Annotated in this window: 117 protein-coding genes (1 of these 117 only partly in view); 47 read left to right on the top strand and 70 right to left on the bottom strand. The window is 48.9% G+C overall.

What is annotated here, in order from left to right:
• The 3 genes from A8707_RS05480 to A8707_RS05470 all read right to left on the bottom strand — a co-directional run.
• A protein-coding gene (locus A8707_RS05480) for a class I SAM-dependent methyltransferase (protein WP_068815787.1) crosses the window boundary here: on the bottom strand, positions 1-474 show its 5' portion. Its footprint begins 327 nt before the window's first position; only the first 474 of its 801 coding nucleotides appear in the window; it begins with the start codon at positions 472-474; the stop codon falls past the left edge of the window.
• Positions 475-545: 71 nt separating this feature from the next.
• Positions 546-2156: a 2-isopropylmalate synthase gene (locus A8707_RS05475; RefSeq protein WP_068815786.1), complete on the bottom strand. Its 1611-nt coding sequence runs from the start codon at positions 2154-2156 to the stop codon at positions 546-548.
• A 202-nt stretch (positions 2157-2358) separates the two neighbouring features.
• Positions 2359-2865, bottom strand: coding sequence for a LabA-like NYN domain-containing protein (locus A8707_RS05470; protein WP_231947949.1), 507 nt, complete (start codon positions 2863-2865; stop codon positions 2359-2361).
• Between the two features lie 618 nt (positions 2866-3483).
• On the opposite strand from A8707_RS05470, the gene A8707_RS05465 reads away from it, so the two are divergent.
• On the top strand, positions 3484-5814 hold the full coding sequence (locus A8707_RS05465) for a serine/threonine-protein kinase (protein WP_068815784.1): 2331 nt from the start codon (positions 3484-3486) through the stop codon (positions 5812-5814).
• Between the two features lie 75 nt (positions 5815-5889).
• Here the strand turns inward: A8707_RS05465 and A8707_RS05460 are convergent, their stop codons facing one another.
• The 5 genes from A8707_RS05460 to A8707_RS05440 form a co-directional block, all read right to left on the bottom strand.
• Entirely contained in the window at positions 5890-6477 is a 588-nt protein-coding gene (locus A8707_RS05460) for a Uma2 family endonuclease (protein WP_068815783.1), read from the bottom strand.
• Positions 6478-6560: 83 nt separating this feature from the next.
• Positions 6561-7940 carry a tRNA uridine-5-carboxymethylaminomethyl(34) synthesis GTPase MnmE gene (mnmE, locus tag A8707_RS05455; protein ID WP_068815782.1) on the bottom strand — a complete coding sequence of 460 codons (1380 nt, stop codon included), beginning with the start codon at positions 7938-7940 and terminating at the stop codon, positions 6561-6563.
• A 4-nt stretch (positions 7941-7944) separates the two neighbouring features.
• Positions 7945-8511: a GNAT family N-acetyltransferase gene (locus A8707_RS05450; RefSeq protein ID WP_068815781.1), complete on the bottom strand. Its 567-nt coding sequence runs from the start codon at positions 8509-8511 to the stop codon at positions 7945-7947.
• 14 nt (positions 8512-8525) lie between these two features.
• Positions 8526-9980, bottom strand: coding sequence for a protein adenylyltransferase SelO (locus A8707_RS05445; RefSeq protein WP_068815780.1), 1455 nt, complete (start codon positions 9978-9980; stop codon positions 8526-8528).
• A 95-nt stretch (positions 9981-10075) separates the two neighbouring features.
• Positions 10076-10690, bottom strand: a complete 615-nt coding sequence (locus tag A8707_RS05440; RefSeq protein WP_068815779.1) for an SH3 domain-containing protein — start codon at positions 10688-10690, stop codon at positions 10076-10078.
• A gap of 164 nt (positions 10691-10854) precedes the next feature.
• On the opposite strand from A8707_RS05440, the gene A8707_RS05435 reads away from it, so the two are divergent.
• Positions 10855-11598 (top strand): phosphoadenylyl-sulfate reductase, encoded by a 744-nt coding sequence (locus tag A8707_RS05435; RefSeq protein ID WP_068815778.1) that lies wholly within the window; start codon positions 10855-10857, stop codon positions 11596-11598.
• Positions 11599-11766: 168 nt separating this feature from the next.
• Here the strand turns inward: A8707_RS05435 and acs are convergent, their stop codons facing one another.
• The gene (gene acs, locus A8707_RS05430; RefSeq protein WP_068815777.1) at positions 11767-13734 is read right to left on the bottom strand and encodes an acetate--CoA ligase; all 1968 of its coding nucleotides are present in this window, start codon (positions 13732-13734) and stop codon (positions 11767-11769) included.
• A gap of 127 nt (positions 13735-13861) precedes the next feature.
• Between acs and A8707_RS05425 the strand changes: the two genes are divergently transcribed.
• Together A8707_RS05425 and A8707_RS29515 are read left to right on the top strand one after the other, a co-directional pair.
• A complete protein-coding gene (locus tag A8707_RS05425) occupies positions 13862-14278 on the top strand; it encodes a Uma2 family endonuclease (RefSeq protein WP_231947948.1) in 417 nt (138 codons plus the stop codon).
• A complete protein-coding gene (locus tag A8707_RS29515) occupies positions 14271-14417 on the top strand; it encodes a hypothetical protein (protein ID WP_231947947.1) in 147 nt (48 codons plus the stop codon). The genes A8707_RS05425 and A8707_RS29515 overlap by 8 nt, the downstream gene beginning before the upstream one ends.
• Positions 14418-14929: 512 nt before the next feature.
• Here the strand turns inward: A8707_RS29515 and A8707_RS05420 are convergent.
• The gene (locus tag A8707_RS05420; RefSeq protein WP_068815776.1) at positions 14930-15430 is read right to left on the bottom strand and encodes an orange carotenoid protein N-terminal domain-containing protein; all 501 of its coding nucleotides are present in this window, start codon (positions 15428-15430) and stop codon (positions 14930-14932) included.
• 193 nt (positions 15431-15623) lie between these two features.
• On the opposite strand from A8707_RS05420, the gene A8707_RS05415 reads away from it, so the two are divergent.
• Together A8707_RS05415 and A8707_RS05410 are read left to right on the top strand one after the other, a co-directional pair.
• Positions 15624-16406, top strand: coding sequence for an SDR family oxidoreductase (locus A8707_RS05415; protein WP_068815775.1), 783 nt, complete (start codon positions 15624-15626; stop codon positions 16404-16406).
• 82 nt (positions 16407-16488) lie between these two features.
• Positions 16489-18843, top strand: a complete 2355-nt coding sequence (locus A8707_RS05410; protein ID WP_068815774.1) for a glycoside hydrolase family 31 protein — start codon at positions 16489-16491, stop codon at positions 18841-18843.
• Between the two features lie 8 nt (positions 18844-18851).
• Here the strand turns inward: A8707_RS05410 and A8707_RS26700 are convergent, their stop codons facing one another.
• From A8707_RS26700 to A8707_RS28915, 5 genes are all read right to left on the bottom strand, one after another.
• A complete protein-coding gene (locus A8707_RS26700; protein WP_197484629.1) occupies positions 18852-19064 on the bottom strand; it encodes a hypothetical protein in 213 nt (70 codons plus the stop codon).
• 609 nt (positions 19065-19673) lie between these two features.
• The gene (locus A8707_RS05400; protein ID WP_068815772.1) at positions 19674-20738 is read right to left on the bottom strand and encodes a S1 family peptidase; all 1065 of its coding nucleotides are present in this window, start codon (positions 20736-20738) and stop codon (positions 19674-19676) included.
• A 5-nt stretch (positions 20739-20743) separates the two neighbouring features.
• Positions 20744-21091, bottom strand: a complete 348-nt coding sequence (locus A8707_RS05395) for a CU044_2847 family protein (RefSeq protein ID WP_068815771.1) — start codon at positions 21089-21091, stop codon at positions 20744-20746.
• A 354-nt stretch (positions 21092-21445) separates the two neighbouring features.
• The gene (locus tag A8707_RS05390) at positions 21446-21670 is read right to left on the bottom strand and encodes a hypothetical protein (RefSeq protein ID WP_068815770.1); all 225 of its coding nucleotides are present in this window, start codon (positions 21668-21670) and stop codon (positions 21446-21448) included.
• A gap of 789 nt (positions 21671-22459) precedes the next feature.
• Entirely contained in the window at positions 22460-22600 is a 141-nt protein-coding gene (locus tag A8707_RS28915) for a hypothetical protein (protein ID WP_197484627.1), read from the bottom strand.
• A 210-nt stretch (positions 22601-22810) separates the two neighbouring features.
• Between A8707_RS28915 and A8707_RS05385 the strand changes: the two genes are divergently transcribed.
• Complete coding sequence (locus A8707_RS05385) at positions 22811-23740, top strand: SGNH/GDSL hydrolase family protein (RefSeq protein ID WP_068815769.1); 930 nt, start codon at positions 22811-22813, stop codon at positions 23738-23740.
• A gap of 48 nt (positions 23741-23788) precedes the next feature.
• Positions 23789-24805 (top strand): GH25 family lysozyme, encoded by a 1017-nt coding sequence (locus tag A8707_RS05380; RefSeq protein ID WP_068815768.1) that lies wholly within the window; start codon positions 23789-23791, stop codon positions 24803-24805.
• Between the two features lie 72 nt (positions 24806-24877).
• On the opposite strand, the gene A8707_RS05375 is transcribed toward A8707_RS05380, so the two are convergent.
• Together A8707_RS05375 and dxr are read right to left on the bottom strand one after the other, a co-directional pair.
• On the bottom strand, positions 24878-25090 hold the full coding sequence (locus tag A8707_RS05375) for a hypothetical protein (protein ID WP_068815767.1): 213 nt from the start codon (positions 25088-25090) through the stop codon (positions 24878-24880).
• Positions 25091-25367: 277 nt separating this feature from the next.
• A complete protein-coding gene (gene dxr / locus A8707_RS05370; RefSeq protein ID WP_068815766.1) occupies positions 25368-26558 on the bottom strand; it encodes a 1-deoxy-D-xylulose-5-phosphate reductoisomerase in 1191 nt (396 codons plus the stop codon).
• Positions 26559-26641: 83 nt separating this feature from the next.
• Between dxr and A8707_RS05365 the strand changes: the two genes are divergently transcribed.
• Positions 26642-26836: a hypothetical protein gene (locus tag A8707_RS05365; RefSeq protein WP_068815765.1), complete on the top strand. Its 195-nt coding sequence runs from the start codon at positions 26642-26644 to the stop codon at positions 26834-26836.
• Here A8707_RS05365 and A8707_RS05360 read toward each other — a convergent pair.
• The 3 genes from A8707_RS05360 to A8707_RS05350 form a co-directional block, all read right to left on the bottom strand.
• Entirely contained in the window at positions 26821-27858 is a 1038-nt protein-coding gene (locus A8707_RS05360; protein WP_068815764.1) for a glycerate kinase, read from the bottom strand. The two genes, A8707_RS05365 and A8707_RS05360, sit on opposite strands and share 16 nt — an antisense overlap.
• 150 nt (positions 27859-28008) lie before the next feature.
• Entirely contained in the window at positions 28009-29049 is a 1041-nt protein-coding gene (locus A8707_RS05355; RefSeq protein ID WP_068815820.1) for a hemerythrin domain-containing protein, read from the bottom strand.
• A gap of 184 nt (positions 29050-29233) precedes the next feature.
• Positions 29234-30088, bottom strand: coding sequence for a response regulator (locus A8707_RS05350; protein WP_068815763.1), 855 nt, complete (start codon positions 30086-30088; stop codon positions 29234-29236).
• Positions 30089-30247: 159 nt separating this feature from the next.
• Between A8707_RS05350 and A8707_RS05345 the strand changes: the two genes are divergently transcribed.
• Together A8707_RS05345 and A8707_RS05340 are read left to right on the top strand one after the other, a co-directional pair.
• Positions 30248-31033 carry a YdcF family protein gene (locus tag A8707_RS05345; RefSeq protein WP_068815762.1) on the top strand — a complete coding sequence of 262 codons (786 nt, stop codon included), beginning with the start codon at positions 30248-30250 and terminating at the stop codon, positions 31031-31033.
• 95 nt (positions 31034-31128) lie between these two features.
• Positions 31129-31692, top strand: coding sequence for a Uma2 family endonuclease (locus tag A8707_RS05340; protein ID WP_068815761.1), 564 nt, complete (start codon positions 31129-31131; stop codon positions 31690-31692).
• Positions 31693-31705: 13 nt separating this feature from the next.
• Here A8707_RS05340 and A8707_RS05335 read toward each other — a convergent pair whose 3' ends face one another.
• Together A8707_RS05335 and btpA are read right to left on the bottom strand one after the other, a co-directional pair.
• The gene (locus A8707_RS05335; protein WP_068815760.1) at positions 31706-32308 is read right to left on the bottom strand and encodes a Uma2 family endonuclease; all 603 of its coding nucleotides are present in this window, start codon (positions 32306-32308) and stop codon (positions 31706-31708) included.
• A gap of 16 nt (positions 32309-32324) precedes the next feature.
• The gene (gene btpA, locus A8707_RS05330; RefSeq protein ID WP_331711679.1) at positions 32325-33197 is read right to left on the bottom strand and encodes a photosystem I biogenesis protein BtpA; all 873 of its coding nucleotides are present in this window, start codon (positions 33195-33197) and stop codon (positions 32325-32327) included.
• Positions 33198-33288: 91 nt separating this feature from the next.
• Here btpA and A8707_RS05325 point away from each other — a divergent pair, with 91 nt between their 5' ends.
• From A8707_RS05325 to ftsE, 3 genes are all read left to right on the top strand, one after another.
• Positions 33289-34035, top strand: a complete 747-nt coding sequence (locus A8707_RS05325; protein WP_068815758.1) for a creatininase family protein — start codon at positions 33289-33291, stop codon at positions 34033-34035.
• A 71-nt stretch (positions 34036-34106) separates the two neighbouring features.
• The gene (locus A8707_RS05320; protein ID WP_331711678.1) at positions 34107-34958 is read left to right on the top strand and encodes a WecB/TagA/CpsF family glycosyltransferase; all 852 of its coding nucleotides are present in this window, start codon (positions 34107-34109) and stop codon (positions 34956-34958) included.
• Positions 34959-35180: 222 nt separating this feature from the next.
• Complete coding sequence (ftsE, locus tag A8707_RS05310; RefSeq protein WP_068815756.1) at positions 35181-35918, top strand: cell division ATP-binding protein FtsE; 738 nt, start codon at positions 35181-35183, stop codon at positions 35916-35918.
• Here the strand turns inward: ftsE and A8707_RS05305 are convergent.
• Positions 35908-36102: a DUF2949 domain-containing protein gene (locus tag A8707_RS05305; RefSeq protein WP_068815755.1), complete on the bottom strand. Its 195-nt coding sequence runs from the start codon at positions 36100-36102 to the stop codon at positions 35908-35910. The two genes, ftsE and A8707_RS05305, sit on opposite strands and share 11 nt — an antisense overlap.
• A gap of 235 nt (positions 36103-36337) precedes the next feature.
• Here A8707_RS05305 and A8707_RS27895 point away from each other — a divergent pair, with 235 nt between their 5' ends.
• Complete coding sequence (locus A8707_RS27895; RefSeq protein ID WP_197484626.1) at positions 36338-37234, top strand: glycoside hydrolase family 19 protein; 897 nt, start codon at positions 36338-36340, stop codon at positions 37232-37234.
• Here the strand turns inward: A8707_RS27895 and A8707_RS05295 are convergent.
• Positions 37231-37596: a VOC family protein gene (locus tag A8707_RS05295; protein WP_068815754.1), complete on the bottom strand. Its 366-nt coding sequence runs from the start codon at positions 37594-37596 to the stop codon at positions 37231-37233. The genes A8707_RS27895 and A8707_RS05295 overlap by 4 nt on opposite strands.
• Positions 37597-37693: 97 nt before the next feature.
• On the opposite strand from A8707_RS05295, the gene A8707_RS05290 reads away from it, so the two are divergent.
• From A8707_RS05290 to A8707_RS05270, 5 genes are all read left to right on the top strand, one after another.
• Entirely contained in the window at positions 37694-38776 is a 1083-nt protein-coding gene (locus A8707_RS05290) for a class I fructose-bisphosphate aldolase (protein ID WP_068815817.1), read from the top strand.
• Between the two features lie 145 nt (positions 38777-38921).
• Positions 38922-40088 (top strand): pyridoxal phosphate-dependent aminotransferase, encoded by a 1167-nt coding sequence (locus A8707_RS05285; RefSeq protein ID WP_068815753.1) that lies wholly within the window; start codon positions 38922-38924, stop codon positions 40086-40088.
• A gap of 151 nt (positions 40089-40239) precedes the next feature.
• A complete protein-coding gene (locus A8707_RS05280) occupies positions 40240-40506 on the top strand; it encodes a BrnT family toxin (RefSeq protein WP_068815816.1) in 267 nt (88 codons plus the stop codon).
• 3 nt (positions 40507-40509) lie between these two features.
• On the top strand, positions 40510-40767 hold the full coding sequence (locus A8707_RS05275) for a BrnA antitoxin family protein (RefSeq protein WP_068815752.1): 258 nt from the start codon (positions 40510-40512) through the stop codon (positions 40765-40767).
• A gap of 398 nt (positions 40768-41165) precedes the next feature.
• Positions 41166-42926 (top strand): hypothetical protein, encoded by a 1761-nt coding sequence (locus A8707_RS05270; RefSeq protein WP_068815751.1) that lies wholly within the window; start codon positions 41166-41168, stop codon positions 42924-42926.
• Between the two features lie 186 nt (positions 42927-43112).
• Here the strand turns inward: A8707_RS05270 and A8707_RS05265 are convergent, their stop codons facing one another.
• The 4 genes from A8707_RS05265 to A8707_RS05250 all read right to left on the bottom strand — a co-directional run bounded on the left by A8707_RS05265 (position 43113) and on the right by A8707_RS05250 (position 45605).
• On the bottom strand, positions 43113-43349 hold the full coding sequence (locus tag A8707_RS05265; protein WP_231947946.1) for a hypothetical protein: 237 nt from the start codon (positions 43347-43349) through the stop codon (positions 43113-43115).
• Positions 43350-43358: 9 nt separating this feature from the next.
• Positions 43359-44684 carry a YcjF family protein gene (locus A8707_RS05260; RefSeq protein ID WP_068815750.1) on the bottom strand — a complete coding sequence of 442 codons (1326 nt, stop codon included), beginning with the start codon at positions 44682-44684 and terminating at the stop codon, positions 43359-43361.
• A gap of 117 nt (positions 44685-44801) precedes the next feature.
• Complete coding sequence (locus A8707_RS05255) at positions 44802-45113, bottom strand: DUF2973 domain-containing protein (protein WP_068815749.1); 312 nt, start codon at positions 45111-45113, stop codon at positions 44802-44804.
• A 174-nt stretch (positions 45114-45287) separates the two neighbouring features.
• The gene (locus A8707_RS05250) at positions 45288-45605 is read right to left on the bottom strand and encodes a DUF2605 domain-containing protein (RefSeq protein WP_068815748.1); all 318 of its coding nucleotides are present in this window, start codon (positions 45603-45605) and stop codon (positions 45288-45290) included.
• A gap of 147 nt (positions 45606-45752) precedes the next feature.
• Here A8707_RS05250 and thrS point away from each other — a divergent pair, with 147 nt between their 5' ends.
• The 3 genes from thrS to A8707_RS05235 all read left to right on the top strand — a co-directional run bounded on the left by thrS (position 45753) and on the right by A8707_RS05235 (position 49645).
• Entirely contained in the window at positions 45753-47570 is a 1818-nt protein-coding gene (gene thrS / locus A8707_RS05245) for a threonine--tRNA ligase (RefSeq protein WP_068815747.1), read from the top strand.
• A 30-nt stretch (positions 47571-47600) separates the two neighbouring features.
• Positions 47601-48386, top strand: a complete 786-nt coding sequence (gene menH / locus A8707_RS05240; protein ID WP_068815746.1) for a 2-succinyl-6-hydroxy-2,4-cyclohexadiene-1-carboxylate synthase — start codon at positions 47601-47603, stop codon at positions 48384-48386.
• A 224-nt stretch (positions 48387-48610) separates the two neighbouring features.
• Positions 48611-49645, top strand: coding sequence for a DUF2927 domain-containing protein (locus A8707_RS05235; RefSeq protein ID WP_068815745.1), 1035 nt, complete (start codon positions 48611-48613; stop codon positions 49643-49645).
• Positions 49646-49707: 62 nt separating this feature from the next.
• Here the strand turns inward: A8707_RS05235 and pdhA are convergent, their stop codons facing one another.
• A complete protein-coding gene (gene pdhA, locus A8707_RS05230; RefSeq protein ID WP_068815744.1) occupies positions 49708-50739 on the bottom strand; it encodes a pyruvate dehydrogenase (acetyl-transferring) E1 component subunit alpha in 1032 nt (343 codons plus the stop codon).
• Positions 50740-51123: 384 nt separating this feature from the next.
• Here pdhA and A8707_RS05225 point away from each other — a divergent pair, with 384 nt between their 5' ends.
• Positions 51124-53349: an IMS domain-containing protein gene (locus tag A8707_RS05225; protein WP_231947945.1), complete on the top strand. Its 2226-nt coding sequence runs from the start codon at positions 51124-51126 to the stop codon at positions 53347-53349.
• Positions 53350-53468: 119 nt separating this feature from the next.
• Here the strand turns inward: A8707_RS05225 and A8707_RS27890 are convergent, their stop codons facing one another.
• Positions 53469-53627 (bottom strand): hypothetical protein, encoded by a 159-nt coding sequence (locus tag A8707_RS27890; protein WP_156518369.1) that lies wholly within the window; start codon positions 53625-53627, stop codon positions 53469-53471.
• A gap of 124 nt (positions 53628-53751) precedes the next feature.
• On the opposite strand from A8707_RS27890, the gene A8707_RS05220 reads away from it, so the two are divergent.
• The 4 genes from A8707_RS05220 to A8707_RS05205 all read left to right on the top strand — a co-directional run bounded on the left by A8707_RS05220 (position 53752) and on the right by A8707_RS05205 (position 57744).
• Positions 53752-54540 (top strand): response regulator transcription factor, encoded by a 789-nt coding sequence (locus A8707_RS05220; RefSeq protein ID WP_068815815.1) that lies wholly within the window; start codon positions 53752-53754, stop codon positions 54538-54540.
• Positions 54541-54631: 91 nt separating this feature from the next.
• Positions 54632-55972: a PAS domain-containing sensor histidine kinase gene (locus tag A8707_RS05215; RefSeq protein WP_068815742.1), complete on the top strand. Its 1341-nt coding sequence runs from the start codon at positions 54632-54634 to the stop codon at positions 55970-55972.
• Positions 55973-56098: 126 nt separating this feature from the next.
• Positions 56099-56890 (top strand): pseudouridine synthase, encoded by a 792-nt coding sequence (locus tag A8707_RS05210; protein WP_068815741.1) that lies wholly within the window; start codon positions 56099-56101, stop codon positions 56888-56890.
• Positions 56887-57744 (top strand): helix-turn-helix domain-containing protein, encoded by an 858-nt coding sequence (locus A8707_RS05205; RefSeq protein WP_068815740.1) that lies wholly within the window; start codon positions 56887-56889, stop codon positions 57742-57744. The genes A8707_RS05210 and A8707_RS05205 overlap by 4 nt, the downstream gene beginning before the upstream one ends.
• A gap of 10 nt (positions 57745-57754) precedes the next feature.
• Here the strand turns inward: A8707_RS05205 and A8707_RS05200 are convergent, their stop codons facing one another.
• The 4 genes from A8707_RS05200 to A8707_RS05185 form a co-directional block, all read right to left on the bottom strand.
• Positions 57755-58420: an SOS response-associated peptidase gene (locus A8707_RS05200; protein ID WP_068815739.1), complete on the bottom strand. Its 666-nt coding sequence runs from the start codon at positions 58418-58420 to the stop codon at positions 57755-57757.
• 78 nt (positions 58421-58498) lie between these two features.
• A complete protein-coding gene (locus tag A8707_RS05195) occupies positions 58499-58981 on the bottom strand; it encodes a rhodanese-like domain-containing protein (RefSeq protein WP_068815738.1) in 483 nt (160 codons plus the stop codon).
• 401 nt (positions 58982-59382) lie between these two features.
• On the bottom strand, positions 59383-60312 hold the full coding sequence (locus A8707_RS05190; RefSeq protein WP_082906236.1) for a M23 family metallopeptidase: 930 nt from the start codon (positions 60310-60312) through the stop codon (positions 59383-59385).
• A gap of 144 nt (positions 60313-60456) precedes the next feature.
• Positions 60457-61656, bottom strand: coding sequence for a BMP family ABC transporter substrate-binding protein (locus A8707_RS05185; RefSeq protein ID WP_068815737.1), 1200 nt, complete (start codon positions 61654-61656; stop codon positions 60457-60459).
• Between the two features lie 230 nt (positions 61657-61886).
• Between A8707_RS05185 and A8707_RS05180 the strand changes: the two genes are divergently transcribed.
• Entirely contained in the window at positions 61887-63062 is a 1176-nt protein-coding gene (locus tag A8707_RS05180; RefSeq protein ID WP_068815736.1) for an NAD(P)/FAD-dependent oxidoreductase, read from the top strand.
• Here A8707_RS05180 and A8707_RS05175 read toward each other — a convergent pair.
• From A8707_RS05175 to A8707_RS05160, 4 genes are all read right to left on the bottom strand, one after another.
• Positions 63059-65056: an iron uptake porin gene (locus A8707_RS05175; protein ID WP_231947943.1), complete on the bottom strand. Its 1998-nt coding sequence runs from the start codon at positions 65054-65056 to the stop codon at positions 63059-63061. The genes A8707_RS05180 and A8707_RS05175 overlap by 4 nt on opposite strands.
• A 103-nt stretch (positions 65057-65159) precedes the next feature.
• The gene (locus A8707_RS05170) at positions 65160-67727 is read right to left on the bottom strand and encodes a M1 family metallopeptidase (RefSeq protein ID WP_068815735.1); all 2568 of its coding nucleotides are present in this window, start codon (positions 67725-67727) and stop codon (positions 65160-65162) included.
• 136 nt (positions 67728-67863) lie between these two features.
• Positions 67864-68799: an ornithine carbamoyltransferase gene (gene argF, locus A8707_RS05165; protein WP_068815734.1), complete on the bottom strand. Its 936-nt coding sequence runs from the start codon at positions 68797-68799 to the stop codon at positions 67864-67866.
• Between the two features lie 303 nt (positions 68800-69102).
• Positions 69103-70302 carry an HhoA/HhoB/HtrA family serine endopeptidase gene (locus A8707_RS05160; RefSeq protein ID WP_068815733.1) on the bottom strand — a complete coding sequence of 400 codons (1200 nt, stop codon included), beginning with the start codon at positions 70300-70302 and terminating at the stop codon, positions 69103-69105.
• 196 nt (positions 70303-70498) lie between these two features.
• Between A8707_RS05160 and A8707_RS05155 the strand changes: the two genes are divergently transcribed.
• Entirely contained in the window at positions 70499-70861 is a 363-nt protein-coding gene (locus tag A8707_RS05155) for a metal-sensing transcriptional repressor (protein ID WP_068815732.1), read from the top strand.
• Positions 70862-70892: 31 nt separating this feature from the next.
• On the opposite strand, the gene A8707_RS05150 is transcribed toward A8707_RS05155, so the two are convergent.
• Complete coding sequence (locus A8707_RS05150; RefSeq protein WP_068815731.1) at positions 70893-71552, bottom strand: NAD(P)H-binding protein; 660 nt, start codon at positions 71550-71552, stop codon at positions 70893-70895.
• A 428-nt stretch (positions 71553-71980) separates the two neighbouring features.
• On the opposite strand from A8707_RS05150, the gene A8707_RS05145 reads away from it, so the two are divergent.
• Positions 71981-72667 carry a DUF1997 domain-containing protein gene (locus tag A8707_RS05145; RefSeq protein WP_068815730.1) on the top strand — a complete coding sequence of 229 codons (687 nt, stop codon included), beginning with the start codon at positions 71981-71983 and terminating at the stop codon, positions 72665-72667.
• 82 nt (positions 72668-72749) lie between these two features.
• Here A8707_RS05145 and A8707_RS05140 read toward each other — a convergent pair whose 3' ends face one another.
• Genes A8707_RS05140 through A8707_RS05130 form a run of 3 tightly spaced genes read right to left on the bottom strand, consistent with a single transcriptional unit; the run spans position 72750 to position 75849 of the window.
• Complete coding sequence (locus A8707_RS05140; protein ID WP_068815729.1) at positions 72750-73442, bottom strand: DevA family ABC transporter ATP-binding protein; 693 nt, start codon at positions 73440-73442, stop codon at positions 72750-72752.
• Between the two features lie 11 nt (positions 73443-73453).
• The gene (gene devC, locus A8707_RS05135) at positions 73454-74692 is read right to left on the bottom strand and encodes an ABC transporter permease DevC (RefSeq protein ID WP_068815728.1); all 1239 of its coding nucleotides are present in this window, start codon (positions 74690-74692) and stop codon (positions 73454-73456) included.
• Positions 74692-75849: an ABC exporter membrane fusion protein gene (locus tag A8707_RS05130; RefSeq protein WP_231947942.1), complete on the bottom strand. Its 1158-nt coding sequence runs from the start codon at positions 75847-75849 to the stop codon at positions 74692-74694. The genes devC and A8707_RS05130 overlap by 1 nt, the downstream gene beginning before the upstream one ends.
• 480 nt (positions 75850-76329) lie before the next feature.
• On the opposite strand from A8707_RS05130, the gene A8707_RS05125 reads away from it, so the two are divergent.
• Complete coding sequence (locus A8707_RS05125; protein WP_156518367.1) at positions 76330-76569, top strand: hypothetical protein; 240 nt, start codon at positions 76330-76332, stop codon at positions 76567-76569.
• A gap of 107 nt (positions 76570-76676) precedes the next feature.
• On the opposite strand, the gene A8707_RS05120 is transcribed toward A8707_RS05125, so the two are convergent.
• The 6 genes from A8707_RS05120 to A8707_RS28910 form a co-directional block, all read right to left on the bottom strand.
• A complete protein-coding gene (locus A8707_RS05120; protein ID WP_068815725.1) occupies positions 76677-77612 on the bottom strand; it encodes an NF038130 family PEP-CTERM protein in 936 nt (311 codons plus the stop codon).
• 211 nt (positions 77613-77823) lie between these two features.
• Positions 77824-78987: an LL-diaminopimelate aminotransferase gene (locus tag A8707_RS05115; RefSeq protein WP_068815724.1), complete on the bottom strand. Its 1164-nt coding sequence runs from the start codon at positions 78985-78987 to the stop codon at positions 77824-77826.
• Positions 78988-79065: 78 nt separating this feature from the next.
• Positions 79066-79395 carry a thioredoxin family protein gene (locus A8707_RS05110; protein WP_068815723.1) on the bottom strand — a complete coding sequence of 110 codons (330 nt, stop codon included), beginning with the start codon at positions 79393-79395 and terminating at the stop codon, positions 79066-79068.
• A 138-nt stretch (positions 79396-79533) separates the two neighbouring features.
• Complete coding sequence (locus tag A8707_RS05105) at positions 79534-80334, bottom strand: PspA/IM30 family protein (RefSeq protein WP_068815722.1); 801 nt, start codon at positions 80332-80334, stop codon at positions 79534-79536.
• A gap of 252 nt (positions 80335-80586) precedes the next feature.
• Positions 80587-81804, bottom strand: a complete 1218-nt coding sequence (locus A8707_RS05100) for an NAD(P)/FAD-dependent oxidoreductase (RefSeq protein ID WP_068815721.1) — start codon at positions 81802-81804, stop codon at positions 80587-80589.
• 174 nt (positions 81805-81978) lie between these two features.
• Positions 81979-82155 (bottom strand): hypothetical protein, encoded by a 177-nt coding sequence (locus A8707_RS28910; RefSeq protein ID WP_197484625.1) that lies wholly within the window; start codon positions 82153-82155, stop codon positions 81979-81981.
• 410 nt (positions 82156-82565) lie between these two features.
• Between A8707_RS28910 and A8707_RS05095 the strand changes: the two genes are divergently transcribed.
• Positions 82566-83042: an MgtC/SapB family protein gene (locus tag A8707_RS05095; protein ID WP_068815720.1), complete on the top strand. Its 477-nt coding sequence runs from the start codon at positions 82566-82568 to the stop codon at positions 83040-83042.
• A gap of 149 nt (positions 83043-83191) precedes the next feature.
• On the top strand, positions 83192-84886 hold the full coding sequence (locus tag A8707_RS05090) for an ArnT family glycosyltransferase (RefSeq protein WP_082906234.1): 1695 nt from the start codon (positions 83192-83194) through the stop codon (positions 84884-84886).
• On the opposite strand, the gene lspA is transcribed toward A8707_RS05090, so the two are convergent.
• Positions 84872-85351, bottom strand: a complete 480-nt coding sequence (lspA, locus tag A8707_RS05085) for a signal peptidase II (protein ID WP_068815719.1) — start codon at positions 85349-85351, stop codon at positions 84872-84874. The two genes, A8707_RS05090 and lspA, sit on opposite strands and share 15 nt — an antisense overlap.
• Positions 85352-85370: 19 nt before the next feature.
• Positions 85371-85994, bottom strand: coding sequence for a biotin transporter BioY (locus A8707_RS05080; protein WP_068815718.1), 624 nt, complete (start codon positions 85992-85994; stop codon positions 85371-85373).
• 115 nt (positions 85995-86109) lie between these two features.
• Between A8707_RS05080 and bioB the strand changes: the two genes are divergently transcribed.
• The 3 genes from bioB (at position 86110) to A8707_RS05065 (ending at position 88661) form a co-directional block, all read left to right on the top strand.
• Positions 86110-87051 (top strand): biotin synthase BioB, encoded by a 942-nt coding sequence (gene bioB / locus A8707_RS05075; protein ID WP_068815717.1) that lies wholly within the window; start codon positions 86110-86112, stop codon positions 87049-87051.
• 50 nt (positions 87052-87101) lie between these two features.
• Positions 87102-87320, top strand: a complete 219-nt coding sequence (locus A8707_RS05070; RefSeq protein WP_068815716.1) for a hypothetical protein — start codon at positions 87102-87104, stop codon at positions 87318-87320.
• A gap of 99 nt (positions 87321-87419) precedes the next feature.
• A complete protein-coding gene (locus A8707_RS05065; RefSeq protein WP_068815715.1) occupies positions 87420-88661 on the top strand; it encodes a BaiN/RdsA family NAD(P)/FAD-dependent oxidoreductase in 1242 nt (413 codons plus the stop codon).
• Positions 88662-89115: 454 nt separating this feature from the next.
• Here the strand turns inward: A8707_RS05065 and A8707_RS05060 are convergent, their stop codons facing one another.
• The 5 genes from A8707_RS05060 to A8707_RS05040 form a co-directional block, all read right to left on the bottom strand.
• Positions 89116-89472 (bottom strand): HepT-like ribonuclease domain-containing protein, encoded by a 357-nt coding sequence (locus A8707_RS05060; RefSeq protein ID WP_068815714.1) that lies wholly within the window; start codon positions 89470-89472, stop codon positions 89116-89118.
• Entirely contained in the window at positions 89469-89762 is a 294-nt protein-coding gene (locus A8707_RS05055) for a nucleotidyltransferase family protein (RefSeq protein WP_068815713.1), read from the bottom strand. The genes A8707_RS05060 and A8707_RS05055 overlap by 4 nt, the downstream gene beginning before the upstream one ends.
• Before the next feature lie 399 nt (positions 89763-90161).
• On the bottom strand, positions 90162-90908 hold the full coding sequence (locus A8707_RS05050) for a hypothetical protein (RefSeq protein WP_068815712.1): 747 nt from the start codon (positions 90906-90908) through the stop codon (positions 90162-90164).
• 341 nt (positions 90909-91249) lie between these two features.
• On the bottom strand, positions 91250-92590 hold the full coding sequence (locus A8707_RS05045) for a TldD/PmbA family protein (protein ID WP_068815711.1): 1341 nt from the start codon (positions 92588-92590) through the stop codon (positions 91250-91252).
• 96 nt (positions 92591-92686) lie between these two features.
• Positions 92687-94159 (bottom strand): TldD/PmbA family protein, encoded by a 1473-nt coding sequence (locus A8707_RS05040; protein WP_068815710.1) that lies wholly within the window; start codon positions 94157-94159, stop codon positions 92687-92689.
• Between the two features lie 205 nt (positions 94160-94364).
• Between A8707_RS05040 and A8707_RS05035 the strand changes: the two genes are divergently transcribed.
• Genes A8707_RS05035 through A8707_RS27880 form a run of 3 tightly spaced genes read left to right on the top strand, consistent with a single transcriptional unit; the run spans position 94365 to position 95048 of the window.
• On the top strand, positions 94365-94550 hold the full coding sequence (locus A8707_RS05035; protein WP_068815709.1) for a hypothetical protein: 186 nt from the start codon (positions 94365-94367) through the stop codon (positions 94548-94550).
• Positions 94537-94857 (top strand): hypothetical protein, encoded by a 321-nt coding sequence (locus A8707_RS05030; protein WP_068815708.1) that lies wholly within the window; start codon positions 94537-94539, stop codon positions 94855-94857. Before A8707_RS05035 ends, A8707_RS05030 begins: the two co-directional genes overlap by 14 nt.
• Positions 94854-95048, top strand: coding sequence for a hypothetical protein (locus tag A8707_RS27880; RefSeq protein ID WP_197484623.1), 195 nt, complete (start codon positions 94854-94856; stop codon positions 95046-95048). The genes A8707_RS05030 and A8707_RS27880 overlap by 4 nt, the downstream gene beginning before the upstream one ends.
• A 161-nt stretch (positions 95049-95209) precedes the next feature.
• Here the strand turns inward: A8707_RS27880 and A8707_RS05025 are convergent, their stop codons facing one another.
• The 4 genes from A8707_RS05025 to rpe form a co-directional block, all read right to left on the bottom strand.
• Positions 95210-95614 carry a pepsin/retropepsin-like aspartic protease family protein gene (locus tag A8707_RS05025; protein ID WP_068815707.1) on the bottom strand — a complete coding sequence of 135 codons (405 nt, stop codon included), beginning with the start codon at positions 95612-95614 and terminating at the stop codon, positions 95210-95212.
• Between the two features lie 6 nt (positions 95615-95620).
• Positions 95621-95836 (bottom strand): hypothetical protein, encoded by a 216-nt coding sequence (locus A8707_RS05020; RefSeq protein ID WP_068815706.1) that lies wholly within the window; start codon positions 95834-95836, stop codon positions 95621-95623.
• Positions 95837-95889: 53 nt separating this feature from the next.
• Positions 95890-96333 (bottom strand): DUF7674 family protein, encoded by a 444-nt coding sequence (locus tag A8707_RS05015; RefSeq protein ID WP_197484622.1) that lies wholly within the window; start codon positions 96331-96333, stop codon positions 95890-95892.
• Between the two features lie 80 nt (positions 96334-96413).
• Complete coding sequence (gene rpe, locus A8707_RS05010) at positions 96414-97118, bottom strand: ribulose-phosphate 3-epimerase (RefSeq protein WP_068815705.1); 705 nt, start codon at positions 97116-97118, stop codon at positions 96414-96416.
• Between the two features lie 160 nt (positions 97119-97278).
• Between rpe and A8707_RS05005 the strand changes: the two genes are divergently transcribed.
• A complete protein-coding gene (locus A8707_RS05005) occupies positions 97279-98907 on the top strand; it encodes a S8 family serine peptidase (protein ID WP_231947941.1) in 1629 nt (542 codons plus the stop codon).
• 293 nt (positions 98908-99200) lie between these two features.
• Here the strand turns inward: A8707_RS05005 and A8707_RS05000 are convergent, their stop codons facing one another.
• Complete coding sequence (locus tag A8707_RS05000; RefSeq protein ID WP_082906233.1) at positions 99201-99641, bottom strand: PstS family phosphate ABC transporter substrate-binding protein; 441 nt, start codon at positions 99639-99641, stop codon at positions 99201-99203.
• 341 nt (positions 99642-99982) lie between these two features.
• The gene (locus A8707_RS04995) at positions 99983-100516 is read right to left on the bottom strand and encodes a hypothetical protein (protein WP_068815702.1); all 534 of its coding nucleotides are present in this window, start codon (positions 100514-100516) and stop codon (positions 99983-99985) included.
• Positions 100517-100839: 323 nt separating this feature from the next.
• Between A8707_RS04995 and A8707_RS29510 the strand changes: the two genes are divergently transcribed.
• Entirely contained in the window at positions 100840-101187 is a 348-nt protein-coding gene (locus A8707_RS29510) for a hypothetical protein (protein WP_231947940.1), read from the top strand.
• A gap of 86 nt (positions 101188-101273) precedes the next feature.
• Here A8707_RS29510 and A8707_RS29505 read toward each other — a convergent pair whose 3' ends face one another.
• The 8 genes from A8707_RS29505 to cruF all read right to left on the bottom strand — a co-directional run bounded on the left by A8707_RS29505 (position 101274) and on the right by cruF (position 107775).
• Positions 101274-101582: a hypothetical protein gene (locus tag A8707_RS29505; RefSeq protein ID WP_231947939.1), complete on the bottom strand. Its 309-nt coding sequence runs from the start codon at positions 101580-101582 to the stop codon at positions 101274-101276.
• A 32-nt stretch (positions 101583-101614) separates the two neighbouring features.
• Positions 101615-102040, bottom strand: a complete 426-nt coding sequence (locus A8707_RS29500) for a hypothetical protein (RefSeq protein WP_231947938.1) — start codon at positions 102038-102040, stop codon at positions 101615-101617.
• Positions 102041-102618: 578 nt separating this feature from the next.
• Positions 102619-103848: an alanine racemase gene (alr, locus tag A8707_RS04985; RefSeq protein ID WP_068815701.1), complete on the bottom strand. Its 1230-nt coding sequence runs from the start codon at positions 103846-103848 to the stop codon at positions 102619-102621.
• Positions 103849-103931: 83 nt separating this feature from the next.
• On the bottom strand, positions 103932-104162 hold the full coding sequence (locus A8707_RS04980) for a hypothetical protein (protein ID WP_068815700.1): 231 nt from the start codon (positions 104160-104162) through the stop codon (positions 103932-103934).
• Complete coding sequence (locus A8707_RS04975) at positions 104162-104992, bottom strand: DNA-formamidopyrimidine glycosylase (protein ID WP_068815699.1); 831 nt, start codon at positions 104990-104992, stop codon at positions 104162-104164. Before A8707_RS04975 ends, A8707_RS04980 begins: the two co-directional genes overlap by 1 nt.
• Positions 104993-105089: 97 nt before the next feature.
• Entirely contained in the window at positions 105090-105449 is a 360-nt protein-coding gene (locus A8707_RS30455) for a photosystem I reaction center subunit IV (protein WP_068815698.1), read from the bottom strand.
• Positions 105450-105578: 129 nt separating this feature from the next.
• Positions 105579-106802, bottom strand: a complete 1224-nt coding sequence (cruG, locus tag A8707_RS04965) for a 2'-O-glycosyltransferase CruG (RefSeq protein ID WP_331711677.1) — start codon at positions 106800-106802, stop codon at positions 105579-105581.
• Between the two features lie 40 nt (positions 106803-106842).
• Entirely contained in the window at positions 106843-107775 is a 933-nt protein-coding gene (gene cruF / locus A8707_RS04960) for a gamma-carotene 1'-hydroxylase CruF (protein ID WP_068815696.1), read from the bottom strand.
• Positions 107776-108244: 469 nt separating this feature from the next.
• On the opposite strand from cruF, the gene A8707_RS04955 reads away from it, so the two are divergent.
• From A8707_RS04955 to wecB, 4 genes are all read left to right on the top strand, one after another.
• Positions 108245-109249 (top strand): permease, encoded by a 1005-nt coding sequence (locus A8707_RS04955; protein ID WP_068815695.1) that lies wholly within the window; start codon positions 108245-108247, stop codon positions 109247-109249.
• A 6-nt stretch (positions 109250-109255) separates the two neighbouring features.
• Positions 109256-110017, top strand: coding sequence for a TIGR03943 family putative permease subunit (locus A8707_RS04950; RefSeq protein WP_068815694.1), 762 nt, complete (start codon positions 109256-109258; stop codon positions 110015-110017).
• A gap of 585 nt (positions 110018-110602) precedes the next feature.
• Positions 110603-110977, top strand: a complete 375-nt coding sequence (locus A8707_RS04945) for a hypothetical protein (RefSeq protein ID WP_068815693.1) — start codon at positions 110603-110605, stop codon at positions 110975-110977.
• 334 nt (positions 110978-111311) lie between these two features.
• Positions 111312-112424, top strand: a complete 1113-nt coding sequence (wecB, locus tag A8707_RS04940; RefSeq protein WP_068815692.1) for a non-hydrolyzing UDP-N-acetylglucosamine 2-epimerase — start codon at positions 111312-111314, stop codon at positions 112422-112424.
• Between the two features lie 2 nt (positions 112425-112426).
• On the opposite strand, the gene A8707_RS04935 is transcribed toward wecB, so the two are convergent.
• Positions 112427-112699 carry a DUF7219 family protein gene (locus A8707_RS04935; protein WP_068815691.1) on the bottom strand — a complete coding sequence of 91 codons (273 nt, stop codon included), beginning with the start codon at positions 112697-112699 and terminating at the stop codon, positions 112427-112429.
• Between the two features lie 157 nt (positions 112700-112856).
• Here A8707_RS04935 and A8707_RS04930 point away from each other — a divergent pair, with 157 nt between their 5' ends.
• Positions 112857-113840 (top strand): glycosyltransferase family 2 protein, encoded by a 984-nt coding sequence (locus tag A8707_RS04930; protein WP_231947936.1) that lies wholly within the window; start codon positions 112857-112859, stop codon positions 113838-113840.
• The last annotated feature ends 436 nt before the right edge of the window (positions 113841-114276 follow it).

The raw sequence follows: 114276 nt of genomic DNA, 5'->3' as shown, positions 1-114276 counted from the left end.
CGGATTGTGCTTAAGCGGGTCCCAGAAACAAGCTTTTCCTCCCGGCTTCAGCACTCGATGCATTTCTTTGAGCGTTATTTCGGGATAAGGAATGTGATGCAGCAAGTTGGAGGCATAGACAATATCAAACGTGTTATCAGGGAAGCCAATATCCATTGCGTTGACCGTTCGCCCTTCAATCTGCACGCCATTTATTTCGGCTAATTTTAGTGCGACCTCAACCATTCCCGGCGAATAATCTGTTGCCACACATCGCGCCCCCAATAGGGCAAAATAAACGCTGTTTTCTCCGGCACCACAGCCGAGATCGAGCAAATATTTATCCTTTACGTCGCCCAACTGTCGGAGAATAAAGCGATTTTCGGGCGCAGTGCAGGCTTCAAAATAGTCGGCAACTCGAATGCCATCTACGTCGATCGTGCTTGCCCAGCGATCGTGAAAGTCTTGTTCTTTCCGTAAAATGTCTTCTTGCATAGCGCCTCAAAAATCAGGGGTGGACAAGATGCCACCCCACAAAGTAGCACTAATTTTGACGAGATGCGGTTTTACCGAGTTTCAACCACTGCTTCTGCTTGCTCACTCGGAGTCGATTGCAGCGCGACATAGAGGCGATTCAGCGCATTCACGTAAGCCTGAGCCGATGCCACAATAATATCGGTGTTGCCCGCGTGACCTGAAAAAATTCGACTGCCATACTTCAATCGAATCGTCACTTCTCCGATCGCATCAATTCCCGCTGTCACGGATTGGACTGAGAATTCGATCAGTTGGTTTGGCACATTCACAACGCGGTTAATCGCTTTATAAACGGCATCTACTGGACCTGTCCCCGTCGCAGCGTCGGTGAGGTCTTCGCCCTGCGGATTTCGCAATCTCACGGTGGCAGTTGGATACGCTCGATCGCCACATGACACCTGCACCATTTCTAACCGGAACAGTTCGGGAACTTGCTGCACTTCATCATTGGCGATCGACTCTAGATCCCAATCGGTGACTTCTTTTTTCTTGTCGGCTAAATCTTTGAAGCGAACAAATGCCTTGTTTAGCTCGTTGTCGCCCAGGTCAAAGCCCAACTCTTTCAGACGAGTGCGAAACGCATTGCGCCCTGAGTGCTTGCCCAAAATAATCTGGTTGCTCGTCAGCCCGATCGACTGAGCATCCATAATCTCGTAGGTTTGCTTGTTTTTGAGCATTCCGTCTTGGTGAATGCCCGACTCGTGAGCAAAAGCGTTTGCCCCGACGATCGCTTTGTTAGGCTGCACCAACATTCCCGTCAAGTTGGACACTAAGCGAGAGGTTTTATAAATCTCTTGAGTGTTGATTTGCGTGAGCGGCGTTTCTGACTCAGCAGGGCGACCCAAAAATGGATTGAAATATTGCCGTCTGACGTGCAGCGCCATCACCAACTCTTCGAGAGCAGCATTTCCGGCACGTTCGCCGATGCCGTTGATCGTGCATTCTAGCTGTCGTGCGCCATTCTTCACCGCTTCAAGAAAACAGGCAACCGCTAACCCCAAATCGTTGTGACCGTGAACCGAAATAATCGCCCGATCGACATTCGGCACGTTTTCTCGAATGCCGCGAATCATGTCACCAAACTCGCTCGGTGTCAGATAGCCCACCGTATCGGGAATGTTAATCGTCGTTGCGCCAGCGACGATCGCCCGTTCTAACACTTGATATAGAAATTTTGGGTCAGACCGCGCCGCATCCATCGGCGAGAACTCAACATCGGTGACAAACGACTTTGCGTAGGCGACCATTTCCTCCGCGATCGCTAACACCTCCGATCGAGTCTTCTTCAACTGATATTCAAGGTGAATGTCCGAGGTCGAGATAAAGGTATGAATTCTGGCATGGGCAGCAGGTTTGAGAGCATCAGCCGCCGCTTTGATGTCAGCCGGAATCGCCCGCGCCAAACTGCAAATGATCGGACCGTCTTCGGTGCCGACAGTTTTGGCAATGCGCTTAACTGCCTCAAAATCTCCAGGGCTGGCATAGGCAAAACCCGCCTCAATCACATCTACGCCAAGTCGCGCCAGTTGCCGAGCGATCGCCAGCTTTTCATCGACATTGAGAGTGGCTCCGGGACACTGCTCCCCGTCACGCAAAGTCGTATCGAAAATGATGATCCGGTCTGGTGATGGAACGTTCATGGCTCAATAGGGTTGAGTAGTGGGGAATAGATAGAGACCCTATATTTATTTGAGGTAGGCGGTTTGCCCGCTCACGTCAGAGAACGGACAAAATGTCTCCCTCACGAAATACTCGATATTCAGGTCACGATCTTAAGGTTTATTCTAGTATGCAAATCTACTTTGAGACAGTAGACGGATGGCGAATCGGGGAAGGTTGCTTTCAGTAATCGGCTTTTTCAATATGAGGACGAATGTCATTAAGATCGATGTAGCGATCGGTAACATTTCGCAATTCTCTCGCGATCATGCCTTCGGTGGAGACTACTGTGATGTGCGTACTTTTTGAACGCAGCAGCTCGATCGCCCGTTCAAAATCGCCATCGCCGCTGAAGAGAATCACTCGATCGTATTGATCGACGGTGTTAAACATATCGACCACAATCTCTATGTCGAGATTTGCTTTTTGCGAATAGCGACCCGATGTATCGTCATAATATTCTTTAAGAATTTTCGTTCTGACGGTGTAACCCAGGCTGATCAGCGCATCTCGAAAGCCTCTTTGATCTTGAGGATCTTTCAACCCCGTATACCAAAAAGCGTTGACTAACTCAATGTCTCGTTCACTAACAAAATACTCCAACACTCGTTTAGGATCGAAGAACCATCCATTTTTCTGCTGGGCATAGAACATATTGTTTCCGTCTACAAAGATAGAGAGACGGTTCATGGCGTAATGCATAAAAATTTGAGACCTATAATTTGTAGAATCAAAAATGCGATAATTAATTCTAGCAACGCAAAATTCAGTTGATTCCTGAGAATAGCGCTTCAAGTATTAACCCTCTGGACAATTTGAGTGGCTCTGTAGTTAAACGTTGACCTAAAGTTTCCTCTATCAAGACCTGATCCCCTCCTTAGTAGGAGTTGAGTCTAGAACTGTCTAAAGGTAGACGTTTTTAGAGATGAAAAGTTCTAGCTCTGCGTAGTAAGTGACTAAATTTACCTGTTTGTTTAAGCCTCTCTCCTATTACCTAAAGCCATCGTTCATAGCATCTCTTAGTGTTGATCTCTATAAAGTGAACTCTGAGCTATAAATGAGATTCCTCACCTATAAGACAGATTTCGAGTTCATTCAATTATCACAAATATTTTAAAAAGGGTGAAAGGTTTGGGAAAGTTCTGATTTTTAAGGCGTGCCAAGTTGAGAAAGAAGCACGATCGAGCACAGTCGCTTTTTGAAGTAAGTGAGACTATCGTATGAACGGGAGGGTAGTCAACTGAAGAGATCCTCCGCAACAGGTGCAGATGAGACCCGCGATGAGTAGCCCCTATTGCCAGACAGGATATGCCCGAAAAGCCGTCAGCCCCTCTCACAGAACCCCTACCCCAGGGTCAACTCACGCCCGCTAACGACACCACCCGACCCGAACGATCGAGTCATCGATTTAGGTTCGATCGCTTGGGGCACGTTTTGATGGTGATGTGGGCGATCGGGGCAGCCGTGCTGACTGCCTCAAATCCGCCATCGGTGCAGGTAGCAGAGCGACAGGCTCAGAGTTTGCTGTTTAAAGTCAGAGGCACCGTTCCGCCGCCTAGCGAGATTGTGGTTTTGGCGATCGACGAAGACTCGATCGCGCAGCTTTCTAGTCTGCCGCTGCGACGAGCCGTGTATGCAGACGCGATCGACAAACTGATGCGGGCGGGGGCAAAGGCAGTCGTCGCGGATATCTTGTGGGATTTGCCTAGCAGCTATGGCTACAGTGATCCTGGGGCAGGAATCGTATCAGACGACGATCAGCAGCTACAAGCCGTGCTTCAACGCTATGAGGGAAAAGTGGCTCTGGCGGCAAATTTTGTGCGGGGTGATAACCGCCAGGGAGAGCAGTCTAATCTCAGCTTGCCTTATGCGCCCTTTCAGAGTGAGCGCACTCCGATCGGATTCATTAACTTCTTGTTAGAACCTAACGCTCGCATCCATCTTTTGGGCAGTCGGTTTTTAGAAAAGCTGTCTCTGCAAGAAGCAGATCTCATTAAATCTGCAAAGGTGCCCTCGTTGGCTGAAGCTGCCCTGCGAGCGACGAAAACTAGATATCCACAGCCTCAAGGAGACAACATTTTCTTTTATGGAGGGGCTGGCACCTTTAAGCCCGTCCCCTTTTGGAACGTTATCTCTCCTCAAAACTGGAACAGCGAGTATCTCCAAAAAGGCAAGTATTTCAAAGATAAAATTGTTTTGATTGGGGTGATCACTCGATCGAGTCCAGATTTTCATCCGACTCCAGTCGGCGAAATGTCGGGGGTCGAAATCCACGCCAATGCGATCGCGACTCTGCTACAAGACCGATCTATTCGCGAAGCGTTTGCCGACCCTGCAATGGCGGGTGGACTGGTGCTGCTGGTGATCTTCACAGCAGGGTTATTGCAAAGCCGAGCGAGACGACCTCTATTTCGGTTGTTTTGGGCAGTCGTGATTGGGCTAGCGTGGGGCAGCAGTTGCTATGTCGCCTTTGGCAGCGGATTGGTGATTTTGCCGATGGCAGTGCCGATCGGGGCGATCGGGCTAGTTGGCATCTCTTATTGGCTCACAGGCTCCGCCGCCGGACATTTGATTAACCAGCGCAACAAGCGCATCAGCCAAGAAGTTAAGCGCTCTTCTAGAACGATCGAGATGGTGAGTCAGCGCAGCGATCGAGAAGATCTGCTGCGAGAACGAGAACTCGAACTCGCGAACAAAACCCTGGGGGGTCGCTATAAAATCACCCAAATTTTGGGTCACGGCGGCTTTGGCGAAACCTATATCGCGCAAGACATCAAGCGTCCTCAAAGTCCGCAGTGTGTGGTCAAACAACTCAGCCCTGCTACCAATAACCCCAGTCATTTGAGACTGGCGCGCCGACTGTTCGATCGAGAAGCCGAAACCTTGGAGCGGTTGGGCAAACACGAACAAATTCCTCGCCTGCTGGCTTATTTTGAGGAGGATGGAGAGTTTTATTTGGTGCAGGAATATATCCCTGGACACTCGTTGAGCCAAGAGCTTTCGTTAGGCAGACAGTTGCCTGAAGCCAGAGTGATCGATATCTTGCAAGAACTGCTTCAGATTCTCAGCTTTGTTCACAGTGAGAAGGTGATTCATCGAGATATTAAGCCCAGCAATATTATTCGTCGTCAGACCGATCGCCAATTAGTCCTGATCGATTTTGGAGCCGTCAAAGATCAATACAGCAAGCTCGCTGCCGAGGAAACCAGCAATAATCTGACGATCGGCATTGGCACCCAGGGCTATATGGCTCCTGAGCAAGCGGCAGGCAAACCTCAGCACAACAGCGATATCTATGCGGTGGGCATGATCGGCATTCAGGCGTTGACGGGCTTGCCTCCTAGCCAGCTAAAACCCGATTCTCAAACAGGAGAGATTCGGTGGCAAGAAAAAGCCGTAGTCAGCAGCGGACTCGCAGCCGTGTTGTCTAAAATGGTTTGCTACGACTCTATAAAGCGATATCAATCGACGATCGCGACCCTGCAAGCGTTGAAAAGGCTGTCTAACTTCACGATGTTGCAGTTAGACCAGGAGTTCATAACTCCTTCGGCGGAGGAAGAGACGGCGGCTGAAACCCGAATTTGGGCTGAAGGCTTTGGTGCTGAAGAACTGCCGCCTACTGAGCCTCCGCCCTTCTAATAGCGAATGATTGAGAGCAGGGGGGCATTGTTGAAGAGAAATGAGCGAGACGCTTATGTCCTGGCTTTCGCCAAATTAGAGTTTTCCGGCTGATACTTGGATGGCGGTTAGCTTTAGAGTCGGAAAAATAGCGGAGACGATCGCCATCTCTCCCGTAAACACCGCATCATCATAGCGTCCTTCATTGAGTTGGCAGATCGTCACGGTTGCCGTTAATGGATCGACGATCCAATATTCCAAGATGTCTAAAACTGAGTATTCAGTGTGCTTTGCTCGATAGTCGGTAGAGGCAGTAGACTCGCTCACCACTTCTACAACGAGGATGGGCGGCGGAGTGTTGAGTTCGATGACGGCTTCTCGCTCTTGCATTGCCTCCCATTGAGCGATCGAGAGAACTGTCACATCAGGAATTCGCGCAGTGTCCCAGCGTCCACCGCGAGGAGAACGGACGGCGATCTTTGTATCTTTAGAAGTCCAGGGTTGGTTTTCGCTTTTGGCTGCGTCTTTAAACTGCTCGTTGAGGAACTCAATAATGGCTCCATGTTTTCCGGTTCCGACTGCCATTGGGACGAGTTCTCCATTCACTAATTCATAACGGGTTCCTGTCCCATCGTCGTAGGTGAGATATTCTTCAAAGGTGAGTTTGCGAGTTGCGACGGTCATAGCGGATCGCCTCCTAACGGCTCGATCGAGGACTAAAAAGGGGTGTGCCTATAGCGTACACTCCATACCTGACAACAAATCTCTTACTTGCCAATACAAAAGCGACTGAAGATGCGATCGAGCACTGATTCCGTCACGTCTTCACCGAGAATTTCGCCGAGAGCTTGAATGGCGCTGCGAAGATCGATCGTCCAAAAGTCAAGCGGGAGTTGATGGGCGATCGTCTCCTGCACTTGTTGAAGCGAGGCTTTTGCACGGGTTAAAGCAGCGGCTTGGCGTTGGTTGATGGCGAGATCCAAATTTGCGGCTTGCAGTTCCCCGGCGTGGGCGGCTTCAAGAATGGCGTGTTCTAAATCTTCAATGCCTTGGCTGAGAGGGGCGGCAGTTTTGACGATGCGAGTGATTTCTGACGGACAGTTTAGCGGGGCGATCGGTGTCCTCACTAAATCGATCTTGTTCGCCAGCAAAATGATCGGACGATGCTGCACCTGCTGATAAATTTCTTGGTCGGCATCTGTCCAACCGACTTGGGCATCGATCGCCAATAGAATTAAATCTGCCGATCGAGCCGCAGATCGTGATCGCTCTACGCCAATTTTTTCCACCCGATCGTCGGTTTCTCGAATTCCTGCCGTGTCAAGCACCTGCACTGGAATGCCACCCACGACGAGTTGAGATTCCACCACATCGCGAGTCGTGCCCGGAAGATCGGTCACAATCGCCCGATCGCTGCGACTCCAGGCGTTGAGAAGACTCGATTTGCCGACATTGGGACGACCGACGATCGCGACTTTTAAGCCCGATCGCAGCAGTTCTCCACGATCGGCAGTGGCTAAAATTTGCGTCGCTTCTGCCAGCAGGTTCTCTAGTTGGGCTTGAATCTCTGTCTCGTTGAGCGGCGGCAAATCTTCTTCAAAGTCAATCCGGGCTTCGACTTCTGCCAAGAGGTCTAGACAGGTGATCCGCAGTTGTCGAATCGGCTGGGCGAGTTTGCCCTGCAAGCCAGCAAGCGCCGTTTGAGCCGCTTGGGGCGACTGTGCCCCCACCAAGTCAGCGATGCTTTCGGCTTGAGTTAAATCCAATCGTCCGTTGAGAAACGCCCTCAGCGTAAACTCTCCGGGCTGTGCGAGTCGTGCGCCTTGCTCTAGACAAAGCTGCAACACTTGCTGAACCGCCATAATGCCCCCGTGACAGTGAAACTCGACCACATCTTCGCGAGTGTAGGAGCGAGGAGCCAACATCACTAACAGCAAGGCTTCGTCAATAACTTGCCGAGACTGCGGGACACGCACATACCCATAGAGAATCCGATGGCTTTCCCAGGTTTGATTGCCGGGGGCACGAAAGAGTGCGTGAGCGATCGTCACCGCATTTTCGCCCGATAGCCGAACAATGCCAACGCTGCCCTGTTTAGGAATAATGGCAGTCGCGATCGCGGCAATAGTTTCTCCAATTCCAGCCATTTTTTTACCGCTCTACCCAATTGGGATTCGTTAAACTGGTGAGAATGTGATCTTCCCACTTGCCGTTAATTAAGATGTAGTCTCCTGCGTAGCCTTCAATCACAAATCCGAGCCGTTTTAAGACACTGGCGCTGCGGCGATTGTGAGGCATATAGTTAGCACAAATTCGGTGCATATTTAGGTCATCAAACACATATTGAATCGACGCTTGAACGGCTTCTGTCATATAGCCATGTCCCTGTTCAGATTCAGCGAGACTATAGCCGAGACAGCAAGAATGGGACACGCCTTGAATCATTTGAGTGAAATTAGTGCCACCAATGATTTTATCAGGCTGATCCTTTCGGAAAATGAATAGACGTAGAGACCGATCGTAGCTAAACTCAATCAAACTTTTGTCAATTTGATGAGACCAAAATTCTCTGTTGTAGAAGTTTTTTGGCTTAACTGGCTCAAACGGTTCTAAGAACGATTTATTCTCTTTGTAGTAGTGAATGACCGCAGGAATATCGCGTTGTGACAAGAGCCGCACAATCAGCCTTGATGTAACAAATACAGGCGCTTCGATCATGACTGAATCGATGATTAAATAGATGTTTTAAGAAGGGGTCGAGCTTGGATCTGATTGAGCAAATTCTCAAAAGGAAGCCAGTCATCGTCTTGAGTGATGGGTTGCCAAACTGCTTCGATCGCAGGTCTAATCAGATTCACACTGGGATTGTGCTGATAGAGCCGATTCGCAACGTCTAGCATCTCATTCTCTGGCAGTTGGTTTAAAGCTTGATGATAGGCTGTTTGCCAAGCTTTAAGGTAGTGTTGAAGCGATTGATCAGGAATGTCTAACTCGCTAAAAATGTGATTTTCTGACTCTCGCCACATTTTAGAAAACTGCGTGGTCAACTCCCAAAAGAAACTTTGATATCCGACTTGTGACTTCTTTAAGAACTCGATAGTCCGCTCAACTAGCTCTTTTGAAAGGGATGGTTCTAGCTGATTAAAACCGAGTCGATCGAGCATTCTCTGCTGATAAGCTTTCTGATAATAAGTCTCAAATTTTGACAGACTAGCCTCCATGTCTGCGAGATCAATCACTCGCTTGAGAGGAGCTTGCAGCATCTCTAAATTCAACCGACAAATCGAAGGCTGATTGCCGTAACAATAGCGCCCAGAATAATCAAAATAAGCCGCCGTAAACTGAGGATTATACGTCTCGATAAAGGCAAACGGACCGTAATCAAAACTCTCACCCGTAATCGACATATTGTCGGTGTTGAGAACTGCGTGACAAAAGCCCGATGACATCCATTGCGCGACTAACTCTGCGACTCGCTGCACCAATTCCGCATAAAACAGAGCGTAACGATCGCGCTCTCCAGCCAAGTGAGGATAGTAAACCTCAATCACATGATCCAACAAAATGGCGATCAGGTCTTTGCGATCGAGCGTTCCCAATCGTTCAAACGTGCCAAACCGAATATGCGATCGACTAAAGCGAATCATCACCGACGATCGAGTCGGCGACGGCTCGTCACCTCGCCAGAGCGGTTCTCCCGTCTCAATCAAACTCAAACATCGAGAAGTCCTAACGCCCAGACGGTGCAGCATCTCAGATGCCAACACTTCTCGCACACCGCCTTTGAGCGTCAGCCGCCCGTCACCACCTCTCGAATAGGGCGTTGTCCCCGATCCTTTAGTGCCAAAGTCATAGAGTTCGCCATCTATGCCTCTGACTTGCCCATAGAGAAAGCCCCTGCCGTCTCCCAAAGCGGAGTTATATTCTCCAAACTGGTAGCCGTGATATCGTAGTGCCAGAAACGGCTGCCGTCCTTGAAACGTGCCAAACGCCTCAATAAAATCGGCATCCATTACCGATTTGGGAGTCAGCCCCAGTTGAGCCAACACCTCATCGTTGCGAAACCGCAAAATCTGTTGAGGAAACTCAGCCGCCGCGACGACATCAAAAAAATCATCCCCCAACACTTCTAGCGCCGATTCGTAGTTGAGATTAAGCAAAGGATTCACAGATTCGGTAGGAGGCATCAAACATCAGATCACGACTTCTCTCTAATCCTACCGACTCATGCAAGATGCAGAGATGAGGTTTGAGCAAACTATTCAACGATCGAGACCCTGCTTTACTGATACTCGGTTCCCCAAGCTTTGAAGCCAGACTCGATCGGTTCAACATCGAGACCAGTGCTGCTATTGGTGATTTTGAGTTGCGTGGTACCCCGCTGAATCATTGAGGCTTGATAAGCTCGTCCATCTTTGGTGGACAGATAATTCTCCCATCCTCTCGAATCTCCACCCGACAATTTAGTCGCAAAGACGTGATTTAGCTCAGTGGATGCCGTCTTTTTGTTGTAGATATTCATGAAAACGCTGACTCCCTCTTCAAACACTCTGACCTGTCGAGTGTCGGTTTCAAAAAACAGGCGCGTGTGGGCATCAATCGGATTTGGAGTTGGGGATGGAGTTGGAGTCGGGGTCGGTGATGGAGACGGAGTTGGGTTTGTAGAGACATCAATCACATCATCTCTGACCCAGCCATCTTCTGTGCCGTCAAAGGTGACTCGATACCAATAAAAGCCAGCCGGATCTGCCCCTAGCGTTTGATCCGTCACCATGACACGAGTGCCGACAGGTTTTGAGACAAAATCAGAGGTCAAATCTGGACTGGTGCGAATTCTCACTGTGTCTACATCGGGGGCGTTGCTTTTGAGTTGACCGACTTTCGCAGGATTGAACATTGCTGTTAGTTCATGCTTAGGAAGAAGACAAGATTAGTATACCGAACTATTTTTTTTGAAAAGCAAAGTATGAAGGGTTTGACACGTTTTCCAAAAACACAGGGGTGCTGACAAGCCGATAGAATAGAGAATGGAATTCAGACGGATCAGCGGAGAACACTATCATGGCGCAGTTGACCGCGCAGCCCAGTCAAAACCTAGATATTTCTAGCCTCGATGCCAACCTTTCGAGCCAAAGCCCACAAAAGATTCTTGCAACTGCCCTTAGTCAGTTTGACAACATTGCGATCTCTTTTAGCGGTGCTGAAGATGTCGTGTTGATCGACATGGCGCACAAAATCAACCAAGACATCAAAGTTTTCAGCCTTGATACGGGTCGGCTTCATGCCGAAACCTATCAGTTTATTGAGCGAGTCAGAAAGCATTATGGGATCACGATCGACGTAATGTATCCCGATGCGACTCAACTCGAAAATCTAGTCTCCGCCAAAGGACTGTTCAGCTTCTACGAAGATGGACACCAAGAATGCTGCGGTATTCGCAAAGTTGCGCCTCTGCGCCGCAAGCTGTCTACCTTAGATGCCTGGATCACAGGTCAGCGTAAGGATCAAAGTCCGACTCGTGCCAACGTGCCTGTGGTTCAAATCGACAAGGCGTTCTCAAATGACGATCGGACTTTAATCAAGTTCAACCCACTTGCAAACTGGACATCCGCCGACGTTTGGATGTATATCCGATCGTATGAAGTGCCCTACAATCCGCTTCATGAGCGCGGCTTTATTAGCATTGGCTGTGAACCGTGTACGCGCCCGACGCTGCCTCAACAACACGAGCGAGAAGGGCGCTGGTGGTGGGAAGATGCGACGAAGAAAGAGTGTGGACTGCACGCACCGACTCAGGATGATTAATAGCCGATTCAATTTTTGAATGTGACAGATCGGTTGGTCATGGCGCGATCGACTGGGAGACGTTCCACCGGAACGTCTCTACGGTGGCGTTCATCGATTGGTTTGGTGTGAGATATTGGTTGAAAAATGGACGATCGGAGGGAATTGCACGATCGTCCGTTGGCTCGCTTAACCTTCGCGAAGTTTGTCTAACACGCTGCGATCTTCTAGCGTCGAGGTGTCGCCCGAAATGGCGGTGCCACTGGCAAGATCGCGCAAAAGGCGACGCATAATTTTGCCCGATCGAGTCTTGGGCAACGCATCGGCAAATCGGATTTCACCCGGACGCGCGATCGCGCCAATTTCCTGAACGACGTGTTTCTTCAGTTCTTTTGCCAGATCGTCACTGGGCTGATGGGTGCCTTCAAGCGTGACAAATGCCACAATTTCTTCACCCTTAATTTCGTCAGGTTTGCCGACCACTGCCGCTTCTGCAACGGCGGGATGAGACACCAACGCTGATTCGATTTCCATCGTGCCTAAACGGTGTCCGGCAACGCTAATCACGTCATCAACGCGACCCATCACCCAAAAATATCCGTCTTCGTCGCGGCGTGCGCCATCCCCTGCAAAGTAAGTGTAGTGACCGTCTTTAACCGGGATGTGCTCCCAATAAGTGCGACGGAAGCGATCGGGGTCGCCAAACACCGTCCGCATCATACCGGGCCACGGGTGGCGAATGGCTAAATAGCCGCCTTCATTCACTCCGATCGAGTTACCGTTTAAGTCCACCACGTCTGCCAAAATGCCAGGGAAGGGCAGCGTCGCAGAACCCGGCTTAGTCGGAATTGCCCCTGGAAGCGCAGTGATCATAATGCCTCCGGTCTCGGTTTGCCACCAGGTATCAACGATCGGGCATTTTTCGCCCCCAATCACGGTGTGATACCACATCCAGGCTTCAGGATTGATCGGTTCGCCAACGGTGCCCAACAATCGTAGGGACGACAAATCGCGGGAGTTGGGATGCTCATCGCCCATCTTGATAAAGGCGCGAATCGCGGTCGGTGCCGTGTAGAAGACGGTGACTTTGTGCTTTTCAATCACATCCCAAAAGCAGCCGGGATTGGAAGCGCGAGGGGCACCTTCATACATGACGCTGGTTGCGCCGTTTGATAAAGGTCCATACACGACGTAGCTGTGTCCGGTAATCCAGCCCACGTCGGCGGTGCACCAAAACACATCGGTTTCTTGCAGGTCAAAAATCCATTTGGTCGTCATGTGGGCATAGAGGTTATAGCCGCCCGTCGTATGCACTACGCCCTTCGGTTTGCCCGTGCTGCCAGAGGTGTAGAGAATGAACAGCATATCTTCGCTGTCCATCGGTTCGGCAGGGCAGTCGGCGGAGACGGTTTCTTTTAAGTCGTGCCACCAAAAATCTCGATCGCTCTTCATCACAATTTCCTGCCCGGTGCGTTTGGCGACCAGCACTTTCTCAACAGGCACTTTAGGATCGGCTAAGGCTTTATCGACCTGATCTTTAAGTGGCACTATCGCGTCTTTGCGCCAGCCTCCATCGGCAGTAACGACGACTTTAACCTGACAATCAATCAAGCGATCGCGCAGTGCCTCGGCGCTAAAGCCCCCAAAAATCACGGTATGAGCGGCACCGATTCGAGCGCACGCCAGCATCGCGATCGCCGCTTCAGGAATCATCGGCATATACAGCGCCACCCGATCGCCTTTCTGCACGCCCAGTTGCTTTAGAACGTTGGCAAACTTGCAGACTTCGGCGTGGAGTTGAACGTAGGTGAGGGTGATTGAATCTCCGGGTTCGCCTTCCCAGACGATCGCGGGTTTGTCGCGGCGATCGGTGTTTAAATGGCGATCGAGACAGTTATAAGAAAGATTCGTTTTGCCGTTGACAAACCACTTGGCAAACGGAGGATTGCTCCAGTCCAACACGGCATCCCATTTTTGGAACCAGTGCATCTCCTGTTCTGCGAGGTCAGCCCAAAATTTTTGTGGGTCAGCTTGGGCACGATCGTAAAGTGCCTGATAGTCTTCTAAGCTTTTGATCTGCGCCTTTTGAGAAAATTCTGCACTGGGCGGAAAGAGGCGCGTTTCTTGCAAAATAGATTCAATGCTCGATTCAGACATCGGGTTTCGTGGGGTATCGGAGTCAGGGTTTGGTCTTAAAAAAACGATACTGGTTTCTGGGTGACGATCGCCAAAAGGGAATCTTGAGTTTGATTACAATGTGCGTAGATCGATTTGTAATGTTGCTATGAACGCACCTACTCTTGAATCAAGATTAACCCTTGCAGCGTTTCTAGAACAGCCAGAAACGAAACCTGCTTCTGAATTCATCAGTGAAGAAATCATTCAGAAACCCACGCCCCAAGGAGAACACAGCTTAATCCAAATCGAGCTTTGCAAAGCCATTGATCAAGTTGTGCAGCCTCAGAAGATTGCGAAGGCGTTTCCAGAGTTGCGCTGTACATTTGGTGGAGTCTCGATCGTGCCTGATATTTCCGTCTTTCGCTGGGGGAAAATCCCAACACAGCCGTCTGGACGGATTGCGAATCGCTTTAGTATTCATCCCGACTGGGCGATCGAGATTCTGTCTCCTGATCAAAGCCTGACGAAAGTGTTGAGAAGCTTGCTGCATTGTTCACAGCACGGCACTGAGTGGGTTGGCTGATTGCGCCAGACGATCGGTATTTGCAGTGTCTCCGGGGCAGCGAGTGGAGGTGTTTGAAAGCGCAACTCAGTTGCCTGTGCTGGAAGGACTTACGTTGACTCTAACGACAGAACAGATTTTGAGTTGGCTGGTGTTGTAGAAGCGATCGTGGGTTGATAAACAATTCACTGCTCTGTTCGGCTGGTGAGTTGCTGTCATAATCACGCTTCTATTTGCCGGAATGTAGGCGTTGACTTCGATACATCAAGCCTGCTCATTCTCAACCCAGACAATAGACCTCTTGCAAAAGTTTCTGCCCTTACCCTAAATCCCTCTCCCAAGCTTGGGAGAGGGACTTTGAAATCTGGCTCCCCTTCTCTCAAGCTTGGGAGAAGGAGTTGGGGAATGAGGGCATCTTCGGACTTTTGCAAGAAGTTTAATGAGTTAGCTTAGTACAACCGTGGTGTTGCTCTCGAAAAACTAAAACCTTACGAAGAAGCGATCGTAAGTCGCGAAAAAGCTTCGAGAATCAGGAAAGAGAAAGACAACTAATTCTAATTTTGATGTGTTTGCGGCGGCGATCGCTTCTCAGTTCACAAACCTATTGCATTTATAAATAAAAATCTACCAACAGGCGATCGCTCCTACATAGAACGATCGCCTCAATCTATCTTATAAACCAGTTTCAGAGTCGTGTTCAACCGCGTTGGGGTCTACACCCATTGGGGAGACGATATCGCGGAACAGCGTGATTTGTTGCTCAAATGCCAATCCTTTGATCTGCTCCAATAGAGTAGTGGCTTCAGAGACCAATTCATAATTAGAAGGCATTGGAATAATCGTTTGATTATCCATTCCTTGAGCTAGCAAATACCAGAATAAAAGCTTTGTGGTGTCGCTAAGTGCCCCGTACTCGCGAGAAAATTCAGTGTTTTTGCGATTAATCAAATCTCGCTGTAGTTCTAGCTGCTGATCATGGGGTAGCTCTTTGACTCGGTTGAAATAGGCTTCTCCGATTTCAGGAGATGCGGTACTTGCGCCGGGAGCAGCAGGAGTAATGGTGTTTCCCATCTCTTTATAGATGAAATAGAACAGTGCAAGCTGCTGATCGGTGTCTAAACTTCCAAAAGCACTGGACAATTCGTTTTCAGTGTTTGACGTGGTGTATGTCATAAAAACCTCATATTTAACCTCTTGAAAACTATCAAATGAGCCAAAAATCTTCGCCTCGCTAAAGGGAGACTTTGTAACCTAACTTCAGATGGAGGTATCTGCTGCATCAGGTTGAGTAAACACTGAGGGATAAGGAACAAGGGTTTGAGATTCAGTTCTAAATTCCTCATCCTTCGCTCTTTAATGGATAATTATGCAGCTTACAGGCAAGGTCGCGATCGTCACAGGCGCAGGATCAGGAATTGGCAAAGCAACCGCACTATTATTTGCGGCACAAGGGGCAAAGGTGGGCACGATCGACCACACACCTAAAGAGGGGCAAGCCACGATCGACGAGATCAATCAACAGGGCGGTGAGGGAATCTCAACGATTGCTGATGTGTCTCAACCCGATCAAGTGCAGTCTGCGATCGACAAAATCGCCCAGCAGTTTGGCAAAATTGATATCGTATTTGCGAACGCTGGAATTAACGGCGTGTGGGCACCGATCGACCAGCTTGAGCCAGAAGAATGGGACAAAACAATCAACACAAATTTGAAAGGAACATTCCTAACCGTAAAATATGCAGTGCCCTATCTTAAGCAACAAGGTGGGTCTATTATCGTTACCGCTTCAGTGAATGGGACGCGAATTTTTAGCAACACTGGCTCAACTGCCTATTCGTGCACAAAAGCAGCACAGGTCGCATTCACAAAATTAATAGCAGTAGAATTGGCAAAACATAAGATTAGAGCGAACGTAGTATGTCCGGGAAAGATTGAAACCAACATCGAAAATAGTTCTCAGCATCGTAATCTTGAATCGATTCGAGAACCCGTCGAGTTTCCTGAAGGTATGATTTCATTAACCGATGGTGCGCCTGGGTCGGCTGAACAAGTCGCTCAACTGGTGGCTTTTTTAGCGTCTGATGCGTCGAGCCACATCACAGGCACCGAAGTCTGGATCGACGGTGCAGAATCACTAATCAAAGGTTAGTTCTATAGAAGTTCTAAACGTTCCCTAAGTTTTTCGTGATTCGAGGTTTAGGGATGTCTTATCAAACCGCAAAATTATTCCTATGCCGCAAGTTTTTGGAAAGCTGCCGACGACTAATCAGCCTTGGACAACGTTAGGAGACGTGCAGAATTTTGAACTTGTCGATCGCCACCTTCATCTCGATTGCGGCGAGGCTCAACTCAAACTCAGCATTCTCTCTCCAAAGCTGATTCGGGTTCGATTAGCGCCTCAAGGTGAGTTTTTGCCGCGCCGATCGTGGGCAGTGACTCGCGAGGATGATCAGTGGGATATTCCTAAATTTGAGGTGCAGCAAACCGACGACACGATCACGATCCAAACTGAGAAGATGCGCGTCGAGATTCAGCGTCGCCCGTGCCGAATTGCCTGCTATGACTCAGCGGGACAGCCATTTGCCCACGATGCCGAGATGGGAATGGGATGGAAAACTGGACAGGTTTCAGCGTGGAAAACGATTCATGCCGACGATCATTTTTATGGATTTGGAGAACGATCGGGGCTGCTCGACAAACGCTTTGAAGTCAAAACCAATTGGACAGTTGACGCGCTGGATTATTCGTCGATCGACGATGAGATGTATCAAGCGATTCCATTCTTTCTGACGCTGCGTCCGGGTTTGATCTACGGGATTTTTCTCAACTCAAGCTTCTGGAGCCAGTTCGATTTAGGAGCCGCAAAATCTGACGTGTGGCAGATGCAGGCAAACAGCCCTGAGTTGGACTACTACATCCTTTCTGGGGCAACTCCTGCCGATATTCTTGACACTTACACTCAACTCACCGGACGGATGCCTCTGCCGCCAAAATGGGCACTGGGCTATCACCAGTGTCGATGGAGTTATGAATCAGAAGATGTGGTGAGAAACCTTGCTAAAGAGTTTCGCGATCGTCAGATTCCCTGTGATGTGATTCATTTGGATATTGACTATATGCAGGGCTATCGAGTGTTTACGTGGAGTCCGACACGGTTTCCTGATCCGGCTAAACTAATCGGCGATTTAAAGCAAGATGGATTCAAAGTAATTCCGATCGTTGATCCAGGAGTCAAGTACGAACCAGATGGCGAATATCCGATCTATCACGAAGGGTTAGAGAACGAATATTTTGTTCGAGATGCTGACGGGAAGCTCGTTTATGGCTATGTGTGGGCTGACAAATCGGTCTTTCCTGACTTTTTGAAGACAGAGGTGCGTGAGTGGTGGGGCGATCGCCAAAAAATCCTGACCGATGCGGGTGTTGTGGGTATTTGGAACGACATGAACGAGCCGACCCTTGACGATCGCCCATTTGGCGACAACGGCAACAAAATTTTCTTCCCGATGAATGCGCCCCAAGGCGACCCGATCGAAGGCGGCACCCACGCCGAAACTCATAACCTCTATGGCATCACAATGGCTCAAGCCTCTTATCAGGGCTTAGAAAAACTGCGACCCAACCAGCGATCGTTTGTTTTAACGCGATCGGGCTTTGCCGGAATTCAGCGCTGGTCGTCGGTGTGGATGGGCGACAACCAATCGCTGTGGGAGCATCTAGAAATATCGCTGCCGATGCTCTGCAATACAAGCCTGTCGGGAATCGCCTTTATTGGCGCAGATATCGGCGGATTTGCTGGAAATGCAACGCCAGAGTTATTTGCGCGATGGATGCAGGTGGGAATGCTGTATCCCTTTATGCGAGGTCATTCTGCCCTAAAATCAAAGCCTCATGAGCCGTGGATGTTTGGCGATCGGGTCGAAGCCATTTGTCGCGACTACATCAATCTTCGCTATCAACTTTTACCCTATCTCTACACCCTATTCTGGAACGCTGCCACCACAGGCGAAGCGATTCTGCGTCCGTTGTTGTATGACTATCCCAACGATTCTAAAACCTACGCACTGCACGATCAGGTGATGTTGGGGGCTTGGCTGATGGCGGCTCCGGTGTGCCGTCCGGGTGTTGAATATCGGGCGGTTTATCTCCCCGAAGGCGTTTGGTATGACTGGTGGAGCGGCGATCGCTACGAAGGCAAAACTTCCATTCTTGCCCACTCTCCCCTCGAACAGATGCCGCTCTATGTCAAAGCAGGAGCCATTATCCCGATGCAGCCTGTGATGCAGTTTGTAGGCGAACGTCCGATCGAGCAGCTTCGTCTCAAAGTTTGGGCAGGCAATGGAGCATTCACGCTGTATGAAGACGACGGAGAGAGTTTTGAGTTTCGATCGGGAGCTTGGGCAACCACAACGTATCGAGTTAGAGAAGTGGAGACAGAAGTGATTGTCGAAGTGGAGGCGCGTCAGGGTGAGTGGAATGTGGGCGATCGAGAAGTCATTGTCGAATTAGTTGACGTAGGTGAACAGACGTTTATCGATCACGGCAACGCCCAGCGATTAGAGTTCATCGCTTTGAATGCAACTTAGGTTCATCGTTATCGTGTTCGCAACAGTTGGACAAAAGTATCGCTGACAGTGTGATCTTTGGTGTCTGCGGCGTATTGGATCAGCCGTTCGCGTAGGTCTTGAGCATCAGCAAGAGGAAGCAGGGTGGCGAGGAGGAAGTAGACTCCCCGAAAGCGTGGATCGCCCATGTGATCGAGCAGGCGGTTTTGTGCCTGGGGTGCGTCACCGAGGAAGGTTTGCACAATGAAGAATTTTATGATCTTGTCGTGGCGAAAATACTATCCGTGCTGGGCTTCGCCTTTGCTGTCTTTCCAAAGTTTTAAGAATTTTACACTTTTCCTGATAGTACAAAAAACCTACGTATATTAGAGCATATGTACTATTAAAAGGACATTATGCAGCCGGAAGAATCGCCGCGACCTGAGCAAAGAGGTGAACGAGATGAAGCTTGCGACAAACTTGAAAGACTAGTAATTCAGAAACACCAGTCCGAACAACGTGTTCGACAATTGAAAAATCGACTCGAAGAGTTAGAGGAGCAAGACCGGAAAAACTAGAGCCTTTTACAGAAACTTCATGAGTTTTTCATCCTGAACTAAGACTTTTTCTGCGATCCGGATCATCACCTAATAGCTAGAAATCGTTAGTAGTAAAATTAACTACATCTAAGCTATGCCCTACGACTCCCTCTCAGATGATGAACTCATGGATGAGTTAGAGAAACTCGTCCAGAAGTTAGCAATAGCTGAACAAAGTCTTGACAACTTAAACTGGAATATCCAGGCAATTGAAGAAATTCTTCGATGCAGAGGATACAGTTTTGAAAGCTGAAAAGTCTTCGGCATTTTGATCTAAAGAAGTCTGCTCTTTAAATAATCGATTCGGGCTTCTAGCGCTTTCCTCTCATCTTCAACAATGTGTCCTGGAATTCTTTGTTTAAGGATTTGCAAAGCTAGTATATACACGTCAGGATTAGACTGACACTGAGAAACAACTGGTTCATGCAACAAGTTAAATCGCTTTGTTACTAAGGAGTAATAGATGAAGTCTAAATACAACTTAATTTCCAAGTAAAAACGTCTAGTATAATTATTTTCTTCCAAATATTTTGCGGTATCAGAAAACTGTTTTAGAGCTTCTCTTCCAATTTTCTCTGCTAGCCAACCTCGATTACTCAACCAGCGTAGAGATTTGTTAAACTGCTGATTAGCGCTACTTCTTAAATAAAGTTCAACCTGGTTTAGCTCTTCTCTACTTTTCTCAATTCTTCTCTCTTTAATAGCGATTTCGTTACGCAAGTAATTTAGCTCATTTTGTAGTAATGAACTTGGAATATCCTGCCAGATTTTCCTCACTGCCTCTATAGATATAGCTAATCCTTGCCTTCCTGTTCCTACACGCTGGCTCATGACACCAATCGTTGCTCCGGTCTGCTCGTCTACTACCGGAGAACCACTGTATCCAGGCTGTAAAAAATACTTACTGCTCTCATCAATCTCCACATCCCATACAACAGTGCGATCGCCATCTAACTCAAAAACAATGCGCTCACCAATAACGCCTGAAATTCTTCTTAAGATTTTTACTTTTGTCTCGTTTTGATAATAGCCTGCTATGATGATTCGCTTACCTTTAGTAGCAGAATTAGATAGCTTGAGCGGTGGTTTTCTCATTAGCCCATCAACTTTAAGAATGGCTAAGTCGCACCCGTCCTTTTCGCCCAATCTAAAGACCTCGGCAAGATCTGCACCAACTTTAACTCTTGTTGTACCGCCAACATCTTTTACAACATGAGCGCAGGTCAATAAGAAAGTTGTGCCTTCATCTTGATGAATCACGAAGCCGCTCCCGAAATCAGGTATTTCGCTACTTTCGCTAGTGATTAAAGTAACTGAATCATCTAAATCTGAATTCACTTACACTACTCCTTACTGTTGACCGTTGACTCTTCTGTTGCCTCCTTTGGTTTAAGAGTCAGCTTCACTTTAAGATTAGCGTCAGCCTTAGATTTAGCGATGTAAATGTCGCCCTCAATCGCAAAGCTCAAACCGATTTCAACCTCAGCTTGAGAAATGTGCATATCTTTACTGAGTTCTTGCCAGACATCTGCAATGGGGCGACAAGCATTTATTAATGTAGGTTTGATTTTTTCAAAAGTAGAGTCGACTCTCTTTGCCATAGAGCCGCCAGCAATTTGTTGCGCTTCGCCTGGTGAAACCTCTACTTCTACCAATGTGCCATCTTGCAGCCTGATTAACTTCGTCGTCATTAGCACACGCCCTCTAAGGAAGCCTAGATCACGTAGTTAGAATTTTGTCTGTAATCCTACTGGGAATTGTAAGCGACCTGACCTCCCTTTGCCAATCTTGCGGCTTTGGCTGCTGCCTCATTCTTTGCGCCGACCTAGGGAGAGGCAACCAACAGCCCGATCGTCAAACAAACCACAACCAGTAAGCGGTAAAAAGCGGGCTGTTTCTGCAAACGTCGGGGGCAAACCATAGGTTAAGCTGCAAATAAGGGGCAAGCACAGCAATTCGATCGTCAACAAGCCCAAAACATTATTTTACGGACACCAGCAATGCTGTCTAAACTATGACGCTTGCTTTTGCGAACCCCGCTTTTCTTAATCCATCTTCAACAATTTCCCCTCAAAGGTCGGAGTTTTGAGTTCAAAGCACGGTAGCTGCGCTTCACTACGTGTTCGTCCGAGTTCAGAGGTCGAAGTTCCGAGCAAAAAGCACGATTGTCCGAGTTCAAAGGACGATCGTCCGAGTTCAAAGGTCGATCGTCCGAGTTTGAAGGGCGATCGTTCAACTTCAAAGAGCGATCGTTCGAGTTCAGAGGTCAAAGTTTCGAGTTCAGGGCACGATCGTTCAACTTCCCATAGAATTGCTTCAACTTCAAAACTGCGATTCTGCCCCGCCCTGAACTGAAGTTCGGGCTAACTAGGGGAAGTCCGTTGAAGCTGAAATCTTGCACCCGATTAAGACTCCCTCGTGGCTAGCATTCACCCGCCCTTGATTAAAAATCACGGTCTAACGGTGCGAAGTCCACTCAAGGGACTGAAAGAGGGATTGAGGTAATTCAGTCCATTTCAATGGACTTCGCAAGGCTAGCCCGGAATTCCATTCACGGGCGGGACACGATCGCAGTGAAGAGGCTGCTGTAAGACCTCAGCGAAGTTCTCTCGCCCGACACTGAAAGTTACGATCGAAATGACAAGTTTGCAGCCGATCGCAACACAACAACCTTGCAAGACTATGAACAGATCCCATCTTCACCGAACTGGTCGCCGCATCAACGGCTGACTTGGTGAAAAAAGGAGATTTGTCAACCCGTCAACGACTTCACGAAGAATTTACAACAGAGCTTGCCACGATTCGCGGTCGCATTGATGCTAGCGCCTGTAGTGATCACTATGCTGACCTCTCGAAGCACTACCGTCGCTACTCAAATTAGTGCCACTCTGTTGCTGAACGCGATCTCCGCTACCGTGATTGGGGGAGTCAGTCTCTTTGGCGGACGCGGCTCAGTTTAGGCAGTCGTGTTAGGTGCTTTATAGCAACCTTACAAAAGGGGCGTATTTCACTCGTGAAATACGCCCCTTTTGTGATCGGAATCAGTCAATAGTCAAACCCTAACCCATCGTGTAGGCGGACTTGAGTGCCCACAAAATCAAGACTGCAATGCCGCCTAAAATGACCGTTGCAGAAATTGTGAGAGCGACTGCACTGTCTGCACCCTCAAACTTCATGATGCCTCGATTTAAGTCCGACATTCTAGAAACTCCCTTCTGATGTAGTGTAGAAACGACATGACCGACTCTAAGTTAGTCAAGAAAAAGGAGTTTGTTACTCTTTCTTAAGCACCATTTTAGCTTCTGTCTCTGATAGGTGCCTCTAATATCACCATTTCATGTGATCTTGAAATTACGATCGCTCACCCTACACGCCAAGATAGAAAGGCAATTTTGTAGACCTCACTGCCGATGAAACTTGTGCTGCTGACTGGGGGAATTCTCATCGTCGGGTTAATTTTTTTAGAGGTCTTTCTACGGTCAGCGTTTGGATTTGGAAATCCTTTACTGTATGTAAGCGATCGCCAGATCGGCTACCTGTTAGCGCCCAATCAAAACGTCCGTCGGTTTGGCAACCGCATCCAAATTAACGAATACTCAATGCGAAGCGGCACGATCGCGGCAACCCGACCCGACTCAACTTTGCGGGTTTTGATGATCGGAGACTCGATCGTCAACGGCGGCTGGTGGACTGATCAAAAAGACACTCTCTCTGAAACTCTGGCAACTTACTTAACCGCGTTTAAACCTTCTGTAGAGGTTCTCAACGCCTCCGCAAACTCTTGGAGTCCCCGAAATGAGTTGGCGTATCTTCAGCGCTTTGGACTGTTTCAGTCTCAGATCCTGGTGCTGGTAATCAACACCGACGATTTGTTTGCGACGGCTCCGACTTCTCTATCTGTGGGGCACGATCGCAACTATCCCGACCGCAAACCGCCATCTGCCCTTGCCGAAGTGATTAGCCGCTATCTACTTCCAACTCCGCCCATGTCAGACGCGTTGAAGGCAGTGCAGACAAAAGGCGGCGATCGAGTTGGCATCATTCTAGACGCGATTCGTCAAATTGATCACCTCACTCGTCAAAACAAGGCTCGATTTTTGCTCGTCATGACCCCGCTCTTGAGAGAACTTGAACAAGCCCCCAGAGACTACGAACTCGTTGCCCGTCAACGTCTTTCAGCCTTCGCTCAGATAGAATCGATTCAATATATCGATTTTTTGACGGTTTTTAATGCAGAAATCAAAACACCGAAAGACGTTTACCATGATCACATTCACCTCAATCCGATCGGAAATGAACGGGTGAGTGAGTTAATCGGCAAGACGATTCAGGAATCCTAAATCTCGTGACTGAATCAGTAGAACAAGCAGAACTTTGGAGGAAAAAGCATGGTTTTAGAAGGGATTGATGTCTCTACTTATCAAGGCGATGTGGATTGGGCAACGGTGGCAAATCAAGGCATTCTCTACGCATTTGCAAAGGCAACTGAGGGCGCAAGCAGCACCGACCCTTCCTTCAGTCGCAACTGGACGAATATGAAAACATTTGGCGTTGTTCGAGGTGCCTATCACTTCTTTCGCCCTGCTAAAGACCCGACGGTTCAGGCAAACAACTTTTTGCAGTTGGTCAAAAATAGCTTAGAGGCATCTGATTTACCGCCTGTTTTAGACTTAGAAATTCTAGACGGCTTAGATGCCAGAACGGTAATCAACAACGCCCTGAAATGGATCTCGGTGATCGAAACTGCCACCGGACGCAAACCGATCGTCTATACCTATCCCGTCTTTTGGGAAGATAAGTTAGGCAACCCCACTCAGTTTTCTAGCTATCCCCTCTGGGTGGCTAATTTTGAGACGCGCACACCCTTCGTCCCTGGTGCTTGGCGAACCTGGGCATTCCATCAATACTCAGAATCTGGGAGAATACAAGGCATTCAGGGCAATGTCGATCTCAACCAATTTAATGGCACCCTTGACGATTTGCAAAAACTGCTCAAGGGCAAAGTTCCGCTTCGGGTCGGGTCTAGAGGGCAAGTGGTGCTAGAACTACAGCAATTGCTAAAAGCCAATGGTTTCGATCCAGGCACGCCCGATGGTGCATTTGGCACTCGAACAAAGTCTGCGGTCGTTGGCTATCAGCAAGCAAAACGCCTCGCCCCTGATGGCATTGTCGGAGCCGCAACTTGGACAGCCTTACGATCGACTCAGCCCACTCCAACCCCAACCCCAACCCCAAGCCCTATGCCGACTCCTACACCCGCGCCTGCACCAGTGAGCATCAGCTTAATAAATGTCGCTAAAAGCTATCGATCGCTGCCTCACCAAGATCAGGCGCTCAACTGGCTTCAAGGACAAATTCCTCAAGAGGTGATCGAGGAGTTTGCAAAGCGTTGGCGGCAGAATTAAAGATGGGTTTTGGATTTCTGAGCGTCTGAGTTCTCAGTCAGCTAGACTCATCCAAAACCCAAAATTAAGTCTCTATTGATCTTCTGAGTTCAAATCCTGTCGCCAACAATCTTCAAGCAGGTACAGTTCCGATCGTATCCAACAATGCTCTAGCTGCTGAATGTTGTGGTAGCGCCAAAATCGCTTTGGACGAATGAAGAATGGTTGAGCAGGATGAAAAAGCGGTTGATTGAGATAAGCCCAAAGAGGAAAACCGGGGGTGTTGACGTGGGAGCGATCGTTCATGTCAATATGGCAACTAAACGGCTGATTGAAGACTCATGCAGAAATCACGGCTAACTCTGCGTAAGATTGCGGAGGATTCAGAAGTCTGACACCTACCCAAAGAGTGATTTTTAGATCACCAATCAGCCAATTAGTATGGCATTTATTTATTTAACTTTGGGGAAAGAAATCATTACTTTGTCAAGGTTTTATAGCTTCTTCAACGGAATGTCGAGAACTTAGGTCGTTTGTTAATTTTGATTGAGAAAAGCCAGACTCTTACGGAACCATCCTGACTCTATCTCACCAGAAAATAGCTGCGATCGCCGTCCTGGCTAGCGGTCAATAAATCTTGTCTTGCCCACTCATCCGCCGCCAAAATGTCTTCTAGGCTGGGTGTCGCTCGGTTTTGAGACTGGTAGCGATCGCACGTCTGCTCAATCAGTCGAGGAATGTCTAAAAAGCGGATTTTCTCATCTAAGAAGAGGGCAACCGCTTGTTCATTGGCAGCATTCAAAACGGCGGGTAAGCAGCCTCCTGCGCGACCTGCGGCATAAGCAAGCCCCATGCAGGGATACTTCTCATGGTCGGGTTCTCTAAAGGTGAGATTGCCTGCTTTAACCAGATTTAACCGCTCCCAGTTGGTGGGCAACCGATCGGGGTAAGACAGCGCATAGAGCAGCGGCAATCGCATATCTGCCCAACCCAACTGAGCCAGCACCGAGGTGTCTTGTAGCTCAATCAACGAGTGAATAATGCTTTGGGGATGAATGACAATCTCAATGTCGTCATAGTCCACGCCAAATAAATAATGGGCTTCGATGACTTCTAAGCCTTTGTTCATCAGCGTTGCAGAGTCTACTGTGATCTTGCGTCCCATCGACCAGTTGGGATGTTTGAGCGCATCGGCAACGGTGACATCAGCAAGTTTTTCGACTGCCCAGTCTCTAAACGCTCCTCCTGATGCGGTTAACAGAATTTTTCTCAGTCCGCCATTGGGGACTCCCTGCAAACATTGGAAAATAGCCGAGTGTTCTGAATCGGCAGGAAGAAGCTTTACGCCATGCTTTTCTACTAAAGGCAGCACGATCGGACCGCCTGCAATCAGCGTTTCTTTGTTTGCCAAGGCGATATCTTTACCCGCTTTGATCGCCGCGATCGTTGGCAGCAGTCCCGCACATCCCACGATGCCCGTCACGACGGCTTCGGCATCGCCGTATCGAGCCACCTCGACGACCCCCGCACTTCCGGCTAAGATGATGGGCTGCGGATCGAGTTCCGCGATCGCCGCTCTCAGTTCGGGGAGTTTGTCTTCGTCACAAATAGCGACAATCTCAGGACGAAACTGACGAATTTGCTGGGCGAATAGGCTGACATTGCGCCCTGCTGCCATGCCGACGACCCGAAACTGCTGGGGATATTGGGCAACAATAGCGAGGGTTTGAGTCCCAATTGAGCCAGTTGAACCAAGGAGGGAGATTGCTTTCACGATCGCTGATCCGATGACACTTTAGGATTATCTTAAGGTTTCGTGGCACTCTAAATTCGTGATTACTGATTCTGCCATCCCTTATGTCTTCTTCTAAGCGTCAAAAGCGGGCTACCTTAATTTTTTGGTTTGCGGTGTTGGGCATGGCATATTTCAACGCCTTCTCTAGCTTAGAAATGGATGTTGGACTGAGAAATGGACTCGCGATCGTCCCCATTTTGATCGGATTATGGATTGTGGGACGCGTTCAAAATAAATCTTCTCAAACTCCGCGATAGACGGCTCCAGAGGAGTGATCTGCATTGATTTCGATCACCAAATCGCAGGTCTGAATGAGTGGCTTAATGAACAATTGGGGATGCAGCGACCGCCAAAAATAGTCAACAAATTCATCAATCTCTGCGTCTGACATCCCTGGTTTGCCTTGGGCAATCATCTGATGTTCTGCCTGTTTGCGCCATTGTTTACTCAGTCGATACTCTGGCACATAGAGCACAGCGAGTCGGTCGAGTTGCTGCCACAGTGGTAAATAATCGTGCAATCGGACATTCATATCACGAGCAAAGGCTCGATCGGATTCTGTCAAAATGGGTGCAGGTGCTGTCTCAAATGAAGCGGGATCGATCGGACGCACGCCTACAAACCAACCCTCAAACAAAACAATATCGGCATTTGAAATCACGTCTGACTGAGTGCGATCGCCTGCTCCATTCCACAGCGATTTGTCAAAGCGGGGGATCTCTACCGTTTGATTGCCCTGTTTGAGTTGCGTTAATACATCTAGTCCAAGTTTAAGATCATGAGTTCCGGGAGGACCGCGACGAGCCAAGCGCGGATCTTGGGACTGTAAGAGTTGACGATCGCGATAAGTCAAATACAAATCATCTAAAGATAAGCCGATCGTTCGGTATCCCAAATGACTCAAAATTAGGGTTAAAACAGCAGTTAGCGTGGTTTTTCCGGTGCCCTGTCCACCCAAAAACCCTTGAACAAACGGCTGTTTTTTTTGCTTATGTCGATCGGCAATCTGAATCGCTAACGGCAACCACAAATTCCACAGAGCTTCATCCAGAGGAGTGTCAAGCTTGAATGTCTGCTGACAGAGGTTCGTGAAATCAGAATGAATCGCCTTGAAGAGCTGAATTCTAAAATCGATAACGGCTCGAACCGTTTCAGAAGTGATATCAAATGCTTGGGCGCGTCGGCGATCGGCTAACGTTAATGCCTCAAGAGATGAAGCAATCTTCTCAGAGGGTCGTTCGGTGAGTAGCTCCTGCAAAAGCTGGCTTAGAGCATTCATAAACTTTAAGGTTAAGGCGTAAGAGAAACCTTAACGTATTATCTAACCATAAAAAATCGCGAGGAGAGTATTACAACTCCCTCGCGATCGCGGACTACAAAAAGTTAGGTCTCAACGTCAATCTACTTCAGAAAGTAATGACGATCGAGCCTATTTCGTAGAACTCATTTCGTCTTGGATTTTGCTCTTAGCTGTTTTGAACTGAGTTGCTAACTGCTCGCTTTCTTCGCTGCTAAATTTCTCACGGATAGCCGCAAAATAGGTGCTTTCCTCTTGGCGGACATGATCCATCACAATGTCTTTCAGACGATGAATCGCATTCATAAAGTCTTCAGAAGCAGGATTCATAGAGCGGATTTGATCCAGCAAGACTTTCATCTCTGCTTGCTCGTCGTAGAGTTCTTTCAGGTCGCCATCGGGATATTTGCCCCGAACTGCGGGATAAGCAATTTCCTCTTCAGCGCGAGAATGAGCGTTCAAATCTTTGTAGAGTTGACCAAAATATTCCTGCCGCTTTTGAGGATCTTGAGTCGCGTCAATCTCCATGAATAGAGTGTTCACCTTTTTGTGATCCATCCGAATCACATCCTGAAGATTCATGTCAGATTTGTCGCTCGTCTGCGTGACCACGCTGCCCACAACCCCGGTCAGTGCAGCAACCGAGTCCTGCACTCGTGCCCATAAACCTTGATCTGCTTCTAGCCCAGTTAGCTCGCGAACGCCTAGAACTTCTAAAACTCCTTTGAGCTGTTCTTGATGAGCGCGGTTTTCAAAGTTAACTGTGTTAAGCGGACCAAGAGCCGCATCCACATCAGCGCCAACCTTTTGAGCCGCCTTGTGAATCACAATGCCAGTCATTGCCTGCTGGTGCTTTAGCAGTTCATGCTGAAAGACCTTCTCATAAATCGTCAGCTTAGAACCAGACATTAGTTCGTCGATTTTTTTGACCATCTCGACCACGGTGTCTTTCGGTTCTGACTTCACGCCATATTGAACGATCGTGGTGTCAATGATGCCCAGATTCTTGTGGTCATCTTTGAGCATATCTCTAAATCGATCAGCAATCGCACTGTCATTAACAGCCGAAATAAATTTTTCTTCATTAGAGATTAGGAGTTCTTGAATTGCCTTTACATCAGCAAGCTTCGTGGCGATCGCCATGCGCTTTGTATCATCAAGCGTCATTACCATTTTTCGTTCTCCAATTATCGATATTGAAATCAGCATCCACATTAAAGATTGACACAGCCTTCTGATCCATTCATCCTTCTGTTGGCTGACTCAAAAAGAAGGCTTAATGAATTCATAATCCAACTCTAGAGAGAGAAGAAAAGCAAACGCTCATCAGACTGAAACCAAATAGGGTTCTCCCGACCTAAGACAAAGTAGTTTGATACGATCGTGCTCGCAGTTGCTTGAGATCCTGAATTTCTCGCTGAAGTTGGCTTGTCCATTCTTCTTGCTGCTTTTGTGCAATCCGAAGATTAACCTGGTGCTCAACGCGCACTAAAACCTCTTCAATCTGGAACGGCTTTGTGATGTAGTCAACCCCTCCAACATGAAAAGCTTGAACCTTACTGGCAATGTTATTGATAGCGCTCACAAACAAAACTGGAATCTTTTGAGTAGAGCGACCGACCTTGAGTTGTTCGCAAACAGCATAACCGTTCATGTCGGGCAGCACTACATCCAGCAAGATCGCATCAGGATGAAGGCTCTGAGCGCTTTCTAGTGCCTCTTCGCCATCATTAGAGGTGTGAACTCGATAGCCGTGATAGGTCAACGCAGTTGTCAGCAAATGGCGACTGGCGGGTTCAGCATCTACAAGCAAAATGTTTTTGAACGAGGCTTTTTCGATCTCACAGCTAGAGTAGCGACTCGTGTAAGGCAGCGTCGTATTTCCATGAATGCTCATGACACCATGAATGGCTTTGATCTCGCAGCCCAATAGCCCAAAGATCTGTTTCTCAGTGTTTTGAAGGTCTTGCGAGTCTTTTACACTGGCTTGGTTGAGTGATTGATGCAGCAAAGCAAGCCGCTCGACTTCAAACATCACCGAGTCAATTTTTTGCTCTTTGACATACAAACTCGCGAGAACCTCTCCTAAGTTTGTGTTGGCATCGGCTTGATTGCCCGTGCTGTCAACCAATGGAAACGTCAACCGATCGCGATGTTGATGGAGAAGTCTACGGATGTAGTAAGTGATTGCAGGCGCAAGCTGTCGTCGCATTGGTCAGCCCGTGATAGGTCGATAATCATGTAATGTCAAGAGTGCCCTGAAATGAACCAATCTATCGCTGTTGTACGGGTAGTATCAAATACATGCATTCACTATAGCTACATCCTGCGTGACCTTTAGCGTAACGGCTGACAAATTCTCATACTGTCTATGTTTCTTTTTGTCTCGAAACTGCTGCCTCTGTTTTTCTACCCACTGGGGCTATCATGTCTGCTGCTGCTTATGGCGTTTCTACTGTTGTGGAAGCGTCCACGTCTAGCTGCCATTCCAATTGCGATGGCGCTGCTGGTTCTTTTACTGAGCAGCAATGCTGGGATAAGCGATGGGTTGGCGCGATCGCTAGAATTCCAAAATCTCCCCACCAGTTTGCCAAAGGCTGATGCAATTGTGGTTCTCGGTGGATCTACGGAACCTGCGTTATATCCGCGACCGTGGGTTGAAATTAAGGAGGAGGGCGATCGCGTGCTCTACGCTGCCAAACTCTATCGAGACGGGAAAGCTCCGCGTCTAATTCTCAGTGGCGGGCGGATTGATTGGCGCAAAAGTGGCAGCTCAGAGTCTGAAGATATGGCAATCTTGCTAGAGCCGATGGGCGTTCCTCGATCGGCGATGCTGCAAGACCCTAGCTCGCTCAACACGCGCGAGAATGCCGTCAACGTCAAGCAAATTATGGAGGCTCAAGGAATCCGGCGCGTTTTGCTGGTAACTTCTGCGATGCACATACCGCGATCGCTGATGATTTTTAGAAAGTTGGGGATAGATGCGATCGCGGCTCCTACAGACTTTACATCGACTCAAATCGATCCGCAGCAACCCATCACCCTAGAAGCCAATGTTCTCGACGCTTTACCCGATGCCGATCAGCTTCGACGCACCACCAGAGCTTTAAAGGAGTATGTCGGAATTGCCGTGTATTGGCTGCGAGGATGGGTTTAACTTGATGGACGGGTTTTTTATTAGAAGAGTTTAGAGAGAACTTTTGCACACCCTTATACTTGAATTTAAGAGTATGTCTCTCTAATTTTTGCACTATGTCATCCTCTCCCATTCAAGCCCTTGTTCTTGAAGACTTCCTCAAATTGCCATACTTGGAAGAATCGCCAGCATGGGAGTACGTGCACGGAGTCGCGCTTCAGAAACCGATGCCCAAGACTCGACATTCTATCTTGCAGAAACGCCTGCTGAATGCAATAGACAAGAGCAGCAGCGACTACACAGCCCTACCTGAACTTCGGTGTACGTTTGGCGGGCGTTCTGTCGTACCTGACGTTGCAGTCATTGCCTGGGAGCAAATTCAAATCGATGAAGTAGGGGAACCAGAGGACAATTTCATCAAAGCACCCGATTGGACGATCGAGATTCTTTCACCTGACCAAAGAGCAACTCGCGTAATCGACAACATCTTGCACTGTCTACAGCACGGCTGCAAGTTAGGTTGGATGCTTGATCCAGATGATTACTCAATCTTAGTGTTTGCTCCACATCAAGAACCTGAAGTTTGCAGAGGCGATCGTCAGCTTCTAGTTATCGATGGAATTAATCTAGCACTAACCCCAAATCAGGTTTTTACATGGTTGAAAATCGGTAAGCGTTGATGAGCATTGCCCGTTAGCGTCCTCGAAATTCTAAAACTGCATCCAACGGTTCAGCTTGAAGAACGTAAGTTGCTAATAGATTCAAATCTAGATTCGGTAGAAATTCGCTGCGATCGAGCAATTCGTAACTCTCTCCTCGCAGCCGATAAACTGAGAAGCGATCGTTCTGCGAAAACCAAACTTCTGGGACTTCTAACCCTTTGTAAACGTCTAATTTATGGATGCTATTTGTTTTGACTACCTCGATCGCGATATCAGGAAACTCTTTCTCTGAGCCGACACAATAACATTCATCTGGCTCTGCTCCTCTTGCTTTTGCCTGTTTACGAAACGTGGTTGAGCCTAAAGGATAATAGCGAGTTCGAGTTTCTTGAAAATAAGCTTCTAGCAAAGAGCCAATGACTGACTTATTGAATTCATGCTTGCGGCTAGGAGCCATAATTTCTAAAGTCCCTTCTAAATAAGTCACACGCAAGCCTGAAAAATCATCGCTCATGTCCTCTAGCAGGGCTTCATACTGTTGCCAACTGACTCCACTGATCAGAAATCGCCGTTCTATTTCGTCAGATGACACGGGTTGAGCAATAAGTTTTTCTAGGAGGTCAAAGTGCAGCATCGATTACTGTTTGTATTTAGGAATGCAGACTCAGCGAAGAAATCGACTTTGTTTGATCTGAAGGCACACTGCGACGAGTGGCTTCTACAAAACGGCTGACTCGAATCGGGTCGATCGAGTTTTCTCGTTTGCCTTGACGCTTGAGCGAACTCGACACAATCACGCCATCGGCTGCCGTCATTAACTTGGGAATATTCTCCCAATCGGCACCACTGCCAATCAAGACGGGCGTTCCATTAGCGGCAGCGCTGGCGAGTTCTAAATCTTCTAAGCTCGGAGGGTTGCCCGTTGCCCAACCAGAGAGAATCACCGCGTCGGCTAACCCGCGCTCGATCGTATCTTGCACAGCCATTGTCAAATTAGGCGAACCCAACGGGCGAGCGTGTTTGACCAGCACATCGGCAAACACTTTAACATCACAGCCCAATTCTCGACGATAGCGCAGCAGCTCATGGGCGCGCCCTTCAATCATGCCCTGGTCAGTTGCCATGATGCCCGTCCAGACGTTGACGCGGATAAACTGAGCCTGGACGCAAGCCGCGATCGCAAATGCACTTTGAGCATCATTTCGCAGCACGTTGATCCCGATCGGAAGCGTCACCATGTGCATCAATTTTTGGATCACCACCGTCATCGCGCTAACCACCGCCGGATCGACATGATCTTTCGGAAACGGCGCATCGAAGAAATTTTCGACAATGATGCCATCTACGCCGCCTGCCGCTAGAGCGGTTGCTTCCTGTTCGGCGCGATCGATGATTGCCTTAAGACTGCCACCCCAACGCGGAGAGGTGGGTAGGGGCAATAGATGCACGACACCAATAATCGGATTAGGAGTTTTAAAGACTTGTTTGAGATCCACGTACCCAATGTTTGGCTTCAGCAGCAAAGGTTCAACTGATCCAAATCATAGCTGTTTACCGTACCTGAATTCGCCGTCTGCTAGGTCTTATAGTGAGAGAAACCTTACTAAAGCGCCTATGTTGCTTCATCTCACGACTTGGCTAGAAGTTGAAACGTATCTTGAGCAGTCGAAAGGAATGATTCTCCCGATCGGGTCTACTGAGCAACACAGCCCGATCGGACTGATTGGAACGGACGCGATTTGTGCAGAAGCGATCGCGCGCGGAGTCGGAGACGCGACTCATGGGCTGGTTGCCCCCACGATCAATGTCGGCATGGCGCTGCACCACACGGCGTTTCCGGGGAGTATGAGCCTCCGACCCAGCACGATGATTTTAATGCTACGAGACTATATTACCTGCCTTGCCAAAAGCGGATTTCAGAAGTTTTTATTTATCAATGGTCACGGCGGCAATGTGGCAACGATGAAGGCTGCGTTTTCTGAAACTTACGCTCACCTCGCTGATTTGGGCATTCCTGGAGCCGATCGAGTGCAGTGTCAGGTCAGCAATTGGTATATGTGCGGCTCAGTCTATAAGCTGGCGAAAGAGCTATATGGCGATCAGGAAGGCTCTCACGCCACGCCAAGCGAGGTGGCGCTGACTCAATACCTCTATCCTGAGGCAGTTAAGCAAGCACCTTTGAGCGAAGATGTTTCTAAAGGACACAAAATTTATGGCGCGATCGATTTTCGGCGGCGATATCCCGATGGGCGAATGGGGTCAAACCCGGCGCTGGCGACTCCTGAGCATGGCAAGCAGTTCTATGATCTGGCGGTAAAAGAAATCAGCCATTCCTATTTAGAGTTTTTGAATGCAGAGTGAAAGTTCAGGGTGTACAAAGAGTGCCATTCAGGTACAATCCATAGCTGAATAAGCTGGTGTGAGGAACGATCGTGAGAAATCCGATAACAAAGGCTGACCGCCAATTTTCGGTGATGGGGTTGCCCCTGCACTTGCTAGACGATTATTCGGGCTGGTTGTTCGATCTGCTTCATCAGCAGTTGGGCTGCCATGTGGTGACGCTCAACGCAGAAATGACGATGCAAGCCGAGCAAAATTCTGCTTTGGCAGAGATTATTCACCAGGCTGAGTTAGTGATTCCTGACGGGGCGGGGATCATATTTTACTTGCGACTTTATGGCAAGCGAGTTGCCCGATGCCCCGGTATTGAACTGGCAGAGTCAATTCTTAAAAAAGTGGCTCTGTTTAATCTTGAGCAACGAGACATTTCCCCGTCTGAAAATTCTTTGCATCCTCATCGAGTCTCTACGATCGAGTCCTCTCCAACTCCCGCTGTCTCAGTTTTCTTTTTTGGAGGTGCTCCAGAGGTAGCCCAAACTGCCGCCGATCGGTGGCAAAAACGTCTACCAGGGTTGGCGATCGCGGGGGTGCAAAACGGCTATCTTTCGGCTGAAGACGAACCCGCTTTCCTGGAAATGCTCCAAATGCGACAGCCTCAAATTATGTTTGTAGGCTTGGGCGTTCCTCGTCAAGAATTATGGATTGCTCAGCATCGTCACCTCTGCCCTAAAGCGCTTTGGATTGGGGTCGGCGGCAGCTTTGATATTTGGGCGGGCACCAAAACCCGCGCCCCAGGGTGGCTGAGAGACAACCATCTAGAGTGGGTTTATCGTCTCTATCAAGAACCCTGGCGCTGGCGGAGAATGATGGCACTGCCGCAGTTTGCGGGACGATCGATTCTCTATCGGCTGACAAAACGTAACCCAATCAGCACGAGATTTTGACGGTTGGGCGTTGCTGAATTTGTCTAGGAAGCACAGATTTTGCCCTCACCCTAGCCCTCTCCCAAAAGGAGAGGGAACAAAAATTCTGGCTCCCTTCTCCCCAGGGAGAAGGGTTGGCGAGGGCTTGCCCCACTTCGTGAGGAGGGTCATTCATATCTACATTTAGCAACACTGAAGTCTGGTCTTTGTGTTCTAATGGGTTGACTTTCATCGTCACGTCTCATGCCGCAAGTTCTCACCGATGCTTCTGGAAACGCACAGCGCGATCGCCAATCTCCTAGCAAGCCCGTCGATAACATCATTCAACTTCAGAGCGTCAGCAAGACTTATCGCAATGGCAGTCAGGCGCTGATTGATGTCAACTTAGAGGTCAAGCGAGGTGACTTCTTGTTTGTGACAGGTCCTTCGGGTTCTGGCAAATCGACGTTTCTCAAGCTGCTCTACGGCGAAGAGTGCGCGTCTCAGGGTGAAGTCAAAGTGGATAATGACTTTCCGGCAAAACTGCGGGGCGATCGCCTCTCGTTATTGCGTCGTCGCATTGGCATTGTGTTTCAAGATTACAAGCTGATTCCTCGGCGCACGGTGACCGAAAATGTGTCATTTGTGCTGTGGGCGCAGGGCTACACCCGCAAGGAGATCAATCGACGCTTGCCTGCTGCTCTCAAAATGGTGGGTTTGCAGCACAAAGCAGAGTGTTTTCCAGAAGAGTTGTCGGGCGGCGAACAGCAGCGAGTCAGCATTGCCCGCGCGATCGTTGGCACTCCTCCGCTACTCTTGGCAGATGAACCGACTGGAAATCTCGATCCTGATAATTCGTGGCAAGTGATCAAGATTCTTAAGAAGCTGAACCAGATTGGCATTACGGTGATTGTGACGACTCATGATGAGAGTTTGATTCGGCTCTCCAATCATCCAGTCGTGCAGATCCGCAACGGGCGGCTATCATCTGTCAACTACTGATCGTTTCCATCCAATCAAAGATTTGGTCAAGCTGCGCCAGCGTCACTAAGCCATATTGCCAAAGCACCATCGGCAGTGCGGTTGTGTTTTGCTCAGAGCGGCGTGCGGCTAGCTCGATCGCGGCGACCGGAAGCGCCAATTCCTCTCTCAAAAACTGAATTAAATCGCGTCGTTTCTTTTCCATAATTTCTACGTCTTCTGATCAAAAGTATATTAGATAAGTATTAAATTATGTAAAATTCTCTCATAACTACTCAGAATGCAAATCTCTCTAAAGAATGAGCATCGATCGTGCAGTTTTACTGGTTGAGCAGCAAGAATTCTGGAATTGAGGCTGGAGAAGTGTTGAATCTACTGAGGCGATGATTCCTGTTAGGGGAACGCTGAGGAAAATTTGTCAATCACTATTGAGGTGCTCAATGCTGTCTCCGCAACAACTGACTATCTGGAGAAAACAAGCTGCCGATCGCTTACTGATTTTGATCAATCGCACCACAGGCGACGAGATCCAACCTGGAGATTATAAGATTGACGATCTGCTGCGATCGCTGACTAATTTGCCTGCTCGACCGAGCGATCGTGAGCCGTTTAAGGGCATGTTTCCCAATTCGCCCATTAGTGCCGGGCGCGTTCAGGTGGCTAATCGCCTCAAGCAACTAATCATCAATCTTCGGGAATCTGGCGCTCAAGATGGCTTGGTCGATGATCTGCTGCGATCGCTCTCAAATTTGCCGCCGCGACCGAGCGATCGTCCTCCTTATGCAGGGATTTTCGCTGAAGCCAAAATTCCCAAAATCACCGTTCAGCAGATTCTTGAGATTGCTCCTTATGCAGATGCGACACGAGTAGCTGAATTGTTGCCTCACCTGCAACTGACGATGGCAGGCTATCAAATCACTACGCCGCTGCGACAGTCGCATTTTCTCGCTCAGTTGGCGCATGAGTCTGGCTCATTTAGCTATTTAGAAGAAATTGACCCTGGTGATTATCTCGAAGGCAGAACCGATCTAGGCAACACAGAACTTGGCGATGGTCGGCGCTTTAAAGGGAGAGGACTAATTCAGATCACGGGCAGAACCAACTATGGCACCTGTGGTCAAGATCTCGGCATTGATTTGCTCAAAAATCCGGCTCGGCTCTCAGATAATGACTTGGCTTGCTTAAGTGCAGGCTGGTTTTGGCAGAAAAATCAGCTAAACGAGCTTGCCGATCGCAATGACGTTGAGCTAATCACTCGCACCATCAACGGCGGATTGAATGGCTATGCCGATCGACAAGAATTTTTAGCTGTCGCGAAAGAGGTTTTGCTGGCTTAGAATCGCTGATACAAAATCAATCGATTCCCGTCTGGGTCATAAGCGTAGATTTCTCTGCCGTGTGAGGGCGTGAGAATCTCTCCGGGCGGCGGATAGCCGAGTTGAGTCAGATGATCGATCGCCGCTTCTAAATCTTCAACCTCCAAACACAAACTGATGGCAGGAAACGAGGTTGAAAGAAGCGGTTGATTTTGTTGGGGTTGATAAATTCCCAGTCGCAAACCAGTGATCTGAAATTCTGCATAGCGATTAGGAATCTGAGAGACGGGTTCTCGATCGAGCAGTCGGCTGTAAAACCCGATCGATCGAGCAAATTCACCTGCCGCTAAAGTCACCCATGCCGATCGCAGCGCTAATCCCATCTAAAATATACCCTTCTAGACACAAGCGGAATTTAACACAAACGCTAAATTGGGGAGGTTAAAGATGTGACTCGTCCTTTAATTGGGGATTTTTGCAATGACCGCTACACTCTCTGCACCTCAGTCGATCGAGGCTTGGTTAGGTGACGAAGCAGAAGACTTGCTCACCCATCAGGCAAAAGTTTCTAAAGATCTTTTACATTTGCCCGGTCCCGATTTTATCGACCGCACCTTTGCTTACGGCGATCGCTCTCCGCAGGTGCTTCGCAGTCTTCAACAACTTTACTCGTCTGGGCGACTAGCAAACACGGGCTATCTGTCAATCTTGCCCGTCGATCAAGGGATTGAGCATTCGGCAGGCGCGTCGTTTGCTCCGAATCCAATTTATTTTGACAGTGAGAATATTTTGAAGTTGGCGATCGCAGCAGGGTGCAATGCGGTGGCGACGACGTTGGGCGTGTTGGGCAGTGTGTCTCGCAAATATGCTCACCGAATCCCGTTTATCACCAAGATTAATCACAACGAACTGCTGACTTACCCCAATCAGTTTGATCAGTTCATGTTCGCCTCAGTTGAGCAGGCTTGGAATTTGGGATCGGTTGCAGTCGGTGCGACGATTTATTTTGGCTCGCCTGAGTCGAGTCGGCAAATTCAAGAAGTCAGCCGTGCGTTTGCTCGTGCCCACGAGTTAGGAATGGCAACCGTTCTCTGGTGCTATCTCCGCAATCCCGCGTTTAAGGAAGACAAAGACTATGATCTAGCGGCAGACTTGACAGGTCAGGCAAACCATTTGGGGGTGACGATCGAAGCCGACATCATCAAACAAAAACTGCCCGAAGTCAATAATGGCTATGGGGCGGTTGCTCAAGCTACGGGCAAAAGTTACGGCAAAACCGACAAGCGCGTCTATTCTGATCTGACGACCGATCACCCGATCGATTTGACTCGCTATCAGCTTCTAAACTGTTACTCAGGTCGCGTTGGGCTGATTAACTCAGGCGGTGCGTCAGGAAAAGCTGACTTTGCAGAAGCGATCTGCACGGCTGTGATCAACAAACGAGCCGGAGGAAGCGGCTTGATTTCTGGACGCAAAACATTCCAACGCCCTTTTGAGGAAGGCGTTAAGCTGTTTCATCAGATTCAAGATGTTTACCTATCGCCCGATGTCACGATCGCGTGACGCAACGAGACTTAAGTTTTGAGTTTTGAGTTTTGAGTTAGAATCCACTGTTACGATTTAAGACTTAAGCACAAGCGTTAGGGCATCTCGTCTCGACGTAGCTTCTGATGTCTCGACGCACTCAAAATTCATAACTCAAAATCCTATGAAGCTGGCAGCACGGGTTAAGCAAGTGACTCCTTCTTTGACGTTGGCGATCGATGCCAAAGCAAAAGCCATGAAGCGAGACGGAATCGATGTCTGTAGCTTTAGTGCAGGAGAACCCGATTTTGACACACCCGATCACATTAAATTAGCGGCAGTTGATGCTCTCATGGCGGGCAAAACTCGATACGGTCCGGCGGCGGGAGAACCGAAACTGAGAGAGGCGATCGCCCACAAACTGCAAACCGACAATCAACTCTGCTACAGCGCCGAAAACATCATTGTCACCAATGGGGGCAAACACTCGCTCTATAACCTGATGATGGCGCTGATCGAGGCAGGCGACGAAGTAATTATTCCGGCTCCTTTTTGGGTGAGCTATCCCGAAATGGTGAAGCTGGCAGAAGGAACTCCGGTAATCGTCCAGACCACGGCAGAAAGCGGCTATAAAATTACGCCTGACCAACTACGACAAGCTATTACGCCCAAAACGCGCCTGTTTATTCTCAATTCGCCCTCAAATCCAACGGGGATGGTTTACACCCCAGAAGAAGTGAGAGCGATCGCTGAGGTGATCGTCGAACACGATATTCTGGTCGTCTCGGATGAGATTTACGAAAAGCTGCTCTATGACGGTGCCCAGCATTTGAGTATTGGCGCAGTGAGTTCTGAAGTGTTCGATCGCACGATCATCAGCAGCGGATTTGCAAAAGCTTACTCAATGACGGGATGGCGAGTCGGCTATTTAGCGGCTCCTTTAGAACTCCTCAAAGCCGTCAGCATCATTCAAGGACACAGCACTTCTAATGTATGTACGTTTGCCCAATATGGGGCGATCGCCGCTCTCGAAGGCTCACAAGACTGTGTTGAACAAATGCGTCTCGCCTTTGCCGATCGTCGCCAAGTGATTCTCAATCTAGTGAACGCGATTCCCGGTTTAACGTGTTTAACGCCCAATGGTGCTTTCTATATCTTCATCAACATCAGCAAATTGGGAATGTCATCCCTTGAGTTTTGCGATGGGCTATTGAACGAACAGCAAGTTGCGTTGATTCCGGGCATTGCGTTTGGGGCAGATGATCACATTCGGCTGTCTTATGCGACGGACATGACGACCATTGAGCGGGGTGTCGATCGTTTAGCCGCCTACGTGAAGTCAAGATTTTAGAGAATTGCATGAGAACAAAATTCCAAGCTACAGCGTCCGCCCTTATACGCTGAGTAAGAACGTAACTTAGAAAATGTCGATCAGTCCCAGCGCTTTTAGATATAGCCACACTACCATCTCGGTGTACAAATGTGCATACTATAATAAAGGCATGTCATACCAGTGGGACAGAGAAAAAGCTGCCGCCAATTTAAACAAACACGGAATCGATTTTGCAGATGCCGTATCTACGTTTTTGGATGCTTTGGCGATTACGATAACCGATGAGCGGTTCGAGGAAGAACGGTTCATCACGATCGGTATGGATGCTTTGGGTCGAGTCCTAGTGGTGGTGTATACGTGGCGTGGCAACGAGATTCGGTTGATTTCGGCTCGAAAAGCCATACGTCATGAACAAACACAGTATGAAAAGGGGTAGATCATGGAAGCAGAGTACGATTTTAGTCAGGGTCAGCGAGGTGCAGTTGAGCCGATGGGTGCGGGCAAGACTCGTATCACCATTCGGTTGGATGATGAAGTCTTAGCATGGTTTCGAGAGCAGGTTCATGCGGCGGGTGGCGGCAACTATCAAAGTTTGATTAACGAAGCGTTACGTCAGCATATTGAGCAAAGACGTGAGCCGCTAGAAGCAACGTTACGAAGGGTATTGCGCGAAGAACTTGACCGCGTAGGCAAATAGATCGTACAAGGTTGCGGTAAACGGGCTAAATCCGGTTGGAGCAGGCTTGTGAATCTAGTATGATCGCGATCGAGCGGGGTGTCGATCGATTATCCGCCTATGTGAAGTCAAGATTTTAGGAAGTTGTATGACAATAAGATCCCAAGCTACAAGCGAAATCTGCCAACTTCTAAAATTGAAGCTGATACTTGACAAATCCGTGACCCTTTAATCACATTCAGCTTCAACCTCAATCAGGAGCGCTGTTAATGCGCAAGTATTCTGACAGGTATTTCGCGGTGAGAGAATTGGATAACCCCTAGTACTAACTTATACACGCTTTATCACCTGCTATTTTAACGGAGCAAGAGGTGTAAAATAGCCTAAGGTGGAGCAGAAATACATTTAATAAATTAGATATGACAGACAAATCTTTAAGTATTCAAATAAAAGAAAGACCTAAAATCTGTGCGATTGATCTAGATCAAGAAATTATCGAGGCTTTACAAGCTAAGGGTTTGCATTGTTTCCCTGGCACGTTAGGTTCCCAAGTTAAAGTACCGAATTCAGGTAGGCGAGATCAGCATTCATGCTTGCTAAACTTTGATTTTCCGCCCAATCTTCACGAGTACGACATTGTAATTGTCGATTTGCAAGATCGAGAGCCGATTGAATACATTAAGTCTGAACACACGCACTCGTTTTTCAAAGGAAGTGAACAAACTCTTTTATCGAGCAGCCATCCTGAAACAATTTTTGATCCAAGACCACTATCATCAAGTATTTTAAGAAGAAAATTAGGAGACTTTTTTTCCAAAGACACTCTTATTGTTGTTTTTTGTTCCGCAGATGAGACGTGTGAGTATCATCCTGTAACACTAAATCGTAGTAGCTCTTACGAAGCAGAACCTATACAACATTCCTTATATGAATTTATCCCCTGTTTAAGGGGAAGTTATAATAAAACGGGCAAAAATACGATGGTTTCAGATATCGAAGAGAATATTAAAAACTTCCTTCAAAAATATAACAAAAAATTTACTTACGAAATTGTGTTTAAGCATCCTGTGAAATGGTCACAGGATGAGCAGAAGCAGATTGAGAGGAATGATTTTGTTCCTCTACTGCTAAATTCTGACAATGAAATTGTTGGGGTTATTGATTCTTCTTTAGAGAAATCAATGGTTTTCGCTTTCCCTCAATTACAGGATAGCAAGAAAGATTTTTTGCTTGAACTTATTGACGAATTACTGCCTGAATTATTTCCTAAAATCTTCCCTTACTCTAAGAAGTTCTCTTGGTTGAAGCTAGAAAGTTACATTCTTCCAAATGAAGCAAATCTTCTCGCAAGAAAAGTAAAGCTAGAAAATGAGTACAAATCAGCTTTAAACGAGATAGAAGAAGAGCTCGAAATAAATCAATCCAAATATCAATTTCTGCATAGCTTGATAACTGAAACGAGTGATTTATTGGTCAAATCTATTGAACATTTTTTCATTTGGCTTGGTTTTGAAAATATTGTTAACATGGACGAAGCCAATCCAGAAATCAAAGAGGAAGATCTTCAGATTTCTTTAAAAAACGGCTTATTAGTTGTAGAAGTTAAAGGTATCGGTGGTACTTCTAAAGATAGCGAGTGTTCACAAATAAGTAAGATTAAGTATAGAAGAGCTAGAGAACGAAATAAGTTTGATGTCTTTGCTCTATATGTAGTTAACCATCAGAGATATCTTCCTCCCCTTCAAAGAAAGAATCCTCCCTTTAGTGAACAACAGATTCTTGATGCTCAATCGGATGAAAGAGGATTGTTGACTACATATGAAATTTTCAAGTTATACTCCAATATTGAAGAAGGTTTCATAACAAAAGAAGATGCTAGGCTTTCTTTGTTGGAATATGGACTTGTGCAATTCAAGCCATCGAAATCCAATCTGCTTGGGTACCCTCTAGAAGTTCATCACGGAGGGCAAGTTGTAATACTTAACGTTGATAACTTCACTCTCAACAAGGGTGCATCGATCATTATCTGTAATGACGAGGCTTGGTTTAGAGCAGAGATTCTAGAGATTCAGTCGAATAATGAAGTAATCGAATTCGCTTCTGAAGGTGAAATAGGTATAAAACTCAGCCGTAGCGTCCTTAAAGTATCTGAGTTGTGGTTGGAGGATACAATCCATTGATGCAAGTTAAAAATCTTGCTAGAGCGAACCGGTAGATATATTGGTTGTGTTATGAAGCTATTTACCATTGCGCAGTAGAAACGTTGGCTAGCTTCGTCTTTTGACGGGAATGGTACTAAAGAACCCGTCAATTAGCAGCAAGCATTAATCGGGGTTCGTAGCGATAACGAGAGTAGCTTGCAGGATTTATGCGCTGACTACTGTAGCCTGCCCTTTTGCTACGGTAGGTAAAATACCTAAAATTGCCGGTGCTAGAGGTTTCAGATCCGCTAAACGATTAGATGGTGCTTGCAAAACAATGACCGCAATATTGAACTGGGGCAAATTTTGCTGAAACGACAAATTGCGATCGATGGTGATGAACACATCAAACTCTGCTTCTGCAAGGGCAGGAAGTTGACCTCCGGGTTTCTCGCTATTCAACCGAATCGTCTACTTTTTCGCGGTCTTAAATCTTTCTTTCGCCGCTTCAAACGACTCTCGCATCACTGCCTGAATTCGCTTTGGGTCAGGCGTGTTGCCGCCCAATAAATCCCCAAAATAGACACACGCCGTCTCGCCTAGTGCCCAAGTGTAAGTTGTTGCCCACGATGCCGCGATCACACTGCCAAAACCAGGGATGAATTTGATTAACTCACGTCCGATCGCTTGGGCAACAAATCCGCCCGCGATCGCGCTCACCAATCCCCCCGCTTGAGACGGACTGAGAGTTTGTCCATAAATTTGTCCCAACAGCCCCACCATTGAGGCTTGTAGCGCAGTCAAAACGGGCATCGTCGCCAATGGTAAGGGCACTGCCGCCAAAGCACCCGCCATCACCGAGAAGGGCAAAATGTAGCGTCGTCCCGCTTCTCGGTAGAGATTGCTAATTTGTTTTCCGGCTTCTCGATCGCTCAATAATTGCGAGATCGTCCGAGCTTCTGCTTCGGGCAGCAATTCTGCGAGCGAATCAGCCAGCGCATCTAAGCCGTAGAACATTGGGGAGAAGTCATCTTCTGCTAACGTGAAGTCGATTAGGACGGCTCGATCGAACAGTCCCTCAAATCCACGCTGTAATTCAGCAAATGCCCGACTCACATCTTCATAAGCGGGTGGATAATCAGGATGATTCGTCACATCCGCCGGGTAAAGCTCGTGCAGACACGTCACCGCCAACAGACACGGCACTTCGGGATGCTGCTGTCGGATCTGACCTGCAATCTGTCTCAAAGTATCGGTAGCAAAATCATTAATTTTGACCGTCAGAATTAGGATTTTCGCTTGGGCTGTCTTGACCTCGATCTCGCCAACTAACTCTCGAATTACCTCGTTGGTTTCTTGAGTGCCGTCTCCCAAACCTACAGTGTCTGTGAAAATCAGCAGAGGCAGGTCATACGTCGGATAGCTGTAGCGTTGTGTATACTGCGTGTGAGGTCGAAATCCTTGACCAATGATTTCAGCCGAGACACCTGTCAAACCCCGCACGATCGAGCTTTTGCCTGCTTGGGGTTTACCAATCAAAAGCGCTTCGGTCGTCGGCAACTCTGCCCGAATCTCTTTGAGAATTTCAGCAATCTCAGCTTCGTCAACACTAAACCAGCCTGTGACGGTCTGAGCAACTTGCTGCACCGGGAGTCGATTGCTTAAATTTGAGGTGACGTTTCCCCAGAGTCCCTGTGCTTTGTTAAACCAGTTTTGAGCAATCTCCAACTGAGAAGACTCATCAGTTTTTTCAGGCGTACTAGAGTCTTGACGTTTATCTTCGGGTTGCTCAGTCATGATCGTCTAGAAGTTCCGCAAAGGGCAACTTCTCAAAGCTATCGCATCTCGCTCTTCGTGACTAGGTAAGAGAACCAAACTTAGCTGAATCGTCTTCCCGCTCACGATCGACGGTCTCTAGACCTCTTCAAGAGGCTCGCCGCCTGGAGAAGAGCGATAAAGTGCATCAAGCTGCTCGCGCGCATCTTCAACGGTCATCGATCGCATCACTAAAAGCGGCTCGTTGATCATTTTGCCATCGTCGTCTAGCAGCTCAGGATGAGGGACTCGCACACGAGATGACGACATCGGGCGAGAGGGGTCATAGCTTCTCGGCGCATAGTGACGCTGAGAATCAGCCCCTAGCGTTAATAAATTGCGAATTAGGTTCCCGATCGCCAAAAAAGCAAGCAGGGTGAAAGCCAACATGTAAAGAAAATGTAATACCATAGCGCCTCTCTGTTGAACCACGCCGACTGAAAATCAAGTGCGTTGACCTTCAAATCTGCCTTCAAGCGAACTTCATATCAACCCAAAGTTTTATGCAAGCCGTTTAAAAATTAATCTTTATGTCTAATCATCGCTTATAGTCTCTCAGATTTCTTGTTCTTGTCACATCTCTTTTTAGACGGATTTGTCTGAGCGCAATCGCACCCTCATCTGCCAGCATTCGGTGACTAACTGATGCCAGGTCATCAACATTGAGGTTTCCACACCCACCTGCCCATCAGTGACTTTCAGCAGAGTTTGGGTTGTTCCAACCTCTTGCTGTGCTTGAGTTACTCGTGTCAGAAGGTCGGTCTGCTGCTCGTCTTTGAGGAAAGGGATAGATTCTGATTCTAACAGAGTGCGCGATCGCCCAAACCAATATTGAAAGTCTTCTAGCAAAGGCTCTAAAACGGTCTTCAACAAATTTTGCTCTGGCAAATTAGAGTTAAACATGGGTCGGCAACATCTCGGAAATCGTCAGAAATCTCTAAACCTGTTTACATTTCGCAATGCTTTCTCATCTTACTCGGAAATTGTCGCTCTGCGGCATTGATTGCGATCGGATCGGTAAGATGGATAGAGTTATATCCCGCACGACTCATGCCTGCCGAAGAATCTTCTAATCAGCCCGAAAAAATCTATCTGCCTCGCACCAGTGAATCCGATGCGTTGAAAAAAATTCGCCATACGGCTTCTCACGTCATGGCAATGGCGGTGCAGAAATTGTTTCCTAAGGCGCAAGTGACGATCGGACCCTGGATCGAGAACGGCTTCTATTACGATTTTGATAGCCCTGAGCCATTCACCGAAAAAGACTTGAAGGCAATCAAAAAGGAGATGATCAAGATCATCAACCGCAAATTGCCTGTGACTCGCGAAGAAGTTAGCCGTGAAGAAGCCGAACGTCGCATCAAAGAAAATAACGAGCCTTACAAGCTAGAGATTTTAGAAGGCTTGCAGGAACCGATTACGCTTTACCATGTGGGCGATCAGTGGTGGGACTTGTGCGCGGGTCCTCACTTAGAAAGCACCGCGGAACTGAAGGCAGACGCGATCGACCTCGAAAGCGTTGCTGGGGCGTATTGGCGCGGAGATGAAACCAAAGCCCAACTTCAACGCATTTATGGCACTGCTTGGGAAACGCCCGAACAGTTGACTGAATATAAGCGCCGCAAAGAAGAGGCGATTAAGCGCGATCACCGCAAAATCGGCAAAGAACTCGGACTATTCATCTTTTCAGATCTCGTCGGTCCTGGTTTGCCGATGTGGACCCCGAAAGGAACGGTGCTGCGATCGACCCTCGAAACTTTCCTTCAAAAAGAACAAACCAAGCGCGGCTATCTGCCTGTCGTCACACCGCACATTGCCAGAGTCGATCTGTTCAAGATGTCTGGGCACTGGCAGAAATATCAAGAGGATATGTTTCCGCTGATGGCGGAGGATGACGAATCTCGCGCGGCAGAACAAGGCTTTGTGATGAAGCCGATGAATTGTCCGTTTCACATTCAGATCTATAAGAGTGAGTTGCGATCGTATCGAGAACTCCCGATGCGACTGGCGGAGTTTGGTACGGTCTATCGCTATGAGCAATCGGGTGAATTGGGTGGTTTGACTAGAGTGCGCGGCTTTACGGTCGATGATTCGCACCTCTTCGTCACGCCCGAACAACTCGACTCAGAGTTTCTTAGCGTGGTGGATTTAATCCTGTCGGTGTTCAAAAGTCTGCAACTCAAAAACTTTAAGGCGAGGTTGAGTTTCCGCGATCCGGCATCTGATAAATATATTGGCTCTGATGAGGCGTGGGAAAAGGCGCAAGGTGCCATCCGCCGTGCGGTCGAGACGCTGGGCATGAACTACTTTGAGGGCATTGGGGAGGCAGCATTTTACGGTCCCAAACTGGACTTTATTTTTAGCGATGCGCTCGATCGAGAGTGGCAGCTCGGCACGGTTCAGGTCGATTACAACTTACCTGAGCGGTTTGATTTGGAATATGTCGCAGAAGATGGCACTCGCAAACGTCCGGTGATGATTCACCGTGCGCCGTTTGGGTCGTTAGAGCGGCTGATCGGCATTCTGATCGAAGAATATGCGGGAGATTTCCCCGTCTGGCTGGCTCCGATTCAAGTCAGATTGCTGGCGGTGGGCGATGAATTTTTGCCGTTTGCCAAGCAAGTCGTTGAGCAGATGAAAGAGATCGGCATTCGGGCAGAGGTCGATTTGAGTGGCGATCGCTTGGGCAAACTGATTCGCAATGCTGAGAAGGAAAAAATCCCTGTGATGGCGGTGGTGGGTGCCAAAGAAGTTGAAGCTAATGCCTTGAGCATTCGGACTCGCGCTTCGGGTGAGTTGGGTTCGCTGCCCGTCGCTGAAGTGTTGGAACGGATGAAGGGTGCGATCGCAAACTACACCAATTTCTAAGACATCTGGCGTTTATAGCACTCTAAAAGAATGGGCACCTTGTCGAATCAGATTCACTTCACGATTCGAGGCGACAAGCGTCAGCCCGTTCTTTTGTTTTTGCACGGGTTTCTAGGCAATTGTGAGGATTTTGACGCGATCGTTCCTCATCTTTCAGATAATTTTTGCTGTTTGAGTGTTGACTTGCCAGGTCACGGTCAGACTCAGGTTGCAGAAGAGAATTACACGATGTCGAACACGGCAGAATTAATCGTTCATCTGCTCGATCGTCTCAATATTTCTCAATGTCATTTAATTGGCTATTCAATGGGCGGACGATTAGCGTTGTATTTAGCGTTGCAGTTTCCCGATCGGTTCCCCAAAACGGTTTTAGAGTCGGCATCTCCTGGACTAAGAACTGAATCGGAGCGTTTGGCACGAAACCAACACGATGCAAAGCTTGCCGATCGCCTAGAGTCCGACCTTCCAGCGTTTCTGGCAGATTGGTATGAGCAGCCATTGTTTCGATCGTTGAAACAGCATCCAAATTTTGAACAACTTATGCAGCAGCGATTAAAAAATCGACCGTCAGAACTGGCTCGATCGCTGCGTCATCTCGGCACAGGTGAGCAGCCGAGTTTGTGGGATCAGTTGAAACTCTGTCAAAATCCGCTATTGCTGTTGGTCGGAGAGTGCGATCGCAAATTCATCACGATCAACCAAGAAATGGCTCACCTCTGCAAAACGGCTCACCTCGAAATCATTCCAAATGTGGGGCACACTATCCACCTTGAAGATGCTCAAACATTTGCAAATCACCTTCGCAGATTCCTATAAAACATTGAAGGAATATCCCGATTGAGGGTCACACCTAGCGAACATTTATCTAATTGGGTAGCCGTGTATTAAAAGTAACTGAGTAACCAAAGTCACCAAAAACAGATTTTCTGATATAGTACAAATGTCCTAAATTAGAAGGAAGAAACATTTGCGCGACTCTAGGGAACTCTAACAAAAACTCTGCTGCCGCCCCCAAACCATAACCGCAGGATGCTAGACCCATGCAGTTGAAACCCCTCGCCCGTATTGCAAAGCGCCACTCCATCATCACTGGAATTCTCCTGGCAGCAGGCATTTCACTCACCACGATTTTGCCAACTTGGGCAAGACCTGCCAGACTCACCGCGCAGCTTTCTACCAGTGAGATCAATGTGCGGGTGAATCCCTCTACCCAATCGGATATTGCCTACAGAGGTAATGTTGGCGATCGCGTCGATATTGTCAGAGAAACCCAAGCCGCCGATGGCTACATCTGGGATTACGTGTCATTTGATCAGTCTGGGGCAAAAGGCTGGGTGAGAAGCGACTTAGTGAGTTCGATCGTCGGCGCACCATCATCGAAGGTGAAAAGCCCCGCCGTCTTAAAACAACCCTCACCTGCGATCAGCGTCATTCCCGAAACTTACCCTGTTCAAGCTCCTAGCGGAGAGTTTACTCCACAGCAAATCAGCTACTTTCTAGAAATTGCATTGGGAGCAGAGTTCTCTAAATCAAGCAGCGCCACTAAAATCCGCAAATGGCAAGGCGACGTAAACATTCAATATTTTGGGTCTCCGACGAGTGCAGATTTAGCAACGTTAAACTCGATTATCAGTGAAGTCAATGACTTGACAAATGGCGGAATCCATCTGCAATTGGTCGATCGCAATCCCAATGTCACGATTCATTTCTCACCCTTATCGCAATTTGCTCAACTTGAGCCAAACTATCAGCCTGGCAACTATGGCTATTTTTGGACTCGCTGGGACGAAAATAACAAGCTTAACAACGCCAACATTTTAATCACAACGACAAAAGTCACTCAAAAAGAACGATCGCACCTGATTCGAGAAGAACTCACCCAATCGTTAGGGCTGATGCAGGATTCGTATAAATATGCAGACAGCATGTTTTATCAGCCGTGGACAGACGTGACACAATATTCAGCGATCGACCGATCGCTGATCAGAATGCTCTATGACCCTCAAATTTCTCCCGGCATGACCCAGGCGCAAGTGATGAGCGTGTTGAACATTCGTCAAGCTCACGCTAGATAAGTTCGGATGGTCAGAGAAAAGGGATCATCTGAATGATCCCTAATAACTGTTTTTAGCTGAGCTTAATCCTCGGCAAAAATGTACTTATACAATTCGGCAGGGTCGGGTTCAGGGCTTCCTAGCGCAAACTCAACCGCCTCGTCGATTTCGGCTTGAATCTCTTTCTCGATCGCTTTCAATTCTGACTGATCGGCTAAATTTTGCTCCACCATGTAAGCGGCAAACTTCTTGATCGGGTCACGGGCAAGCCACGCTTCTTTTTCGTCTTTCGATCGTAGCTCGTCGGGGTCTGCCAGCGAGTGACCTCTAAAGCGATACGTCAAACACTCAATCAGCGTCGGACCTTCTCCAGCACGGGCACGCGCCACGGCTTCTTGAGCGATCGCTCTCACTGCTAGCACGTCCATGCCGTCAACCTCATAGCCCGGAAGCCCAAAGACGCTGGCTTTTTTATAGATTTCTTGCTGAGACGTGGCGCGCTCATGAGCCATTCCGATCGCCCACTTGTTATTCTCCACCACAAAAAGAATTGGCAGTTTCCAGAGTGCCGCCATATTCAAGCACTCAAAGAATTGACCGTTATTGGTTGTGCCATCGCCAAAGAAAGCCGCTGTCACTTGGTCAAAGCTGGCATCGCCCAGTGCTTCGCGACGATATTTTGACTGAAATGCAGCTCCTAGTGCGACCGGAATGCCTTCCCCAATAAAGGCAAAGCCGCCTAATAGTTTATGCTCTGCTGAAAATAAATGCATCGAGCCGCCGCGACCTTTGCTGCAACCCGTCGCTTTGCCAAACAGTTCTGCCATCACATTGCGGGCAGGCACGCCAGCACTGAGCGCATGAACGTGATCGCGGTAGGTGCTGCACACATAGTCTTGACCGGGGCGCATTGCTTGAATGACTCCGGTTGAGACCGCCTCTTGACCGTTGTAGAGGTGAACAAAGCCAAACATTTTGCCCCGATAATACATTTCGGCGCACTTGTCTTCAAAAAAGCGCCCTAAGATCATGTCTCTATAGAGGCGCAGCCCTTCTTCTTGGGTGACTTGGGCAGAAGCAGATTGAATTGTCGGGAACGTTCTTTCCTGTACCATGCGCTTTTAGACACCTCGCTGCAATACCCAAACTGGATGATGATCTGAACGGTGAACCCGATCGTAAAGCACGCTTTCTTTAAAATCGTTAATAGTTGCTCTCTACTCTAACGCTCTATGCTAGGCGCTTAGAAAAATGAACTTGACGATCGAGCGCAATACAGAGTTCAACCCTAATAATTTAGTTTAGAATACCGTTCTGTTAGGTCAAGGATCAGATTATAAGTCGTCTGAATCTTAAATCCATAAAGTTCAAGAAGCGCTGATCAGGGAGAATGCTCACGTCTGAGTTCCCGAATGTGATCTGCTGACTTTGCATCTACAGGGTATGATGGCACTCAATTGATTGTTGTCCTGGTTTTCGCCACTATTTATTGCTCACCGATGGGGAAGTCAACCGTGCGTATTCCGCTCGATTATTATCGGATTCTGGGTTTACCCATCCAGGCTACTGCCGACCAATTAAAGCAGGCGCATCGCGATCGCACCCTGCAACTTCCTCGCCGTGAATATTCTGAAGCGGCGATCGCGGCGCGTTGTCAGTTGCTTGATGAAGCCTATTCGGTGCTGTCGAAGCCAGAACAACGCCAAAGTTATGATGCAGGCTTTTTGGCAACTGCTTATGAGCCAGAACTAAGTCAGCCAGAGTTAGCGCAGAATGGCACGATCTCTGACCCAGACACTCGATCGCCCAGCATTGAGATTCAAGAAAAGCAACTCATTGGTGCCCTGCTGATCTTGCAAGAATTGGGCGAATATGAGCTAGTCCTCAAATTAGGTCGTCCTTATTTAAGCAGCGGCAACGCGAATCTGAAAGATGGACGCTTTGGCGATCCCAGAATTGTTTTGTCAGATATTGTCTTGACCGTGGCGCTGTCGTGTCTTGAGCTAGGTCGCGAACAGTGGCAGCAGGGACAGTATGAGAATGCGGCAGAGGCTTTGGAAACGGGACAAGAATTGCTGCTGAGAGAAGGGCTATTCACTAGCGTTCGGGGCGAGATTCAGTCTGATCTCTACAAACTGCGCCCCTATCGAATTTTAGAACTCTTGGCGTTGCCTGACGAAGACTCGATCGAGCGGCAAAACGGCTTGAGACTGCTGCAAGATATGCTGCGAGAGCGAGGCGGCATTGATGGTGCGAGCAACGATCAGTCTGGATTGAGCATTGATGACTTCCTGAGATTCATTCAGCAGTTGCGCGGCTATCTCACCGCCGAAGAACAGCAGACGTTATTTGAAGAAGAGGCGCGTCGTCCGTCAGCAGTGGCGACTTATCTCGCCGTCTATGCACTGATGGCACGCGGGTTTGCCGAACAGCAGCCTGCGCTGATTCGTCGCGCTAAGGCAATGTTGATGCGGTTGGGCAGTCGGCAAGATGTGCATCTCGAACAGGCGGTCTGCGCTCTGCTGTTGGGGCAAACCGAAGAAGCGAGTCGTGCGTTGGAACTCAGCCAAGAATACGAACCGCTCGTCTTTATTCGCGAACATTCACAAGGGGCACCCGATCTATTGCCAGGGCTGTGTCTCTATGCCGAACGCTGGCTGCAAGATGAGGTGTTTCCGCACTTCCGCGATTTGTCAAAGCAGCGCGTCTCGCTCAAAGACTATTTTGCCAACGAGCAAGTTCAAGAATATCTCGAAGAATTGCCCGCCGGATCTGACTCAGCAGAATGGGCGGCTCAACGTCATTGGAACCGCCGAAGCGTTGCTGCTCAAACGATCGCTGCCGCTCAACCTTCTGCAATCTCAGCGTCTAACGGGCGACCTGTCCGATCTGCCCAAGTGTATGAGACGACGGGCGATCCCTCATCTCGCACCACTACGGCAACGCTGGCAGCCGGAGCCGTCGCTGCTAATGTCGTCGCAATGCCCAACGCCGAACGCATCGCCAACCTCTCGCCCGAAGGCAGCCTACAGACTCCTGAAAATGGGCAAGGACGATCGAGCAGCGATCGTCAGCGTGGCAATCTCGATAATGGTCATCGCGTCCCAGATGCAGACGACTTGCCGCCTCGTCGCGGAAGTGGTCAGACTGCAAAAGTCAAGCGTCGTCGGGGGCTGCCTCTGCCTCTGCTGCTGCTAGGAATTTTTGCGGTTGGGGCAGTGGGCTTTTTGTTGTTGCGATCGCTGAAGTTTCTCACGTCCAGATCCACAGATGATCAGCTCTTGGTGCAGCTTGACCAGCCTGTGATTGACATCCCTAGTCAGACGGCTACAAATCCGCTCTCTGGCGAGATGAATCAAGCGACGGCTCAACGAGTTCTAGAGTTTTGGCTAGACGCGAAGAAAGACGCGATGGGGCAATCTCACACCATTGAGAAACTGACGCAAGTGTTAGCCGAACCCAAACTCGCAGAGTGGCGCAAAAATGCCGACGATGCAAAGCGGGAAAACTGGTACAAACGATATGAACACACGGTAAAAGTAGACACGGTTGAGGTCAGCCCGACCGATGCGACTCAGGCGACTGCCAGTGCAGCGATCGCTGAAACCACCCAATATTACGAAGGCGAACAGCTTGCAGACACCAAAACTGAAAATCTACAAGTTCGATATTCGCTGGTGCTGCAAGATAATCAGTGGCGCATTAAAGACTGGCAGGTTCTTTAGGTTCAATCATTGGATTGGCGCGATCGTAAAGCTGATTGCAGTCTCTGGCAGTAGGTTTGTTCAAGAAGCTTTAAAGTTGAACCATTAACGCTTCCGGAGGCATCTTTAAGGGCTTTTCTTTAGAAGAATTTCTGGTGATCCCCGCCTGTCGCGCTCGTCTTAATGGCAGGAATGCCCAGCGCCGTTGCAAGCTTAATTCTGGCAAAAGAATACACCCTCGATCGAGATCCTGCCTCCAGCCGCATCGCTCTAAGCACCATCGGACTTTTGTTGATCATCCCTCTTTGGCTATCTCTTTTTGGAGGCGACACTCTCTGAGCAAGAAAGACTTGTATCCATTCATACTGGCAGCGAGATTAATGCTAGAATTCTTGTGAAAAAAGTTTGCCTCCAGCACTTATGATGCCAATTGCGTCAACGGCAGAATCTAAGAACGCTCAACCCAGTATGAAATTGGGCAGAGTTCTCATTGTTGAAGATGAAGACTTGATTCGAGACACGATCGCTCTGACCCTGAGCGAAGAAGGGTATGAAGTGCTGACCGCCGCCGATGGTCGCAGTGCTTTAGAGACCATTCAACACGCCACTGGCAAAAGCAGCCAATCACCCTCAAGATTTCCCAACCCGTCCGATTCTAGCAAGCTCGATCTGATTATCTTAGATCTGATGCTGCCTTATATTAACGGGCTTGATCTCTGTCGGCTGGTGCGTCGAGACGGCAACAGCATTCCCATTCTTATGCTCAGTGCAAAAGGCACAGAGACCGATCGGGTCGTCGGCTTAGAAGTCGGTGCCGATGATTATCTGACCAAACCCTTTGGGATGCGAGAACTCGTCGCCCGGTGTCGAGCACTTTTGCGACGACATCAGCAGTTTCACACCTCTAGCCAAGCGCCTACTCTAAAGTTTCAAGATATCGTTGTTTTCCCGCAAGAGTGTCGCGTCACGGTGCGCGGAGAAGAAGTCAACTTCTCACCCAAAGAATTTAAGCTGCTAGAGTTGTTTGTGGGACACACAAAGCGCGTTTGGTCACGAGATCAGCTTCTTGAAAAGATCTGGGGACCTGACTTTATCGGGGACAGCAAAACGGTTGATGTGCATATTCGCTGGCTGCGAGAGAAGTTGGAAATCGATCCCAGCAACCCTGAATATTTAGTCACCGTGAGAGGCTTTGGCTACCGCTTTGGCTAGAATGCGCGAAAATTGAAAGGTCGAAATTAGAGATTGCAAATCGTCACCTGTTTTCAGTCTTTGATCTTCTATTTTTCATTCTTTTTTGCCTGTGAACCTTTTGTGGTTTCTCGCGGGACTCGCGATCGGACTGATGCATTTAGCTTGGTATCGAGCACGACTGAGTTTGCAACTCAAGCAGATTACCCGCAGTCTAGACGTGACCGAGGCGGCAACCCCGTTTTCGATCTCGTCTCAAATAACGGCAGCGATCGCCAATTATCGGCAGGTCAACCAAGACCTAGAGCGTCAATCAGAAACCTGGAAACAGATTGTCAACTGTGCTCCTGTGGGCTATTTGCAGGTTGACGAAGACAATCAGTTGACGCTGTGCAACTCGCAAGCCTGTCACCTGCTGGGCATTTCAAACTGCGACACGCTTCAGCCGCGACTGCTTTTAGAGCTGGTGCGCTCCTATGAGCTAGATTTTTTAATCGAGCAAGCACGAGAAACCGAAAAGCCGTCTCAGCGCGAGTGGATGTTTTACCCCACCTCAGTGGATGCCGCTAACTTATCAGACCAGCGCACGACTCCGATTCGGGGCTACGCGTTTCCTTTGACGGGCGATAATGTGGGCGTGTTTTTAGAAGATCGCCAGGAAGCGTTGACCTTGGCACAACAGCGCGATCGCTGGACATCGGATGTCGCTCACGAACTAAAAACGCCGCTCACCTCGATTCGATTAGTGGCAGAAACGCTGCAATCGCGACTAGAACCGCCCACTCGCAATTGGGTCGATCGCCTGCTGACAGAGGCGATTCGGTTAAGCACGCTCGTTCAAGAATTGTTGGATCTCAGTCAGCTAGAGGTCAACCCAGGTCAGCGGCTGAGTTTAAAGCCGATCGATCTAGTCGAGCTGATCCATTCTGCCTGGCTAAGTTTAGAGCCGCTGGCGAGTCAAAAGCATCTTAAACTCGATTATGGCGGTCCTGCTCAGTTGCTCATTCAAGCCGATGAGCCTCGACTGCATCGAGTGCTGCTTAACCTATTTGATAATGGGATCAAATACAGCCCTGTTGAATCATCCATTCGAGTTAAGGTGAGTCTTCAAAATCATTCATTTACCCAATCGGGCAAACTGTCTCAACAGATTCAGCTTGATATCATCGATGCAGGGCAGGGCTTTCCCGAAACGGCGTTACCTCACGTTTTTGAGCGGTTCTATCGAGCTGATCTCTCTCGATCTCGCAGCGCAGAACAACGAGATTTCGCCACTGCCACTCAGCCTATCCAACTAAGCAGTGGAAGCGGATTAGGACTCGCGATCGTGCGGCAAATTGTCGAAGCGCATCAAGGCGCAGTGATAGCAAGTAATGATCCCGACCTGGGAGGAGCCTGGTTACAGATTCGGCTACCGTATTCTGAGATAGAAGATCTAAGCAAAAAGGCTTAACTTTGTAGTAGATTGAGCTAAGTGCTACATGATGCGATCGATATACATATTAGTATTTATACAGAAATTCATTCCGTAGAAACTGTTGAGTTCCGAAAAATCAAGGATGTATTAGGCGCTTATGCCATGCATGAACGAGTGCAAAAAATTCTTTCTCAGTGGGGCATTGCTTCCCGTCGTCAGGCTGAACAAATGATCCTAGAGGGTCGCGTTCGTCTCAATGGAGAAGTAGCACAGTTGGGGCAAAAGACGAACCCCGCTCTTGACGAGCTAGAAGTAGACGGTAGAATTGTGAAGCCGATCGCCCGCCCTCAATTGCTCTATCTGTTGCTTAATAAACCTGCGGGCGTTGTTTCGACGTGTGACGACCCCCAAAACCGTTCCACCGTCTTAGATCTGCTTCCTCAAAAAATTAGTCATGGTCAAGGGCTTCACCCGGTGGGTCGCTTAGATGTAGAATCAACTGGAGCGCTGCTCTTAACAAACGATGGTGACCTAACCTACTATCTGACTCACCCTCGCCACCATATTCCTAAAACCTATTGGGTTTGGGTTGAGGGCGTTCCTTTAGAGCAAACGCTAAAGCAGTGGCGGCAGGGAGTTTGGTTAGAGGGTCAAAAGACTTTACCCGCTCAAGTCAAAGTCATTGATCGCACAGCAGCAAAAGCACTCTTAGAAGTCATTCTCAGAGAAGGGAGAAATCGACAAATTAGAAGAGTGGCAGACCAATTAGGGCATCCCGTCCTTCAGCTTCACCGCACCGCGATTGGCTCTATCCATCTCGATATCCCCGGCAAGTCTGCCATGTCAAGCGGCGGTTATCGCCCTTTAGAGAGCTTTGAGATTCGTAGTCTGAAAGACCCAATCGATCTGATAAATGTTAAGTCGCCAGCAGAGATCCAGGAGCATAGCCGATGAATAAGCCAACCCTCCCAAAAAATCGAGAACAAGCAGAACGGCTAGCAGAAATGGGGTTGCAGTTGTGTGAGCTGAGACAGCAGCAAGAAATCTCTATAGAACAAGTTGCCAGCCAGACTCGAATTCAGCCCCGTTTGCTGCGAGCGATCGAGCAAGGCAAAATAGAAAACTTGCCTGAGTCTGTTTATATTCAAAGTTTTATTCGTCAATATGCGGACGCGATCGGCTTAGATGGGGTCAAGTTTGCGAGCGCATTCCCAACCCTCTATCGGCTTCCTGACGTTCGCCCGTCTTGGCGCAGTCTACCAGGAGCACAGTTGCGTCCAGTGCATCTATATCTGCTGTATGTGCTGTTAATTATTTCTGCCGTTAACGGGCTGTCTTATTTCCTCAATCGCTCACTCAGGCAGCCTGAACTGGCGAATGCAGAGATGAACGTGCAGCCAATAGCTCCGACTACGATCGGTCCCATAAACCCCTTACAAGCTGTAGAAAAGTCAAATTTGGCACCAAAACTGCCAGGGGCACAGAAGGCGGTTCGAGTTGGGTTAATGCTAACGTCACAGTCTTGGGTTCGAGTCGTGGCAGACGGCAAAACTGAGTTTGAAGGCGTTCTTTCAGAAGGGACTCAGCGCACTTGGGCTGCTAACCAGAAAGTCGTCGTTCGGGCGGGGAATGCTGGAGGAGTCATGGTGTCGTTTAACGATGGACAGTCAAAAAAGCTGGGAGAACTGGGTGAGATTGAAGAAATGGCGTTTCCTCCCGATCCTCGTTTTGCGACGTTACCCAATGCTGTTCATGAGATGAGCGTCAATCTATTAGCGCCTCGCGAAGCCAGTTCTCCTAATCAATAGTCCTTCACCTTTAAATCGGAGTGACGCACTCTGGAACATCGTTCCACGGGCTGTTGACGCTCACACTAACGGGGTAAGCGGACATGCGATCGGCATCGTAGGGACGCAAAAGCGCCTGTAGCGGTTCTGAGGGCTGAGGAGTGGGATCGAGCCATTGATCATAGTGGTCTGTAGGCAAGATGACGGGCATCCGATCGTGCACTTGAGCCACTAGCTGATTTGCCTCTGTTGTTAAGATCGTACAGGTTTCTAATACGTCGCCTTCTAGAGCCTGCCAGCGCTCCCACAGGCCCGCAAACGCAAACGGACTGCCATCCTGTAATTGGAAGTAGAAAGGCTGCTTCTTGCCCGACTGCTTGCACCACTCATAAAAGCCATCGGCAAGAATCAGACAGCGATGTCGCTTGAAGGCAGACCGGAACGAAGGTTTTTCAGCCACGGTTTCCGATCGAGCGTTGATCATCTTTACTCCGATCGCCGGATCTTTTGACCACGACGGAATTAACCCCCATCGCAGCGGTTTGAAATGACGATCGCTTTTTTCAGTTGCCATGATCGCGGGAATGGTTTGCGTGGGTGCAATGTTATAGCGAGGCTGCCAGTCAGGAACCTCGGCAAGTTGAAAGGCTTGGGCGATCGCGTCTCCGGCAAGACTTTGACTAAATCTTCCACACATAACAGAATTAATTTATAAAAAACAGGTAATGGATACTCGTCCTAATCCATTACCCGCTCACAGAGATTTGAAATCGGATTATTCAAAATCGATCTTTTGAGTGTCCATGTGGTGTTTCACCTGAGACACTACGTTATAGGCGTGCTCTCCCGGCTCTTCACGAGCATCGACTGTACCTTCAGTTGAGCCACCGACCGCCTTCCACTCGGTCAATCCACCTTTTAACTCGGCAACCGAGCGAAACCCTGCTTCTCGCAGTGTAGCAGCCGCCTGTGCAGTCTCCTGGTCATTTGCGCCATAAAGATAAATATCACGTTCTGGCTCCAGACTGCCTTTGGCAAGGGTGACTAACTCAGTGAGTGGGAAGTCCATCGCGCCCATCACATGGCTGTCATTAAACAGTTCACGAGGACGAACGTCCAAAATCGTCAGTGCAGGTTCGCCCCACTCTAGACGAGATTTGAGATCATACACCGAAGATTCTCGCTTTAACCCAGGCGGAGTTGGCGTGATATTGGGCAATGCCTCTTTAACGTTTTTAATAATATCTTCAAGTCCCATAATTACCTCAACTTTTTTAATAAACTTCCTCTGCAAATGTAGTGAAAAGTCGAGGGAGAGACAATCTATCTCAGGTGAGAGGCGGCGATCGTCTTTAGGCATATAAAGATCTTGCGTTGCCAAATGCAGATATGAACTACCCTCATTCCCAACCCTTCTCCTCAAGGAGAAGAGAGCCAGAACTCTTGTCCCCTCTCCTTTCGGGAGAGGGCTAGGGTGAGGGTAAAATCTGTGCTTCATAGATCGATTCAGCAACGCCAAAAATCGTTCGCCACCCTGTTGAGGAGACAAGCACAATTAAAGTCAACCTGTGGGAGCGAGTTTCGGCTCCGCTCGACCTGCTGAGAGTTCTGACTTTGAGCAAAGCCGAAGCGCCTCTTACCGTCAATCCCGTTTGCTGACTATTGAAAACCGTCGTATCTCCAAGGAGTCGGATCAACTGCCAGTCCCTGCACATATAAGCCCCAGTGTAGGTGAGGTCCAGTTGCTGCACCAGTGCCCCCTAGAGCACCGATCGGTTGCCCCGCTTTGACCATCTCTCCCTCTTTGACGTTAATGCGGCTGAGATGGAGAAAAATGCTCGACACTCCCTGTCCGTGATCGATCCCAATGCAGTTGCCGTGAATCTTGAATCCCTCTGACTCACGACCAATTAGAGCAACCCGCCCAGCCGCCGGAGCGATCACCGCAGAACCGTAGTTCCCAGCATAATCGACACCACGATGATAATAATCTTTGGCAAACTCGCCGTTGTAGTAGCGCCGCACGCCGTAGCCTGTCGTGATTTCACCTGCATTCGGACGCAGTAATTTTCCTTGCCAAAACTTTTGGGGGCTGACAATTTGCTTAAAGGCATCAACCCGATCGAACTCCAAATCAGTTCCGTTATCCCCTTTGCCCGGAGGCAGCCAGATGCTCTGAGTCGGGAACGATCGCGGCTTTAAGTTCACCGTTAGTTCTTGCACGGTTTGCCCGTCGTTGACTCGCAGCGGCAGCTTACCCGGACGATCGAGCGGAGTAGTCGGCAAGAGTGCCCGAAACTGATTGTTCCCCTGATCAAACGTCGAGTAGGTTTTAGCGCCCATCGTCACCGTGGGATTGCTGCTCGACTGAACCATAACAGAGAGCGTGTCACCCAACTGAGGAGATGCAGGCGTAATCTTGGCTTGCAGAGCACGAGAGGGTTGCGCCATCGTAAGCGCGATCGCGACTAACGCGGCTAGAGATGACTTGAAAAGGAACGATCGCTTAAACCAAGCGAGTCGGATGACTGAAATGAAGCGATCGTGCGTCTGCAATAGTGTGCCGAAACCCGTGTGAGGAAGGGTCATCGTGAGTGGAACTCCTTAGCGATCTTGGATTTTGGATTGACTGTTAATTGAGAAAACCAAGTGCAAATTTTGGTTCAATAATTCTAGAGTTGTTTGACCCTTATAAAACCGCAACCTCTACAAATCCAAAACCCAAAATCTCGTCTAGGCGGTTTTACCAATCACTCCGTCTACCAGCCAATTCATCGCCTCAAGTTCGCCAGCTTTTTGAGCATATTCCTTTCCAGGTGCCAGCAACACCTTGCCTGCGTTGTCCTTCAGTTCGCCTTTATAGATCGTTAAAGTGCCAGCCATGAGTTGAGCTTTTGCGGCTTCTGCATCTTTCTTCGCTGCCTCACTAACCGCAGGACCATAGGCAGATAGCTTGACAAAACCATCCCTTAGCCCCCCGCGCAGAAGATGAGGAATTCCCCCATTCATTAGAGTCTTGCCTTCTTGAATCATCTTGGCATAGTTGGTGTAAACGCTTGTCCAATCCCACTCTGCCCCGGTTAAATAGCCTTTTGGAGCCAGCGAAATCTGGTCTGCGTGGTAGCCACCTGTGTAAACGCCTCGCCGTTCTGCCGTTTCGATCACGACTTTGGGGCTATCTACGTGGCACGTAATCACATCAATTCCCTGATCGACCATGCTGTTAGTGGCTTCTGCTTCTTTCACCGGAACTGACCAATCACCCGTGAAGACGACTTGCGTGGTGATGGTGGGTTTTATGCTGCGTGCGCCCAGCGTGAAGCTGTTAATATTTCGCAGAACTTGTGGAATTGGTTTTGCGGCGACAAATCCTAACTTGCCTGTCTTGCTGGTGTGGGCGGCAACAATTCCCGAAATGTATTGCATCTCGTCGATATAGCCGAAATAGCTGCCGACATTCTTAGGATGCTTGCCTTCAATATACATACCGCCACAGTGGAAGAACTGCACCTCTGGATATTCAGCCGCAACTTTGAGCACATGGGGGTCAAAATAACCAAACGAGGTTGGAAACAAGACATTTGCTTTGTCTTGCTCGATCATGTTCCGCATCACTTCCTGCACCTCAGTGGTTTCAGGAACGCTTGCCTGGTCGATCGTTTTCACACCCGCAACTTTTGCCAGCCCCTCCTTTCCTTGAAAGTGAGCCTGGTTATAGCCAAAATCATCTTTGGGTCCAACATAGATGAAGCCCATGACTAATTCTTTTGCCGAGGCTGACGAAGCAGCCGGAGAAGCACCGCCACTGTTAGCCGTAGGTTTAGCAGGGGTGCAGCCCGTCCAAAGTCGCGATGTTGCGCCAAAGGCACCCGCCGCTAATAAGCCTCGAATCACTTGACGACGCGATAGCGATGAAAGGGGTTGATGACTCAAGGGTTTCTCCTTAAACTGAGTTGCTTGTAAACGTAAAGTATACGAATTATGTCAGTCGGGTTCCAGAATTCGATTGAAGCATCCCTCTTTAGGGTGATTTTGTATTATAAATCACGGTTAGAGGAAGTGACTTGTGTGAGACAGCCCTCTTTTAAAAAAATGTTAGCGATCGACCGTCGATCGCTCCATTCATCCTTTAGACTGCCCATAGTCTCAAGTCTTGAACTCTTATGACAACGTATGACTGGATTGTGATCGGGGCTGGAATCACAGGGGCTGCACTTGCTTACGAACTGGCAAAACAAGGCTTTTCAACCTTGCTGTTAGAGCAGCACGACTCCTTAAAGGGAGCCACCCGCTATAGCTATGGCGGCATTGCTTACTGGTCGGGCACAACTGAGCTAACCCGTCAACTCTGCGCAGAGGGCATCGATCGCCACCGCATTCTGTCAGACGAGTTAGACGCAGACACGCAGTTTCGAGAACTAGATTTGCTGCTGACGATCGCCGCGCACAGCGATCCGCAAACTTTGGCACAGCGCTATACCAGTTTTGCAACTCCACCTCGCTTGCTGAGTGTTAGAGAAGCGTGTGAGTTAGAACCGTTGTTGAATCCGACAGCGATCGCGGGGGCACTCACGGTTCGGCACGGTCACATTGATGCAGAACTGACGACTCAGGCATATTGTCGAGCCATGCAGCGCTTGGGAGGTGACCTCAAAATCGCTCAGGTGACCGGGTTTGTGAAAGCAAGTGCCAGTCGGATCGCGGGAGTAACTACGGCGATCGGCACCTTACACGCCGCTAACATTGCTATTTGTGCTGGGGGAATCACCCGCCAACTGCTGCAAGAATCTGGGATTTGGGTCAAGCAATACTTCACCCATGCTGAGATTATCGAAACGCCGCCTGTCGATTTGAAGTTGAGCACTTTAGTCATGCCAGCCGAAGCAGAGCGGTTTCAGCTAGAATCTGCCGCGACTCAGCCTGTAGTTGCAGACCTGTGGAACGAACCGGGACATGAACCTGCGCCTGCGATTTTAGATGCCGGAGCCGTTCAGTTTTTAGATGGCAGAATCCGGATCGGGCAAACGAGTCGCACTCTGACCGATCCCAACGCGACGATCGACCCTATTCAAAGCGAAGCCGACCTGCGAGCCAAAATCAGCATCGTCTTACCCGCCCTTGGAAGTCTCCCTGGCACCTGGCACCATTGCACCATTGCCTTTAGTCGTGACAGCCTCCCGCTTGTGGGTGCCATTCCCTCAGTTGAAGGCATTCACCTCTTTTCAGGATTTAGCAACCCACTCGCGATCGTGCCGCCGATCGCCCAACGATTCGCCACCCACATGACTGGAAAAACTGACGAGATCATTGAGCAGTTGTCGCCTAGCCGACTCAGTTAGAAATTAAACTGCGTCCGTAAGCTGCCTACAAAAACAGTAGGATTGCTGTCGAAGTTGTTGGCGTTAAAGATGGCGTAGAACGTAGGCACCAATGCAATGTTCTGACTGAGCGGATAGAAGTAAGAGGCTTCTAGCTCATATTGGGTGCCGCCATCGCCCCCTCCAGATGCAAAATAGGTGCGCCCTTTGGTGATATCCATGGGCATCAAGAACGTCAGGGTGCCCAGTGCGCCTTTCTTGCCGAAGTCAGGGAAACCGACCCCGACCTGGAACGATTGAGTTCTGACTGTTTGGTCGATCGGGTTTAGCCTTGTATTGGCGAAACTGTAGCGCCCAAACACACCAAACCCTGGGGTGAGCATCCAATCAGCGTTAATCCCAAACATATCGGCTGTGGCATATTTCAGACCGCCGCCTACTACGCCATTTGAGAAGCCAGGACCTGCATCTAAATATCCATAGGGAATCGGTTCTCCGATCGCGCCCCCGACCTGCCCACCGTATGCCTGAATGCGAGTGCGGTTGTACTGCAAACGCAGGTTAATGTTGCTCGTGGGCGAGAAGGTGAGTTCGGCTGAGGCAGTGTTGGTGCCGCCAAATAACCCAAACTGCGGGTTGCTCGACGTGTTGTAGCCAAACTGTGAGGGTAAGAATTCAGTATTCTCGCCCAGATAGCCAACTACCAGGCGGAACTGCTTGCTGAGAGTCACTTCAACGACAGCACCTGATCCGCGATCGATCGAGTTGGATTGAGTGCTGTTTGAGGTGTCAAAACTGGCACCTGAGTTGAAGACAAAGTTGAAGCGGTTAGCGTCAAAGTGACGATACCAGTTAATGCGAGGACCGACTGTGATTTTTACCGCGTCATTGAGCGGAAATGTGTAGAAGAGGTCGTGAATCACCACATCAGGAACCCCGTTGTTGACACCGCCTGTTTGGTCAAAGAAGGGAACGCCCGACGCATTAAAAAAGCCAGCCGACGCATATTGGTTATAGGGAGAAATGCCATTTCCAGCCGCCAACTGCGTCACCAACTGGTCTTTGCCACTGAAGGACGTTGAGAGAGTCAACCAGGTCAGAAAGCTCGTGGTGATGCTGGGATCTTGAGCCGTCAGGACGGTCGGTCGTCCGGCGAGGTCGCGGGTTGCAAAGAACCGTCCGAGGGCATTCCCTTCGCTGCCAGGCGGACCTTCAAACTTGACTCCTTTGCCAGCAGTTGCGCCCGTAACGTTGATCCAGACGTTGCCAAATAGCTTGGTGGTCGTTGAGAACTGCTGTTTTTCAAGGGTGGTGGTTCGCGCTTCGAGGGCATCGACCCGACCGCGCAAGGTGGCTAATTCAACCGCAAACTCTTCTTGCAGCTTTTGCAGCGTTGCCAGGTCTTCTTTTTTGACGAGATCTGCGGTGGAAGCGGCGATTAACTCGTTGACGCGATCGAGACACGCGTTCAGCCCTGCCGCAAATTCATAGCGAGTCAGCGCTCGGTTGCCGCGATAGGTCTTGTCAGGATAGCCCACAATGCAGCCATAGCGCTCGACCAGAGATTGAAGCGCCTGAAATGCCCAATCTGTCGGTCTAACGTCTGTTAATTGAGACACCGACGTGACTTGCGATAAAGCTTGGTCAGCCTCGGTTTCAGGGGCATTTAGATCAGCGACTCCGTTGACTGCATCCAGGCTGACAGTTGAGTCTGTGACGGTGTTGACCGGAGACTGCGACGCGATCTCATTTGGCTTCTCAACCGCCAACGGGGCTAAAGGATTGGCAGCAAGGGTTTTAGAAGAAGGTTCGAGGCTTTTTAAATCAGGCTTTGCGAGGGTTGAAACGGTTAGAGAATCAGCAACAGCGAGTTTAAGGGGTTTTGGAGCCGATTCTGCTCGACTGACCTGAGAATTGGCACTGTAGAAAACTGCCCACGCGATCGGAGACAGCAACAGAGACTTCCAAATTTTGGACTTGCTAAACATCAGCCTCACACCTATATCTGAAGACATACTGAACTGTGAATTTATCAGACATAGAATATTGCTTATGTAGCGTTAGGTACAAGTTGTATCCTAAAGAACATAGATCTATGAAGCTGACGTGACAAAGGGGTCAAGCCTTCGCCTCCAAACTTTCTAGACGGCTTTTTAGCTCCTGATTATCTTTTTTAAGCTGATCAACTTCCTCGCGCAGTTGCTTGACTGCTTTGTCAGAACCCACCCTCTTCTGCACGGTCTGAACTGATTCTTCTGCAATGCGGCGCACTCGTCCATCGGGGGTTTGATCAGCGAGTGATTGCAGAATGCCGATCGCTTTCGTCGTTTCCATCTGTCCCAAGGCAATGACAACTGCCACCTGAGTCAAAAAGAATGTTTCTCTCGACAGTTCCTGCAATCGCTCTAAAATCCGCTCTAAGTTGACGTTGGTTTGTCCGCTAGAGATGGCTCCAAGCGCACGAATTGCTGCCAGACGAAGCGGTTGTGAAACTCCGATCGTCGTGGTTTCCAATATCAGATTTAAGGCAGATTCAGACGTTTTTAAGTGACTGAGAGCACCGATCGCGCCCGATCGCACGACTTCGTTCCAGCCCTGCCGCTCTTTGAGAACGCTTTTCAGCAGCTTCAGCACTTCTTCCTCGTTGGAATCGCCCGATCCAGATGTCGCGACTTTGCCCAAGCTTCGCAGAGCAGACGCTTCGACGTAATAGCTGGCATCGCCTTTTTCAACCACATACTTGAGCGCTTCATAGCTTTCAGGGGTTTTGACGTGTGCCAAGGCTTCAACCGTGGCTCGTCGCACTCGCGCTTCTGGATCTTTGAGTCCCAGTAGGACACCTGCGATCGCTTGATCGAGCTTGACGCTGGCTAGATTTCGGCAGATTTCAGCCCTGACCGCCCAAAAACCGTCTTTTTGCAGCGCTTCAGATAAGGTTTTGACGGCTTCTAGTCCGCCCTTTTTGGCGATCGATTCCACAGCATAGAGGCGAGAAATCGGATCGGGATCGTGCTGAAGTTGGGCTTTGAGTTCTGGCATTGGGTACTCCAACACCACGGTTTTGAGATGATGATTGCCAACATCGAAACTGACAAAATCCGGTTTTTGTTCAAGCGGGAAGTAGAAACTTTGCTCCCGATCGTGAACCCGAACCGTAAATGATTTCACTCCACTGTCTGCGAAGCCAAAGCCGATCGGAATCTTCAAATCAAACAATTCTTTTGGATTGGTCTCGCCGACTTGAGTTTGAGTGACGGTAACTTTAGCGAGATTGCTGTCTCCGTCCCACGCATACGCCACTTTATAGTCAGGATGTCCGCCTCGATAAACATATTGATCGAATAAGAACATCAGATTGCGTCCGGTGGATTTTTCAATCGCTCTCAGCAAATCCACCGTTTCGACCGTTTTATGGGCATTGTCAACCAGAAACGTCGCGATCGATTTCCAAAACAAATCGTCACCCAACTCAGCCCGAATCATGTGATAGACGCAGGCTCCCTTCTCGTAAATGTGGCGATCGTAAAGCTCGATCGCTTCTCGATAAACGTGAGTCACGAGGGGGCGACGATAGCGAGACGCATCTTCATCTAAATAGCTGCGAGCTTCACCCAACAGGTAATAAGCGGCATCGTCCAAGCCATATTCTTGCTCAAACCACAGCACTTCTGCGTACGATGCCATGCCTTCTTTAATCCAGGCGTGTGACCAGTGCTTGATCACCACTAAATCGCCAAACCATTGATGCGCCAATTCGTGAGCGACTAGAGATTCGGTGCTGCGGTTGTCGATCGCGGCTCGTTCATCGAGCAAACAGCGATCGGTCAACAGCGTCGTTGAGGTGTTCTCCATACCGCCGAAGATGAAGTCATCGACGCAGACTTGAGCATATTTAGGATACGGATAGGGATAGCCATATTTTTGGCTAAAAAACTCAATCATTCGGGGCGTTTTGCCCATGCTGAGACGAGCTTGCTCCTCACGCCCTTTCTCAACGTAATAGGTGACGGGCTTGCCTTGCCACTCATCTTTTAATTCGGCAAAGTCGCCGATCGCCAACGTCACCAAATAGCTGGGGTGAACCTGCTTTTGCAGCCAGTGATAGACTTTACGATCGCCCTTCGTTTCGGTGCCAATCAGTTCACCATTTGAGATCGCCATCAGCGGCTGCGGCACATTGACCCGGATCTCAGAGGTGGCAAGCTGCCCTGGATAGTCAAAACAGGGAAACCAGAAGCGAGAATCTTCGTCTTCGCCTTGAGTCCAAACCTGGATAGGTTTAGCGGGATAGTGTTTGTCAGGCGCGACGAAATAAATGCCTCGCTGCGGTTTTTCGACCTGGTAGGCGATCGCCAGTTCAATCACAGATCCGATTTTCGTCGGCTGCTTGAGACGAATGTGAAGCTGTTCGCCGTCATAGTCAAAGGGTTGCTCGACATTTGCAACTTTAACGGACTGAATATCGAGATTGACACCATCAAGCGTCAAGCGATCAATGCCGTCGCGAATTGGATTCAACCTCGTCACGCACGTTCCTTTGTAGCTCTGATTAGGGACATCAAGCGTTAAATCGAGAAAAATATGCTCAACTTGCCCCGGACGATCGGGCACATAGTGAGGACGCGCCCCCGGCAGTTCAAAAGATTTGTGGCTGTTGTTGTCAGCATCGAGATGAGAGTGCAGCATGGTTAGTTAATCTAATCGCTCTATTGAAACGCTTGTTGAGAAGAAATATAAGGGCTAGGAGACTAGTGTGAAATAAAATTCTCTGCTAGCGTTGTCCGTAGGTTCTGGCTCCGAAGCCCGATCGACCGATACTTCATTAAACCAGTCCTAATAGGCTTGCCATCAGAGCTTTTTGAGCGTGCATCCGGTTTTCTGCCTGATCCCAAATTTTAGATTGAGCACCCTCCATCACGCCATCCGTGATCTCTTCGCCTCGATGCGCCGGGAGACAGTGCAGCACGATCGCGTCTTTGTCGGCATAGTTCATCAGTGTTTCATTCACCTGATAAGGCTGAAAGATCGGAATCCGAGCATCGGCGAGGTCTTCTTGCCCCATGCTTGCCCACACGTCGGTGTAGAGAACCTGGGCACCTTTGGCAGCCGCGATCGCGTCATTCGTCAAAATCACCTCAGAGCGTCCGGCGGCGATCGTTTTGGCTTGCTGCACGATCGCCTCGCTAGGCTGATAGTCGGTTGGTGATGCAATGCGAATATTTATGCCGACGAGCGCACACCCCAACAACAGAGAATGAGCAATATTATTGCCATCTCCTAAATAGGTCAGCGTCAGACCTGAAAGTTTGCCAAACGTCTCTTGAACCGTCTGCAAATCCGCCAGAATTTGACAGGGATGCTCTAAATCAGTCAAGGCATTGATGATTGGAATGTCTGCATATTGAGCAAAGGTTTCGAGGTCTTGCTGATCAAACGTGCGAATCGCCAAAATATCGACATAGCGATCGAGCACCCGTGCCGTATCCGTAATCGGTTCACCCCGACCCACCTGAGTAGAACTGACTGCCAGATCGATCACCTGCCCGCCCAGTTGAGCCATCGCCACCGTAAAGCTAACGCGGGTGCGGGTAGACGCTTTATAAAACAGCAGCCCCAGCACCGGAACGTGACCGTTGACAGTCGCGATCGAGTTCACCTTCCCGGCTTTCATTTGTGCCGCCAGGTCAAGCAGGGCTGCGATCTCCTCTGCGCTGAGGTCTGCTAGCGTCAACAAATCCCGTCCCTTTAATCCACCCATTTAATCCTCGATCGCTGCGCCTAAACAACTGAAAGCAAAAAACCTTCTGCACCTCAGCAGGTCAGAAACATCTGAATCTACATCGACACAAGCCAGTATCATAAAACCCTATCAAATCTAAAAGGGTTAACCTAGTGCAAAAGTTTCGAGTTTTCTAAAGTCATACCAAATTGAACAACGAATTTACCCGATGCTGTAGAGCCGTTTTGGTGGAACGTCTCACCGCTTTCGCCGTGACCCACCATCTGCCGCGTTCAGAAATAAAATTGGTATGACCTTCTTGAGAATTTGCCTCAAAATTCCCTAGCCAGCATTCTTCAACTCAGCCGTCTTCACCGAAAGCTGCTGAGTTTGATCGCCCCGTCGCAGTTGAACTTTGAGCGTCTGCCCCAACCGACTATTTTCGACAACCCCTTGAAGTTGTTCAGCCTTTGTGACCGCTTGCCCATCGATCTGAGTAATCACATCGCCGCGCCGCAGACCCGCCACCGCCGCAGGCGTGTTGGGCAACACCCGAATCACAATCACCCCATTCACTTCGGGCACTACAAACGCCGAATTGGGATCGCTGTTGTTTTGCTGGGCAATTTCTGGAGTCAGCGTTGTCATCTGCACACCCAGATAGGGATGCGGAATCGTTTCGCCTCGTGCCAGTTGATCTTTGATAGATTTTGCTTTGTTAATCGGAATCGCAAACCCAATCCCCATCGCGTCTGCTCGAATAGCGGTATTGATCCCGATCACTTCGCCTCGATCGTTCAACAACGGTCCCCCAGAATTTCCAGGATTGATTGCGGCATCGGTTTGAATAAAGTCAATCCGTTTGTCAGGAATGCCAACCTGAGCGCTCGATCGCTTCAAGGTGCTGACGATCCCCAATGTCACGGTGTTGTCTAAACCGAGCGGATTGCCCACCGCGATCGCCCAGTCGCCTACCTGCACTTGATCCGAGTCAGCCAGAGGCGCAACGGGCAGATTAGTGCCGTCGATTTTGACGACTGCGAGATCGGTCACTTCATCAAAGCCTCGCACCTTGCCTTCAAAGGTGCGCCCGTCTTTGAGCGTTACGGTCACTTTATCAGCACCGTTGATGACGTGAGAGTTGGTCAAAATCACCCCACTCTGATCGATCAAAAAGCCCGACCCTTGACCCCGCAGTCGTTCTTCTCTGGGAGCTTGAGGAATTGCCTCGTCTCCAAAAAAGCGCCGAAAGGTCGGATCTTCATAGATGGGATCAACAGTCGCTCGTCGAGTCACCGTCCGTTCTGTGTCAATGCGAACGACAGCGGTTCCCATCAGTTTGACTGCCTCTGCAACAAAGCTGCCTTGCTGAATCGCTTTAGGCGGCACGGCGGCTTCTGTGGTCTGAGGAGGATTGGCTAATCCTAATAGAGGAGCAGCTTGAGACGGGAGAGGATAAGCGATCGTCACCCCGATCAAAAAAATTGACAGCACCGCTGCAATCGCTCGACGAAGAAATTTAGGAGACTTGTGAAATTGCATAGCATCAACTCATAACGTTCGATCAAGCTGAGGAACGATCGCGCCATCACCACGATCGTTCTGTTAACCACAGTTAAGTCTATTTTGCCAATTTCCGCCGAATCCGTGTGGTTAACAAACCAGTTCTTCTGGAAACCCCAGTCTGTAGTCTAAGATCGTAAATACCCTTAGAAAACCGCTTCAGAGGCGACTTGTTATGACAACTTCCGATCGTCCCCGCACTCCAGAGCTAGACAGCCACTCTGACGCTGATCATCCTCACGATCATGGCTCTTCTGTTCATCCCCACGTTCACACTGAGGAGTCACAGCGTAAAGTCGTGAATCGCCTTTCTCGGATTGAGGGGCACATCCGAGGCATCAAGACAATGGTGCAGAGCGATCGTCCGTGTCCTGATGTGCTGGTGCAGATTGCGGCGGTTCGAGGTGCGCTCGATCGCGTAGCTCGGATGATTCTCGACGAACACCTGACTCAGTGCATCGCTCGTGCTGCCAAAGAAGGCAATATCGAAAATGAAATTGAAGAATTGAAAGCAGCCCTCGATCGGTTTTTGATTTAACGATCGGAGGCTGGCACTGGGTTCTAAATCTCTAAGCCACTGCTGCAAACAGTGCCTCAAGCGGCTTCTCTGCTGCATCGGGTGTCGCGACAATTTCTACAATTTTGTTGCGCGCACTGGGCTGAAAGACGGCTTCTACACAAACCTGTGCCACCTTGGTGCGGGGAATGCTGCCCTCAGAGAGCGTGTCTTGAGACGACATGACGATCGAGTCAGCATTATCTTCATTCTTTAGACCACCAGGACGCACGATCGTGTAAGTCAATCCGCTGTTCCGAAGATAGTCTTCACCCTGCTTTTTCCACACCAAAATTAGCCAAAACAAATTGAGGGGATGGAAAAACTTTGAGGTACACAAAGAAGACACCATCACAAACTGCTCAATTCCCGTCGCTTTGGAGGCATCGACAAGATTTTTGGTTCCTTCATAGTCCACTTTATAAGGACCTGTGGGATCAAAGCTAGGACGGGCACCCGTGGCAGAAAACAGCACTGTGCTGTCTCCAATCGCCATCTTTAAACTCTCGACGTTCATCAGATCGCCTGTCACCAACTCAATGCCCGTCGGCAGCGTCGTTTGTGCAGCTTGAATATCTCGCACAAACGCTCGAACAGGAATGCCTCGATCGACTAGCTGTTGAACGATTCTTCGTCCTGTTTCTCCGGTTGCCCCTGCGACAAATGCTTTCATGAAAACTTTCTCTATAATTTAGTAACGTTTGCTACTGGATCTTTAGCAACTTTCTCGCTATCTTGACATCTGGTAAAGGTAAGACTCTAGAGGACGATTGTTAAATTCGCTGAGAAATGAATGTGTGACTTCGATCATCCCTTGTGCTTGATATGGATTCTAGGATACATTACGCAATGTTGCTGTATGGACGGTTAACGAATCTGTAATCTACTGAGAGGACTTGTAGAAACTACTGAATTTGTAATTTGGCAACTGAAAAAACTCTTAATGTTGGTCAGAATAGGTATCCGAGATAACCGTATGTTTTAACCAGAAGATTTAGATTCTGTAAATTTTCAGGGGAGATGCTCGTTTGTCGTGAAGGATTGAATATCTCAGGGAACTTTGTAAATAGACATAAGGCAACTAACGCAAGAGAAGTGTGCATGCAGTCCCAACCGACCGACCATCAATTTATTCAAACCGCCCACACACGACTGCCCCACCTGTCAGATCTCAACTCGACCTCCCTAGACGCAACTCAAAGTGTGACTGAGCCAACCCAGTTTTGCAGCCACTTTGTAGACAGCATGGATATGTATGCTGATTTGCCTACCGTTTCTAGCTATCTAGACGCGCACTCTGACTGGTTTCATCGCTGTGCCCACCCAATGCAGGTAGACTCGATCGGGCGCAACAGCTATGCGCTGACTGTTGGCAGTTTTGGTGCCTTTGGGTATGAGGTAGAACCTAAAGTTGGCTTAGATCTTTTACCCCAAAATGATGGTGTTTATCGCATCGAAACCGTTCCTGTTCCGGGTTACTCAACGCCTAGCTATGAGGTCGATTTTCGGGCGGCGCTAGAGCTAGTAGAAGGAACTCACCCCGCAACCAAGACGGGATCTGCCTCGGACAAGATGACTCAAGTTCAGTGGCAGCTAGACTTGACGGTAACGATTCAGTTTCCGCGGTTCATTCAGGCGTTGCCTGAGCCGATCATCCAGAGAACGGGCGATCGAGTCCTTCGCCAAGTGGTGCGCCAAGTCTCCCGTCGTCTGACTCAGCGCGTTCAAGAAGATTTTCACGCTTCGCACGGGCTATCGATGCCAAAACGGTCTAGAAAGTGGCTCTGACCTGGTTTTTGGTTCCGATTTGCCTCTCGTGCTTTTACAAATCAGGGTCTTCTCGACCGAGAAGACCCTGATTTGTTTTTGATTATGCAGACGCATCCAAAGACGACAGACGACCATCCTCCATGTGAATGATGCGATCGGCGAGATCTAAAATTCGGTTGTCGTGGGTGACGAGCACGATCGCAGAACCCTGTTTTTTTGCTAAATCATGCATAATTTCGACCACATCGCGCCCCGATTTTTTGTCAAGGGCGGCAGTCGGTTCGTCGGCTAAAACGAGTTTGGGGTTACAGACCAAAGCGCGGGCGATCGCGACGCGCTGTTTTTGTCCGCCCGATAGCTCATTCGGATATTGGGTTGCCCAATCTGCAAGTCCAACGGCTTCAAGCATTGCCTCGGCGCGATCGCGTGACTCGCTAGCAGGAATATCAGAGTGTAGCTCGATCGACATCTGCACGTTTTGCCAAGCCCGCAGCGAGTTGAGCAAATTGTGTGCCTGAAAGATATAGCCGATGTTGCGCCGCAGTTCGACTAATTTGCTTTCTGAGCCTCCCCGCAGCTCTTGACCCAAGACTTTGAGGCTGCCTTCTTGAGTGGATCGCAGCGCCCCAATCAGCGTCAGCAGTGTGGTTTTGCCTGAGCCAGACGGACCTGTCATGATGACGACTTCTCCAGGCTCAACGATCGTGGTTACGTCAAACAAGATCTGCTTGCGGAGTCGCCCTGCCCCAAAATAATGACTGACGTTCTCGATCGTGATAATCGGTTGCAACATAAAAGATAATGCTAAAAGATGTCTGCTGGATCAGCATCTTGAACTTTGCGAACGGCAACGGCTCCAGAAATCACACACATTAAAATCGCTAAACAAAGCACTAAGATTCCTCGATCGAGCGTCATCGAGATGGGCAAAGCAGTAGCACTGCGAGTGACGTTATACAATCCGAGACACAAAATATAACCAGGAATGTAGCCCATCACCGCTAGAATAATCGCTTCTTGAAACACGACAGACAGCAGATAGCGATTTTTATAGCCCATCGCTTTGAGAGTGGCATATTCAGCGAGGTGATCGGTCACATCAGTATAGAGAATTTGATAGACGATCACCGTTCCGACGACGAACCCGATTGCCGTTCCCAGCGTGAAAATAAACCCGATCGCGGTGCTTTCTTTCCAATAGTTTTGCTCGAACGCGATAAATGCTTTTTTAGAAAGAACTCTGACATCTCCGACCACAAAATCTTCTTTGGTTTGGTCAGTCGTTTTCTTCGGGTCGGTTCTCGACGTGCCGGGTAGATTTTGCCTAAACCGAGCCAAGGTTTTCTCAAGGTCAACTCCTGGTTTGAGCTTAATTAGACCGACATCAATCATTCCCTCTCCGCGCTTGGAAAAGATGCGCCGAAAGTTGAGATCGCTGGTGATTAAATTGCCGTCTGCTCCAAACGATGCCCCTAAACTGAACAGCCCACCGACTTTGACGCGACGGCTTTCGATCTCGCTTTTAACCAAGCCTCCAGTCGCTTTAAGTGCCTCAAACTTCTTAGAAATCGGACCGAATTCCTCGCGAGAAGCTCGATCGAACAAAACCACATCGGTGAGCCGAAGTTGTGACTGATTCTCTGCGACTTCTGGCAGCGCGAAAACTTTATCTCCAGGCACCATGCCAATGACAAGAATGCTGCGAGTCTGCGAGGCGGGCGGACCCTCCCAATAAGGATTTTTCCAAATGCCTAACCCCAAATAAATAGGGCTGATTGCGTCAACTCCGGCAAACCCTAGCGACTGATATAGTCGGCGATCGGGAAAGCTTTTCATCGAAGTCAGCGAGGTCGATTGAGGGCTGATCAGGAAAATATCGCCTTCTAACTTTTGATGAAGAGTCACGGCACTTTCAAACAGCGCCGCTTGAAAGCCCAGTTGCAAAAACATCAAGATCACTGCAAACCCAATGCCTGCAAGTGCTACGAGCAGACGAACGGTTTCACGCTTAAGCTGTAACCACGCGAGAGGGATAGCAAACATTAAGGTACGATCGCGACTTTAACTTGTAGATTAGTCAGCCCCGCGACTGCTTGGCTGTTGTCTAAACGAACTTTGACTTCCACAATTCGAGTGTCCGTTTTATCAACGGGATCGGTGTTTAAAACTTCGTTTTTGCGGATTTGTAAACCGACTTTATCGACGGTTCCCGTCAGTTCTCCCGGAAAAGCGTAGCTCGTGATTTTGGCTTTTTGTCCAGGTTTGATGCGGTTAATATAGTTTTCGTCAACCTCAGCAACGACATACATTTGTCCAGTTTTACCGAGTTCTAAAATGCCATCACTGCCAACGATTTCACCCGGATCGGCGTGAATTTTTAGCACCTGACCCTCGATCGGGGCACGCACCACCGCTTTGTCTAACTCAGCTTTTGCCTTTTGCAAGTTTGCGTCTGCGACCTGCACTTGGGCAACCGCTTGCTGCACATCGGTTGGGCGCACTTCAGACACACTGCTTAACACCTGCTTGGCACCTTCTAGCTCAAGCTTGGCTTGCTCTGACCCTTGCTTGGCTTGCTCTCTCACCTTGGCTTTGGTTTCGTAGACTAATTGCCGATTTTGCAGATCTAATTCTGAAACTGCGCCATCTTTAAATAGCTTTTGATAGCGTTCATATTCCCATTGTGCATTTTTAAGCTCTGCATCTGCTTTCAAGATTTCGGCTTCGGCTTTGGGCAACTCTGCATTGGCTTTCAAAACATTGGCGCGTTGGGCATTCACATCCCCCGTTTTGGCTCCTGATTGCACCTGAGATAACCTCGATCGAGCTTCTCTAACCTGCGCTTCTGCTTGCAGCGTGGTTGCATAGAGCGAATCAAAATTATCCATCACGGCGATCGGCTGTTTGGGTTTGACGATCGAGCCTTCTTTCACGAGCAGCCTTTCAACTCGCGCACTGCCAAACCCCGAAGACGGGGCAGCAATCTTCATGACTCCGCCCTCTGGCTCTAATCGACCCAGGGCAGAAACCGCGTCGGCTACTTCATCGGGCGTTGATGAAGGGCTGGCGACCGATGACTGAGATGGGGAACGCAGCATGAAATAGGAAAAAATGCCGAACCCTCCGAGCGCAACAGCGATCGCTGACCCGATCGCAACAGCCCGAATTCCAGACGGTTTCATCAGTGGTTTATCGCTCAAAGCAATCCTCCTGCAAACAGAAGAAACAGGGACTTAAATCGGAATTTGATCACAGCTTTTAAGCGATTAACAGCTTTCGTAAAAGCCTTAAGCAACGAATGGACGTAAATTTTTGACTGAATGTGAGTACGTCTGATGTTGTTAAGAAATTATAACTTTCAAAGGAGCCTTTTCCTACCGTTTCTATAGGTGATTGATATCGATTTCAAGCAATGCTGATTGAGATAGAGAAGATATCTTTTGTAAAATAAAGCACGGGCTTTAAGCGAAAATCACTGAACATACTCTTACTTTACTTGTTGATGTTTTTGCGTATAATTGCGTAAAAACATTGCTAGAAAAAGAACGGATAAGTGCTATACCTGAAAAGTAAATTTGACTTACAAACCAGTGAAGATGATAGGTGTAAAGACTACTCTATTAGCGATTTTGACCTTAGCGTCTCTGCTAGCTTTTCCTTGCATAGCACGCGCAGATTTCATGGCTAACAGTGGTAGCGGTGGCTACTATGATAAAAGCACGGGGCGATCGTATCGCTATGAGTATGAAGTGTGGTCAAACGACAACAACACTGCGTACACGTTAAAGGTTTGGGATTCAAAAGACTATCCCAATGGCTCGTCCTATCGCTCAGCCACCTTTGAATCTGCTCGCAAGGCGTTGGATTATTTTGATTGCACCTATGCTCGAAGAGAGGATGTTTGCAAGCAGATGAGATAAAAGCACCGTAACCAAAGAAAAAGTTCTCGTTTTAACTGATCGATTAAACAACAAGCAAAATGGGGGCTATTCGCCCCCATTTTGCTTGTTGTGAATGGCTCAACGTTCTATGCTCTTCTGAGCAACTTGCGCTTGACTGTCAGCAAGATCCCTAGCCCTGCCAAGCCCATCAGCGCAGACGGTTCAGGAACGCGCTTTTTCGGAACGACTCCCTGAAGTTTGATCTCATAGTTTCCACTGTGTGAGATGCCATCACCCTTCTCAACCAGATTAGATTTTGTTGCAGAAAAACCGTAGCCGTAGTCAGTCACCCCATTGTAGGTGTACTTAAAGACTTCGCTGGCTTGAACGGTGCTGGCTCCTAACTGGTTTTTTAAGCCAGTGATTTTAGCTTTGTTCTGTTGAGTTTGTGCCGAGTTTCCGGTCAAGTCCGCTAGGTAGGCATCCAATGATTTTGTGACCAGAGAATTGGCATTTAGATGACCTGCCAAACCGACTTGAATCTCACCCGTTGTGTCATTCTGATTTACATAGGAGATGTTGGGATCACTAAAGCGCTCAAAGCCTCCATAGGTTTTGAAGATGTTGAACACCTGCAACCCGTCATTCGTGCCCACCAAGCTACCAAACCCGTTTTGAGCCAGTGTTTGACTAAACCAATATTGACCAAACGTGCTGCCCTTATAGACACTATTCCAGTCGTCTTTGGTCAGGCTGCTGAGTGTGATAGCTTTGCCCCCGATCGTGCCCGTCAAACTGGTGTTTTTAGTGAAATCGAAGCCAGACTTTTCACTGCTTGCTGCAAGTTCGACGTTGCCTGTGGGGTTAGCTCTATTACCCCCCAAAACCTTTGCCAAGTTTGCTGGAGTCTTGGCAACCTCGAACGTGTTGGTGGTGTTGGAGTCGTAGATCAGATAGTCGGTTGGGTTAGTGCCGCCGATCGTGGCACTCGACAGAGTGCCTGCAAAGGCAGGAGCACCCATCATTGCGCTTGCCGCTACGATCACGGCAGTCACTGCAAGTTCAGGAAGTTTTTTTGCCATTTCGCGCCGTTGTTATGAAGTTAGATGCGGGGGCAACCCTGGGACATTCCAGTCCGGCAGTTTTTTTGAGAGCCGTGTAGGTTCGGCTACCTCATACTGTCCAATTTACGAGTGACTTTGCTGAATCAGTGCGAGGTTCTAGTTAAGCTTTCTCACCTAGCATCAAGAACGCGTAAAGTTTTTGCGATTATCATTTTGTTGACTAGAAAAATTATAGGAATTGAGCGATTCGACTGACAGCAGTTTCTAGAATCTCTGGTGGATGAACTAGCGCAAATCGAACATAGCCTTCACCCGATTTGCCAAACCCTGCACCGGGGGAGGCGGCAACTCCGGTGGCTTCTACCAGGTCTGTGCAGAACTTAATCGAGTGGGTCGTCCAGGGTTCGGGGAGCTTTGCCCAAACATAGAGCGCGGTTTTGGGCATAGGAACGTGCCATCCAATTTGCGCCAGGGCAGCGATAAAGATGTCTCGACGATGGCGAAACGTTTCAATTGCGGCTTGAGTGCCTGCCTTAGATCCAGTGAGGGCAGCGATCGCCCCGTTCAAAATGCCCTGATATTGATTAAAATCCACTGCCGCTTTGACTTGACGAAGCGCTCGAATCAGATCTGCATTGCCGATCGCATACCCGACCCGAAAACCACCCATATTGTAGGACTTAGAAAGCGTGAAGAACTCGATCGAGACGCTTTTATCGGGGTCAGCCTGCAAAATCGATGGCACTCCCGTCTCACTAAACACCAGATCCACATAAGGAAAGTCGTGCACCAAAACCAGATCGTGCTGCTGACAAAAAGCAACGGCTTCTCTAAAGAACGAGAGGGGCGCGATCGCGGTCGTCGGATTGTGGGGATAGCTCAACACCATCATTCGTGACTGCGCCAAAACGTGAGGGGGAATATCTTGCAATACGGGCAAAAATCCGTTTTCTGCTTTTAACGGCATCCGGTAAATCTGACCACTGGCTAGATGAACGCCCCCTGCATGAGACGGATAGCCCGGATCGAGCAGCAGCGCAAAATCACCCGGATTCAAGATCGCCAGGGGCAGATGGGCAGTCCCTTCTTGAGAACCGATGAGCGGCAAGACCTCCGTTTCTGAATCGACAGCAATGCCAAACTTTTGGGTATACCAACTAGCTGCCGCTTGACGAAATGCTTGAGTGCCGTGAAATAGGAGGTATCCGTGAGTGCTGGGATCGTGGAGCGACTGAGCGATCGCGGCTAGCACATGGGGCTGAGTGGGCAGATCGGACGATCCTAGAGACAGATCAATGACATCCCGCCCAGCGGCTTTGGCTTTTGTTTTTGCCCGATCCATGTCAGCAAAGACGTTGGCTTGTAGCGGTTCTAAACGAGTGGCAAATTGCATCGGCGATCGCGGGTCAGCGTTGAGACGACAGAAACGAGATCTAAAGTGTACCGCTTTGGACAGAGAGTTTGCGTTACCTTATGCCGAAAGCTGAGACAACACAAAATCCTCTAGTTTTTGCTTGCTGATTGCCCCTTCACTCGCTTTCTTCACTTCGCCGCCTTCAAAAAATCTAAACGCAGGCACCCCTTCAACTTTGCACATTGAGACCGTTTCAGGGTTCGGATCGACTTCCATCTTGATCACCTTTAAGCGATCGTGATAGCTCGACGCAATGCCCTCGACCAGAGGAGCCGTTAACCGACAGGGACCACACCACGAAGCCCAAAAATAGACGAGCACAGGCTGATCGGCTTTCAAAACTTCTGTCTCAAAGTCGCTATCTCCAATGACACGAACGCTGCTCATATTACACTGCTGTTATTAACATCCGCTCACAATTCTAAAGCCTCAGGCTGGCTACTTCTGACAGAAACCTCGCAAAAGCAAAAATTCCCGACCTTTTGAAGAAGCCGGGAATCTGAATGCAGAATTTCACGCCGAGTCTTAAAGCTGATCTAACTGCTTTTTCAAGTCTTCTAGTTCGGCATCAACGGCTTGTTGATCTTGAGGAGAGGTGGTTGTCTTAGCTTGAGGACTGGTTGCAGCCGGAGCAGTTCCGGGCAACTGAGCCTGGTTTTGAGACGTGCTTGGAGCCAGCATCTGAGCCTTCATCGCTTCGAGTTCAAGATCGACATCTCCTGACTCTAGCGCTGCAAATTGGCTTTCTAAATCGGCACCTGCCAACTCAGCCGCCGCTTGCGATCGGGCTTCTAGCTGCAAGACTTTTTCCTCCATCCGCTCAAAGGCTGCCATTGCGCTGCCTGTGCCGAGGTTGCCCACAGTGTTTTGCAACTGCTCTTGAGCTTTGGCGGCACTTGCCCGTGCCCGCAGCATATCTTTCTTCGTTTTCGCTTCAGAGATCTTGCCTTCTAAAGCAATTAGACTGCGTTTGAGCGTGTCAACTTGGGTGAATTGCTGGTCGAGTTGAGACTTGAGCGTGGTGGAGGTGTCGGCGTAAGTTTTCTTGCGGAGCAACGCTTCACGAGCAAGGTTTTCGTCGCCTTTTTGCAAGGCAAGCTGAGCTTTTTGCTGCCAGTTGTTCGATTGCGTCTGCGCCTGATTGTATTGCTGCTCACTGCGTTTTTGGCTGGCGATCGCGCTTGCGACTGCCTGACGCAACTGCACCAGATCTTCCTGCATATCGATCACAGCCTGTTCCAGAATCTTTTCTGGGTCTTCAGCCTTGCTCACAAGATCATTGAGATTGGCTCTAGCGACTCGGCTGATTCGGTCAAATAATCCCATAATTCTGTCTTTCCTCTTGACGTGTATACAAAAGGGTGTGCTGTAAACCTATAGGTTATCCCACACCGCCGATCGTAGAAAGAAACCTACCGAATCAGCGAGAGCCTTCTAGCGTATCGTTCACTGTTCTCACGATCGCCCGCTCATCGAACCAACAACCCTAAAAACTGTTAAAACACAGGCTCTCTCTACCAGTTTAAGAATTTTGGGTTGAAATCGGTAGACTAACCGAAGTTTTTTATGAAGAATTGGTTACGAGTTGAAAGCTGGAAAAAAGGTTGCCCCCACCGATCGCTTCAATTTTCGCATCGCTCGACCCGCCATATCTGTAAATAATAGATCTCCATAGAGAAGTTGAGTTGCTATCCGAGTGGCTCTTTCAGATTTAACGCCATATTTATAGCAAGCGCCCGTCCACTGATAGAAGACTTGAGCGAGCGTCAACGCGGCATCAAAATTGGCGGCAAATTCGGCGTGGATGAGATCGGTGTAGTGGTCTGCGGTTTCGTCTACTAAGCACTGCGCCGCGATCGCGCCACTCTTCACAGCGTGAAGAATGCCATCCCCAAATAAGGGATTGATTAATCCGGCGGCATCTCCCACTAACAGAATGCGTCCTTCATGAAGCGGTTCTTTGCCATTCCAAGTCGGCAAGGGGTGAGCGTGAAAGCGGGCTTGGTCGCGATCGATCGACAATCCCATCGCTTCAACATATTGAAAGATGGTTTGCTGGAGTTCGGCTCGAAGAGTCCGATTGTTTCGAGCATCTTTGCGATCGGGACGAAAGACCCCTGCGCCAATGTTCAAGTGGTCGGCTTTGGGAAAAATCCAGGCGTAACCGCGCTTGGTCGCTCCATATTCTAGATGAGCCACATCGGGACGCAGATCAGCGTGTCCGTCGCCCCAGCGGTGAGGATGCTCAAGTTCCATTGCCAGGGCGATCGCGCGATTTTGTCGCAGTTTGGTCGAGTTGACCGTCACCCCATTAGCACCGTCTGCACCAATCACATATCTGGCTTTGGCGACAAACTCGCTGCCTGTTTTGATGCCTTGAGCCGAGATTTTGATGCCGTCTGGCTCAACTTCGAGTGAGCGGACTGCCAGCCCATCTCGCAATTCTGCCCCACAGCGAACGGCTCGTTGTGCCAGAGCATAATCAAATCGCGATCGCTGCACCATCCACAGCGAAAGCGGTCTATCAACACCAAGGGGATTGATCGGTGCAAGATAGGCATCCTCAAAATTCCACGTGTGGCGCATGTGAGTGACTTGTGACTCAACGAATGCGTCGGGTGCTAAATCTCGCAAGACCTCTTGCATCACCATCGGCATTCCGCCCCCGCAGGTTTTGTGGCGAGGCAGAAACTGCTTTTCTAATAGTGCGACTTTCAGCCCCGCTTGAGCTGCCTCTGCGGCTGCCATCGCCCCAGCGGGTCCGGCTCCACACACCACCACATCATAATTCATCATAGTTTTAGCTCGACGAACGGCAACTTTCAGCTAGACAGACACAGACTCTACATCATAATTCTGATTGGTGTGGGGAGGAGCATATGAAGAGAGCTTCCCCGCGATCGTGTCTGGTTGCCAGAAGAGTAGGCTTTTCGTTCGTCAAGCCAGAAATCTTTTTGAAAAACAAGTTTTCTAGCGATCGACCCCTGCGATTAACGCTTTCTCTTTTGGAGAGAGATCTTTAGGGCGATCGACCATTGCTGACGCTAAATCCGGCATTTCTTGCCAGCAGTGAGAGCAAAACCAGTAGATTGCTCCGTGCCGAACATGACGCAGCAGTTTTTCTGCACAACAAGGACATTCAGGCATGATTTTCAACTCACTTTTGATTAGAAAACGAAACAAAAACCAAGGGAACTTCGATCACTCTGGTCACCTTTATAAGCGTAGATCTTAAGAGGGGATCAAGGTCATCAGCAGGTCTACCCATATTTTGGGTAGTATCCCTACTTCTTTGTATTAAGTTTATTCTCACTCTCAAAATAAGTTAGATAAAAGACATTTTGTGGTTGGATGAAGTACGGAGAGAAATCGTTGAAGCAAGGTTGAATGTTTTCTTAGCTCTATAGATTCCTGATAAAACTGCTACTTCATATACTTAAATAAACCCAGAACTGTGCTTCTGAAAAGATGTAAATAGAAATGTCTTGGATCAGCTAATCTAAAAAACTACCTTTTAGCCTCTTGAGGCATCTGCGCAAACTCAATCCAAATCATCAATGGAGTCTTATTCAATCGATCCCAATAACTGGGTAGGAATCATATTGCGGTTGGGTTTAGCGCTTATGGTGGGCGGTGCGATCGGGTGGAACCGCCAACGGCGACACAAACCAGCAGGCTTGAGAACTCATATGCTAGTAAGCCTTGGAGCCGCACTGTTTGTCTTAATTCCCTTACACGCTAACGTTCATTCGGGCGATGCAGCCAGCCGTGCAATTCAAGGAGTCGCTACCGGAGTCGGCTTTTTAGGAGCCGGGGAAATCTTACATCAGTCGCGTTCCGATAGCTCTAACCCCAAAGTTAAAGGACTTACCTCTGCCGCCGCGACTTGGGTGACGGCTGCCCTAGGCATCGCTTCAGGCTGTGGCTGGTGGCAGCTTGCTGTCTCAGGAACCGTTATGACCTTAATCACCCTCGGATTAATCAAAATGTTAGAAGACAGCCCATTTATCCGCCTAGACGACGGAGACGACTAACCTTGCTACAAAGCGCCAATCTCTGAGCCATGACTTATGATTGGACATGAAAATTTCCCTCACACTGTTCCAATGCGCCCAATTCTTTCTCTCAGCAGCAGATTTAAGAGGAAAATGAGGTCGTCCTAGAGTGTGGTAAAAGGCTAAATATGGGTCAAGAGATTTCTACGAGTCACCGATTTGGGATGGGACAATCTCGCTTTGAAGCGTGGGTTGATCGCGGCTGGCTTCTAGGCTTATTGGTTGCAGCGATGGTGTTATTTGGGGTGAATCTCGGAGACTTGCCTCTCAGAGATTGGGATGAAGGCATCGTCGCTCAAGTGGCTCGTGAAATGTGGCGATCGCCCTTTCTGTCTCAAAATTGGCTCTATCCCAAAGACCTAAGCGGAAACCCCTATTTCAACAAACCGCCGCTGATGCACTGGTTAGTGGCATTGATCTACTCGATCGCAGGCGTAAGCGAGTTGACCTCCCGGCTGCCAGGGGCGATGCTCACCGCTTGTTCTGTGCCCCTGCTCTACTGGGTTGGGCGAGAAGTTTTTTTTCGACGCACGGCAGCCATTTTTTCGGCATTGGTATATCTCACTTGGCTACCCGTAGCGCGACAGGGACGCATGGCGATGCTCGACGGAGCCGTGCTGTGTTTCTTTTTGCTGATGATGGCGTGTTTGCTGCGATCTCGGCGAGATTTACGCTGGGGCTTAGGGGTCGGCATTGGGTTTGGGCTAATCTGCCTAACTAAAGGCATCTTGGGGATATTGCTAGCCGCGATCGGGGGACTATTTTTGATCTGGGATACGCCTCGCCTGTTGACCAGTCGCTATCTCTGGTTGGGTATGGCGATCGGGGCGACTCCCGTAGGATTGTGGTATGGCGCTCAGTGGTCGCACTATCACCAACAGTTTGTCAATGCCCACTTATTCAATCAGTCCCTGGTGAGGGTTTGGGGAACGGTCGGCAATAATGACGGTCCCGTTTGGTATTATCTGTGGGAAATTCTGAAATATGGCTTTCCGTGGCTGCTGTTTGTGCCCCACGGGTTGCGTCTAGCTTGGGAAAATCGGGGCTTAAGCTGGGCGCGGTTAGTGATCGTCTGGAGCGGAGTTTATTTGCTCGTCATTTCAGCCATGCAGACCAAACTGCCTTGGTATGTTTTGCCCATCTACCCAGCGCTGTCCCTGATGGTAGGTGCCCAACTCAGCCGCATGTGGAATCCCTTAATGATGGGAATTCGGCAGCCGCGCCCGATCGTTCATGCTCGAATCTGGTTTGCCGTGTTTGCGATGTTTGGGTTTGTGGTGTGGGGCTTGAGCGCCTATTTCACCTTCTTTGCCCCACAGCCAGACCTTCAGCTTATTTCCTCGACCTTGGCGCTCACGATCACCGTCACCGCGATTTTGATTCTGCGGCAAGATATTCAGTTTATCTCAGTGCTGATTTGGGGAACTTATCTCACTCTAGTAGTGCTGATGATGTCGAGCCACTGGGTTTGGGAGTTAGCCGAAACCTATCCGGTTAAGCCTGTAGCAGCAATGATTCAACGCCATACGCTTCGTGGTCAGGTGATTTACACGTCCTATCCTGATTTCCGCCCCTCGCTGAATTTTTATAGCGATCGTGTCATCATTCCGGCGGCTGAAGACGAGCTGCAGCAGCGCTGGAAGACTGATCCCCACCCTTACCAACTATTGAAAGCTTCAGCACAGGGCTATCTGCCTCCTAAACAAACTCAAGTGCTAGAGATGCAAGAGGACTGGATTTTGGTGACTCGCAATCCCCGATCGCAATCTAAGCCAATGGTAAGCGCCCATCGAGAAACTAGGGAGGTTTCAACTTTTGACTGAGGCTTGATCGCGGTCATCAGGCGGTCTACGAAAAGCAGCAATGAGCAAACAAAAAATGCCAACGTTAATAAAGGCATCTGCCAGATTGAAGACGGGGAAGTTGATCAGCCGAACGTCGAGAAAATCGATGACGTGACCAAGCACAAAGCGATCGATGCCATTCCCTAGCGCCCCACTCAAAATAAACCCGTAGCCCAACTGCTCCCACCGCTCAAACCGAGGACCAAACCATGCCATTGCCATCAAGCCAAGGCTGACCGCGAGAGAGAGCCAACGTAACCACACGCTGCCCTGAAAGAGACTAAACGCGGCTCCCTTGTTGACCACATAAGTGATGTGAAAAACACCTGACAAAAGAGGAATGGACTGAGACAGCACCATTGTCTTCACAACCCAAAGTTTTGTGAGGCGATCGAGGATCAGACCTACGATCGCAGCCAGCCAGAAAAAACGGTTTTTGAGCATTCAGAAGAGAGATCGAGGATTAATAAAACATTAAACGACGCATCACAAACGCCAGCACCGTGACAGCGCAGACGACCGCAAATTGTCCGGGCAACGGCGTGAGAGAATAAGTTTTTAAAGCATCCCACAATGATAGAGAATCTGCATTCGCCCACTTCAACCCGTAGGACAAAAATAGATAGAAGATCCCGGTGAGATGAATGACGAACAGCCCGCAGAAACAGCTAAACGCGAGAGATTCTGGTCGAGGAGGCGTTTTGAATGCGAGATATCCACACAGCCATGCGCCAGGAATAAAGCCCAGCAAATAGCCAAAACTCGGCTTACTAAAATAGTGAATTCCGCCTCCGTCATTAAAGATTTCAAACCCGGCTAACCCCAACAACAAATAAGCAATTTGGGAAATGACCGCCGCGTTTTTTCCGCCCAGACAGCCGACTAACAGCACAGCTCCGATCTGATAGCTCACGCCCAAAAAATGCAGCGGCACCGTTTGCGGGGTCCAAGTCCAGGGCACGTCAGTGATTGAAGCTTTGAGCAGGGTGCCCCCGATCGTCAGCAACAACCCCGTCAACGCCCACAGCATTTCAGTGAGCGTGACAGTAGGTCGAGTCAGTTGAGAGGAAGAAGTTAACCGTGGCATAGTGATAGAAATTGTATCACCGGGTCAGGTTCAGAATTTTTGCATTCTCTAGACGCTGGCAGACTGCTAATCTGAATAGCTAAGAGTTCTGAATCTTTCTTAACGTTTGAACGCTATGTTGACTTCTTCGATCGCTGCCATCGCCAAAATTTATCATCAGCCTTTGCCCGATTTGCTGTTTGAGGCGCAGCGAGTGCATCGAGAGCATCACGATCCGCGCGCGGTGCAGATGTGTACGCTCAGCAGCATCAAAACGGGGGCTTGCCCCGAAGATTGCGGCTACTGTTCTCAGAGTGTGCATCACCAAACCGATTTGAAGCCAGAACCTCTAATGGATCTTGAAAGCGTGGTGGCAGAAGCTCAGGTTGCAAAAGCCGCCGGATCGACGCGCTTTTGTATGGGAGCGGCGTGGCGAGAAGTGCGAGATGGCGCACAGTTCGATCGAGTCCTGGATATGGTGCGTCAGGTTGCCGCGCTGGATCTCGAAGTCTGCTGCACGTTGGGAATGCTCAAGCCCCATCAGGCAAAACAGCTTAAAGAAGCAGGACTGACGGCATACAACCATAATCTCGACACGTCACCCAGCTACTACGAGAAGATTGTGACGACTCGCACCTATCACGATCGCTTAGAAACAATCCGAGCCGTTAGCGAAGCCGGAATTTCGGTCTGCTGTGGTGGCATTGTCGGACTCGGTGAATCAGTTCAAGATCGGTTAGATCTGCTCGAAGCGCTGTCAAACTTAAATCCGCCACCCGAATCGGTGCCGATTAATTGTTTGGTTCCAGTAGTCGGAACTCCGCTTGAGAGTGCATCTCGGATCGACTCGATCGAGCTAGTTCGCATGGTTGCCACGACTCGGATTCTGTTTCCCCAGGCGATGGTGCGACTATCAGCCGGACGGCTAGAGATGAGCGACGAATTACAAGCGCTGTGCTTTTTAGCGGGTGCGAATTCAATCTTTACCGGGGCAGTGTTGCTGACGACTCCGAACCCAGAACGATCGCAGGATGAACGGTTGCTCGAGCGTCTAGGCATGATCCCTAAACCGCTTTAGTTGCCAAGAGCCGCCTTACAACGCTCAAATTCCAACGGAGAGCTAAATCAATGCAATCAACTACTCACAACCAAAGCTACGAGCAGTTGTCATCCGCCGATGGTCAAGCAATTCTAGAGCGGTTACCAGAGCGAATCAGAAACGCTATTCTCGATCGTGCGACTGAGATTAGTTACCCAGTTGAAGCCATTGTCGAAATGGCGATTGCGGACTACATTGACTCCCACACGATCGACTTCGCAGACTGCAAACCGGGACGGAAGGCTTAAAGCACTTTCAACACCGTTTGAGATAGCGATCGACGGGTCTTCAATGAATGCAACCGGACTCGCTAGAATAGAGATTCTGCCGTTTTTAGTACAATTTCCTTGTCTTTTCAAACTCTTAAAGTTGTCGTCATTGGTGGGGGAGCGGCTGGTTTTTTTAGCGCGATCGCCTGTGCCCAAACCAATCGTGCTGCTGATGTCACCCTGCTCGAAGCAAGTCGTCAACCGCTCACAAAAGTTCTCATATCGGGGGGCGGACGCTGCAATGTCACCCATGCCTGTTTTGACCCAGCCATTCTCGTGCAGAACTATCCCAGAGGAGGCAAAGCCTTGCGGGGTGCCTTTAGTCAGTTTCAGGCACAAGATACGGTTGAATGGTTTAATGTTCGCAACGTCAAGCTCAAAACTGAAGCAGACGGGCGAATGTTTCCGATTACGGACAATTCTGCCACGATCGCTCACTGCCTGATTCAGCAAGCTCAAGACGCTGGAATTAATGTTTGTCTGGGAGCCAACGTTAAATCGGTGGTGAAGCACGATGACACATTTGAGATTGAGTTGCGATCGGGCGATATTCTCAATGCCGATCGAATCCTAATTGCGACGGGCAACAGTCCCCAAGGCTATCAAATTGCAAAAGAGTTGGGACACTCGATCGAGCCGACCGCCCCTTCTCTGTTTACGTTTAATGTGACGGACGATCGCTTAGATGAGTTGTCAGGAATTGCGGTCGATCCGGTGCGGCTACGGTTGCAGGTGGGCGACACCAAACTAGAGCAGACAGGAGCGCTGTTAGTGACACATTGGGGTTTAAGCGGTCCGGCGGTGTTGAAGCTGTCCGCCTGGGGTGCCAGAGTTTTGCATGAGCATCGTTATCAGGCGACATTGACGGTTAACTGGTTGCCGAAACAGAACCCGGAGGCGCTGCGACAAGAATTGCTGGCGGTGAAATCGCAGTTGCCGAGACGCGCGATCGTCTCCAGTTGCCCGGTGCTATTGCCTCGTCGGTTGTGGGAAAAACTCACGGCGGCAGTTGGCATTCAAAAAGAAACCCGTTGGGCAGAACTTCCCAATAAAACGCTGAATCTGTTGATTCAAGAACTCACGCAGGGGAAATATCTTGTCAACGGGAAAGGAGTTTTCAAAGAGGAATTTGTCACCTGTGGCGGCGTGAATCTCAAAGAAGTCAACTTCAAAACAATGGAGAGCCGCTGCTGTCCGGGACTTTATTTAGCGGGTGAAGTGTTAGACATTGATGGAGTCACAGGTGGATTTAACTTCCAAAGTGCTTGGACGACAGGCTTCATCGCAGGGAAAGCGATCGCAAGAGAAGCCGTATTTTGATCAGCTAAACATTAAATGGGCGAAAAACTCATCAAAGCTGAGTGGCTTCAGTTGCGATGGTCATAGACTAACTTAGTCTAATCAATGCCTTTAGTTTACCCGATCGGATGTGTGACGGCTGAATCTATCGATGGTGAAGATGTCCGACATAACGGTTAAGTTGAGCGGCGACTAATATCCTTTGAATCCTCATCAAGATCTCGCGAAAGCCTCCAACATTTTGTAAATCAGTAAAGATGGCTCTCAAGTCATGACTGAATGAACGAGAGTACTCTTCACGAATTCTGTAAATCTCTTCTACAATCTCATCCTGAAACGTAGTTAATCTCAAAGAAGTTCATTGGGCGTACAGAGAATCGGCAACTCATATCCAAAATCAAAACTAATCTCCGCTAATTTCTCTGAATTTGAGCATTGGCAATGTTCTGTATGATTTGCTCGTTGGAGATCTCCATTACTCTGGCTTCTTAGTCACATCTTCTAAAACTTTAGAAATTAATATTTTCAACTGAGGGACATCTTCCTTAACTGCTTTCCAGATAATTTCTACATCCGTATTGAAATAATCATGAATCAGTTTATCTCGCATTCCGGCAATGTCTCGCCAGGGAATATCAGGATATTGACTTCTCACCAAGTCTGGAATGCGCTTTACCGCTTCACCAATAATTTCGATCGCCCTTGAAACCGCAAACACTTTCTCTAAATTCTGCGAGAAAACTTCAAACTCAACGCCTGTTGTAAACTGCTCGATCGCAGCTACAGCATCCAAAATGTCTTGTAAATAGTCCTCAACTTGCCGTTTGGTCACAGGTAAACGACCTCTGCCAAAATCCGCTCTCCAATGCGTGGCTTTAGCCCAGACTTGTGTACCAAATCGACTTTGACACCCAGATTGTCACTGAGATAGTTTTCTAAATTGACAAACTTCAATAGGCTCGGTGTCTCCGAAAACTCTACCAGCACATCCACATCGCTGGCTTCCGTCTGCTCCTGCCTGACATAGGAGCCAAAAACCCCTAATTCCCGAACTTTGTAACGTTCTTGCAATAATGACTTATGTTGCCTAAGCCACTGCTTGATTTCCTCTAATGTTTTCATAGGCTTTATCTCCCCCTCAAAGCAAGTACAGTGTACGATCTAGCTTACCCTGCTCTGTTCCGATAGAGAAATGGCGTATCAATAGATACTCAGCTTTTTTGGTTTTCTGCTGGATAAAGATAATTGACTCATTAAGTCCAATAAGTAAGCTTACGGTTACATCCCCATTGAGGACAGAGCGACATGGCGATCGTGGTCATCGGCTGCTAGCGTTTCGATCGTTCTTGCTGTCAAGTGGAAAGATTAACGATTCACTTAGAACCGCATTCACAATGAAGCGAGGCAGATAACGGCAAAATGCAGCGGCAGCAGATTAACTCGAACTCAGCACCAACGACTTTCGACTGTCCGCTGCCATGCAGTGTTAGCCAGCGTTAAGGATGATTGATCTGAACTTACTCAATTGATGCAAGCACCGAAGAGAAAGCGTGAACCATTCTCCCGTTTTCCAAAGAAATAACCATATGCACCATCAGGAATAGTTATCCCTGAAATTTTGGCTTGTTTCTGAGCTTCAGCCACACTTTGCTCAAGCAATTGTGGCAAGTCATTTTCAGGATCACCGTGAGCTATTAGTTGTGCATACCGACCACCACCGATATCTAAAGAGGCTAAGCAGAAGCTTGGTTCACATTCATGAGTTAGTACCATATCTCCAACAGTCACAAAGAGAGTCAAAATCGTAAGCTTTCCAGGAGGTGCGGCTTCAATAAAAATTACATCTTTCCATTCTTTGGGGATTCGCTGTTCTGGTCGAACTGCCAATTCAGATGTAGGAAAAACGAGTTGAAAAGCAATGACAGTATTGGGCAGGGAAATTGGTGGTTGATCCCAAACCTCCCAAGCTCGGTTCTGATCACTGGGAAGCAAATGAGAGTTCTTAGAAATAGCTTCAGTTGTAAACCCCATTCGCCACCGCCCTGACGCATGAAGACTAACTTTTGCTTCTTTGAAGTTATCTCGACACGCAATATAAACATCACCATGCTTGCTTGCCCAAATCCTCCAAGAATTTGAGGTGAGTCCATTTGGTGAGCCAACAGCAAAACGAGCTGCTTTCTCTGGTTTGGGCTTTAAGGGTATTACGCCTGCCTGAGCAGCCAATATAGGTGAGATCATTGGTACTTCCAACTCATCATTATTCATTGAAGACTGCTCTCAACTTTATAAGCCTGGCTAACTACTTATTAGACTGAAACTTTCTGTCTAAGATCCCGATTTAGAGGGAGTAGGCGGAAACCTCCTGCCTATTCTCCGATTTTGAATGTTTAGGCTGACAGATTTTCTGTATAGCACCCTAATTTGGTTGAATAGGCGGAAAGGTTTAGGCTGTTTTCGACTCAAGAATGCTGGGATTTCAGCCTAAGATCCCAAATTAGAGATTTAGGCTGAAATTATGGGCTTCATCAATCTGGTTGTTTCAGAGTTGCGCTTCAAACTCGCTAATTATTCTCTGTCTTTTTTGGAATAGAACTGTCGATCGTCAGTTATTCACCCGTAATCGATAATTCATCTACCCAAACTCTAGGGGCAACCCCAGATCCGGTAAACTCTAGATCTTTCTCGACATAAATAATCGATTTCAGCAGTTCGCGAATGTCACCCGCAACCGTTGCCGATTCAACGCTGGTGCGTTTGCCATTTTGCACCAACCAACCGTCAAACGGCAGTGAAAACGAGCCTTGTGTCGCTTGAACTCCCGCATGGAGAGCGCTCAAGTCATCAATCAAAATCACATTCTCTGCCGTGTCTAAGCTGTATTCTTGCTCGGCAGATTCGCCTGGAAAAATGTGATAGAAGTGAGGACTGACCGTGACCTTAGACCCCATATGGGCGTGTCCGGTGGGCTGAGTGTTGAGCCGTTTGGCAGTTCCAGCACTGTGCAAAAAGCCCGACAAAACGCCATTCGTGATGAGCGGAACGCGACGAGTCGGAGTGCCTTCCCCGTCAAAGGTGCCAGCGCCCACATTTTGGGGGTGCAGGGCATCATCGCAGAGAGAGAGCAGCGGCGATGCAATCTGAGTGCCCAACGATTCGGGGGTTGAGAGACTTTGCTTATCGAGAATGCTCTGAGCATTAAACAAATTAGAAAACGCCCCAATCAAACTGAGAATCGCTTCAGGAGAGAACACGACGCGATATTTGCCCGTTTTTATCTTGTCGTAATTGAGATGACTAATCGTTTTCTCAGCCGCTTCTTTGAGACAGCCGTTGATGTCTAACTCGTCTAACCCGTGACTGACTCGAAACGCGCCAGCACTGCGGGGCTTTCTACCTTCTTCTTCAGTTTTGGTGTAGAGATAGAGCGAAGCAAACGAATGACCTTCATTGCGGACTGCCCCATCGCTGTTGAGATAGAAACGATCGATATCTCTCTGCGCCAATCCGTTATACGGAACGCCCTTAATCGCAGGATGTGCCGCCAATAGTTCTTTCTCTGCCTCAACCAATGTTTCTAGCAGTTTAGAAACGGGCGCTTGAGGAGTCTTAACGTCAGAATGGGCAGCCGTGGGAGCCGTCGCTTCAGGACTAAATTCAGGCACGTTTTCCTTCACGCCAAAGAAACTGGCTTCGTGAGCCGTCTTTAATGCGAGTTCTAGCCCGATCGGGTCAACATCCGTCGTTGAAGTCACCCCAACCGAGTTGTCATCATTCCAAACGCGAACGGTGACGCTCGATCTCTGAGACGCTTTCATTTGCTGAGGTTCACCGAGATCGACCTGAACGCTGGTTTCGTCGATCGCTGACCCATACACATCATATTTTTTGATGCCCAACTTTTGAGCCGTTTCTCTTGCCGAAGCCGCAATGTCATCAATTTTAGGCATAAGAAATCCATTTCGTAATGTTTCAAAATCCCGTAGAGACGTTTCACCGAAACGTCTCCCCCAACGTCAACGCACACAACGCATTAAACGCAAAAATTATCGTCCACCAACCGTAATGGAATCAACCTTGATATGAGGTTGTCCAACGGTGACGTAAATGCTGCCGCTAACAGATCCACAGAACCCAGCCGCCAGCCCCAAATCGTTTGAGCACATCGAAATCTTATTCATGATTTCGGTCGCTTCACCAATCAGAGTCGCGCCTTTGAGAGGCTTCGTGAGTTTGCCATTCTCGATCAAATAGGCTTCGTCTACGGCAAAGTTAAACTGCCCCGTCGAGCCAACGCTACCGCCGCCCATCTTTTTGCAATAGATGCCCTTCTCGATCGACGCAAACAACTCATCAACCGAATAGTTACCCGGTGCAATGTATGTGTTCCGCATCCGACTCGCTGCCGCATAGGTGTAGCCTTGACGACGACCGCTGCCCGTGCGAGGGTTGCCTGTGCGAACTGATCCGGCTCGATCAGCGATGAAGTTTTTCAGAATTCCATTCTCAATTAAGAGCGTCCGTTGAGCGGGCATTCCTTCATCGTCCATGTCGATCGTGCCAAACACACCGCTCGTCATGCCTTCATCCCAAGCGGTGAGATTTTCGTGAGCAATCTTCTCGCCTTTCTTCTCAGCAAACGGTGTAGTCTTGCGCTCGATTTGCGTCGTCTCCAGCAAGTGACCACAGGCTTCGTGGAAGATTACCCCCCCAAACTCATTTGCCATCACCACGGGATAGTTACCCGACTCCACATAGTCGGCGTAGAGCATTTTGGAGGCAGAATCCGCGACTTCTTCAGCATCTTTGGCATACGTCCAGGTTCTCAAGAACCCAGGTTCGCTAGTGCTGCCGACGCGCTTGTTGATCGACGATCGTTGCTCACCATCTGCACACAACAGGCTATAGCCTACGGACTGCGCTAACCGGATGTCTCGCGCAAACGTGCCATCGCTAGAAGCCACCAAAACCTCTTGCCAATCTCGAAAATAGACGGCACGACGAGACTGCACAAACTTCGCCTGAGTCGCCAATTCACCATTTGCGGCTAATAAGACATCGCCCATTTCGCGCATTGAGCTACAGTCTGCCAACCACGATTCTTTGCCTTTTTTGACCGCGTAATCTCTCAGCAACTCCAGGTTAATTTCTGGCACATAAGAATTAGGGGCAGGAAGCTGCAACCCCATAATCGACAAGCCTTTCTCAAGGGCAGCTTTGAGACCACCAAACGATAAATCATTGGTGCTGACATAGCAATCGGCTTTGCCACGAAACACTCGCACCCCGGCACCCGTCGAGAGACGCGGCGAAATGCTAGTAATCGCGTCGTCTTCTGCCATGCAGCTAATATAGTTAACTCGCTCTAGAAAAAACTCAATAAAGTCGGCACCTGCCGCACGTCCCAAGCCCAAAAGAGTGGATAGCGGAGCCTCCCAGGTTTCATCGAAACGATCGGGCGTTGACTGATAGGTCAACCGGGGCAGTTCTTTTGAGATCAATAGGGTGGGGGATTGCATGAAAAGCCTCTCTGCTAGGACTGTTGAGACGGTGATTTATCTATTGTAACGGGATGTACCGAGACGGGTAAGGCGGAATTCCCTACCGAGTGGTGCGGGACTCGGAAAGTGATTTTTGAGGGGGTGCATAACCCGATCGAGCCGTCCCTACCGAGTGAATGTAAGAGGTTCACGCCTCACAACCACACTCACAAGGAGAAATACAATGAAACTCGTCAAACTCTCTAGCTCTCTGGTTCTCGCATCGGCTTTGTTCACGTCTTTGCTTCCAGTTAGCGCAGTCCGTGCAGATGACAACTCGGCTCTGTTTGGTCAACTGGCAGGCAAGATTCAGTGCAGCGACGTAGGGTCAGGCTCCAACACTCAAAACAATCACGGTGGCTCTAGCTAGGCTCGTAACAACTCGGCTTCTAGCAACAGTTCGGCTTCGGGCAAAAACGCTAGCAGTCAGTCGAGCAACAGCAGCAACAAAGAGGGTGGTGGCGGTGGCTTTAACCTGTTTGGCATCATCGGTGCAAGTGGTAGCGGTCAAGCTCAAAGCAGTGATTCTAGCTCTTCTAATAATTCAAGTTCTTACAACCGTGGTAACGCATCTAATCAAGCCAGTGGATCGCGTCAATCCAGTTCTTACAATCGTGACTCCTCTACGGTGGTGGTTGGTAAAGATTGTGATTTTAACAACGCTGCTGCTGTCGTGATTACAACATTAGATACGAATAAGACTGCAAAAGAGATGAACTCTGAGAACAACACGACTTCACGCCATGGAATCGATGCTCAAATCAAAATCAATGACAGCAACAACAAAACTGCGGTTGATTTGTTTAACGCTCAACGTCGATCGGGTGCCGTCAACAATCTAACTCAATGGTACACCCCCCAACACTAAGCAACCATTGAGAGTTGAAATCACTCAAAACCTGCAACGCTATCCATTCACTGAGACTTGTAGGAGTATTAAGTTCAATACTCCTACTTTTTTTCGATTAACAAAGAGCAGACAATTAAGCGCAAAAAGCTTCTAAAGAGATAAGAGTTGGTAGCGGATATCTAGGCTTTTGGTTTGACTTCAAACTCTGACCTAGAACGATAGAAACAAACATCAAATTCAAGAAAAAAGTTAGTCTGACCCAGAATTAGCGGTGCGTTCGGACTCATTACCCATGCAAACACTAATTCAGTTGGTGTGAATTTTCCAATCTGAGCGATCGCGGAGAGAGGCATTGCTAGCTGATTACTGAGATTACCTGTTAGTCGAATGATGGCTCTGCGCTCGTCCCAAACAGCACCCAACTGGAGACCAACTTCATAAGGCAAGACATTTACTGTAGCCCCACTATCCACTAAACCAACCGTTTCAATGCTTCGATCGCCTCGTCGTAACACAAGTGGAATTCTGGGCAAACTGTCAAATTCGTTTTGAGTTGAGCTAGTAGTCGAATAGCTGAAAAGCACAAGCCATTACTGCCCCATATTTGATTTTTTGAGTGACTCCATCAAGACTGCACCAGCCCCAAAACTATCATAAGGCGTTGGTAGGTCGTAGGCTTTGAACGGTTCTAAAGGTGAAATTTCCTCCGCCATCTCTAGATCTTCTGCCAAGATTCTAATTAATTTGAGCTTCTCGGTTACAGAAAGTTGTCGTGCAGCGGGAAGGACATCAGATAAGGTCATCATAGTTACCTCAACCGTTTAGAAATTTACATTTATACCTTGATCGATACCTTTTGTTAGGCTTTGTTGATGTCGCTAACAAAAGGTATTTTTCCTGTCCAGAACTCATTCAACTGTCGCCACCATTTTAAGGATTCCGGTCTTAAATACTGGATAAATTCTTCAGTATCTGTTCCGCTATTCCTCGCAACATTCTGAATCCCTTCTAATGCCCCGATGGTAGTTGCCTCTCTCACATAATCATCGCCCTCAAGATGAAGCCTCTCAATAATCTCAAACACTGCCGGGAATTCATCTGTTCGATTGGTTTTAAGTAGCTCGACGATATGATCTACGAATGTATCAAGTTCAACATAAAGCAAATCTTTGCACTCATAAAAAGCGCGATATTCAGCCCACTTTTGAGTAAACGAAGGACATGCTTCAAGTAAGAGTGGCATGATTTGATCTTTCGCAATCATCTTTGGTCCCTTTTCAGCGAGTAGTAAGCTGTCCGCCATCTAACTTGTGTAAAACAATGAATAACGAGCAGCTTACCAACCCCATAATCGCTGTTATGGGAGGTCTAGCTATTTGAGAATTAAACGGCTGCAAGTTCAGGAGAGGGACGCTTGCTGCTGCGGATGTCTGCGATCGCTTTCGCATAATCATGATTAGGTGCATTAAAGACGGCAGAACCTGCGACAATCGCGTTTGCACCTGCTTCGATCACTTGCCAGGTGTTGTTTGCCTTCAAGCCGCCATCGACTTCGATCCAGGGGTCGAGACCGCGCTCATCACACATTTGGCGCAACTTGCGAATTTTGGGCAACACACCAGGAATAAAGCTCTGACCACCAAAACCAGGGTTAACGCTCATAATCAGCACCAGGTCGCACAAGTCAAGCACATACTCAATTAGCTCTAAAGGACTGCCAGGATTCAGCACGACACCTGCTTTCTTGCCCAGTTCTTTAATCTGCCCCAGAGTGCGATGTAGGTGAGGAGACGCATTGTGCTCGGCGTGAACGTAGATGTGGTCAGCGCCAGCCTTGGCAAAATCTTCGACAAACTTTTCTGGCTCGACGATCATCAGGTGAACATCAAGAGGCTTTTGAGTCAACGGGCGAATCGCTTCTACAATCAAAGGACCGATTGTAATATTGGGGACAAAGCGACCATCCATCACGTCAACGTGAATCCAGTCGGCTCCGGCTGCATCAACGGCACGGATTTCATCTCCAAGGCGGCTAAAGTCGGCAGACAAAATCGATGGAGCAATGACGATCGACTTCTGGGTTGTCATGATGGCTTATAATTTTTGACTACTTAAATTTGTATTCAGTTTAACAAATTGTGAATATTTTCCCTCACTTTTTGAGAGAAACTTTGCAAAATCTTAGTGATAAATACTTAGTTTCTCACCCGATCGCGAGAAGATAGACGTTGGCATAGGAGCGAATTTTGTGAGACGAATTCATACACTGCTGCTGGCGTGCGGCATCACAACCTGGATGGGATTGGCAGGAGGCGTTCGAGGTGCTGCGATCGAGTCGTCGATCGACCAAGATGGCATTGACGCTTACAAACTGCAACAGCCGCCCTACAGCTTAACTGGACGCAAAATCGCGATCGGGCAAGTTGAAATCGGACGACCCGCGCAGTTTGGCTTAGACAAAGCCGCAAGCAGCAATCAAGTAGTGTCGATCGTGCGGGCGTTTTTTCGCGATCAGCCTGCTAAATCCAACACGAATCTAGACACTCACGCCGCCCAAGTTGCCAGCATTTTGATCGGCAACAGCAAAGCTCTAAAAGGAGTCGCGCCCAACGCTAGACTTTACGCTTCTGCGGCGGCAGTTCCCCGTCGGGGCGGTCAGGTGGAAGAGTGTCTGTCTGCCCAGCATCTAGCGATGCAGAATGGTGGCGATGTGCGGGCGATTAATTTCAGCTTTGGGGAAGCCCTTCAGCAAGATCCTCGACCCAATGCCAAACTCGATGGCAACGCGCTGCTGACGCTGTGTATAGACTGGTCAGCGCGAGTTCACGATGTAGTCTATGCGGTTGCAGGCAATCAGGGCAAAGGCGGCATTCCGATTCCGACTGACAACTTCAATGGCATGAATGTAGCCTTCACAACGCGACTAAATGGCGTGTATGCCAAAGTTGACTTTTCTAATATTGGCGATATGACTCCGCGAATTTTAAAGCGCAACGATGGGGTCGAAACCAATTTGGGAGGACGACGGGGAATCTCTCTGGTGGCACCTGGAAATAAGGTGCTGGTCGCAAATCTAGAAGGCAAGCAAACCACCTCGATCGGCACCAGTTTTGCTGCGCCGCACGTCACGGCAACGGTAGCGTTATTGCAGGAGTTTGGCGATCGCCAACTGCGAGCTAGCTGCAAGCGCGGCAAAGGCTGCACCATCCCGTGGGGATTGGATGCCCGTCGCCATGAAGTGATGAAAGCTGTGATGATGAATTCTGCTGACAAAATTAAAGACAGTGGCAATGGTCAATTTCTAGGAATGACGCGCACGGTATTAGAGAAAAATAATCAAAATTGGCTAGAGTCGGATGCTTACAAAAATCCTAAAGTGCCGCTCAACATTCAGATGGGGTCGGGACAGTTGAATGCGTTTCGCGCTTATCAGCAATTTAGCCCTGGTGAGTGGAAGTCTAACCAGCCCGTGCCCGCGATCGGATGGGACTATAGCAAGGTCGGTGCCGAAAATCTGACGTTTCAGGATTACGCGTTAGAGAATTCATTGCAGCAGGGTAGTTTTGTAGCATTAACGCTAACGTGGGATCGGCTTGTGGAGTTAAACGATCGCAATCGCAACGGACAGTTTGATGCAGGAGAAAGATTCACCAATCGCGGACTTAACAATCTCGATCTCTATCTAATGCATGTCGAAGACAATGACATTCGCAAAAGTGTTGGGTCGTCTACGAGCGACTTGGATAGCGTGGAACACATTTTCCATCAAGTTCCGACAACCGGACGCTACAAGATTCGGGTACAGTTTCGACAAAAAGTTAATCAACCTATCCAATCCTATGCACTCGCTTGGTGGACTGTTTCTTCGCCACTCTGAATATATCCAGGTAGACAGAATTAACGGTAAGACGTGTTTCGGCTCCGCTCAACGCTCAAAAGCCAGAACTCCTAGCGGGTTGAGCAGAGCCGAAATCCACCCTCACAAGTTGCGTTTAATTTAGCCTCTCTACGTTAGACTTCTTGCACGAATACTTCGCCCTCACCCTAGCCCTCTCCCTAGGGAGAGGGAACAAGAGGTTCTAGCTCCCTTCTCCCTGGGGAGAAGGGTTGGGGAGGGCTTGCCCCACTTCGTGAGGAGGGCTGTCCAGATTCACGCAGGAGGTCTGTTGTTTAGCGGACAGGGACAAATCCTCGTTGCTCGACTAGGCTTTGTCCTTCACTACTCAAGAGCAGATTTACGTAGGCAACTCCCGCTTGTTCATCCACTTTGCTGTCACGTTTAAGAATCACAAACAGTCGTCTAGTCAAAGGGTAAGAGCCGTCACCAAAGGCAGCCTTGTTAATTGTGGTGCAGTCTTCGCTGGTGCAGAGGGAGATTGAGGGCTGATTAGCATCTTTTCCTAGCGCCAAAAGTCGAATCATCTTTTGGTTGACGACTTCGGAGGCGGTTGCATAGCTGATGCTTCCCGGCGTGGTTGCAACTTGGCGAATGGCTAAAGTGGTGTTAGACACTTCTTTGACATTCGAGCCGAAAGGAGTCTTGTCTAAAACCTTTTCGTAGAAGAAATCAACGGTGCCGCCTGCTTTCAGGTTTCGGCTGAAGGGAGTGATCGGGAAACCTCAGTAGGTCAAAAGTTTGAGTCATCATACTCTCTTCCTGTCTCTGTTTCAGGTAATCTCGGCAGGTTGCAGGTAAAAAAATTCTGCGAAATCTAGTGGACAGGATTTTTCTAAGAATTTGTTGAGATTTACTTGCAGTGCTATTGCAAGTAAATCTCAACTAGTTTTATAGTTCTCTACAGTGTTCTCCTCTCTAGAGGAATCGGCAGACGGACGCAAAACTCATTCATTTTGCGTCCGTTTTTTCTGGGCTTAAAGCGCTTACATGAATTAGAGAATTGGCGATCGCCTCCTGAAATCAGAGTATTATCTGAAGCGACAGAGCGATTGTGCTAACTACTTCTGTCAGTCATAACGTCTTTGAGCAAGTCGATGAGTCTTTGGTTACCTTGTTGACATTGAGATTGCAGCATCCGAAATACTGCTGCTTTTAAGAATGCGCGGTCACCAATCCCCATGTCTTCACAGTGAGTTGCATAACGACGAAGCGCATCCACCAATCCCTGATCAGAACTTGCTGAGAGACTAGCAGATTTGCACCAAGATTCAAAGTATCTCAACCAGCTATAGAATTCTTCGTTCAGTATATTTTCTTCGTACCGTTCCTTTATGTGAAAGACCTCGTCCCAAGTCGATACTTCCTCACAATCAGGTTGAAAATCGATTTGCCACTTGGGTAGTTGTCCAGTTGAGGTAAGTTTACCCGCGAAAGGTTGGCTGGGTTCGACAGAGAGTTTGATTTCTTGACAGTCATAGGGGTCAAATGACTTACGACGAGTACCATCGTCTTTAATAAGAATATCTTGGGCAAGCTTATGGCGGGAATTGCATTTATTCCCCATTGGTAAGTAGGAAGGCGTAATCATTTGTAAGATGCATCAGTTTCTTCACAAAGCATAAAATCGTTGGTCAGCACTGGTTACGTTCGCTCATTCGTCTTACATTTAATTCAGCCCACCTACTTACAAGGTTATGTAGATTTGAAGCTGCGAACGGGTACTTGCTCTCAGCAAGGTAGTGATCTAAAGCTTCGCGAGGCTGTTTTGGCGCATCAAAACTCTCATCTCTTCCAATGATTCGGACAATTTTAGGCAGCGATAGAGCCGTAGGACAGTAGGGATTGATAGTTGGGGTGAGATTTAATCGGAGTCGGCTCCAAGTCTAACTTGCGAATAAAGCGGTCGAGCAGATGAGCGGTGAGGGCCCGCCGTTTGACATTATTCATCGAGAGCACAAAGGGCGAGTCGCCAGGGTCGTGTTATTGAGCCTCGACTCTAGCAAGGTTGAGGGCGGTGAGGGAGGCATGGAGATGAAAGTCCAGTTTCGCTACGTCACGCGCTTAGCAGTCTTGCAGCCCCGTGAATTGCTTGGCATCTCTGAAGATAAATTCGATTTGAAACCTCAGTTGGTAGAGTCGGTACAAGTCCTGGGCCGTTTGCTGGACATCGGTGGAGAACAGCACCACAAATCGAGGGCGCTTGGGGTCTTGATGGTTGAGCAGATACGCCAAGCGGATCGGACGTTTGAGCGCCATTGACCAGACGACCGCTATGTATAGCCATCGCCACTTTGCTTAGGACATTTTTGGTAGTGTGCTTCGCGTGCTGCCAAAATGTCCCTGTCCTAACCTATGTGGCGGTAGCTATAAAGGTCAATGTTCGGTTGCACGGTTCCCACAAAGGTGAAGCGCGAGCAGTCTTGGAAATCGACTTTCCCGTCATACTTGCGCTTGCGAACTCGGGGCTTTTGGACTCCGGTGTAGAGAAAGCGGAGATTGGCATCACAGCGCAGTTTGCTGATCACCTGCAACTTCAACTGCACCGTACCCGTGACAAAGCGTTCCTTTGCGTAGGCTCCATCGACTGCCAAGTGCTGAACTCGCGACGGCAGATGCGGACGCACCTGTTCGAGATGGTAAAGATATTGATCCATCCGACTAATCTCGGCGGGCAACTCGGTGTGGGTCAGCGTTTGCTGGGCGGATAGTGTATGCGCCGTGGCGTATACACTTCCACAACTCCAATCACCGACACCTCTAACCCTTTCTCCACCCGACTGGCACAGCCATTCCAAAAGTGGTCAATCCCCGCCGTGGCTTTCCCACTTTCAGGGAGAAACGAGCAGTCCATGACGCACAGCAACCGACTGCTGGGGGCAGTTGCCATCGTCACCAATTCAACGGTGAAGGGGAGAAACTCAAACGCTTTCTCAAAGTGTCGGCGGTACGTCTTCTCATTTAGTTCACTGTACCGACTCAAGTTCGTGAAGTTGACTTTGCCGCAGACTACCAGAATCGTCGAGAACAACGTCACCAAAAACGTCACTTGCGGTTTGCGAAAACGCCCACTTTGGTCAGTAGGCTCTGTACAATGGCTTCCATCGCTATTCATCCGGTGCTTTGTTGATATTGGCACCCTATCGGATGGATAGCTTTCCTGTCAAAACTGTCCGAACTATTGATTACATGAACTCTCTGAAGAGAAATGCTTAGAAAGCTTTGAGCTTGTCAAGGGTGTGATTGAACTTATTTTAAGAGAGCGTCATGAGGCGAAACGTTATGAGAAGTTAGTTAAGGAAGTTAGTCAAAAATCTCAAGAACTTCAACAAAATACTGACTCCAGGAGGTTGAACGATAAGTCGAGGTGAGATTTCCTAACCAGGTAGGCAACGAATCTCTCAAGTCTTGAATATCCTGACTGGCGTGTTATTAGCCTGCAAATCCCTGAGTTGCTTTTGGCACAGAAAGGCTTCCCGATCGCCCGTTGCAGCCGCCAAGTAGATGGTTGACCGTCACTATCCTTCCTCTTAACCAGCACTTCCTTCATCAATTGCAAGATCTCCGATTTGACTTACTCATAGCACTATGCCATGCACTAGGGACGAAAGTACAAGAGGGTGCGGGTGAGCGAAACCGAGGCAACGTGACAAAGTTTACTTTATCGTGTAGACGAAGATCGAACTAGATCGGCTAGGCTTGCAAATTGGAAGAATGCCAGGTTCTAGATACCGATCGACGGTCTCCGTAAGGTTTGCCAACAGAGACACGAGGCAGGCGATGCTTAAAGCTGCACAAAATCTCCCAAGAGATGGTGCCCAGAGTGGTTGCCCAATCATCGGCTAAGATTTGCTGGTTGCCGTCTTGTCCGAGCAAAGTGACGACTTCTCCTTCTTGCAGAGCGGGAATAGTGCTGACATCCAGCATAATTTGATCCATTGTGATCGCGCCGATCTGAGGAACTCGTTGCCCTCTCACTAAGACGGTTAGTTTGTTGGAAAGATTACGAGGCACTCCGTCTGCATAGCCGATGCCAATCACCGCAATTTGAGTTTCTCGATCTGCAACAAATTGATAGCCATAGCTTACGCCTGTGCCCGGTTGGATGGTTTTGACTTGGCTGATTCGCGCCTTGACTTGCATTACAGGTTTAAGGGCTATGCGATCGGACAAATGCCCAGCCGGGTAGAGTCCATAAATCACCAGTCCAGTTCTCACCAGGTCGTAGTGCAAATTGGCATCCGTTAGTGTGGCGGCGGAGTTGGCAAGGTGAAACTTGGGAGAATTTTCTGAATTGGTCGAAAACCCGCAGGCTTGAACGGCTTGCTCATAGCGGTGCTGCTGCTGACGCAGAATCGTGGGATCAGGATCGTCAGCAGTGGCTAGATGAGAATAAATGCTGGCGATTGCCAAGTTCGGCAATCTTTGAACAAGCTGCACAAATTCAACCGCGTTTTGCCAGGGAGTTCCTAACCGCGACATTCCGGTGTCTAATTTGATGTGGACGGGAAGCGGCTGGCGATGCGAAGAGTTGCCCATTGCTTCAGAAAAGACGAGGGCTTGTTTGGGCGTGCAAAGAGTGGGTTGAAGATTCCAGTGGGCGATCGCGCGAATTTGCTCGGCAGTGTGAGTCGCGCCCATGATTAAAATCGGAGCCTCGACTCCTGCCTCTCGAAGCTCGATGCCTTCAGGAATGGTGGCAACCCCTAGCCACGTTGCGCCTGCCTGCAAAACGGTTTGGGCGACAGTGACAGATCCGTGACCATAGGCATCGGCTTTGACGACTGCCATCAGATCGGTTTTAGGGGATAGTAGAGTCCGAATTTGCTGAATGTTGTGGGTGAGTGCCGTCAAATCGATCTCAACCCATGCCCGTTCTCGCTGCATCAGGGCAATGCTGGAACTTTGATCCCAACTCAACATACGGTTTCACTCCTCTACGCCACTCACTCAACAAGATTATCCCAACTTCGACAATTTGTAGTTGAATGAGTTGCGATCGCGGTTCACCATTCGAGCCGAAATAGAAGGACGATCGCGGCTGCAATCATAGCGGTGCCCGTAGACCAACACACATAGCGATAGCCCCCAGCGATCGGTTTGCTAATCATTTCTGAAGTGTCCGCAGTCTGCTCTAATTTGCGGCAAGCGTAGTAATAATCAGCCACGATCGGAGCCAAAACGAGCAGCGAACCTAAGATAATCACGATCGTGAGAAGGACAAAACCTGGAGTCATCAGCGTTGGCAGTTAGGGCAAAAATGGGACGATCGTCCGGCTAATTTTAATCGCTGAATGACTGTTTCGCAGGTTCGACAGGCTTCTCCATCGCGGGCATACACCCAGGCAATACCGCCATAGTTGCCATTCACGCCTGACACATCTCGAAAATCGCTGAAGGTCGTGCCTCTGGCGTTGATGCTGTCTCGCAGTACGCGAATCACGTTCGATCGTAGCTGCTGAATTTTTGCTGGATTCAAATCGGCACACAGCGTTTCAGGACGAATCCCAGTCAGGAAAAGGGCTTCGTCTGCGTAGATATTGCCGACTCCTGCCACCAGGGACTGATCTAATAAAGCGGTTTTGATCGGACGGCGACGATTTTTGAGTTGTTGAGTCAAATAACTATCCGAAAACTCGGCTGAGAAAGGTTCGGGTCCCAGTCTTTGCAGCCCTGTGATGATGGTTTTGGGATCGCGATCGCTCGGCACCCGCCACATTTGTCCAAACGTGCGCTGATCGACAAACCGTAGCTCTCGATCGTCCGCAAAAAACAGTCGAACTCGCGTGTGCTTGTGCAGCGGATCGGTTTGGTTGAGCCATAAAAGCTGTCCCGTCATTCTTAAATGCACACCGAGCCATCCGTCACTCAACTCTGCCAGCAGATATTTCCCGTAGCGATGCCATTGCACGATCGAGGTTCCGTTCAATCCCATGAGGAAGTCGATCGAAGAGACTGGATAGGCAACCGTCCGATCGAGTAGCACATCTCCGCCCTGAATCGGTTGATTTAAGGTGACTTGATTCAGCCCTAATCGGACGGTTTCAACTTCAGGAAGTTCTGGCACAAAAAAACCTTAGACATGGAACAATCGATGCAATGCACCCTTGGTCTTTAGTCTAAGGTTTAATGATCAGAGTTTGCCGTTTGAGAACTTGAAGACTCTAGCGGGCTTCAGTTCCTTGATTAGCATCTCCTTCTACCACAGCGCTGCCACCTGGTATTTCGGCTTTGTCGCTTTGTCTTCCTGAGACTCCACTTCCCGTTTTACGAGAAATCGGGTCGATCGGAGTGCTCTTTCCACCCGGCATCGTTGCTGAGGGCTTCTTCTTGGGTGCTTCGACTTCGATCAATTCACTGAGTGCAAAGTTATTGGTGTTAACCCCGGAGTAGGCGACCTTTTCAAAGCGGACAATCACAGGATATTTAATGCCACTTTGATCGATGGAGGCAACCGTGCCGAGATCTTGAAACCAATAGGACTCTTTGCGAAGAACGCGAACTTTAGAACCACGCTGAACCATGAGTGTTCTTTCCTTTTTCTATCAAACTTGAACTCACCCAGCCTAATGACACCCACTCTACTATGAGTGGAAACGCTTCTCTCCTAAAGACAAACGGGTTGAAACAATCTGAAACAATTTCGACAGAAATTATTCTCCATAAGTTCGTCCGCGCCACTGGGTCGGCTGTTGAGTCGAAGACAGAAAGATCCGCAGAACGGCGATCGGGTCCGCGAGCGGAGACAGCCAAAACATCCAGGCAGACTTGGCTTGAGATCGATCATAAGATGGTGAGATCGCCCAGTTCAATGCGATCCGAATCGCGACCAAAAAGCCATTCAGTCCCAACGCGATCAGCGCCGGAAGCGTCATGTTGCCGCCCCCGACAAGCAGGGCTGACAGCAGCAACATTGGCAACGGCAACCCCTGAACTGAGAGCAAAAACCACAAATCGCCCCAGATTTGACCTTTAGAAGCGGCATCTTTGAGATCGAGCGATCGCCCCCATTCTTTCCAGGTTTCTGCCATGCCCTCATACATTCGCACTCTCAGAATCTTTGCCCCATCCATAAAGCCGACCTTGGCACCGCTGGCGGCAGCAAATCGAGCCAGAGTGACATCATCACAAAACGAGCCGCGAGCGCTGGTGTAGCCGTTTAATTGAACGAGGAGCGATCGACGGCAAAAGAAACACTGACCGTTTGCCATAACTCGCTCTGGAGGATTATCTTTCTCTCCAGCCGCCCCAAATCGATAGACCAGAGTCATCAGCAAAGCAGGCTGAAGCCAAAGCTCACCGGGATATTTGAGGATAAATTGTGGAGACAGCGAAATCAGATCATAGTTTTCAGAACAAGCCGTCTCGATCAGACTCGCGACCAAACCGGGGTGGGGTTGAGTGTCGGCATCAATCCCTAAGATCCACTCGCTGCGATCGGAGCTTGCCAAAAAGCCAGAATGCAGTGCCCAGGGGCGACCGACCCATCCTGACGGAAGCGGATCGTCATTGATCAGCCGAAATCGAGGATCAGTTTTTTGAGCCATTTTCACTAATTCAGGAGTGCTGTCCTGAGAGTGGCTATCTACCACGATGATCTCTCGGACTTCATAGCTTTGGCGGCTCAGCCCCTCTAAACAAGGTTTAATGCGATCGGCTTCATTCAACGTTGGGACCACAACACTGACGACACCGAATGAATCGGGAGCCGCCGATCGAGGGTCGAGAGGAGGATGACGAGTGGGTCCTTTGAGCAATCTCGAAAGCAAAATTGCCACGGCTGGCACCTGGATCAGCAACAAGACTAAAAACCCAATGTCTTGGCGAAACACGTCCTGAGTGCTGACCAACCCCAAATCCATTCCTAATTGCAGCAAACTCGTCAACCCTCTAAACCTTTATCAGTGATATTGATCGTTATTTTTCAGAAACGCCAACCGGAACGATCGGAGGCTCCTCTAATTCTCTGACCTGCAAGACGGTTTCTAACTGAGCCATCGTTGCGTTGGGTTTTGCAATCCACCAGAGAGCGATCGCCGGAACGACTCCTAAAAAGGCACTCAATGCAGTAGGAATCCAGAATCGTGCATCTAGTTGAGCGACGGTGATCACGGCTCCAAACGCAAAATTGATCAGATAGACCGCGAGAGGAACGGTGAGTTGGTCACGGCTAAGATTGAGCGGTGCTTTCCCCCAAAATAGAGATGCCACAGTCATAAATACTGCTCCCGTCCCAAACCAGCCTGACAAGTTGCGGTAGGGCATTCCAAAAAAGGCACCGAGCTGCTTAAACTCCCAAAACGGATAGGGGGTTTGGCTCATCGCCGGGTCAAGGACAAAATCCCAAGCGGTGAGCATGAGAGAGCCGACAGCGATCGCACCTACCAGCCGCGCCCAAACCGGGAGCCTGATGCTTTCTAACCCGGCGCGTGCCAACACATAGCAAGCTAGCCCCAAATAGAACCACGAGAGAGGAATGGTGAAGGGCACTAACCCCGCAATTTTGTAGCCTAACCCGCTCAGATAGCCATATTCGCCAAATGGGAACCCCGTACTCGTGCCTAACAATTCACTGCCGAGCGAGAGCACGATCGCCGGAATCATAAACGTCAGCGCTCGCTGCAAGCCGAGAACTCGATAAGCGTAGACTGCCATCGTGATCGCACCCAGCAGAATATAAACGACCCCTCCGCCTGACATGCTCAAACCAAACGCTGACTGACCAAACGACGGCAGTGCCAAAATGAAATCGGGGTTGGGCAACACTAACAGTAACCCTGCCAGCCCAAATGCCAATGCCACTGTATGACCAGTTAGGCAGAAGCGCTCAATCGCCATCAGTTGCTTCATAGGGACTCCTCAAAAAATGTGGCATGGATAAATGCCTGCTATAAGTTTACAAATCTTTAATCAAAAACTCTCATCAGGTTACTGCTTTTCTCACATTTCTGGGAAATAAGTCAACTGTCATCGATCGAAGGAGGGAGATGGCAGAACGATGCGCCATCAATAGATAGACATCAAGAATCGGTTAGGCTGTTAATCCTACCAACAATAGACCTCCTGCGTGAATCTGGACAGCCCTCCTCACGAAGTGGGGCAAGCCCTCCCCAACCCTTCTCCCTAGGGAGAAGAGCTAAAACCTCTTGTTCCCTCTCCTTGGGGAGAGGGCTAGGGTGAGGGCAAAGTTTCGCGCAGGAGGTCTAATCTTCTGCTTAATTCAACTTCTAATCAATTGATATTGCTGCTAAGATCCCCTAGATATTCCTCGTAGTGGCGGCTTGGAATCAGACTCCTCACCCTGGAACTCTTTTGCTGAATGACTCAACTCAACAGTGCGTTCACCCTCTTTTTAAGTTTGCTGGTGGAGGCAATTCCCTTTTTATTGTTAGGGGTGTTGTTTTCTGGTCTGCTGCAATTTTTTGTTGATGAGCGGCGATTGCTGGCAATTTTACCCAAAAACCCCCTGCTGGGAGCGTTCACCGGAAGCTGTATCGGTTTTTTGTTTCCGGTGTGTGAGTGTGGAAATGTGCCTGTAGCAAGGCGGCTGCTGATGCAAGGTGCCCCAGTCTCGGTGGCGATCGGGTTTCTCCTTGCCGCACCGACGATTAACCCGATCGTGTTTTGGGCAACCTGGACAGCCTTTCGAGATCAGCCAGAAATCGTGTTTTTGCGGGTGGGTTTCTCACTGGCGATCGCGACAATCATTGGGTTTATTTTCAGTGTCCAGACCGATCTGCGCCCGTTGCTTCAGCCTGGAGTTGCCTCCGCAATTACGATGCGAAGTCAATCGGCTGACTCAACTCCGTCTCTGCTGCAATCGGGCACTTATTTTCTGGGGCAATCGGCTAAACCACTTATCACAGACCCGTCTGAGCTACAGGCAGCGATGATGGCAACGGTGTCGAAGCCCATGAGCTTTCGCTTAAGACTGCTGCTTGAGAACACGGTGCAGGAAATGCGCGAGCTGGGAGCCGTGTTGATTTTAGGAAGCGCGATCGCGGCTCTCGTGCAAGTTTTTGTGCCTCGTGATCTGATTCTCAGTTTGGGTCAAAGTCCGATCACGTCGATTTTGGCGATGATACTGTTGGCAGGAGTGGTCTCGATTTGCTCGACGGTGGATTCGTTTTTTGCGCTCTCATTTGCTTCGACGTTTACGAGTGGTTCTCTCGTCGCCTTTTTGGTTTTTGGTCCAATGATTGACTTGAAAGGTGTAGGGCTGATGCTGTCGGTTTTTAAGCCGAGAGCAATCTTCTATCTATTTGCTTTAGCGGCGCAGTTAACGTTTATTTTGACGCTATTCATCAATTTGTACATTAGTTAACCATTCATGGCTCGTACCTCTATCCGCTCATTTCTGCCTTGGTTAGATGTGGTGGCGATCGCCGCTTGGGGCGTTTTGCTGCTCTATTATTGGCTGTCTGAGAAGCTCTTTTTGCTGATCCATCCCAACTACATTGGGTTGACTGTGGCGGCAGGGATTTTTCTGTTATTCGTGAGCGGACTGAAAGGGCTGTTTTTGCTGCGATCGAGCCGAAGTCGTCAGCCCTCTGCGCCGATTCAGCACATGACCTTGTTTCCGCCAGGGTTGGGAAGTTTACTGCTGTTAACAGTCGCGATCGCCGGATTGTTGATTACGCCGCGTGCGTTTGCAAGTCAGACCGCACTCGATCGAGGTGTCACAGATGCGATCACGTTAACGCGGGTAAAACCGCAGTCTTTTCGAGCTTCGACTCGCACTGAAGATAAAACCTTAATCGACTGGATTCGGACACTTCAGGTTTACCCCGAACCGGATGCTTACACCGGGCAAAAGGCGAAAGTTCAAGGATTTGTTGTCTATCCACCTAATTTGCCAGAGCAATACTTGCTGCTGACTCGATTTGTGATTACGTGCTGCGCGGCGGATGCTTACCCCGTGAGTTTGCCTGTGAAGTTGACGACGGGCGATCGTAAGTCTTATTCACCCGACGGTTGGCTAGAAGTTGAAGGACAGATGCTAACAGAAACGTTGGATAACAAGCGTCAATTAACGCTTCAAGCGAAGTCTTTGAAGTCAATTCCAGAGCCGAAGAATCCCTACAACTATTGAGGATGTTTGAGCCATCTTTAGAGCTGAATGTTGGCTTTCTAGATTGAAATGTGCCTCCAGGTAGAGAAATTTTTGATTTGAAGGGTCAAATGCTAAAGCGATTAGAGCCTTGCAACCTCGTCTTCAGCGCTCTCAAATTAACTTGAACTACTCGAAAGATAACTCAACCGATCGCACCTTCGATTTCAGCCTTCTGACTATCAAACTCCCCTGTCTGCCTTGGGTTTGAATTCTGAGAAGTAGCGGTGAATGGTTCAAGATTCGTTAAGTTCCAGTAGAAAAATGAAGTAGTTTAGCGATATTTCAATCATTAAACCCTGAATTTCTATCGCTAAAAATAAGCTGAAGCATCCTCAGCACATAGATTCTAAGCTTTTTGATTGAAAGGTAAGGGCGGTGATCGAGTCACCTCTACAGAATTCCTTAAGATTAGAAAGTTAAGGTCAAATTTGTAAACTTTAATAAACATCTACCCACTCCTAAGATTGCTTTCCCTATACTGAAACTCACATCAGCGATTCGCGGGGATCGCTACAAAGCTCTTTCAAAACTATCAATAAACCCTTAGCTCTAGGAGAGAAAATCATGACACTGATTCAAAGTCAGTCTTTCAAAAATCTCTATTTCTTAGTCGCTCTCAAAAGCTTTTTGATCTGGACTTTTACCCTAACGGTTTGCATGATTGTGGTTGGTTTTCCGGCGCTTGTTTTAGTCGTTTCGGTCGGCGCGTTAACAGCAGTTACCTTACACGCCATCATGCCATTTAGTGCCGTTTTATTGATTGCAGTTGGGCTAATTGGAGTTCATGCGATCGGCATTATGATGGCTGCTGCATTCATGACTACCAACGGCATTCACCCCCAAGAAGTTGAGTGGTTGCGCTGGCTTAATGGTCAAGCTGATCCTCTTAATACCTCCGTCTATGCGGCTTGTCCACTGACCTGTGCGATCAATTCTTAAACCCAATATTTAGTCGATTAGCAGAGCAAGACGGTTGCAATTAATAACCGCACTTTGTAAACCTGATCAGTCATCGGTGAAATAGTCCTACCCAACCAGCCTAAGCTGGTTTTTTATTGATCAAACGGCTGAGATACACTGGGTTTCTTGACTCGATCGTCAAACAGAACTTTCGATCGCCATTAGGATTAGAAAGGCAACCGACTCGAACGGTAGAGACAAGTTTCAAAAAGCTTGATTAGCCCGGCTTCTGGCTCTATGGTTCATAAGTTAGAGGATGACTAGATCAAAACGTTCACCCTCGCCTTTCTGTTATGCGACCCGAAAAAATCTCATGCTGAATCCTATTCCCATTTGCATCATTGTTGGCACTCGCCCCGAAGCGATTAAGATGGCTCCGGTCATTCAGGCATTTCAGCAGTCTTCGATGTTTGACACTCAAATTGTTTTGACGGGTCAACATCGCGAAATGGTTGATCAGGTGATGCAGCTATTTGACCTCACGCCTAACCATGATCTGGCAATCATGCAGCCGAAACAGACGTTGACCGATATCACCTGCTGGGCAATGCGGGGATTGGAAGAGTTGTTTCAAAAAATTCAGCCCAAGATGGTTCTGGTACAAGGCGATACAACCACTGCACTAGCGGCAGCGATCGCGGCTTTTTATCAAAAAATTCCAGTTGGGCACGTCGAAGCAGGGCTACGAACCGAGGATTTGTTGAATCCCTATCCCGAAGAAGCCAATCGGCGGCTGATTTCTCAGGTGACTCAGCTTCACTTTGCGCCGACTTCAGTGTCAGTTGAGCATTTGCGGCGATCGAGCGTCCTTGGTGAAGTGCATCAAACGGGCAACACGGTCATTGATGCCCTACTTAAAGTGGCAGAACGTCAGCCCACCTGTGAAATTCTGGGGCTAGATTGGAGCCAATATCGCACGATTTTAGCCACAGTGCATCGACGAGAAAATTGGGGCGAACCGCTTAACGATATCGCCCAAGGCTTTTTAGAGGTGCTAAATAAATTTGATGATGTTGCCCTACTGCTGCCGCTGCACCGCAATCCTACCGTTCGTGATCCATTGACTGCTGTGTTGGGCAGTCATCCGCGAGTCTTTCTCACCGAGCCGCTCAATTACACCGAGTTAGTCGGGGCGATGCAGCGCTGTTGTTTGCTATTGACTGACTCAGGGGGCATTCAAGAAGAAGCGCCGAGCTTGGGAAAACCCGTTCTTGTGCTGCGAGAAACCACCGAGCGCCCCGAAGCAGTCACCGCTGGAACCGCCAAACTGATTGGTACTCGACCCGATGACATTTTTAGAGAAACTTCAAACCTGTTGAGCAATCCAGCCGCTTATCAAGCCATGGCAAACGCAGCCAGTCCGTTTGGAGATGGTTTTGCATCCGATCGAATTGTGCAGATCGTCGAGAAGTATCTATCTAGGTAAATTCATTCTTCTGGCACGTCTGGAGGATCAATTTTGGCTTGATCAAGCAGACTCTTTTTAGATTCTCTGAGCTGTTGCCAGAGGTTCTTGATTTCTTTATATGCTTCTCCTGGCGGAATTTTGCCTCCGGTTTCTAACCCACAGAGCAGCGACACGCGTTGAGCAAATTCTTGCAAGTTAGCGTTGAAGGCTAGATGCTCTGGCGTAAATTCGCCCCGGTAACGTCCGATCGGGTATAGAAACCCCTCTTTGCTTTTGTCCGTGTTGTCTGCCACAAGCTTTCCTGAGTAAACAAGGTGATCAGAAACTCAAAAAGCCGCGTTATTAAAACGACTTCTATAACCATTCCTATCTTAAATTTGCAAATTTGAAAAGTACAGAGTAGAGAGATTGACGATTTATTCAAGCTAAGATCTTAGGCACATTAATCTTGTGTCTATTATTTTGACTGACTCAGATATGCGATCGGATCACGCTGAAAAACAACGTTTGCCAAAAATTTCGGTGATTGTGCCTGTCTATAACGGTGAGGCAGATTTACTTGATTTGCTCGGCTGTCTGAGAATGCAGACATATCCGAGAGATCGAGTCGAATATTGCTTGATTGATAACGGAAGTGACGATCGTACGTTTGAGATTCTCAAGTCTGCAAGTCAAGCAGGCTTTACCGTTCATGCGTTGAGTGAGCCTCACATTCAAAGTTCTTATGCGGCTCGTAACGTAGGAATTCGAGCTGCGACGGGGGAAATTTTGGCGTTTACCGATGCCGATTGTCGCCCAAAACCGAACTGGTTAGAAGACTTAATTGCGCCGTTTGAAGAGTCTGTCGTGGGGTTGGTGGCAGGAGAAATCAGAGCGCTTCCTGGTGACACTTTGTTAGAGGACTATGCCGATCGTCAGGAAACGCTTTCGCAGAAACACACATTGGCGCATCCGTTTTGCGCCTACGGGCAGACTGCAAACTTAGCAGTCCGATATCAAGTGTTTGAGCAGGTGGGATTGTTTCGTCCTTATTTGACGACGGGCGGCGACGCAGATCTCTGCTGGCGAATTTTGCGCGAGACATCCTGGCGGCTGCGGTGTGCAGAGCAAGCGATCGTGCGTCACCGTCATCGCGCTACGTGGGCAGAGCTTCGCAGCCAATGGCAGAGATATGGGCGATCAAGCCGATATCTTCACGAACTGCATGGAGTGGGTTTGGCGCGTGACCTCAGTCTTCAGCAATATGGCTATCGTCTGTCGCGCTGGTTATTAAAAGAACTTCCGATCGCCACAGTTCGGACATTACAACGGAAAGGAACGCTGGCAGATATGTTAAGCACTCCGATTGGGCTGGTTTGCGCTCACGCTCATGAGATCGGACAGCGACACGCCCAACTGCCTCCCTTAGCCCAGCAGATCGAGTGGCTCAAATAAGTATGGCTTGTATTCAGTCTAAGGCTAGGACGCTGCCCACATGAGAACGTCTCCCATCGCACTCTGTAAACTTGCCGCTGTAAATAACCCTCTGTGAGGCTGGCTTTTCAAACGCCCAACATTTCTCAATTCGATTGAGGTCTGGTGAGTAGATTAACTGGCATCCTGCGGCTTCAGTTAAGGCAAGGATCGATCGAATAAAGCAAGCATTGCGGCGAGTGCAAAAAGGCAAGGTGGAATAGTGCCTATACCTTGTAAAGTTCCTGGCTCGGCGGTTTTCAGGAATTCGCTCTGAAAATCCAATTTTCTGCTTGACACCTTATTCGTTCTAGTGTTATGTTCATTAAGCGGTGAAGGAGAGCGACGCGAAAGTGAAGCGAACTTTTCCGCCAGAACCAAGACAATTGCATAGTTTGGAAGTCATAATAGCACTTAA

Source organism: Phormidesmis priestleyi BC1401 (assembly GCF_001650195.1).
GTDB classification, from domain to species: domain Bacteria; phylum Cyanobacteriota; class Cyanobacteriia; order Leptolyngbyales; family Leptolyngbyaceae; genus Phormidesmis_A; species Phormidesmis_A priestleyi_B.
This window is presented reverse-complemented; position numbering and strand designations above follow the sequence as displayed.

Coding starts and splice junctions, on each gene's coding strand:
- A8707_RS05475 (WP_068815786.1), bottom strand. CDS start 2,156: ATGAACGTTCCATCACCAGACCGGATCATCATTTTCGATACGACTTTG.
- A8707_RS05470 (WP_231947949.1), bottom strand. CDS start 2,865: ATGAACCGTCTCTCTATCTTTGTAGACGGAAACAATATGTTCTATGCC.
- A8707_RS05465 (WP_068815784.1), top strand. CDS start 3,484: ATGCCCGAAAAGCCGTCAGCCCCTCTCACAGAACCCCTACCCCAGGGT.
- A8707_RS05460 (WP_068815783.1), bottom strand. CDS start 6,477: ATGACCGTCGCAACTCGCAAACTCACCTTTGAAGAATATCTCACCTAC.
- mnmE (WP_068815782.1), bottom strand. CDS start 7,940: ATGGCTGGAATTGGAGAAACTATTGCCGCGATCGCGACTGCCATTATT.
- A8707_RS05450 (WP_068815781.1), bottom strand. CDS start 8,511: ATGATCGAAGCGCCTGTATTTGTTACATCAAGGCTGATTGTGCGGCTC.
- A8707_RS05445 (WP_068815780.1), bottom strand. CDS start 9,980: ATGCCTCCTACCGAATCTGTGAATCCTTTGCTTAATCTCAACTACGAA.
- A8707_RS05440 (WP_068815779.1), bottom strand. CDS start 10,690: ATGTTCAATCCTGCGAAAGTCGGTCAACTCAAAAGCAACGCCCCCGAT.
- A8707_RS05435 (WP_068815778.1), top strand. CDS start 10,855: ATGGCGCAGTTGACCGCGCAGCCCAGTCAAAACCTAGATATTTCTAGC.
- acs (WP_068815777.1), bottom strand. CDS start 13,734: ATGTCTGAATCGAGCATTGAATCTATTTTGCAAGAAACGCGCCTCTTT.
- A8707_RS05425 (WP_231947948.1), top strand. CDS start 13,862: ATGAACGCACCTACTCTTGAATCAAGATTAACCCTTGCAGCGTTTCTA.
- A8707_RS05420 (WP_068815776.1), bottom strand. CDS start 15,430: ATGACATACACCACGTCAAACACTGAAAACGAATTGTCCAGTGCTTTT.
- A8707_RS05415 (WP_068815775.1), top strand. CDS start 15,624: ATGCAGCTTACAGGCAAGGTCGCGATCGTCACAGGCGCAGGATCAGGA.
- A8707_RS05410 (WP_068815774.1), top strand. CDS start 16,489: ATGCCGCAAGTTTTTGGAAAGCTGCCGACGACTAATCAGCCTTGGACA.
- A8707_RS05395 (WP_068815771.1), bottom strand. CDS start 21,091: ATGACGACGAAGTTAATCAGGCTGCAAGATGGCACATTGGTAGAAGTA.
- A8707_RS28915 (WP_197484627.1), bottom strand. CDS start 22,600: ATGTCGGACTTAAATCGAGGCATCATGAAGTTTGAGGGTGCAGACAGT.
- A8707_RS05385 (WP_068815769.1), top strand. CDS start 22,811: ATGAAACTTGTGCTGCTGACTGGGGGAATTCTCATCGTCGGGTTAATT.
- A8707_RS05380 (WP_068815768.1), top strand. CDS start 23,789: ATGGTTTTAGAAGGGATTGATGTCTCTACTTATCAAGGCGATGTGGAT.
- A8707_RS05375 (WP_068815767.1), bottom strand. CDS start 25,090: ATGAACGATCGCTCCCACGTCAACACCCCCGGTTTTCCTCTTTGGGCT.
- A8707_RS05365 (WP_068815765.1), top strand. CDS start 26,642: ATGTCTTCTTCTAAGCGTCAAAAGCGGGCTACCTTAATTTTTTGGTTT.
- A8707_RS05360 (WP_068815764.1), bottom strand. CDS start 27,858: ATGAATGCTCTAAGCCAGCTTTTGCAGGAGCTACTCACCGAACGACCC.
- A8707_RS05355 (WP_068815820.1), bottom strand. CDS start 29,049: ATGGTAATGACGCTTGATGATACAAAGCGCATGGCGATCGCCACGAAG.
- A8707_RS05350 (WP_068815763.1), bottom strand. CDS start 30,088: ATGCGACGACAGCTTGCGCCTGCAATCACTTACTACATCCGTAGACTT.
- A8707_RS05345 (WP_068815762.1), top strand. CDS start 30,248: ATGTTTCTTTTTGTCTCGAAACTGCTGCCTCTGTTTTTCTACCCACTG.
- A8707_RS05340 (WP_068815761.1), top strand. CDS start 31,129: ATGTCATCCTCTCCCATTCAAGCCCTTGTTCTTGAAGACTTCCTCAAA.
- A8707_RS05335 (WP_068815760.1), bottom strand. CDS start 32,308: ATGCTGCACTTTGACCTCCTAGAAAAACTTATTGCTCAACCCGTGTCA.
- A8707_RS05325 (WP_068815758.1), top strand. CDS start 33,289: ATGTTGCTTCATCTCACGACTTGGCTAGAAGTTGAAACGTATCTTGAG.
- ftsE (WP_068815756.1), top strand. CDS start 35,181: ATGCCGCAAGTTCTCACCGATGCTTCTGGAAACGCACAGCGCGATCGC.
- A8707_RS05305 (WP_068815755.1), bottom strand. CDS start 36,102: ATGGAAAAGAAACGACGCGATTTAATTCAGTTTTTGAGAGAGGAATTG.
- A8707_RS27895 (WP_197484626.1), top strand. CDS start 36,338: ATGCTGTCTCCGCAACAACTGACTATCTGGAGAAAACAAGCTGCCGAT.
- A8707_RS05295 (WP_068815754.1), bottom strand. CDS start 37,596: ATGGGATTAGCGCTGCGATCGGCATGGGTGACTTTAGCGGCAGGTGAA.
- A8707_RS05290 (WP_068815817.1), top strand. CDS start 37,694: ATGACCGCTACACTCTCTGCACCTCAGTCGATCGAGGCTTGGTTAGGT.
- A8707_RS05285 (WP_068815753.1), top strand. CDS start 38,922: ATGAAGCTGGCAGCACGGGTTAAGCAAGTGACTCCTTCTTTGACGTTG.
- A8707_RS05280 (WP_068815816.1), top strand. CDS start 40,240: ATGTCATACCAGTGGGACAGAGAAAAAGCTGCCGCCAATTTAAACAAA.
- A8707_RS05275 (WP_068815752.1), top strand. CDS start 40,510: ATGGAAGCAGAGTACGATTTTAGTCAGGGTCAGCGAGGTGCAGTTGAG.
- A8707_RS05270 (WP_068815751.1), top strand. CDS start 41,166: ATGACAGACAAATCTTTAAGTATTCAAATAAAAGAAAGACCTAAAATC.
- A8707_RS05260 (WP_068815750.1), bottom strand. CDS start 44,684: ATGACTGAGCAACCCGAAGATAAACGTCAAGACTCTAGTACGCCTGAA.
- A8707_RS05255 (WP_068815749.1), bottom strand. CDS start 45,113: ATGGTATTACATTTTCTTTACATGTTGGCTTTCACCCTGCTTGCTTTT.
- A8707_RS05250 (WP_068815748.1), bottom strand. CDS start 45,605: ATGTTTAACTCTAATTTGCCAGAGCAAAATTTGTTGAAGACCGTTTTA.
- thrS (WP_068815747.1), top strand. CDS start 45,753: ATGCCTGCCGAAGAATCTTCTAATCAGCCCGAAAAAATCTATCTGCCT.
- menH (WP_068815746.1), top strand. CDS start 47,601: ATGGGCACCTTGTCGAATCAGATTCACTTCACGATTCGAGGCGACAAG.
- A8707_RS05235 (WP_068815745.1), top strand. CDS start 48,611: ATGCAGTTGAAACCCCTCGCCCGTATTGCAAAGCGCCACTCCATCATC.
- pdhA (WP_068815744.1), bottom strand. CDS start 50,739: ATGGTACAGGAAAGAACGTTCCCGACAATTCAATCTGCTTCTGCCCAA.
- A8707_RS05225 (WP_231947945.1), top strand. CDS start 51,124: ATGGGGAAGTCAACCGTGCGTATTCCGCTCGATTATTATCGGATTCTG.
- A8707_RS27890 (WP_156518369.1), bottom strand. CDS start 53,627: ATGATCAACAAAAGTCCGATGGTGCTTAGAGCGATGCGGCTGGAGGCA.
- A8707_RS05220 (WP_068815815.1), top strand. CDS start 53,752: ATGCCAATTGCGTCAACGGCAGAATCTAAGAACGCTCAACCCAGTATG.
- A8707_RS05210 (WP_068815741.1), top strand. CDS start 56,099: ATGCATGAACGAGTGCAAAAAATTCTTTCTCAGTGGGGCATTGCTTCC.
- A8707_RS05205 (WP_068815740.1), top strand. CDS start 56,887: ATGAATAAGCCAACCCTCCCAAAAAATCGAGAACAAGCAGAACGGCTA.
- A8707_RS05200 (WP_068815739.1), bottom strand. CDS start 58,420: ATGTGTGGAAGATTTAGTCAAAGTCTTGCCGGAGACGCGATCGCCCAA.
- A8707_RS05195 (WP_068815738.1), bottom strand. CDS start 58,981: ATGGGACTTGAAGATATTATTAAAAACGTTAAAGAGGCATTGCCCAAT.
- A8707_RS05190 (WP_082906236.1), bottom strand. CDS start 60,312: ATGACCCTTCCTCACACGGGTTTCGGCACACTATTGCAGACGCACGAT.
- A8707_RS05180 (WP_068815736.1), top strand. CDS start 61,887: ATGACAACGTATGACTGGATTGTGATCGGGGCTGGAATCACAGGGGCT.
- A8707_RS05175 (WP_231947943.1), bottom strand. CDS start 65,056: ATGTCTTCAGATATAGGTGTGAGGCTGATGTTTAGCAAGTCCAAAATT.
- A8707_RS05170 (WP_068815735.1), bottom strand. CDS start 67,727: ATGCTGCACTCTCATCTCGATGCTGACAACAACAGCCACAAATCTTTT.
- argF (WP_068815734.1), bottom strand. CDS start 68,799: ATGGGTGGATTAAAGGGACGGGATTTGTTGACGCTAGCAGACCTCAGC.
- A8707_RS05160 (WP_068815733.1), bottom strand. CDS start 70,302: ATGCAATTTCACAAGTCTCCTAAATTTCTTCGTCGAGCGATTGCAGCG.
- A8707_RS05155 (WP_068815732.1), top strand. CDS start 70,499: ATGACAACTTCCGATCGTCCCCGCACTCCAGAGCTAGACAGCCACTCT.
- A8707_RS05150 (WP_068815731.1), bottom strand. CDS start 71,552: ATGAAAGCATTTGTCGCAGGGGCAACCGGAGAAACAGGACGAAGAATC.
- A8707_RS05145 (WP_068815730.1), top strand. CDS start 71,981: ATGCAGTCCCAACCGACCGACCATCAATTTATTCAAACCGCCCACACA.
- A8707_RS05140 (WP_068815729.1), bottom strand. CDS start 73,442: ATGTTGCAACCGATTATCACGATCGAGAACGTCAGTCATTATTTTGGG.
- devC (WP_068815728.1), bottom strand. CDS start 74,692: ATGTTTGCTATCCCTCTCGCGTGGTTACAGCTTAAGCGTGAAACCGTT.
- A8707_RS05125 (WP_156518367.1), top strand. CDS start 76,330: ATGGCTAACAGTGGTAGCGGTGGCTACTATGATAAAAGCACGGGGCGA.
- A8707_RS05120 (WP_068815725.1), bottom strand. CDS start 77,612: ATGGCAAAAAAACTTCCTGAACTTGCAGTGACTGCCGTGATCGTAGCG.
- A8707_RS05115 (WP_068815724.1), bottom strand. CDS start 78,987: ATGCAATTTGCCACTCGTTTAGAACCGCTACAAGCCAACGTCTTTGCT.
- A8707_RS05110 (WP_068815723.1), bottom strand. CDS start 79,395: ATGAGCAGCGTTCGTGTCATTGGAGATAGCGACTTTGAGACAGAAGTT.
- A8707_RS05105 (WP_068815722.1), bottom strand. CDS start 80,334: ATGGGATTATTTGACCGAATCAGCCGAGTCGCTAGAGCCAATCTCAAT.
- A8707_RS05100 (WP_068815721.1), bottom strand. CDS start 81,804: ATGATGAATTATGATGTGGTGGTGTGTGGAGCCGGACCCGCTGGGGCG.
- A8707_RS28910 (WP_197484625.1), bottom strand. CDS start 82,155: ATGCCTGAATGTCCTTGTTGTGCAGAAAAACTGCTGCGTCATGTTCGG.
- A8707_RS05095 (WP_068815720.1), top strand. CDS start 82,566: ATGGAGTCTTATTCAATCGATCCCAATAACTGGGTAGGAATCATATTG.
- A8707_RS05090 (WP_082906234.1), top strand. CDS start 83,192: ATGGGTCAAGAGATTTCTACGAGTCACCGATTTGGGATGGGACAATCT.
- lspA (WP_068815719.1), bottom strand. CDS start 85,351: ATGCTCAAAAACCGTTTTTTCTGGCTGGCTGCGATCGTAGGTCTGATC.
- A8707_RS05080 (WP_068815718.1), bottom strand. CDS start 85,994: ATGCCACGGTTAACTTCTTCCTCTCAACTGACTCGACCTACTGTCACG.
- bioB (WP_068815717.1), top strand. CDS start 86,110: ATGTTGACTTCTTCGATCGCTGCCATCGCCAAAATTTATCATCAGCCT.
- A8707_RS05070 (WP_068815716.1), top strand. CDS start 87,102: ATGCAATCAACTACTCACAACCAAAGCTACGAGCAGTTGTCATCCGCC.
- A8707_RS05055 (WP_068815713.1), bottom strand. CDS start 89,762: ATGAAAACATTAGAGGAAATCAAGCAGTGGCTTAGGCAACATAAGTCA.
- A8707_RS05050 (WP_068815712.1), bottom strand. CDS start 90,908: ATGAATAATGATGAGTTGGAAGTACCAATGATCTCACCTATATTGGCT.
- A8707_RS05045 (WP_068815711.1), bottom strand. CDS start 92,590: ATGCCTAAAATTGATGACATTGCGGCTTCGGCAAGAGAAACGGCTCAA.
- A8707_RS05040 (WP_068815710.1), bottom strand. CDS start 94,159: ATGCAATCCCCCACCCTATTGATCTCAAAAGAACTGCCCCGGTTGACC.
- A8707_RS05035 (WP_068815709.1), top strand. CDS start 94,365: ATGAAACTCGTCAAACTCTCTAGCTCTCTGGTTCTCGCATCGGCTTTG.
- A8707_RS05020 (WP_068815706.1), bottom strand. CDS start 95,836: ATGATGACCTTATCTGATGTCCTTCCCGCTGCACGACAACTTTCTGTA.
- A8707_RS05015 (WP_197484622.1), bottom strand. CDS start 96,333: ATGGCGGACAGCTTACTACTCGCTGAAAAGGGACCAAAGATGATTGCG.
- rpe (WP_068815705.1), bottom strand. CDS start 97,118: ATGACAACCCAGAAGTCGATCGTCATTGCTCCATCGATTTTGTCTGCC.
- A8707_RS04995 (WP_068815702.1), bottom strand. CDS start 100,516: ATGATTACGCCTTCCTACTTACCAATGGGGAATAAATGCAATTCCCGC.
- A8707_RS29510 (WP_231947940.1), top strand. CDS start 100,840: ATGAGCGGTGAGGGCCCGCCGTTTGACATTATTCATCGAGAGCACAAA.
- A8707_RS29505 (WP_231947939.1), bottom strand. CDS start 101,582: ATGGATCAATATCTTTACCATCTCGAACAGGTGCGTCCGCATCTGCCG.
- A8707_RS29500 (WP_231947938.1), bottom strand. CDS start 102,040: ATGAATAGCGATGGAAGCCATTGTACAGAGCCTACTGACCAAAGTGGG.
- alr (WP_068815701.1), bottom strand. CDS start 103,848: ATGTTGAGTTGGGATCAAAGTTCCAGCATTGCCCTGATGCAGCGAGAA.
- A8707_RS04980 (WP_068815700.1), bottom strand. CDS start 104,162: ATGACTCCAGGTTTTGTCCTTCTCACGATCGTGATTATCTTAGGTTCG.
- A8707_RS30455 (WP_068815698.1), bottom strand. CDS start 105,449: ATGGTTCAGCGTGGTTCTAAAGTTCGCGTTCTTCGCAAAGAGTCCTAT.
- cruF (WP_068815696.1), bottom strand. CDS start 107,775: ATGAAGCAACTGATGGCGATTGAGCGCTTCTGCCTAACTGGTCATACA.
- A8707_RS04955 (WP_068815695.1), top strand. CDS start 108,245: ATGACTCAACTCAACAGTGCGTTCACCCTCTTTTTAAGTTTGCTGGTG.
- A8707_RS04950 (WP_068815694.1), top strand. CDS start 109,256: ATGGCTCGTACCTCTATCCGCTCATTTCTGCCTTGGTTAGATGTGGTG.
- A8707_RS04945 (WP_068815693.1), top strand. CDS start 110,603: ATGACACTGATTCAAAGTCAGTCTTTCAAAAATCTCTATTTCTTAGTC.
- wecB (WP_068815692.1), top strand. CDS start 111,312: ATGCTGAATCCTATTCCCATTTGCATCATTGTTGGCACTCGCCCCGAA.